Raw genomic sequence first — 115,343 nt, 5'->3', positions numbered from 1 at the left:
CGGGTGATCCTCCGGCACGGCGTCTTCGTACGGGTCCGCAAGGAGCTGCTGCACTCGAGCGGGCACCGCGTGGAGGTGCGGCGCGGCCCGCTGCAGGCCGTGTTCGGCTCGGGCGACGTGCGCATCGACACCGATCGCGACATGACCGTCGTGCTGAAGGACGTGCCCGGCCCCGCCGTCGTGCAGGCGGCCCTCCTCGAACTCATGGACGCCCAGCATCCGGCGCCCGCCGAACGCCGCCGCGACGAGCCGGCGCACGCCGACGACACGATCGCCTGGGGCCGTCGCTGAGCGATCCGCAGCGGATGCCGAGGCGCCTCGGACCGTACGCGCATCCGCAGCCCCGAAAGTGCGCGTAACGTAGTCGGGGCGTTTTCCGCGAGGAACCGATCGTGGAAACGCCGCTGTCGAGAGGGAACCACGCACTTGGGCGACGAATGCATCCACGGATTCGACGACGGACTCTGCGCCGTCTGCAACCCCCCGAAGCCCCCTGAGCCGGCCCCGGCGGCATCCGCACCGGCCCGCATCCCGGGCACCTCGGCGGCCCGCACCGCTGCCGCGGCCTCCCGCGCCGCCGCGCCGGCCGCATCCCGTTCGCGTCGCAAGGCCGCCCCGTCCCTCCGCCCCGAGGACGACAAGCCCTTCGACGCACGCGCCCAGCGCATCTTCCACCTCACCCATCTCGACAACCTCGCCCGCATCCTCGGCTCGGGGGCGATCCTCTCCGATGCCGCCGGCGCATCCCCGGCCGTCGACATCGCCGCCCCGGCCGCCCGCGAGTTCCGCCGCGCGACCGAACTCGGCGACACCGGTGCGAAGCTCGCCGAGTTCGTGCCGTTCGCCCTGTCGACCGACGCGCACTACTGGGAGGCGATCCGCACGGGCGAGCCCGACCCGCGGCTCGCGCCCGGGGCCGTGAAGCGACGCGCATCCGAATACGTCATGCTCGTCTCCTCGATCGGCCAGGCGCTCGGGGCCGGCGGCGAGGAGTCCGACGCCGTCGTCCTCGCCGACCGCGACCCGTCGATCCCCGGCGCCCGCACCTCGGAGGAGTGGCACGAGCTCGAATGGACCCTGCGCCGGCTCGCCCGCGAGGGCGAAGAGTCGCGTCAGGGGGCCGCGGAGGTGCTCGTGCGCGGCTCGCTGCCGCTCGAACGCGTCGCCCTCATCGCGGTCTCGGACGAGAAGGTGCGCGACCGGGTGCGGCAGGCGCTTTCGGCGATCGGCGTGAAGACCCGCGTCACGGTCTACCCGCCGTGGTTCCAGGCCGGCGGCGGTCGCTGAGTCAGCGCCCGGGCTCCTCGAAGAGGGCCTCCTCGGCCTCGGCGACCTTCTCGAGCGCGGTGCGGCCGTCCGCACGGTGGTGCCCGTACACCCAGTAGCGGTACAGCACGAAGCGGAACAGGGTGCCCAGGCCCAGGCCGATGACGTTCGAGGCGATGTTGTCGGCCAGGATGCTCGTGAAGCCGAGGACGTGGTGGCTCACCCAGAGGCATCCGACGGCGATGGCCATGCCGCCGAGCGAGACGACGAGGTACTCGGCGAACTCGCGCACGTAGTTGCGTCGACGGTGCGCCCGGAACGTCCAATACCGGTTGCCGATCCAGTTGACGACGATCGCGACGCTCGTCGAGATGACCTTCGCACCGATCGCGCTCTGCGCCCAATGCCCCTCGCCGAACACGCCGACGCGCAGCATGTTGAACAGGGTCACATCGACCACGAGGCCGATGAGGCCGACGACGCCGAACTTCACCGCGTAGGCGATCACCCCGTGCCAGGCGCGCTGCATCAGTCGACGGATTCCGGGCACGCGCTCATCCTATGCGCGCGGCCGCGGCCGGGCCGCGTCCGTAGACTGTGAGGGTCGCCGCCGCCCGGGCGCGACTGAGAGCGAGGTCGGCAGTGCGTGTCGGTGTGATCGGCGGCGGGCAACTGGCCCGGATGATGATTCCCGCGGCCGTGGAGCTGGGGGTCGAACTGCGCGTCTTCGCCGAGGCCGAGGGCATGTCGGCGGCCCTGGCCGCGACGCACGTCGGCGACTATGCGGATGCCGGGCAGCTGCTCGAGTTCGCCCGCGGTGTGGATGTCGTGACCTTCGACCACGAGCATGTGCCGCAGGACGTGCTCCGCACGGTGGTGGATGCCGGGATCGCCGTGCATCCGGGGCCCGACGCCCTCCGCTACGCACAGGACAAGCTGCGGATGCGCGAGCGCCTCTCGGAGCTCGGCCTGCCGGTTCCCGACTGGGCGGCGGTGCGCACGCCCGGCGAGCTCGACGACTTCATCGCCGCCCACGGCGGGGCGGCGGTCGTGAAGACCCCGCGCGGCGGATACGACGGCAAGGGCGTGCGGGTCGTGCGCGGCGCCGCCGAAGTCGCCGAGTGGTTCGCCACCGTCGCCGAGGGCGGCGGAGACGGCGCGTTGCTCGCCGAGGAACTCGTCGACTTCCGGCGGGAGCTCGCCCAGCAGGTCGCCCGCCGCCCGTCCGGCGAGATCGCGGTCTGGCCCGTCGTCGAGACCGTGCAGCGCGGAGGCGTCTGCAGCGAGGTCATCGCGCCCGCCCCGCACTCGGCGGGCCGCCTGGCGGATGTCGCGGCGCAGATCGCCGTGCAGATCGCCGAGGGCCTCGGCGTCACCGGCATGCTCGCCGTCGAGCTCTTCGAGACGACCGACGACCGCCTGCTCGTCAACGAGCTCGCGATGCGCCCGCACAACAGCGGGCACTGGTCGATGGACGGCGCCACGACCGGCCAGTTCGAACAGCATCTGCGGGCCGTGCTCGATCTGCCGCTCGGCGGCACCGGGTCTCTGGAGCCCTGGGCGGTCATGGTCAACGTGCTCGGCGGGCCCGCCGAGGGCACGCTCGAAGACCGGTACGCGGAGGCGTTCGCCGAGCATCCCACGGTCAAGATGCACAACTACGGCAAGACGCCGCGCCCCGGCCGCAAGGTCGGGCACGTCACGGCCCTCGGCGCCGAGCTCGACGACGTCGTCTACGAGGCGCGAGCGGCCGCCGCGGTCTTCCAGGACTGACCCGGGCCGCCCGCCGGCGCCCAGCGAGCCTTGCGAGATCTCCCAGCGCCCGCCCCTAGTATCGGACGGGTGACCGAGCACTCCCCCCGCCCCGTCGTCGGCGTCGTCATGGGCTCCGACTCCGACTGGCCCGTCATGGGCGACGCTTCCGCCGTGCTCGACGAGTTCGGCATCGCGCACGAGGTCGAGGTCGTCTCGGCCCACCGCACGCCCGAGCGGATGATCGCCTACGGCAAGGAGGCCGCCGAACGGGGCCTGCGCGTCATCATCGCCGGCGCCGGCGGTGCCGCGCACCTGCCGGGCATGCTCGCCTCGGTCACGAGCCTGCCGGTCATCGGCGTGCCGGTGCCGCTGGCCCGCCTCGACGGCCTCGATTCGCTGCTGTCGATCGTGCAGATGCCGGCCGGCATCCCCGTCGCGACCGTCTCGATCGGCGGGGCGCGCAACGCCGGCCTCCTCGCCGCCCGCATCCTCGGCTCCGGCGACGCCGAACTGACCGCCCGCCTCGACGATCACGCCGCCGGCCTCGCCGCGCTCGTCGCCGAGAAGAACGAACGGCTCCGCGCCGCCCGATGACGCTCGCCGCAAGCCCGATCCGGCACCCGGATCTCAGTTCACGCCCGATCATGACGAAGCGGGCGTGGTGGCTCGTCGTGCTCAACGTCCTCATCCCCGGCTCGGTGCAGGCCCTCGCCGGCAACCGGCGCCTCGGCCGGTTCGGCCTGGGCTGCACGCTGCTGCTGTGGGCGCTCGTCGTCACCGCGGTCGTGCTCTGGTTCTTCGCCCGCACCTTCCTGCTGACCGTCGTCGCGAACCCGATCGCACTCTGGGTGTTCGCCCTGCTCGCCATCGGCTACGCGGTGCTCTGGCTCGTGCTCACCTTCGACACGTTGCGGCTCGTGCGTTTCGTGCGCACCTCGCCGGGGCAGCGGCCGTGGATCGGCGCACTCGCGACGGTCGTGATGATCGCGCTGTCGGGCAGCGCCTTCTACGGCGCCTACATCGCGACGACCGCGAGCGGGTTCCTCTCCTCGGTGTTCCGCGCCGGGCCGAGCGAACCGCCCGTCGACGGCCGCTACAACATCCTGCTGCTCGGCGGTGACTCGGGCGCCGACCGCGACGGCATGCGGCCCGACAGCATGACCGTCGTCTCGATCGACGCCGACACCGGCCAGGCGATCCTCATCGGCCTGCCGCGCGAACTCGAGGACATCCCGTTCCCCGACGGCTCGCCGCTGCAGGAGGTCTACCCCGAGGGATACGGCTCGATCGACGGCTGCGAGGTCGACGTCTGCCTGCTGAACTCGATCTACACCGAGGTCGACCTGAAGAGCCCCGAGATGTATCCGGATGCGCTCGACAACGGCAGCGAGCCGGGCATCGAGGGTATGCGGGATGCCGCGTCGGGCGTCACCGGCCTCACGATCCAGTACTACGCGCTCATCGACATGCAGGGCTTCGAGCAGCTCATCGACGCCCTCGGAGGCGTCGACATCGACGTCGACACGCGCCTGCCGATCGGCGGCGACGAGAACAACGAGGGCGTCGATGGGTGGATCGAGGCCGGCCCGCAGCACCTCGACGGCTACCACGCCCTCTGGTTCGGCCGTGCACGCTACGGCGTCGCCGGCGGAGACTACATGCGCATGCAGCGCCAGCGCATCCTGCAGGAGGCCGTGCTCACCCAGTTCAACCCGGCGAACGTCCTCACCAAGTTCGAGGCCGTCGCCAAGGCCGGCGAAGACACGGTGAAGACCGACATCCCGCAGTCGATGCTCGGCTACTTCGTCGACCTCGCAGGCAAGACCCGCGAGCTGCCGATCGGCCACGTCGAACTGACCCCCGAGAACGGCGTCGACCAGGAGTACCCCGACTGGGAGCTCGTGCACTCGATGGTCGCCGAGGCGGTCGCCCCGCCGCCCGAGGACGACGACGCGGAGTAGGGCGGCCCTCAGCGGTCGAGGATCGCGGCCGCCTGCTCGGCGATGTACGGTGCGAGCGTCTTCGCGAACGTCCCCGTCAGGTGCGACCAGCCGCCGGCGACCACGGCATTGCCGATCACCGGGGGGCACTCCGTCTCGGTGCAGTAGAAGTCGGTCAGGTCGATCACGTGGGCGTTCGCCGAGCGAGCGGCAGCATCGCGCTGGCCGTCGTCGATGCGGAGCCCGACCGAGCGTGGGACGACTGGGCATTCGGAGATCGCGTCGAGCCCCCACTGCTCGACACACGCGCTGGTGTCGTTCGGATACCGGGGGTTGTCGATGATCGCGATGATCGGGGCAGCCGGATCAGGGCGTCCAGACCATGCTTCGACCATGCCCTCGACGACGACCTCGTGCCGGTCCTCGCCCTCGGGCACCGTCACGGCGGAGTACCGGGAGTGCGTGACGATGTACGCATCGACCTCGGTGCTCTGCGCGATGTGCTCCTCCAGCGCCGATTTCCACGACGCGCAAGCGGCGGCGCCGGCCGGCGACTGGACGGGCTGCTCGGCCGCCGTCCAGTAGCAGAACGCATGCCCGGCGATGTCGATGCGCCAGTTCATCTGCTCCGCGATGCGTTCGTAGGCACCGACGAAGGTGTTGTTGTGGGAGTCGCCGACGGCGAGCACATGCCGCTCGTATCCCGATTCCGGGCCGACGGTGCAGACGTTGAACTCGTGCGAGGTTTCGCCGGCCCAGCACTCGGGACGGTTGTCGCTCTCGGTGGAGATCGCGTTCGGGGCGGGGAACAGTTTGCCGGCGAGCGACGGATTGTCGCAGGGCCGGGTAGCGGGATCCATGGCCGCCGCGCCGAGGCACTCGGGGTTCGATGCGGCCAGTGCGTCGACGGCCGCCTGTTGTCGGGCCGTCTGGTGCTGGACGCCGGCGACGCCGCCGGCGGTCACGGCGGCGATCACCGCGATCGCCGTGATCGGGGCGATGAGCGCTCGCCGCACGCTGATGCTTCCGCGCCGGTCGAGGATCGGTTCGACGACGAAGCGCTGCGTGGCCCACGCGACGGCGACGGAGAGCGCGAAGACGGCCGCACCGCCGAGGAGGCCGACCCGCTCGTAGCCGCGGATCGCCAGATACCCGATCAGGATGGGCCAGTGCCAGAGGTAGAGCGGATAGGAGATCCGCGCGACGAATCGCATCGGCCGCAGGGCGAGGAAGCGGTCGGCGCCGAGTCTCGTCGGCGAACCGCTCGCGACGATGACGAGCGCGGCCCCGGCGACGGGAAGCAGGGCGAGCGGTCCGGGGAAGGACGTCGCTCCGTCGACGACGAAGCCGGAGGCGACGATGAGCGCGAGGCCCGCCCATCCGAGCACCGAACGCATGAGGGCGGACGCGTGGGGCAGGCGCCCCATGGCGAGCGCCAGCAGAGCGCCGGCGCCGAGCTCCCAGAACCGGGCGAAGGAATCGAAGTAGGCGATGTCGGGCGCGTACGCGTTCAGCGTCCAGGCATAGGCGAAGGACGCGGCGGTCGCGATGCCCGTGAGGATCGCCACGGCGGTGAGGGGATCCCTCCTGACGCGCCGGGCCAGGAGGACGAGCCCCGTGATGAGCAGCGGCCAGACGAGGAAGAACTGGCCCTGGATCGACAGCGACCAGAAATGCTGAAGCGGGCTCGTCATCGGCCCCGCCGCCCCGTAGGCAAGCTGGGAAGAGATGAGCTCCCAGTTCTCGAAGTAGAGCGCGGAGGCGATGATCTCCCGGCCGCTCTGCTCCCAACCCGACTTCGGAAGCACGGTGACGACCATGATCGCGGTCGCGATGAGGACGACGAGGGCGGCCGGGGTGAGCCTGAGGAGAGTGCGCCCGTAGCGCTGTGCGAGCGCGGCCGGCGCACCCGAGACGGCCCGGCGTGCGAGCGAGAGCGTCAGCAGGAAGCCGGAGACGAAGAGGAAGACGTCCACACCGCCCGAGACCCGCCCGTTTCCGAACAGATGGAAGAGGGCGACGAGGGTGAGGGCGAGTCCGCGAAGGCCTTCGATCTCGCCGATCGGGCGTCGGTTCTGAACAGGATGGGTCGCGTTTGGGGGAACGGGCATGGAGCGGGTTTCAGATCGGGGACGGCCGGCGATGGCGCCGAGGACCTCGGTCAGTCTAAATGCGATCGGCAGCGAAAACGTCCCGCGTTCGGGCGTCAGAGGTCGGCGTGCAGCTGCCAGACCTGCTCGGCGGCGTTGATCCAGCCGAACGCGCGGGAGCGGTCGGCGCCGCCGATCGAGAGCCGTTCGGCGAGGCGCTGGTCGCCGAGCACGGCCGAGAGGGCCTGTGCGATGCGGTCGGCGTAGTCGTCGCCGGCGTCGCCGACGGGCACCGAGAGGCCGGCGCCGCCGGCCGTTTCGCGGTAGTCGGGGGTGTCGGAGTGGATGACGGGGGTGCCGCACGCGAACGCCTCGATGATGGTCGCCGGGTCGCCTTCGTCGTGCGCGGGGGCGATGAACGCCGAAGCGCGGGAGAGGATGACGGCGAGGTCTGCGGCATCCACCTCGGCCATGGAGCGCACCATGCCGCGACGCATGCCGGCCTCTTCGGCCAGGGTCTGCAGGTGCTGTTCGCCCCAGGTTTCGGGGCCGAGGACGAGCAGCGGCACGGCCGGCGCACCCGGTCGGCCGAGGGCCGCGAGCACGTCGACGACGCCGCGGTGGGGTTCGAGGGTGCCGGCGGCGACGACGAAGTCGCGGGGCAGGGCGAGGCGTGCGGCGCGGGCGGCGGCATCGGGGCCGAGGGCGAGCCCGGGGCGGGCGGCGGTCGCGATGACGCGGATGCGGTCGCCGAAGTCGCCGGTTTCGGCGAGCCGCTCGGCGAGGGCGTGGGTGGGCACGACGACGGCGTCGGCGTACTTGCGGGCGCGGCGCAGCACGTTCTTGCGGAGGGCGAGTTCTGCGCTCGAGAGCGACTCGGGGTGCGTGAACGCGATCGTGTCGTGGGCGGTGACGACGAGCTGGGTGCCGGCGGTCGGGTCATGTCGCCTGAGCGGCGCGAGCAGGCCCGGGGCGTGGATCATGCCCGGCCCGGGGGAGGTGGTCAGCCCGAGCTGCCAGGCGGCGGCGAGTTCCCGCCGCGGGAGTGTCGTCTTGTACAGCGAGGCGAGCCCGGGCAAGGCCTGTTCGAGCATCCGGTAGTCGGCGGCGGGGGAGGCCGAGACGATGCCCTCGACCTCGCAGCCGGCGGGGCGTGTCGCGATGAGCCCGGCGGCGAGCCCCAGCGTGTAGCGGCCGAGCGGCCCGGGCACGGGTGCGGCCAGTTGATCGACGATCACGCGAAGGATGGTGGTCATGCGGCTCCTCTCGGCGCCAGGGCGCCCGTTCAAATCTAACGGCCCGCGGCGACACATCCGCCCCCCGGTCGAGGGCCATCGCGGGTCCCGCACCCTTCCCCCAGGCGGGCACGGCAAGATAGAGGGGTCGCCACGGCCCGGTTTCGGCCCGGTCGCCTCGAACCCCAGGAGCCCATGAACACCCCGAACACGCGCGCCATCGCCGTCGTCGTCGCCTACAACCGCCGCGAACTGCTCGCCGAGGTCCTCGACGCGCTCGACGCGCAGACGGTGCGCCCGCACGTGATCGTCGTCGACAACGCCTCCAGCGACGGCAGCGGCGATCTCGCACGCGACCGCGCGGGTGTCGAGCTCATCGAGCTCGCCCGCAACACGGGCGGTGCGGGAGGATTCGCTGCGGGCCTGGCGATCGCCCTTGACCGGCACGAGCCGGAGTGGGTGTGGCTCATGGACGACGACACGGTGCCGACGCCGACGGCGCTGGAAGAACTGCTGCGGGCCGCCGACGCCGGCGACGTGGCGGCCGCCGGATCCCGGGTGGTCTGGACCGACGGCAGCGAGCATCCGATGAACACGCCGCGCGAGAACCCCTTCGCGAGCCGCGAGGAGCGCCTGCGCGCCGCGCGCCTCGGCGGGATCGCCGTGCGCAGCACCTCCTTCGTCTCGATGCTCGTGCGGGCGGAGGCGGCCCGCGAGGCCGGCCTGCCGATCGCCGACTACTTCATCTGGAACGACGACTTCGAGTATTCGACCCGCGTCATCCGCGGCCGCTTCGGCTTGCACGTGCCGGCGTCCGTCGTCGTGCACAAGACCAAGGCGCTCGCCTCGACCGACGCCGACCCGGGCGGCCGCTTCTATTACGAGGTGCGCAACAAGCTGTGGATGTTCCGCCGCTCGGCCTCCCTCGGTCCGCTCGAGAAGCTCGTCTACGGCGCCTCGTCGATCCGCCGATGGATCCGCACCTTCGCCCGTTCGGCGGACCGGGCGGTGCTCCGCGACGGGTTGCGGCGGGGCTGGCACGACGGCACCCGGTTCCGGCCGCGGCCGAACGCGGATGCGCTCGCCGGGCTCGGCGAGGCGAGCGACGCGGTCGCGCGGGTCGAGGCCGCAGCCGCTCGGCAGGCCGCCGCCGGCCGCAGCGCCGCCGCGAATCCCGGGGCGGCGACATGACCGAGCCGTTCTCCCTCCTGCTGCCCGTGTACCGCGGCGACGACCCGCGGCACTTCTCGAAGGCGTTCGCCTCGAGCGTCCTCGAGCAGTCGCGCCGGCCCGATCAGGTCGTCCTCGTGCAGGACGGCCCCGTCGGCGACGAACTCGCCGCGGCGATCCGGGCATCCGCCGAGGCCTCGCCCGTGGCCGTCGTCCACCACGTCATCTCCGAGAACGTCGGCCTCGCCCAGGCCCTGACCGTCGGCCTTTCGCTCAGCGACCACGACATCGTCGCGCGGATGGATGCCGACGACATCTCCCTGCCCGAGCGGTTCGCCCTGCAGCTGCCGCGCATCGAGTCGGGGCTGGATCTCGTGGGCACGGGCATGTTCGAGTTCCTCGACGACGTCGGTTCGATCGTCGGGCGCCGGGTGCCGCGCACCGGCCAGGCCGAGATCGAACGATACTCGCGCTTCCACGACCCGTTCAGCCACCCGACCGTCGTCTACCGCCGTTCCGCCGTCGAACGGGCCGGCGGCTACCGGCCGCTCGGGCTCATGGAGGATTACTGGCTGTTCGCGCGGATGATCCACACCGGGGCACGCGTCGACAATCTGCCGGAGCCGCTCGTCATGTACCGGGTCGGCGCCGGCGCCTATGCACGCCGCGGCGGCCGCGAGCAGTGGCGCAGCGAACTCGCCCTGCAGCGGGAGCTGCGCCGGCTCGGCTTCACCTCGCCCGCCCAGTACGCCCGCAACGTCGGCGTGCGCGGCGTGTACCGCTTCGTGCCGGAACCCATCCGCAAGGTCGCCTACCGGCGTTTCATCGCCGGCGGCGCACCCGATCGCGGCGCACCGGAGCGCGGCGCGGCCGGCTGAGACGGCCGGCGGGCATCCGCCCCGCCGGCTATGCCGTGCGGGCGATGCCCGATGCGGCCAGCGCCTCGCGCCAATGGCGCATGGGTGCCAGCCCGGCATCCGCCCACCGCGCATGCCCGAGCACGCTGTATGCGGGGCGGGGGGCCGGTCGCACGAAGGCGGTGCTGTCGGTCGGGCGGATCCGCTCCGGGTCCAGCCCGGCCTCCTCGAGCACGGCGCGGGCGAAGCCGAACCAGCTCGTCTCGCCCGAGGCGGTGCCGTGGTAGATGCCGGCGGGGGCGTCGGAGCCGAGGAGCTCGGCGATGCGGACGGCCAGATCGCCCGTCCACGTCGGCTGGCCGCGCTGGTCGTCCACGACGTCCCACGCGTCCTTCGACGCGGCGAGCTTCAGCATCGTCGCGGCGAAGTTCGGGCCGTGCTGCCCGTACAGCCATGCCGTGCGCACGACGTACGTGCCGGCCGGATGCGCGGCGAGGGCGAGCTTTTCGCCTGCGGCCTTCGTGCGTCCGTACGCCGAGATCGGATGCCGCGGGTGGTCTTCGGCGTACGGGCTCGTCGCCGTGCCGTCGAAGACGTAGTCGGTGGAGATCGTGACGAGTTTCGCGCCCGTCGCCGCGGCCGCGGCAGCCAGGTTCGCCGGGCCGGTCGCGTTCACCGCGTAAGCGGCGTCCTCGTCGATCTCGGCGGCGTCGACGGCGGTGTAGGCGGCCGCGTTCACGATCGCGTCGAAGCCATCGAAACTGCCGAAGCCGCGGGCGGCGCGGGCCACGGCATCCGCATCGGTGATGTCGAGCTGCCCGCGGCCGAGCGCGGTGACCTCGTGGCCGGCGAGGGCGGCGACGAGGTCGCGGCCGAGCATGCCGTTCGCGCCGGTGATGAGCACGCGCATGGTCACTGCCCCTGCGCCCGGTAACGGGCCTCGGTCGCATCTTTCTGCGGCGCCCACCAGTCCTCGTGGTCGCGGTACCAGGCGATCGTGTCGGCGAGCCCGGCGGCGAAGTCGGCGTAGCGCGGCGTCCAGCCGAGTTCGGTGCGCAGCTTCGTGGAGTCGATCGCGTACCGCAGGTCGTGGCCCGGGCGGTCGGCGACGAGGTCGTAGGCGTCGGTGGGCTGCCCGAGGCCGGTGAGGATCGCCTCGACGACGTCGCGGTTGTTCTGCTCGCCGTCGGCGCCGATGAGGTAGGTCTCGCCGATGCGCCCGTGCTCGAGGATCGTGAGCACCGCCGAGGAGTGGTCGTCGGCGTGGATCCAGTCGCGCACGTTCTCGCCGCGGCCGTAGAGCTTCGGCCGCTGCCCGCGCAGCACGTTCGTGATCTGGCGCGGGATGAACTTCTCGACGTGCTGGTACGGGCCGTAGTTGTTCGAGCAGTTCGAGATCGTCGCCTGCACGCCGAAGGAGCGCACCCAGGCGCGCACGAGCAGGTCGCTGCCGGCCTTCGTCGACGAGTAGGGGCTCGAGGGGTTGTAGGGCGTCTGCTCCGTGAAGCGGGCCGGGTCGTCCAGCTCGAGATCGCCGTAGACCTCGTCGGTCGAGATGTGGTGGAAGCGGATGCCGTGGCGCCGGGCCGCCTCGAGCAGCGTGTACGTGCCGACGATGTTCGTGTCGAGGAAGGGGCGCGGCTCGTCGAGGGAATTGTCGTTGTGGCTCTCGGCGGCGTAGTGGACGACGGCGTCGTGCTCGGCGAAGAGCGAATCGACCAGCTCCGCGTCGGCGATGTCGCCCTTGACGAAGGTGAAGCGTTCGGCCGGCAGCCCCTCGAGCGAGGCGAGGTTGCCCGCATAGGTGAGCTTGTCGAGCACCGTGACGCGGTGCTCGGTCTCGTCGATGAGGTAGTGGACGAAGTTCGACCCGATGAAACCGGCTCCGCCGGTGACGAGGATGTTCAAAGCAGCAGGCTCCCAGCGCGTGGATGGACTCCCCGACATCGTAGGGGAAGCGCCTTGCTAGCCTGTTCAGGTGCATATCCGAGAGCTCACGGTTCCTGACGCGTACGAGATCACGACGAAGCAGTTCGCGGACGACCGCGGCGTCTTCCTCGAGTGGTATCGCTTCGACGAGCTGGAGGCGGTGACCGGCCGCAGCATCGACCTCCGGCAGGCCAACACCTCGGTGTCGCGCCGCGGCGTCGTCCGCGGCATCCACTTCGCGGACGTGCCGCCGAGCCAGGCGAAGTACGTGACCGCCATGCGCGGCGCCGTGCTCGACTTCGTCGTCGACATCCGCGTCGGCTCGCCGACCTTCGGACAGTGGGACTCGGTGCTGCTCGAAGAGCAGGAACGCCGCGCGATCTTCATCTCCGAAGGCCTCGGGCATTGCTTCGTCGCCCTCACCGACGACGCCACCGTCAGCTACCTCGTCACCGACGTGTACCGGCCCGGCGCCGAGCACGGCGTGAACCCGCTCGACCCCGAGATCGGCCTCGTCCTCCCCGAAGCGGCAGGCGAACCGGTGCTCTCCGACAAGGACCGCGACGCGCCCGGCCTCGCCGAGGCCGCCGAGCTCGGGCTCCTGCCCGACTGGGAGGCGGCACGCGCCTACTACGAGACGCTGCGGGGCGACGCCTGATGCGCGGCATCATCCTGGCCGGCGGATCCGGCACGCGCCTCTGGCCCATCACCAAGGGCACCTCGAAGCAGCTCATGCCCGTCTACGACAAGCCGATGGTCTACTACCCGCTGTCGACGCTCATGATGGCCGGCATCCGCGACATCCTCATCATCACCACCCCCGAGTACCGCAGCCAGTTCGAGGCGCTCTTCGGCGACGGGTCCGAACTCGGCCTCCGTCTCGAATACGCCGAACAGCCCTCTCCCGACGGCCTCGCGCAGGCCTTCATCATCGGCGAGGAGTTCATCGGCGACGACTCGGTCGCCCTCGTGCTCGGCGACAACATCTTCCACGGCACCGGCCTCGGCACCGCCCTGAAGGGCCACACCGACATCGACGGCGCCCTCATCTTCGCCTACCAGGTCTCCGACCCGACCGCCTACGGCGTCGTCGAGTTCGACGAGCACGGGCGGGCCCTCTCGATCGAGGAGAAGCCGGCCCGGCCGAAGTCGAACCACGCCGTGCCCGGCCTCTACTTCTACGACAACACCGTCGTCGGGATCGCGAAGACCATCGAGCCGAGCGCCCGCGGCGAGCTCGAGATCTCCAGCGTCAACGAGCGATACCTGCGGGACGGCCGCCTGCAGGTGCAGGCCCTGGATCGCGGCACCGCATGGCTGGACACCGGCACCTTCGAGTCGATGATGCAGGCCTCCGAGTACGTGCGCGTCATCGAGGCGCGCCAGGGCTACAAGATCGGCTGCATCGAAGAGATCGCCTGGCGCAACGGCTGGATCGACGACGCGCAGCTCGCGGCCCTGGCCGCACCGCTCGTCAAGAGCGGCTACGGGCGCTACCTCGAGCGCTTGCTGGAGATGAGGAACGCATGACCGTGCTCGTGACCGGGGGAGCCGGATACATCGGAGCGCACGTCGTGCGGCTGCTGCAGGAGGCCGGTCGGCCCGTCGTCGTCGTGGATGATCTCTCCACGGGCGACGAAGGCCGCCTGGGCGGCGCCCCGCTCGTGCGGATGGATCTCTCCGCCGCCGACGCGCCGGCCCGGCTCGGCTCGGTGTTCGACGAACACGAGGTGGACGCCGTCATCCACTTCGCCGCGAAGAAAGAGGTCGGCGTCTCGGTCGAACGACCGACCTGGTACTACCGGCAGAACGTCGGCGGCCTCACGAATCTGCTCGACGCCGTCGAGGCGGCCGGCGTCCGCGACGTCGTCTTCTCATCCTCGGCGGCCGTCTACGGCATGCCCGATATCTCCCGCGTCGACGAGGATGCCGAGACGCTGCCCATCAACCCGTACGGCGAGACGAAGCTCGTCGGCGAGTGGATGCTGCGCGACGCGAGCCGTGCCGGGCGACTCCGCGTGGCCGCGCTCCGCTACTTCAATGTCGCCGGCGCCGGATGGGACGATCTCGGAGACCCCGTCGCCCTGAATCTCGTGACGATCGTCCTCGACCGGCTGCACCGGGGCCTGCGTCCGCTCGTCTACGGCGACGATTATCCGACGGTCGACGGCACCGGTGTGCGCGATTACGTGCACGTCCTGGATCTCGCGCGGGCGCATCTGGCGGTGCTCGACCGCCTGGGCGAGGTCGACGAACCCTTCGAGGCGTTCAACGTCGGCACGGGGCACGGGGCCAGCGTGCTTCAGGTCGTTCGCGAGGTCGAGCGGGCTGCGGGCGTCTCGATCGAGCCGGAGCTCGTCGCTCGCCGTCCGGGCGATCCGGCCGAGCTCGTCGCCGACGCCTCCAAGATCCAGCGTGTCGCCGGCTGGCGGGCCGAGTACGGACTCGAGCAGATCATCGACTCGGCCGTGCGGGCAGACCGGTTCCGCCGGAGCCGCTGAACGCCGCGGGGTGGATGCCGTCACGGCATCCACCCCGCGAATCGTTCAGGCGTCGAAGGTGCGCCACCAAGCATCCACCGAGGTGATCTCGGCGGCGTGCTCGCGGTAGTCGCGCTGCAGGCGATCCCAGTTGCGTTCGAGGCGGCGGTGCAGCCGCAGGCTCTCGGCGAGCAGCGAGCGGAACTTCCGGCGGTCGCGCGCGTACCATGATGCGCCCGAGCCGTCGGCGGTCGAGATGAGCGCACTGTCGAGCCCGGGCGTACGCCACCAGGTCGCGTCGTACTTCGACATCGACGCCTGCGGGCGTTCGAGGTTCGCCGGCGCCGGCTTCGTCACGAGGTGCCGGAGGGCCGACTTCGCCGTCCAGACGAGCAGCCGCAGCCCGCCGGGGGCCTCACCGGTCTGCTCGATGGGGTAGATGCGCTTGCCCTCGTTGGTCGCCGGCATCGCATCGTCTTTGCGGTACACCTGCATTTCGCGGAATCCGGATGCCGCGGCGCGCACCTCGGCGAGCTTCGTCGGCATCGCCGGGTGCAGCGCCCCCGGGCCTTGCAGCACGTCGCGGATCGCGAGGTGGCGCATCGAGGCCGCGTAGTACTGCATCGACAGCAGGTGCTTCAGGTCGATCTTGCGACTCGCGTCGAGAAGCCTGCCGCCCTTCGGCACGGGGGAGTGGATGAGGGCGGCGATGATGCGGTTGCGGGCATGGAAGTATGCCTGCCAGTCCTGGCTGTCGTCCTTGTCGATCCACGAGATGTGCCACAGGGCGTTGCCCGGCAGCGACACGGTTTCATAGCCGGCGGCCTTCGCCCGCAGTCCGTATTCGGCGTCGTCCCACTTGATGAACACCGGCAGCGACAGGCCGATCTCGCGCACGATCTCGAGCGGGATGAGGCACATCCACCAACCGTTGTAGTCGGCGTCCATGCGCTGGTGCATCCACGGCGACTGCCGCAGGTTCGCCAGCTGGAAGTCGTGGCGATCCTGATCGGGCGTCGAGGGGCCCCAGAAGAACGCGCTCATGTCGACGCGTTCGGCGAAGCCGTGCAGCACCGAGCGGTGGTTGAGGTCGAACATGTGGCCGCCGACGATCGTCGGCTTCGCGCAGGCCCGTGCGAAGCGCAGCGCCCGCAGGATGCTCTCGGGCTCGACGGCGACATCGTCGTCGAGCAGCATGACGTAGCCGGCATCGGGCCGTTCGAGCGACTCGGCCATCGCCCGGCTGAAGCCGCCCGAACCGCCGAGGTTCGGCTGGCGGATCACGGTGAGCTTGTCGCCGAGGGCCGCCGCGGCCTCCTCGAAGCCGGACTCGTCGGCGACGGTCTGCGTGCCCTGGTCGACGAGGAACACGGTGGAGAGCTCTTCGAGCAGTTCCGGATCCGAGCCGAGGGTCGCCAGGGTTCGCACGCAGTAGTCGGGCTTGTTGAAGGTCGTGATGCCGAGCGTCAGTCGGTCGGGTGCATCGTCGCGGGCGACGACCGGCATCCGCCAGCGGCCGCGTTCGAGCACCGCGTCACCCTCGCCGCCGACGACGTCGAACCAGTACCAGCCGCCGTCGGCGAAGCGCTCGAGCGGCAGTTCGAAGGTGACCTCGTGCGTGCCCTCGCCCTCGGTGCGGCGCCAGTCGACCCGGAGGGCGGTGCCGCGCGGGTTCGAACGGTACACGAGCACCGTCGCATCGCCGGCGATCTCGAGTTCGAGGCGCACCCGGGAGATGTCGGTGCTGTGCTGCCAGTACGAAGCCGGCAGGGCGTTGAAGTAGCTCGCGAACGACACGCGGCGGCCGGAGCGGATGCGCATCGAGTGGCGCGAGAGCACGTCGTCGACGTGCGCGCGCGTCGAGACGCGCAGGGGCGTGCCGTCGAAGTCGGTCCAGGACTCGGTGTCGCAGTAGAGGGCGAAGACGTCGGGGTCTCGGTCGGCGGGGAAGACGACGTTCTGAACCGTGGTCCAGGATCCACTCGTGTCTGGCACTTCTCTCCTTCGGATCTGAGGCTGCGGCGGGCTCAGGCCTCGACGCCGCCGCTCTCGAACGACGCGCCCGCGCGCAGGGCGGGGGCGATCTTGTTGTCGAACATGCTGAGCGCCGAACCGATCGCCATGTGCATGTCGAGGTACTTGTAGGTGCCGAGGCGGCCGCCGAAGAGCACGTTGCGCTCGCCGTGCGCCAGGTCCCGGTAGGCGAGCAGGCGCTCGCGGTCCTCGGCCGTGTTCACCGGGTAGTAGGGCTCGTCGCCGGGTTCGGCGAAGCGGGAGAACTCGCGCATGATGACGGTCTTGTCGGTGGGGTAGTCGCGCTCGGGGTGGAAGTGGCGGAACTCGTGGATGCGCGTGAACGGCACGTCTTCATCGGGGTAGTTCATGACCGAGGTGCCCTGGAAGTCGCCGACCGGCAGCACCTCCTCCTCGAAGTCGAGGGTGCGCCACGACAGGGCGCCTTCCGCATAGTCGAAGTAGCGGTCGACGGGGCCCGTGTAGACGATCGGCAGGCGCCCGAGCACGTTCTTGCTCGCGAAGTCGTGGTCGCCGGCGAAGAAGTCAGTGTCGAGCCGCACCTCGATGCGGGGGTTGTCGGCCATCCGCTCGAGCCAGGCCGTGTAGCCGTCGACCGGCAGGCCCTCGTGGGTGTCGTTGAAGTAGCGGTTGTCGTACGTGTAGCGCACGGGCAGGCGGGCGATGACGGATGCCGGAAGGTCTTTCGGATCGGTCTGCCACTGCTTGGCCGTGTAGTGCTTGATGAAGGCCTCGTAGAGCGGCCGGCCGATGAGCTGGATGCCCTTGTCGTTCAGGTTCTGCGGATCGGTGCCGGCGAGTTCGCCGGCCTGTTCGCGGATGAGGGCGCGCGCCTCCTCCGGCCCGTAGGCGGCGCGGAAGAACTGGTTGATCGTGCCGAGGTTGATCGGCATCGGGAAGACCTCGCCGTCGTGGCGGGTGTACACGCGGTGCACGTAGCCCGTGAAGGAGGTGAACCGGTTGACGTACTCCCACACGCGCTCGTTGGAGGTGTGGAAGAGGTGCGCGCCGTAGCGGTGCACCTCGATGCCGGTCTCGGGCTCGGCCTCGCTGAAGGCGTTGCCGCCGATGTGCGGGCGCCGGTCGATGACGACGACGTTCAGGCCGAGTTCGTTCGCGGCGCGCTCGGCGATCGTGAGGCCGAAGAACCCGGATCCGACGACGAGCAGATCGGCATTCACGTGTGGCACCCTCCTGGGGACTGCAGATGCCGCGGGCCGCGGCGGACGACACTTCACCCTAGCCGAGCCGCACCGGGCGATCCTGTGCGCACGCCGCGCATGCGGGGCTGCCGCCGGGCCTGCTCCGGTAGACTCTGCAGGCGACGAGGGGGCGCGTCATCCTACGACAGATATGAGGTGCACGGTGCCCGCGCTGCGCAAGGGACGGCCAGCCGTCGCCGAGATCTCGGCGCGCGGCATCCTGTTCGCACGCGGCTGGTCCGATCGGCGCTTCGACGTGCGCTTCGGCGGCCGCCGGGTGTGGTCGATGCGCTCGCCCGAGGCGCCTGCGCGCGGCATCGGCTGGCCCGAGGGCATCCGCCGGCACGCGCACGGCCGCTTCGAGATCGACCTGGTCGCCGCCGGCGACGAGACGCCGACGTGGAGCGGGATCGTCGACTTCCCGGGCGAGGGCGACGGTCGGCTCGCGGATGCCGAGGGTCGCCCCGTCGTCGTGAACAAATGGGGCCGCCTGGTGCGCAGCCTCGTCGACGACCCCGAGTTCCAGGCACGGCTCATGACGAGCCTCGAGGCGGTCATCGCCGTCATGCGCGATCTCGGGCAGCGGCCGTTCATCACCGGCGGCACCCTGCTCGGGGCGGTGCGATCCGGCGCGTTCCTGCCGCACGACGACGACGCCGACGTCGGGTTCCTGCTCGAGCAGAGCCACCCCGCCGACGTCGCCCTCGAAACGCTGAAACTGCAGCGAGAACTCCGCGAACGCGGCTTCGAGCTCCGGGTGCACAGCCGCTCGCACCTGCAGGTGCTCTTCGCCGACGAGGCCGGCGACGTCGACCACTACGTCGACCTCTTCCCCGGCTTCACCCACGAGGGGCTGTACTGCCAGCCGATCGCCGTGCGCGGGCCGTTCGAGCAGGACCGGCTCGAACCCTTCGTCGAGCTCGAACTCGAGGGGGAGCGGATGCCCTCGGTCGCCGACACCGCCGGCTGGCTCGAGCTCTGCTACGGGCCGGGCTGGCGCACCCCCGACCCCTCCTTCCGCTTCGAGACGCCGCCTGAGACCCGGCGCCGCTTCGAGAACTGGTTCGGCGTGTTCAACACGAACCGCGAGTTCTGGGACGACGCCTACGCCGACGCCCCGCCCCCCGGTGCCCGGCCGGCCGCGCTGCCGCCGCTCGCCGCAGAGGTCGAACGTCTCGCACCGGCCGGCGCCCGCATCGTCGACCTCGGCGCCGGAGACGGTGCGCTCGCCCGCCACTTCGCCGCCCGTGGGGCGGAGGTCACCGCCGTCGAATTCAGCCGCACCGCGATCCGCGCCATGCGGGCGGCCGATCCCGACGGCCGCGTCGAGACCGTCGAGGCGAACCTCGCCGACGGCCGCGACATGCTCGAACTGGCCGCCCGCCTCGTCCGCCGGCCGGGCCCCGTCGTCTTCGTGCTCTCCCGGCTGCTCGCCGGCCTCGTGCCGGAGACGCGCGCCGAAGTCTTCCGGCTGCTGCGGCACGGCCTGGAGCCCGGATCCTTCGCGCTCGCCGACTTCGGCACCGAACTGCCGCCGAGCTATCGGCACGAGAACCCGACGAGCTGGCATCTGCCCGTCGACACCCTCGAGGACGAGGCGCGCCGCGCCGGGCTCGAGGTCCACGTCATCTCCCAGACCGCCGGTCGCGGCGGCGGCCGCGCGACGGCGACCGCCATGCTGCGCCGAGCAGAACAGGAAGCATCATGAACCGGCTCACCCAGCTCCTCCGCGGCGCCAAGCGGCGCGCCGGCACCGTGTCGCGTCTGTTCGCGCGCGTGCACGCCCTCGAGGCCGAGCTCGCCGAGGCGCGCGCCGACATCGACGAACTGCGCCGCGACAACCGCCGCATCGCCGAACTCGCAGACTTCGTCATGACGACGCTCAAGGAGGAGCGCACCGGGCGCTGAGGTGCGCCGCGGCATCCATTCGGGGGACCCCTTCACTTCGCTTCCGTTCGTGGCTCGCCGTGTGAAGTGCCGGTGGCGATGCCCGTTCGTTCCTAGGCTCGTTTCAGCCGAGGAACTCGTGTCGTCGGAACCGAATAGGGAGTCGCCATGGCGCTTGGAAGGATGATCGCGACCGCGGGAGCAGCGATCGCGGTCGCGGCGGCGCTCGTTGTCCAGCCCGTGACGTTCGAGGCGGCGGATGCAGCGGACGCACGTGATTTCCAGGCCGGTTCCATCATCAGCGACGCCGTCTTCTACGACTCCTCGTCGATGTCGGCGTCGCAGATCCAGTCGTTCCTGAACGCCAGGGTGCCGAGCTGCCGGAGCGGCTACACCTGCCTGAAGTCGTACCGTCAGACCACGACCTCGCAGCCGGCCCGATCCGAGGGGTGCGCTGCCTACGCCGGCCGCAGCAACGAGACGGCCGCCGCGATCATCAGCCGCGTCGCCACCGCATGCGGCATCAACCCGCGCTCGCTCATCGTGCTCCTCGAGAAGGAGCAGAGCCTCGTCACCGACACCTGGCCCATCGAACGCCAATACCGCCTGGCGACGGGGTACGGATGCCCCGACTCCGCCGACTGCGACGCCCAGTACTACGGCTTCTTCAACCAGCTGTACAACGCCGCCTGGCAGTTCCGGAAATACCGTGCCCGCCCCGATCGGGCCTACCAGGCCGGGCGGTACAACATGATCCTCTGGAACCCGAACCGGGCCTGCGGCACCTCCTCCGTCTACATCGACAACCAGGCCACCGCCGGGCTCTATCTCTACACGCCGTACCGCCCGAACGCCGCGGCGCTCGCGAACCTCTACGGCACCGGCGACAGCTGCTCCAGCTACGGCAACCGCAACTTCTGGCGCATCTTCACCGACTGGTTCGGCTCGACCCACGGCAATGCCCCGCACCCGGTGCTCGCCTCGCGCTACACGGCGCTGAACGGGCCACGGGGCATCCTCGGGCCGACCATCTCGCAACCCAGCCGATACACCGTCGGCGGCCTCGGTCAGGCGTTCCGCAACGGGTCCATGTACTGGAAGGAGACGACCGGGGCGCGCGAGATCTACGGCCCGATCCGCGACGAGTTCTGGCGCCTCGGCTCGGTCGGCGGCCGGCTCGGGTTCCCGACGAGCTACCCGATCCTCTACTCGACCGGGGGCCGCGCGCAGGTCTTCGAGGGCGGATCGATCTACTGGGCCCACGCGGGCGGCGCCCGCGCCGTCTCGGGCGCGATCCGCGACCGGTACTGGGAGCTCGGCTCGGTCGCCGGGCGTCTTCGCTACCCCATCAGCGACCGCATCGGCTACGAGCGCGGCGAGGGGCAGGCATTCCAGCTCGGCTCGATCTATGCCCTCTCCGACAAGCGCGCGTATGAGACCTGGGGGGGCATCCGCGGTCGGTTCTGGGCCGAGGGTTCCGTGAACGGCAAGCTCGGCTTCCCGATCTCGGGGATCGGCACCTACACCCAGGGCGGGAACGGGCAGGCGTTCGAAAACGGTTCGATCTACGCCGGGCCGGGCCTGCCGGCCCGCATGATCGACGGGGCGATCCGCGACGAGTACTGGCGCCTCGGATCCGTCGGCGGATCCCTCGGCTTCCCGACGAGTAACCCCGTCGAGTACGCGGCCGACAAACGCGGCCAGGCGTTCCAGAACGGCTCGATCTACTGGTCGACGACGACCGGGGCATGGGCGGTGCAGGGGCCGATCCTCGCTGCCTATTGGGATGCCGGATCGTGGGGCGGGATCGGCTTCCCGACCGCGGCCGCCGACTGCTCTGCGGACGGGAGTCGCTGCGTGCAGCGCTTCGAGCGCGCCGAGATCAGGTGGACCTCGGCCGGCGGGGCGGTGGTCGTGCCGCTCCAGGGTGCGACGAGCCGGCCCGGAGTGGGCGAGGCCCCACCGGCCGCGACACCGGAGCCCGAACCGACGCCGAGCACGCCGACCCCTGAGCCGACGCAGACACCCGGGCCGACGCAGACACCCGGGCCGACGCAGGTCCCGGAACCGACGCAGACACCTGAGCCGACGCCGGTACCGACGTCGCCGGTGGGGGAGAGCGCTCCGGCGGCGGAACCGGGCAGGGTCGGGTAGCCCGGGCTTCGGAACGGAAACACTGCTTTCCTGCGCGACGGCCGGGACGCATAGAATTGCGTGGGCGCGAACGCTGCCCGAGTTCCCCGATCCGAAGAGGCGCCCGCTCCCACATGCAAGTTTCCGAAGCTGCGCGCGCGGTCGTCCGCCGATACATCCCCGCGCGCGATCGTGCCAGATTCACCAAGGTCTTCGACCGAGCCGTCCGCAGAACGCATCGGCCGGTCCTGACGGTGATCGTCCCCGTGTACAACGTCGAGGAGTACGTCGAGGAGGCCGTGCGCAGTGTGCTGCGCCAGACCCTCGCCGACCTCGAGGTCATCATCATCGATGACGGGTCCACCGACGGCTCGTCCGCCATCGTCGACCGGCTCGCGGGCGAAGACGGGCGGGTCAGGGTCATCCGCAAGGCCAATGCAGGGCTCGGTGCGGCCCGGAACACGGGCATCCGCGAGGCACGGGGCCGGTACCTGACCTTCATCGACTCCGACGACACCATCCCGACTCGAGCGTACGAGATCATGGTGCGCACCCTGGAGAAGACCGGGTCGGACTTCGCCGTCGGATCCATCGTCCGCTTCCGGAACGGCTCGTATTTCAAACCCAACTTCGACAAGTACGTCCACCGTCGCGAACGCCTGCACATCCGCATCGACGACTTCCCCGATGCCGTGCAGGATGTCATCGCGTGCAACCGGATGTTCCGCACCGAGTTCTGGCGCGAGCGCATCGGCGACTTCACCGAGGGCGTCGCCTACGAGGACCACGTGCCGATGATGCTCGCGTACGCGCGGGCCGACGCGTTCGACATCCTCGCCGAGACCACCTACGACTGGCGGGTCCGTGAGAACCTCACCTCGATCGGCCAGCAGAAGCACGAGATCCAGAATCTCCGCGACCGGCTCCACGTCAAGGAGCTGGCCGAAACCGCGCTGAAGGACGAGGCATCCCCGGCCGTCTACCAGGCGTGGATCGGGCGGGTGCTCGGGATCGACCTGCCGGCCTTCATCGGCCCCGCGCTCGAAGCCGACGACGAGTACCGGCAGGAGCTGCACACCGCTGCCGTGCACTACCTGGCTCAGGCGGACGATGACGCGTGGGACCAGGTCTCGGCGTACCAGAAGGTCATCGTCACGCTGCTCGCCGAAGCCCGCTGGGACGAGCTTCCTGAGGTCATGCGGTATTTCGTGGATGCCGGATGGTCGCCGCGCGCCCGCGCGGAGGATGGATTCGTCGTACTCGACCGGGACCGGCTTCCGGCGCCGCTCGATCGCTTCCCGAGCGAACGGTTGCGGATGTCGCGATTCGAAACCGAGCTGAACGCGGCCGTGGAGCGGGTCGTCTGGGCCGGCGACCGTCTCAAAGTCCACGGCTGGGCGTTCATCCCGGGCCTCGACCTCGAAGACGAGACGAGCAACCTTGAGATCGCCCTGGTCGGCGAGGACGGAACCCGCAGGCCGCTTGAGGTCGAACGCTCGCGCACCGATCGGGCAAGCGCATGGGGCAATCACGGCTGGGCCAGGTACGAGGAATCGGGGTTCAGCGTCGTGATCGATCCGTCGGCACTGCCGGACGGGTTCTTCCATCTGGAGATCGTCGCGGAGACGGGAGGCGTGGTGAGAAGCGGCCCGGTCACCGCGGTCGTCGGCGGCACCTCGGCCGACGTCGGCCCCTGGCGTTCGCCGCGACGCACCGGCCGAGGCTGGACCCATGCGCAGTTCGCACCCGACTTCGGCGTGCAGCTCGCGGTGGGCGGGCGCAAACCGAGAACGGATCTGACGATCGACGATCTGGGCAGGATGCGCCGCGCTCTCCGGGTGCTCGACACCCGCGTCACGCATGCGGACGTGGAGGACGGTCATCTCGTCCTCCGGCTTCGGGGCGCATTGCCGACGAGGATCCTGCGCACCGGGCTCTCCCTGCGTTCTTCGGCACGGCGACACACGCCGACCGAGGTGCGACGGCTCGGGCGCGAGACCATCGTCCGGTTCGCGGTCGACCCGGAACCGGGGCGTCGCTCGGCCTTCTCCCGGGGGACCTATCGCCTGGTGCTCCAACTCGGCGCCGCCGAATCCGATGTGATCTGGGCGCGGGAAGCGACCGCGTCGCTGCCGATCGATCGCTCGACGTCCACGACCGAGTTGGAGCTCCGAGCGACGGGCAAGGGCGAAGTCCGGGTGGCGGTGCCGCTGCCCATGAGCCCGAGCCTTCGCAGCCGGCCGCATCAGGCGCGCCTCCGTGAGGCGTACCGCGCAGACGTCGGGCCGCTCGTGGACGCCGTCGTGTTCCAGTGCTACCAAGGCGAATTCGCCTCCGATAATCAGCTCGCGATCTTCGAGGAGATGCGGCGGCGCGGTCTCGTCATCCCCGCGTACTGGGCGGTGCGCGACCTGTCGGTTCAGATCCCGGATGCGGCCGTGCCGCTCGTGATCGGCAGCGTCGAATGGTACGAACGGCTTGCGACGGCAAAACTGCTGTGCAACAACATCGACTTCCCGGACTACTTCCGGCGCCGCGACGGGCAGCGGTTCCTGCAGACCTTCCACGGGCACCCGTTCAAGTCCATGGGGATGAGCGCATGGCGATCCTCCGGCGCGAACGAAGACCGCGTCGCCCAGCGGATCGTGGAGAAGAACGCCGCATGGACCGACATCCTCGTGGCCAACGCCGAGTCCGGCGCCATGTACCGTCGCGAATTCGACTACCGCGGACGGATCCTGGAAACCGGCTACCCGCGTGACGACGTCCTGGCGAACCCGCAGGCCGGCCTGCGCGACTCCGTCCGCCGGGAGCTCGGGATCGCCGAGGGGAAGACCGTCGTCCTCTATGCGCCGACCTGGCGTGAGTCGCTGCAGACCGGGGGATGGGATGCAGCCGCCTACCGAGGGCTCGACCTCCCGGCGCTCTCCGCGGCCCTCGGCGAGAACACCGTCATCCTCGCGAGGGGGCATAACTTCAACGAGCGCAAGGGCGATACCTACTTCGGAACCGAAGGCGTCCTCGACGTCACGAGCTACCCCGAGGTGAACGATCTCGTGATCGCCTCGGACGTGGCCGTCCTCGACTATTCGTCGCTGCGGTTCGACTACGCCATCACGGGCAAGCCGATGGTGTTTTTCTCCCCGGACGAGGAGGAGTACTTCCGGCTGCGTCCGGCCCTGATGCCGTATCGCGAGACGACCCCGGGGCCTGTCGTCACGGATCTCGACGCCCTCGTCGACGCCCTGTCGGACCTGGACGCGCTTCGTTCCCGCCATGCGGAGGAGCTCCGGCGGTTTAACGAACGGTTCAACCGCCTGAACGACGGGCACGCCGCGGACCGGGTCGTCTCGCAGTGGGTGCTCGAAGCCGTGGGAGAGGCGGCGCTCGCGGCTAGATGAGGCGGTCGGCGAGCCAGGGGCCGAGGGTGCGCGCGAAGCTCGCGCTGAGATGGCTCGCGTCGAAGTACGCGGGGACCCCGCCCGGGGCCATGTAGCAGGACTCGCCGTCGCAGATCGCGTCGGCAGGGTCGATGACCGGGACGGCCGAGAAACGTGCTTCAGCCTCCAACCGGTCCGTGACCGTCCCCTCGGGGTCCGCGATGGATCGGGGGCGATCACACGTTTCGGGGTCGGCGGAATGCGCAGCGAGACACTCGGGGATATCGACCCGAACCGACGCATCATCACCGGTCAGCGGGACGTCGTTCATGAGGTAGACGCGTTTGCCGGAGTCGAGCAGCCGTTCGACGAGAGCATCGGAGGCCTCGTCCGACGTGAAGCGGTAGTTGCGCGAGAAGGAGGCGAGGACGATGTCGGTGACGGCGTCGTCCTGCAGCGCCATGTCGAGGGCCTGCTCGTTCCGGTGTGCGCACTGCTCGCGCTCGGTCTGATCGATCTCGCGGTACACGGTCGCTTCCGGCGAGCCGATGACCGGCGGGCAGCCCTGACGGACGACCGACCGCACCGCGAACCCGTCGAGATCTCCGGCGACGTCGAATGCGGGCTCCCAGGCGGCCGCATGGGAGTCGCCCCACAGCATGACCGTTCGTGCAGCGTTCGTCGCCCCGCTCGTGCATACCGCGCCCGTGTTGGCGTCGAGCGGCTCGATACAGCCCTCGGTGAACGGCATCGCCCGGTCGCTTGCGGCCTGCGCGACGACCTCCGGGTCGAGTGGCGGGCTGACGGGGTCGCATCGATCGCGGTTCAGGACGCTCAACGCCCCGATGCAGGGGTCTCCGCCGGTGATCCGGGAGACGAGTTCGGCGCGCGCGTCGTCGGCCTGCTGGTCCGCGTATCGCACGGCGCCGACCGCGCCGACGGCGATCAGTGCGGCGGCGACGGTGCCGGCGATGACGGTGAGCACGCGATGCGCGGCGATGCGTCGGTCGAAGCGGATCGGATCCTCGACGTACCGGGTCGACAGGGAGGCGAGCAGGAGGGAGGCGGCGAAGATCGCGAGCTTCTCGGGCAACGTCAGCGCGTGCCCCGTCCAGAACGGGACGAACACGATGAGCGGCCAATGCCAGAGATAGACGCCGAAGGAGATCCGGCCGATCTCCTGCACCGGGCGCAGCGAGCTGAGCCGACCCGTCGACCAGCGGGATGCGTCGGTACCGGCCGCCATGACGAGGATCGTCCCGATGACGGGAAGAGCGGCCGCGATGCCCGGGTACGGTACGGCCCCGCTGAGGAGGAGGCCGGTCGCCGCGATGACCGCGAAGCCGAGCCAGGACGCGGCCGGGGCGATCCGGGACGGCAGGCGTCCGCCGCCCGGCGCGGCGTGGACGAGCGCGAGCATCCCGCCCGCCGCGAACTGCCAGATCCGCGCGGGGGTGACGAAATACGCCTGGGCGGGTTCGGCGGCCGTGATGACGAGCGAATAGGCGAAGGATGCGAGGCCGATGACGCCGAGCACCGTGAGCAGCACCGTGCGGGAACGGGGCGAGGCGTACGGCACCGGATCCGGCTCGCCTCGCCGGCGGGCGCGCCGCGCGAGCACTGCCCCGATGATGAGGATGAGCAGCGGCCAGACCAGGTAGAACTGCTCTTCGACCGACAGCGTCCAGTAGTGCTGGACCGCGGATGCGGACTGCTCGGCGGCGAGGTAGTCCACCGAGGACGACGCGAGCAACCAGTTCTCGACGAGGAGCGAACTCGCGGCGATCTCCGAGCCGAACTGGGGCCATCGTGACGCCGGCACGAGGGCGAGCATCGCGAGAAGGCTGACGAGGAGCACGAGCAGCGACGCCGGCGCCAGCCGGCGGATCCGCCGGGCGTAGAAGCCGACGAGCCCGAGCCGGCCGTGCGAGGCCGATGACCAGAGGTGCCCGGTGATCAGATAGCCGGAGATGACGAAGAAGACGTCGACGCCGATGAAACCTCCGGTGAGCCGGTTCGGCCAGAGGTGGTAGACGAGGACGAGGAGGACGGCGACGGCCCGCAGCGCCTGGATCTCGGGTCTGAACGAGCGCGCCGGCGTCGGTTCCGTCGAGCCGGGCCTCGCCTCAGTTGCGGTCGGTGACGCGGACATCGATGATCTGACCGGTGATCGGCGCGTCGAGGACGTTCAGGCTGACTCGCGCGACCTCATCGGGCTCGAGCAGGGTTCCGGCCGGCTCCTCGCCGAAGGCGTTCGTGCGCATCGGCGTGTGGGTGCGCTGCGGATTGACGCAGTTCACGCGCACGTTCGAGTCGGCCCACTCGTCGGCGAGGGCCTGGGTGAGATTCACGACGCCGGCCTTCGTCGCCGAGTAGAGGCTGTAGCCGGCGCGGCCACGCGTGTACGAGCTCGAGGTGAAGAACAGCAGCTGCCCGCCGGTCTCGGCGAGGTAGGGGTACGCCTCCTGCGCGACCTTGGCGGGAGCGAGGAGGTTGACCTCGAGCGTCTTGCGGAGGGTCTTGCGCTTCGTCTCGACGAGGGGGGCGATGGCGAGCACGCCCGCCGTCACGACGACGTAGTCGATCGGCCCGTCCGCCGCGGCGCGCTCGAGGGCTTCCCGCACGGACTTGCGGCTCGTCACGTCGGTTCCGGTCGTGGACCGCGAGAACGGGTACACGCGTGCGCCGGCCTGCTCGGCGAGTTCGGCGATGCTCGCGCCGATGCCGTAGCTGCCGCCGAAGACGACGACCGATCGCCCCGTCAGGTCGAGGTCGAAGGCCCCGCCGAAGTCCGCAAGGCCTGCGGTCTGCATCTGGAAGATCTTGTCGGCGATCGCGAGGTCGAGCGGCTCGGTGATCTTCATGTTCTCGGCCGAGCCCTCGACGACCCGGATCGGCACCTCGGGGAGATACGTGAACACGACGCCGCAGTCGTCGGTCGCGGTGAAGTCGGGGTCGTCGGCGGCGAGCTCGTAGGCGCGGCGGATGGTGCCGAGCCGGAAGCCCTGCGGGGTCTGGCCACGGCGCAGGCGTGAACGGGTGGGGATGTCGGTGATGACGTCGTCGTCGACCTGGATGATGGTGTCCGCCGAGGCGATGGCGGTGTCGACGGCATCGAACTCGTCGAGCGCGTCGATGCAGTCGCCGATGATGCGGTCGTCGATGAAGGGGCGCACGGCGTCGTGGAAGAGCACCTTCACGTCGTCGTCTGCGGGCAGGGCGTCGAGGGCGAGCTTCGTCGTGTCGTTGCGGGTCTCACCGCCGGGGAGGATGTCTCGCAGCTTCGGGAAGCGCGGGTCGCCGCGCAGATAGTCGAGCTCGTGCAGCGAGTCGGCGTTCATCATGACGAGGATCTCGTCGATGCGCTCGCTCGCGCTCAGGGCCTCTAGGGTGTGGTCGACGATCGCCTTGCCGGCGATGCGGATGAGCTGTTTCGGGATGCCGAGCCCGACGCGTGTGCCGATGCCGCCGGCCAGGACGACGGCGATGGTGCGGGTGGTGCTCACAAGGGCTCCTTCGATACGGGCGATACGAGTGGGGGCGTCAGCGCGTGCTCTGCTTCAGGACGTCGACGGCCTCGGCGACGGGGCCGTCGAAGATCTGCTTGCCGCGGCGGATGACGACGCCGCGGTCGCAGAGCTCCTTGATCATCCCGATGTCGTGGCTGACGATGAACATGGTCTTCTTCTGCTGGGCGAGCTCGCGGATCTTCGCCTTGCACTTCTCGCGGAAGGGCGCGTCGCCGACGGCGAGCACCTCGTCGACGAGGAGGATGTCGAGCTCGGTGTGGATCGCGACCGAGAACGCCAGGCGGATGAACATGCCCGAGGAGTAGTGCTTGACCTCGGTGTCGATGAAGTCGCCGATCTCGGAGAACGCGACGATGTCGTCGAACCGCTCGTCGATCTCGGTCTTCGACATCCCGAGGATCGCCGCGTTCAGGTAGACGTTCTCACGGCCGGAGAGGTCGGGGTGGAAGCCCGCACCGACCTCGATGAGGCCGGCGACGCGGCCGCGGGTGAGGATGCGGCCCTGATCGGGCCGGAGAACGCCGGAGATGAGCTTCAGGAGCGTCGACTTGCCCGATCCGTTGTACCCGAGGATCGCGACCGACTCGCCCTCGCCGACCGTGATGTCGATGCCGTCGAGCGCCTGGAAGGAGTTGACGAGCTTCTTGCGCTTCGTCCAGGCGACGAAGAGCTCTTTCAGCGACTGCGTCGTGCGCAGGTTGAAGGTCTTCGAGACGCTCTCGATGATGATCCGGGGCTGCTGCTCAGAGGTCTTGTGCAAAACGACCCTCGACCTTCCTGAAGACGAACTGCCCGAAGGCGAGGATGACGAGCGCGATGACGAGGCCGATGCCCGCGAAGGCCCAGATGTTGTCGGGGCGGGCGGCCGTGTCGAGCATGTCCGGGTTCAGCGACGGGTACCAGAACGCGGAGTGGAAGAGCTCGACCGCCGAGGTGAGCGGATTGATCATGTACAGGTCGAAGAGCCACTCGGGCGCCTTCTCGCGCACCAGGGCGAAGGAGTAGAGCACGGGGGAGAGCCACGTCGTGAACATGAGGATGATCTCGACGAAGTTCTGCGCATCGCGGAAGGTGACGTTGATCGCCCCGAAGAAGAGCCCGAGCCCGAGGGCGAGCGTGACCACGAGGATGAGGGCGAGGAAGATGCCCGCGAGCTGCACGAGCGTCGGCGCCCAGCCGAACAGCAGCACCACGGCGAGCAGGATCGCCAGCTGCGGCAGGAAGTGCACGAAGGCGATGAAGACGTCGGCGATGGGGAAGAGCTCGCGCGGCAGGTAGATCTTCTTGACGAGGGCCTTGTTGTTCACGATCGACTTCGTCGCATTGCTGAAGGCCTCGTTGAAGAGGTTCACGACGACGATGCCCGAGAACATGTAGATCGGGAAGTGGTCGATGCCGCGGCTGAAGCCGAGCAGCACGCCGAGGATCAGGTAGTAGATCAGGAACTGGGCGGCCGGCTTGACGTAGGACCAGATCCAGCCGAGCACGGAGCCGTGGTAGCGGGTCTGGGTGCCCTTGCGGATGAGGAGCCGCAGCAGATAGCCGTACTTGAAGACATCGAGGATGCCTCGGCCGCTGCCGGGGACGCTGAAGCCCGTGAGGTCAGCGGAGGCGGGGTTCGTCACTCGCACGATTCTAGCGAGGCGAAGCTGAAAGCCGTCGCCCGGCGGAGACCGGGGTACCCGGGTGCGCCGCACCGCACGCGAGCCCCGGCGAGCGCCTAGGGTGGGAGACCGACGACCCGCGTCCGGGCGTCGGAAGGAGCCCGCACGCAGATGACCTGGACCGATCTCGCCCTCGCGACGCTCGCCGCGTCCGCGATCATCCTGGTTCCCGGCATCGCGCTCGGCCTCGTCGTCGGGCTCCGCGGCTTCCGGCTCTGGGGGATGGCGCCGGTCTTCTCGATGACGGCGATCGTGCTCGCCGGCCTCCTCGCCCCGTTCGCGGGCCTGGCCTGGTCGGTGCTGCCGGTGCTCATCGTCACGATCGTGCTCGCGGTGCTGCTCGGGGCCGTGCGGTGGATGACCCGCGGCCATGCCGCGCCGGCCCGCACCCCCGCCGGCCGCTGGGCGTGGGTGTGGGCGGTCGCGGTCGTCGTCGCAGCGCTGCTCATCGGCATCCGCTCGGTGCAGATCGTCGGCGAGCCGGGAGCGATCTCGCAGACCTTCGACAACATCTTCCATCTGAACGCGGTCCGCTACATCCTCGACACCGGCAGCGCCTCGCCGCTCGAGGTCGGCAAGCTCACCTCGGCGAACCTCTGGTTCTACCCGGTGGGCTGGCACGAGGTCGTCACCCTGGCCCTGCAGCTGACCGGCGTCGCGATCCCCGTCGCGATCAACGCGACCTGGATCGCGTTCTCGATCGTCGCCTGGCCGCTCGGGGCGCTGCTGCTCGCCCGCACCCTGGCCGGCAGCACCCCGGCCGTCGCGATCGGCGCCGGCGTCGTGGCCGCGGCCATCCCGGCGTTCCCGATCCTGATGGTCGACTACGGCGTGCTGTACCCGTACCATGCGGCCCTCGCGCTCACGCCGGCCGCCGTGGCCGCGACGGTCGCGGTCTTCCGCCTCGGTCGCGAGGGCGACGGGCTGCCGCTCGGCTGGTCGATCGTCGCCATGCTGGGCACGCTGCCCGCGCTCGCCCTCACGCATCCGGGTGCGTTCGTCACCTGGCTCGCGCTCACCCTCCCGGTCGCGGCGATCGCGCTCATCCGCTTCGCGCGACGCTCCTCGGGCCGGCCGTGCGCCTGGACAATCGTCGCCTTCGTCGGCTACCTCGCCGTCGGCTTCGTCGCGCTCCGCGTGCTGCGACCGCCGCTGGAGGCGACCTTGTGGCCGCCGATCGGCACCACGGGGCACGCCGTGGGCGATGTGATCACGGTCTCGCCGTACGGCGCGAAGATCGCCCTCGTCGTCATGGTGCTCATGATCGGCGGCATCGTGGTCGCCGCGCGCAAGCGGCGTCCGGCGGATGCCGTCGCCCTCTCGATGTTCGCGGTCGCCGCGCTGCTGTACATCATCGTGGCCGGGGTCTCGAGCGCGACGGTGCGGCAGTGGGTGACCGCCTCCTGGTACAACAACACGCCGCGGCTGGCGGCGGTGCTGCCGATGGTCATCGTCCCGCTCGCTGCGCTCGCCGTCGGCGCGGCATGGGCGTGGTTCATGCGGCGCGGCTTCGCGGAGCGACGCCTGCAGGGCGCGGCAGGCGTCGTGGTCGCCGTCGTCGCGGTGGCGGTGCTCGCGGCATCCACCCAGCTCGGCCGGGCGATGACCGCGGCGGTCGATCACGCCCACGCCGGCTACCGCGCGACCGAGAACGCGGCACTCGTCTCGCCCGACGAGCTCGAGCTGCTCGAGGAGCTGCCCGAGTTCGTGCCCGAGGGCGTCGCGATCGCAGGCAGCCCGTGGACGGGCGCCGGCCTCGCCTATGCGATCGCCGACCGCCCGGTGCTCATGCCGCACACCCTCATGGACGTCGACGAGGCGACCGAGACCATCAACGAATCGCTCGCGACGGGCGACGATGCGGCGCTCTGCGCGGCGATCGAGGAACGGAACGTCGGGTTCGTGCTCGACTTCGGCGACCGCGAGGTGCACGGCGGCGACCACGACTACGCGGGCCTCGACGAGCTCGCCAACTCGGACGCCGTCGTGCTCGTGCACGCCGTGGGCGATGCCCGCCTGTACGAGATCGTCGCATGCGAGGCGCCATGAGTAGCCGCCACGCCGCGCCGGTTCCGGTCCCTCGGCCCAGATCGGGCTCCGGCTGGAGCGTCATGCCATGAACCGACTGAAAACGCTGTTTCGAAGCGGGTCAATCGTCATCCTGGCTGCAACCGTGGTCGGTGGCCTGGCCGGCTATCTGGCGAATGCGATCGTCGGAGCCAACATCACCGCGGTGGAGTATTCGTCGTTCGGTGTCTTCTGGTCGGCGCTGTATTTCATCATCGCGGTGATCTCGGGCGTGCAACAGGAAGTGACGCGTGCGACCCGGCCGAAGCAGGACCATTCCTCGGGCGGCGCTCTCGCACGTCGGTTCGCGGTGATCGGCGCCGTCGCCACAGGGGCGATCGTGTTCGTGAGCGGGTTCTGGTGGGCACCGATCGTGTTTCCGTCGAGCGATGTGTGGGCGGTTGTGGCGCCGATCGCCCTCGGATGCTCCGCATACTTCGTGGTCGCCGTTCTCAGCGGGACGCTGTACGGGCTCACACTGTGGCCCGCCATCGGAGCGATGATCGTCGTCGACGGAGTGTTGCGGCTCGCGGCGATCGGTACCGTCCTCATCGGAGGGTGGGGGGAGACCGCTCTGTATTGGGCGGTCGTGCTGCCGTTCCCGCTCACTCCGTCGATCCTCTGGTGGGTGTTCCGTTCTCGCGTGGTCGGCCGGTCGATGCTCGATGTCGGCGCCGCAGAATTGACCTGGAACAGCTTGCGCACCACGACGGCCGCCGTCGCGATCGGCGTGCTGGTGAGCGGATTCCCCGTCGTGCTCGCGTTGGTGCGACCGTCGGCGCCGGCCGAAGAGCTCGGGACGGTCATCTTCGGCATCAACCTCGTGCGCGCGCCGCTCGTCACGATCGTACTCTCGCTGCAGAGTTATCTGGTGATCCGCTTCCGCTCGGAGCCCGGCCGGTCCGGCCGCACCGCGGCCATGCTGATCGGCATCATCATCGGCGCCGCGCTTGTCTTCGCCGGGGTTGCGGTGCTCGTCGCGGAGTGGCTGCTGCCGATACTCTGGGCCGACTATGCGCTCAGCGGCGGATTCATCGCCGCGCTCGCGGGTAGCGGCGGCATGCTCGGGTTGCTCTGCGTCTCCGGCCCGCTCGCGCTTGCCAAATCGCGTCACGGAGCCTATTCGCTGGGCTGGGTCGCCGCCGCCGCCGTTGCGGTGATCGCCCTGATGTCGCCTCTCCCGTTGGTGACGGCGATCGTCGTCGCGCTCTCAGCCGGGCCGGCGATCGGGGTGGCGATCCACCTCATCGGGGCTCGATACTCTCACTGATGCGTTGGCTGAGACGACTCATCGAGTCGGGTTTCGAGGAGCGCGAGTCGTTCGGCGAGCCGCTGGCTCTGTGACTCGAGGCGCGTGAGTTCCGAACTGTGTTGCAGGCAGACGAGGAAGAGTACGGCCAGGCTGACAAAGAACACCAGGTTTGTGGGCACCTGTATTCCGACGGCGTCTGCTGCCCGGACGAGCACGCCCGGGAACACGCCGATGATGAGTGCGAGGATGCCTGCGATCAACCACCAGACGGCATGACGCTCACGGAGGCGTCGGCGCCGGAGCATTTCGATGACGACGCCGAGCACCGCGAGCGCGGAAACGATGCCGAGGACGTAGGACGCGGTGCTCATGCGGGTTGCTGCTCCGAAGTATCGAGTGGAATCGCCGGTCGCATGAGGGCGAAGGCCAGGGCGATTGCGGCGCGTCCGAGGTAGATCGCGGCCTTCATCGGATGATGCGATGGCTGGCCCGCGCTGCGGGGCCTCATCGATACGGGCACCTGAGTGACGGTGCAGCCTGCGCGAGTGGCGATCACCAGACTCTCGATGGTGTCGCCGAGATACTCCGCCGGGTAGTGGCGTGCGAACAGCCGTACGGCGCGCGGGCCGCTCGCTTTGAAGCCCGATGTCGTGTCGCTCAGCTTCGCGCCGGCGATCCGGCTGAGTGCCGCCGAGAGCACGACCATGGCCCAGCGGCGCGGGCCGCGGACCTCGTAGTCTCCCTGTCCGGCGAAACGGGCCCCGATTACGAGGTCGGCATGGTCGAGCTCCGCGACGAGGGCGCGAACAGACTCGGGATTGTGCTGACCGTCGGCGTCGACTTGCACGACGTTGTCGAGGCCATGCTCGAGGGCGTAGTTGAAGCCGACTCGCATGGCGCCTCCGACTCCCAGATTGAACGGGAGCGATACGACGGTGGCTCCTGCGGCGCGTGCGACGGCGGCAGTGTCGTCGGTCGAGCCATCGTCGACGACGAGCAGCCGAACGCCCGGCAGATGCCGGTGGACTTCGTCGACGACGCTCGCGACTGAGCCTGATTCGTTGAGTGCGGGGATCACGATGAGCGTGTTCGAGAGCTCGGCGACCATGCTGACGATCATAGCGGCGCCGTCGCGTGTGTCGGAGCGTGAGCGTCGTGGCACGACCGGCCTGCGCAGGGCGGCCGGGCTATACTCGGGTGGTCTGCGACACCGTCCGCGGGCACTCACCGCTGTTCCCTGTCCGCGAGCTGGAGGCCTGCTATGTCTGGCGGCGCCGAGACCGCACCGAGGCCCACGATCGCCGAGGCGATGCGGGGGCGCGGCAATTCGCTCGGGCTGCTGCGGCTCGTGCTCGCGGTGCTCGTCGTCTTCTCGCATGCGGTGCCGCTCGGCGGCTGGGGCGAGGACCCGGTGTTCTCGTGGAGCAAGGGGCAGGAGAACCTGGGCGGCTTCGCAGTCCTCGGCTTCTTCGCGATCAGCGGCTACCTCATCTCCCGCAGCGGTATGTCGTCGGCGTTCGTCCCCTACCTCTGGCGGCGGGTCCTGCGCATCTTCCCGGCCTTCTGGCTCGTGCTGCTCGTCGGCATCGTCATCGTCGGTCCCATCGCCTGGTTTGCCGAGGGGCGCGGACTCGGCGAGTATGCGAGTCGTTGGCCTGGGGGGCCACTGTGGTATTTCCTCGGCAACTGGGATCTTCGAATCGGGCAGTGGGGAATCCACGACATTTTCGTCGAGACGACTCCGTACGGCCAGGCGGTGGGATACAGCGTGTTCAACGGTTCGCTGTGGACGCTCGCCTATGAGTTCTTCTGCTATCTGCTCATCGGCGCGCTGGTGTTGTTCGGTCTCATTCGTCGGGCGCCCTGGATCGTGCCGGTACTGACCGCCGTATTCTTCGTGCTCCAGGTGATTCGTCTCGTCTCGCTCGAAGCGTTCGCGCTGGTGCTCGGCCCCTTTGCCGACCCCTATCTCGTGAACCTCACGCTCGTGTTCCTCTGGGGATCCGTTCTCGCGGTCTATGGCTCACGGGTCCCCATCGACGATCGAGCGGGTTGGGCGTCGGTGGTGCTCGTGTTCGGCACCGCCGCCTTCGGAGGGTTCGGGATCATCGGGCTTCCGGCACTCGGCTACGCACTGCTGTGGGCGGCGGTGCGCCTGCCCGAACCGATGAGACGCGTCGGGGCGCGCAACGACTACTCGTACGGGCTGTACCTCTACGGATTCCTTGCGCAGCAGCTTCTCGCGTATTTCGGGCTGCATCTCCTCGGGTACGTGCCGTACGTGCTCGGTGCGCTGCTGCTCGCCGGTGCGTGCGCTGTCGCGAGCTGGCACCTCGTCGAGCGCCCCGCGCTCGAACTCAAGAACCGCGGCCCAGGCCGCGGCGCGCGCTATTGGATCGATCGAGCGAGGAACCGCAGGCCGAAGGCCGGGACGCGGACCGAAGGGAAGCTGTGATGACCGAAAAAACCCTGGGCAATGTCCTCGTCACCGGCGGAGCAGGTTTCATCGGGAGCGCGCTCTCCCAGCAGCTCGCGTCTCGGGCCGAACGTTGGGTGGCCTTCGACCTCATGCACCCGCAAGTCCATCGCTCCGCCGAGCGTCCTGAGACCTTGCATCCTGATGCCGAGCTCGTCGTCGGCGATGTCACCGAACCGCAAGCGTGGGACGCGCTTTTCGGCAGCCTGCGACCGGACCTCGTGATCCACCTGGCGGCGGAGACCGGCACTGCGCAGTCGCTGCACGAGGCGAGTCGGCACGCACGGGTCAACGTCGTCGGTACGACGGAACTGCTCGATGGCCTCGGCCGGGCCGGAATCGTGCCGGTCGGCTTCCTCCTCGCCAGCAGTCGAGCCGTGTACGGTGAGGGACTCTGGGAGCACGAGGACGGTACACGCTTCGTCCCTGGCCAGCGCTCGCATGCGCAGTTGGAGCGTGGTGAATGGGACTTCCCCGGCGCCCGTCCGATCCTCAGCTCGATCGGATCGACGCCTCCGACCCCGACCAGCGTCTACGGTGCGACGAAGCTCGCGCAGGAGAACGTCCTCTCGGCGTGGGTCGACGCTCACGATAGTGCGCTCGGCATCCTGCGCCTGCAGAACGTCTACGGACCGGGCCAATCCCTCATCAATTCCTACACAGGCATCGTCTCGCTTTTCTCGCAATGGGCGGCAGAGGGGCGCTCGATTCCTGTGTACGAAGACGGCGACATTACTCGGGACTTCGTGTATATCGACGATGTCGCGAGCGCCTTCGCCCTTCTGGCAGAGCGCCTTCCAGAATCGGGCGCGGTGCGCTTCGACGTGGGTAGCGGTGTTTCGACGACCATCATGCAACTCGCGCAGGCCATCGCCGAGTACCACGAAGCCCCCGAGCCGCATGTCACCGGTCAGTACCGCGACGGTGACGTGCGATTCGCCTCATGCGACATCGCTCCAACAGAACGTGGGCTGGACTGGCGGCCGGAGTGGGGTCTGGTCGCGGGCGTGTCTGCGCTACAGCGCTGGATCGCGACTCAGCCTGCCTGAGTCGGGGAGTGGCCGTCCGCGCTCCTTCCGAACACGTGCCGTGCGAGGCTGCGCCTACCCGCGGCGGTTCGAGCGTGTGGGAGTTCGGTCGCAGCGTTCAGACGCGAACTGAGATGAAGATCGGCGGAGCGCGCAGCGCGCTTCCAGCCGCGCTCGCGGAACGCCGCTGCGGCCTCGCGGAACAGGACGCGCTCTTGCGCGAACTTCGACCCGTCGGGCCCGGTCACGGCCGACACGCTCGCTGCGTGGCGTCGGTATCGGAAGACGATCCGATCATCGACGAGGAGCGTGCCGCCGTCTTCGGCGATCTCGATGAGCATCGCGAGGTCCTGGACGACATCGAGGTCGAGGCGGAAGGGACTGCGCCGCAGGACATCGGTTCGCCAGCAGAGGGACGGGAAATACGTCCAATTACCTCGGATGAGGCTGCGGGCCATCGTCTCACCGGTCAGAGTTCGCACGCCGGAGCCGCGCGGTGCGTACCAGCGCTTCACGCGATCCGCGAGCGGCTGGTAGACGGTGCCCTCTCCGTCGATCACCTCGACGCCGGGTTGGATCACCGTCGCTTCGGGGTGTGCGGCGATGAGTTCGCGCACTCGGGCAACGTACCCTGGCAACATCACATCGTCGCAGCCCATGATCGTGACGAACTCGGTATCGGCGAGCCCGACGCACTTGCGGTAATTGCGGCTCGGACGCAGGTTCTCCGTATTGCGAACGTAGGTGACGCGAGGGTCGGCGATCGCCTGCACCCAACGGCCCGCTGCGAGATCCGGGTAGACATCGTCGACGACTACGAGTCGCCAGTCGGGTTCGCTCTGGTGGAGGACGCTCTCGACGGCGAGCTTGAGATGATCGATTCGGCCGTAGAACGGCATCATGATGTCGAGGGTCACGGGTACCTTTCGCGGGCCGACCGGTGGAGCGCATCCATGCTGTCATAGAATCGTGGGCATATGAATGTCGCGCATCGCGCGGGCCGGCGCGTGCGCGTCTCGATGCCCGCCCTGAATCTCGTTCCCGGCGGCATGGGCGGAACCGAGACCTACGCGGCGAATCTCACGCGGGAACTGGCGGAAGCCGGCATCGTCGACGTGACCTCCATCCTGCCGAGCGGTGCGGAAGGCGCGCTGCCTGCAACCACGGAGCGGATCGTCTGCGGCGTGCGGATCGGCGACTCCACCGTGGCTCGAATCGGAGCGCTCGCGGCCGCCGAGGTCAGGGCGCGGGGCATCCGCAGGCTGATGTCGGAAGCCGACGTCGTGCACTACCCGTTCACCGCCATGGTCCCCACGCCGCCGGCCCGCTTGCCGTTCGTGACCACCCTGCATGATGTGCAGCACCTCGACTTGCCGGAACTGTTCACCCGCGCGGACTTCGCCTACCGCGAACGGTATTACCATCGTGCTGCACGCCGAGCCGAGCTCGTCATCACGATCAGCGAGTTCGCCAAACGCACGATCGTCGAGCGGATCGGCATCGAAGCTGACCGTGTTCGGGTGATCCCGCTCGGAGTCGACCGCGAACGTTTCGTGCCGAGCCGCGCGCCGCGACAGGAATTCGCCCTATACCCCGCTCGCGGATGGCCGCATAAGAACCATCGGCGATTGATCGAGGCTGTGGAGCTCGTGCGCCGGTGGCGACCGGGCTTTCGTCTTGTGCTGACAGGCGGCGCGCTTGGTGCGCTCGGGGAGCTTCCCGATTGGGTGGAGAGGCGTGGGCTCGTACCCGATGCCGAACTCCGCGAGCTCTATCGCCGCGCCGCAGTCCTTGCGTATCCGAGTCTTTACGAAGGATTCGGGCTTCCCCCGCTCGAGGCGATGGCTTCAGGATGCCCAGTCGCCGCATCGAATGCCGGTTCTATCCCAGAGGTCTGCGGTGACGCTGCCGTGCTGTTCGATCCGTACGACGTCGAGGCCATCGCCGCCGGCATCCGCGCCGCCATCGAACGAACGGATCGGCTCGCAGAACTCGGCCTCGCCCATGTCGAAGGGTTCACATGGCAACGATGCGCAGAGGCCCACACGGCGCTCTACATCGAACTCGCCGACCGCTGAACGAGTATTCGCTCGGCGATCAGCCCGCCGGGCGCCCCTCGCGCAGCGCATCCCGCCAGCTCATGTCGCGGGCGGCCTTCACCGCACAGACGACGAGCAGCATCCACCCGCCCTCGACGATCGCGAAGCTCTCGGCGAAGCTCCACACGATGAGCACGACGAGCATGAGCGCCGGCCACACGTAGACGACGCTGCGACGCACCGAGGCCAGCAGCCAGGAACGCGCGAAGGCGAGCCCGACGAGCGCGATGAACGCGAGCAGGCCGATGATGCCGAGCTGGAAGTACACGTCGACCCAGGCGCTGAGGCCCGAGCCGTGCTGGCGGCCGGTGCCGAGCTGCAGCCACACGTACGGGTCGGTCGCCTTGGGCCAGAAGCCGACCCAGCCCCAGCCTTCCAGGGGGTTCTGGGCGAGGTATCGGTTCATCTCGCGCCAGAGGTCGAGGCGCACGTCGAACTCGCCGCGTGCGTCGAGCAGGCCGATGATGCGCACCCGCAGCAGCCAGCCGGCCACGATGGCGACGACGGCCGCCGCGAGGATGCCGAGCTGCCAGCTCCAGCGGGTCGCCGGGGCGGCCTTGCGGAGGCCGTAGAGCGCGGCGGTCGCGAGCCCGGCGGCGGCGAAGGCGATCCATGTCGTCGGCGAGCCCGAGAGGATGATCGCCGCGGCCGCCAGCACGGTCGACAGCACGGTGCGGCCGCGCTGTACCGAACGGGTGCGCCATTCGATCATGAAGCTGATGAGGGCGATGAGCGCGACGAAGCCGAGGAAGTTGCGCGAGCCGAACACGCCCTGGATCGGGCCGAGGGCGGCGATGTTCCCTTCGATGCCGAGGAAGTCGATCGGCAGGTCGATGAGGATGCCCGAGAACACCTCCAGGGCGAGCGAGAGCCCGAGCAGCAGCCGCATGACGTCGCCGAAGGCGCGCACGATCTGGATGGTGTCGCGCATGAGGGCGATGTAGACGCCCAGGAAGCCGAAGGCGAACAGGTAGCCGACGCGCACGAGGGTCGAGAGGCTGTGATCGCTCCAGATGACGGATGCCGCCGCCCACCCGACGAAGACGAGGATCGAGATCGGCAGGATGCCGTACCACTCGACCGCACGCCAGCGGGCCACGAGCGAGAGGGCCGAGAGCACGAGGAGGCCGGCGATGATCGCGATGAGGCCGGGCCAGCCGAGGAGGCTGCGGATGAGGTGCGTGCCGAAGCCGGTGCCGATGATCGCGAGGCTGAGCGCCTGCGCCATCCGCGCCGAGCCGATGAAGTCGGCCAGCGCCTTCGCGGTCGAACGCGGCGGGCTCATCGCGGCAACGGCTCCGGGTTCCACTGGCGGCGCTTCGTCACGAGCGCGAACACGAGGAGCAGCAGCCAGCCGCCCTCGATGAGGATGCGACTCTCGGCGAGGCTCTGGGCGACGAGGGCGACGGTGACGAGCAGCGGCAGCATCGAGATCGCCGAGGAGGGGAGGGCCGCCCCGCGGCCGTCGACGGGCCGGTCGACGGCGAGGAACCAGCTACGCCAGAGCGTTCCGAGCACGAGCGAGAAGAAGGCGATGAGGCCGAGGATGCCCAGCTGCATCCACACGTCGAGCCAGGCGTTATGCGCCTGCAGGTAGACGACCCCCTTGCGCTCGGCGAGCGAGCCGAACATCTCCACCCACGGCGGCCAGTACCCCACCCAGCCCCAGCCGAACCACGGGCGCTCGCCGATGAGGCCCCATACGCCGGCCCAGATGTCGAGGCGGCCCGTGAGGTCCTCGCTCTTGCCGAAGAAGGCGAGCAGCAGGTTCCAGCCCGCCGCGAGCGCGGCCACGAGCGCGGCAAGGACGACGACGGCCGTGACGTACACGGGGCGGCGGCCTTCGGGGCCGACCCGCCGCGCCCAGGCGACGAAGACGAGCGCGATCAGCACGCCGAGGCCCACGAGCAGCACCGTCGCCGAACGGGTGAGCACGAGCACCCCGGCGGCCACGACGACCCAGGCGATGCCGCGCCCCCGGCGCACGAGACCCGAGGCCAGCTGCACCGAGAAGACGATGAGCGCGACGAGGGCGTACATGCCGAGCAGGTTGCGGCTGGCGACGATGCCCTCGATCGGGCCGCCGGCGAACAGCAGATCCCGCGACCAGTAGAAGGCCATCGGGATCTTGTCGAGATCCGAGTAATCGGTGAAGTTCGGCAGCAGCGGATGCCGGACGAACACCGACACCCACAGCTCGAAGGCGAGCGAAAGCGCCAGCAGCCACTTGAGGGCGGCCGAGAGCGTGCGCACCACCTCGTCCCAGGCGAGGCACAGGCCGATGAAGCCGGCGACGAGCGTCGGGGCGGCCAGCGCCGCGAGGCCGAGGGCGCTCGCCGCCGGATACGCGGACCATGCGATCGAGAGCGCCGCGATGAGCACGAATGCGATCGCCGACTTCGGCACGCGCCGCCAATGCCAGCCCGGCTTCAGTACCGCGATCGCGACGATCGCGGCGACGAGGGTGAGCACGGCGATCGCGCCCCAGCCCCACCAGCCGAGCAGATTCCGCCAGAACTGACCGCCGAGCGCGGTGAAGAACGCGAAGGTCGCGAGCGCGCGGACGAGTGCACGGCTACGGCCCGGGATCATGGGATCAAGGGTATCCCGGGGGAAGGGCCTCGCCCGCCGCCCCGCCGGGCGGAAACCGGGAGGGATGCGCGGCCGGCGCGACGACCGTACACTGGCGGAACGGCTTCTCATTGGGGGGATGGGGGCAGGGATGGGATTCGTCGGACGCGTCGCGCGTCGGACGGCCGAGCGGATGCGAGCCGGTGCCGAGGCACTCGCCGCCCGTCTGCGCGAGCCGGATCGCAGGCTCGACGAACGGCTCGCCGGCTTCGCCGGGAACGGCCCGGACGGAGCCATCGTCGTTCTTGCCGCGAGCGCCGGCGAGGTCGAACGCCGACGCAGGGAGTTCGCCGGCCGCGACGTGCACGGATTCGTGCTGCGGGCCGGTGCCGAATCCGAGATGCCCGGATTCGGTCCGTTGGCCGTCGCCGATGCCGCCGGGCTCGAGCTCGCCCTGCGCGCGGTGACCGAGATCGCCCTCTTCGTGGATGCGAGCGGATCCGCCCCCGACGTCCAGGCAGCGCTCTGGACGTCGGCGTACCCCTTCGTCCGCGCGGGCGGGAGGTACGTCGTCGTCGAAGACCGGCAACCGCGCTCGCGGTATGACGGTCCGGCCTGGGCCCGCGCCGTCGACGCGCGCGTCGACGGCGCGGGGGAAGCCGACAGCGCGGTGGGGGCCGAACTCGCGCGGGCCACGGCATCCGTCGTGGCGACCGCTCGCACGATCGTGTTCGAGAAGGCCGAACCGCACTACCTCGCCGTCACCGACGAAGACGCCGAACGACTGCTGCCTTCGCGTACCCCGCGCCTGGTCGTCGAGACCCTCCAGACGATCCCCGCTGAGAGGTACGAGCATCGCGGCGGCGTGGTCCATCATGCATCCGCGCCGGCTCCGGCGAACTTCGGGGCGGGGTTCGATGCGCCGGAGCTTCGCCTTCGCCTCTACGAGGGCGAGCTTCGGTGGATCAGCCACATGCTGCTCGTCCACGAGAATACGATCCTCCCTCCGTCGTTCCGCTTCCCCCGCTCGAACCTCGATTCGCCGATCGCACCGCGTCTGCACGGCCGGCACTACCGGATCCCGGAACGCTTCGAACCGGTCGCCGAACGGCTGCCCGGCATCTACTACGACCTGAGCGGGGGATGGCCGTCGCATTTCGGGCATTTCATGCAGCAGTCGGTATCGAAGCTCTGGGGCTGGGATGCCGCCAAGGCGCGCTTCCCCGAGCTGAAAGCGCTCGTGCAGATCCGCGAGGCGAAGGGCCATGTCTTCGAAGAGGCGATCCTGAACGCCTACGGCATCGCCTCGGACGACATCGTCTGGGTCGACGAGCGGGTCGGTGTCGAGGCCTTCGTGAGCGCCGCCTCGATGTTCCAGATGCATCCGCCCCCGTATGTGCATCCCCGGATCGGGGAGACCTGGTCGAGGCTCCGCGACGGCCTCGTACCGGCGGATGCGGATGGCCCGGAGAGGGTCTTCATCTCACGCCGCCCGCCCTTCGACGGGCGAACCTGCCGCAATCTCGACGAGGTCGAGCGGGTCTTCGCCGACCACGGATTCACGGTGTTCGTACCGGACGAGCATCCGATCGCCGAGCAGGCGCGCGTCTTCGCACGAGCACGCATCGTCGCCGGGCCGGGCGGCTCGGCATCGTTCAACCTCGCCTATGCGGAGCATCTCGAGACGCTCATCGTGCTGAACCACGAGGCGTATACGGCGCGCAATGAGCATCTCATCAGCGCGTTCGGCGAGTGGGACACGCACTACTTCTGGAGCCGTCCCGACATCCCGCATCCGAAAGGCGGGTGGTCGGTCGACGCCTATCAGTCGCCGTGGGCGTTCGACTTCGAGCGGAACGGCGAAGAGCTGCACCAACTGCTCCGAACACTGTGAAAAGCGACGCGATCGGCTCCGCAGGCCGGGCGCTGGGAATGCGGCGAGCGGGAGCGCCGAGGGGAAGGGGACATATGACGGACGCGGGGCGGGATCGACAGGTCTGGCTGTTCACCGCGGGGGCGGCGTTCGACGGGAACCCGAAATGGCTGTTCCTCCATGTCGTGAAGCATCGCCCTGACATCGAAGCGCACTGGCTCGCGTACACGGAATCCGCGGCACGGGCCGTACGGGAGCTCGGCTTCAGCGCGATGACGTTCGGCGGCGCCGGATCCAAGGCGTTGCAGCGCCGGGCCGGCGTCTGGGTCGTGAATCAGGTCAAGGAGCGCATTCCGGTCGAACTCCGCGGCGCGACGCTGCTGAACCTCTGGCACGGCGTCGGCGTGAAAAAAGTCGAACGCGGCATGACCGCCGGTTTCCTGCTGTCGAAGGTCGTGGAGAAATACGTTCGCAACAATCTCGAATACCGACGAGATCAGCTCTTCCTGGTGACCTCACCGGCGATGGAGGATCACTTCCGGGTCCAGATCGGCTTCGAACCGGAACAGGCGATCCGTGCCGGGTATCCGCAGAACAGCCACGAACCCTTCTCGTCCTACGATCATGACCTGCGCGGCCGCAACGGGCTCGGTGCGAGCACTCGGCTGCTCGTGTGGGCACCGACTTACCGGCTTCGGCGGAACGAGACGTTCGTCACCCGCGCGCTGCCCGACATCCCGCGGCTCATCGATGCGCTCGAACGCGCCGACGCGATGCTCATTCTGAAACTGCACCCCCAGCTCGCCGTCGACCGCAGCTATCAGGCGATCCGGAACCGCTACGAGGGGCATCCGCGGCTCGTGTTCTGGGACAACGCCGACGATTTCGCCGAGATCATGCCCGATATCGACACGGCGATCGTCGACTATTCATCGATCTTCTACGACCTGCTGGATGCCGGCGTCCGCAAGGTGATCCGCTACCCGTTCGACTGGGGCGACCCCGACGCCCTCGAACCCGGCCTCGACTACGAATCGCTGACCGCAGGGACGTGGGCGGGTGACTTCGACGCGTTGCTCGATGCGATCGAGACCGGCGACAACCGCATCGACGACGCCGATCATGCGCGGCTCATGGACATGTTCTGGGCCTACTCCGACGAAGGCTCCTGCGAGCGCATCGTCGAGCACGCCCTCGCCTACCGGCCGCTCGACATCGAACTGCCGACGCTGTACTCCTTCGATGTGTTCGACACGGTCATCCATCGGCGCGGGGTCGTGCCCGAGTCGATCTTCCACGGCGTCCGGCAGCGCATGCAGCTCTCCGACGTCGCGTTCCCCGGCGAGCTCGAGGCGCGCTTCGTCACGATCCGCCGGCACGCCGAACGGGCCGTGCGCGAATACCGGCGGAAGTCCCCGGAGCTCGCCGCGAGCCAGGAGTTCGAGATCCAGTTCGACGACATCTACGAGCGCATCCGCGAACTCTTCAACCTGAGCGAGGAGCAGCTCGGCCTGCTGAAGCGCTGGGAGCTCGAGCTCGAGGAAGCCGACAGCTTCGGCGACGCCGAGATCATCGAGCGCATCGCGGAGCTTCGGGATGCCGGCGAGACCGTCGTCTTCGTCAGCGACATGTACCTGCCGAAGCCCTTCGTCGAGCGCCTGCTCGCACACGCCGACCCGCGCCTGGCCGACATCCCGCTGTACCTGTCGAGCGAGCAGCTCGTGCAGAAGACCACGAAGCGTCTGTTCCTGCGCGTGTTCACCGATCTGCACTACGACTTCGCCGGGTGGGTGCACACGGGCGACAGCGCGCATGCCGACGAGCGGATGCCGGCGTCGCTGTCGATCCGCACCGTCCGCACCGAGACGCCTGCCTTCGACGAGTACGAGCAGGCGCTCGTCGACGGTCTCGACAGCTACGACGGATACCTGCTTGCCGGGCTCATGCGCGAGCGGCGGGTGAGCGGCGGGCTCTCGGATGCGGAGCTGTTCGCGTACCGCATCGCCGCACCGTACCTGGTGCCCTACGTCTCGTGGGTGCTCGCGGATGCCGTACGTCGTGGATACCGCACGCTCGTGTTCATCTCCCGCGACGGGTACCACATGCGCCGCGTCGCCGATGCGATCATCCGCGAACGGGGTCTCGCGCTCGACACCGGGTACCTGTACGGGTCTCGGAAGGCCTGGCGGCTCGCCTCGCAGGTTGACGGGATCGACGAGGACACCTTCGCCCCGCATGGCAGTTTCGGCGGCGTGCGCAGCTGGGAGGGGCTGCTCGGGGCGGCCCGCGCGAGCCGCGAGGAGCTGCTCGGGATGTTCCCCGAGTTCGCCCGCTTCGACGGCGCCGAGTTCGACGGCCGCACCGCGGGGGAGATCGTCGAGGCCCTGCGCGCCTCGGCCGCCTACCGGGAGCATCTCGAACGCGTCGCAGCCGCCGACCGGGAGCTCGTCGTCGACTACCTGCGCTCCGAGCTCGACATGGGCGGCGACACCGCCTTCGTCGAATACTGGGGGCGCGGCTACACCCAGGACTGCCTCGCCCGCCTCCTCGGGGCCGCGGCCGGGCATCCCGTGCCGACGCCGTTCTATTACGCGCGCAGCATCTACCCCTCGCGCGGCGCATCCATTCGGCACAACTTCACCTCGGAGACGCACTCGCTGCTCGTCATCGAGGCGCTGTTCGCGAACCTCCCGCACGGCAGCGTCGAGGGCTACCGCCGGGAGGGCGATCGCGTGGTGCCCGTCACGCCCGAACGCGACTGCGACCGGGAGCTGCTCGCCGCCTTCGAACGGATGCTCCCCGAATTCGCCGTCGACCTCGAACGTGCCGGGCTGCTCGACCGCGACCGGCTCCGCCGCGACTCTTTCGCGTTCGGATTCGAATACTTCCGCGAGGCCCCGGAAGATCCCGATTACCTGCGGTTCGTGGCTCCGTTGCGGGATGCTGTGGAGCTCGGCAGCCGGGAGCGCGAGTTCGCCCCCGTGCTCACCGTGCCGGCGTTCATTTCGTACCTGCGCGGCCGGCCCATGCGCGAGATCACCCGCTCCCTGCCCCTCAGCCTCGAACGCGCGCACGGCCCGGCGCCCCTGCTGTATCGGCTGCAGCAGCGGGTCGGATTCCGGCGGGTCTTCAAGCGTGCCTACCGGCGCATGCGCGATGCGTTCGCCCGTGAGGATCCGCCCGTGGAGTGACGGGCGGCGGTTAGGCTGTCGGGGATGAGCGCCGCCACCCGAGTTCTCCGCCGCGTGCGCCGCGTTCTCGGCGCTGCCGTCCGCCGCGCGTTCGCACCGGGCGGGCCGCGGCATCCGCTCGTCAGCGTCATCGTGCCCGTCTACAACGTCGAGGCGTACCTCGGGTCGACGATCGATTCGGTGACGGGTCAGACGCTCCGCGATCTCGAGATCATCCTCGTCGACGACGGCTCGACCGACGGCTCGCGCCGAGTCGCCGCACGGAAGGCGTTCGCCGATGCGCGCATCCGCCGGTTCCGGCAGGAGAACGCCGGCCCCGGGCCGGCCCGCGAACTCGGCATCGCGCACGCGCGGGGTGAATACCTCGCGTTCCTCGACTCCGACGACGTGCTGCCGCCCCGAGCCCTCGAGCTGCTCGTCGGTGCGGCCCGGGAGGCCGACGCCGACGTCGCCGTCGGTGCCTTCCGCCGTTTCAGCAGCACGGCCGTCTGGGTCGCCGACTGGGTCGGCGAGCTGCACCGGGTGCCGCGCACCGGCCGCCTCGAGCAGTTCCCCGAACTCCTCCGCAACAACTACCCGCCCGGCAAGGTGTACCGTCGCGCGTTCTGGCAGGGCCTCGGCCTGCACTTCCGCCGCGGTGCCATCTACGAGGATCAGCCCCTCATCGCGCTCGTCATGCAGGCCGCGAACCGCATCGCGGTCGTCCCCGACATCGTCTACGACTACCGCGCGCGCGACGACCGCTCCTCCATCAGTCAGCGCCCCGAAGACCTCCGCGACCTCCGCGACCGGGTCCTCGCCTGGGAGCTCACGCGTGACGCCCTCGCGGAGGCCGACGCGCCGCCGTCCGTCGTCCGCGCCTGGTACCGGACGCTCTTCTCGACCCATTTCCACTGGTACCTCGACAACGACGCGATCGCATCGGACGAATACTGGGGGATCCTCCGCGAGGCCGCCCGTTCGTTGCTCGGGTCGGCGCCTGCGGGCGCCCTCGACGCCGTCGTCGCCGAACGGAAGAGCCTCCTCGCCCTCCTCGCCGACGACCGTCGCGAGCGGGTGCAGGAGCTGCGGGCGGCGGGCATGCCCCGGCATCCCGAGGTCTTCTTCACGGGTGCGGATGCCGGGGGCCTCCGTTACCGATTCGACGACGGGTTGCCGGTCGAAGCACAGACGACCCTGCCGGAGGCGGTGCGCGTCGGCCACGCGCTGGAGGGCGGCGGGATCGAGGCGGGCGAGCGGGTGCGCGTCACGATCGCCGGTCGCGCCTGGTTCCGCGGTACGCCGGCGGATGCCGCCGGCGCCCCGGTCATCGAGCTGCACCGCTCCGACGGCGCCCGCATCGCGCCGGTCGACGTGCATGCGAACCGCCACGCAGGGGGCTTCGAGGTCGTGTTCGAGCTCGACCCGGCGACCGAAGCGAGCCACGAGATCGTCGCGCGCGTGAGCCTCGGCGGCTTCGAACGAGATGAGACCCTCGGGCGGGCCGAGCTCGACTGGCTGAACGCCGGCGAACTCGCGGTGCCGTTGCCCCACGGCGGACGGGCGGCCATCGCCGCCGACCCGAACCCGCATATCCCGGTGCGGATCGGCATCCATCCGCGAGGCTGAGCGGTACCGGGCAGGTCGATGACCCCCGAACGGGGGTAGTGTGTCGGGCATGCCCGAACTCAACGTGCTGCGCGCGTACGACGACGAGCGCGGAAACCGCATCGAATACGACGGACCCGAGATCGAGAACGTGAAGATCGTCTTCACCGGCGGGAACAATCTGCTGCGCGTCGCACGCGAGGCACGGCTCGGCCGCTTCGTCGCCCAATTCAACTGCAGCGACGGCATCGTCGAACTCGGTCGCAACCACGGCGTGCCGAAGTTCGCCGCGACGATCCGGATCGGTCAGGATTCCCGGGTCCTCATCGGCGACAACGTCTCGACGACGGCCACCTGCGGCATCTCGGCCACCGAGGGCACGACGGTCAGCATCGGCCGCGACACCATGATCGCCACCGGCGTGCAGTTGCGCGCCGACGACGGGCACCCGATCTTCGATGTGCGCTCGGGCAAGCGGGCGAACCGCTCGAAGGACATCACGATCGGCGAGCACGTCTGGCTCGCCTACAACTCGACCGTGCTCGGCGGGGTGACGATCGGATCGGGCAGCGTCATCGGGTTCGGCAGCATCGTCACGAAGAACGTGGCGAACAATGCGATCGCCGCCGGCAATCCGGCCAAGACCGTCCGTCGCGACATCGCCTGGGAGCGCCCGCACCTCTCCCTCGTCGCACCCTTCTACAAGCCCGACGCGAGCACCGTCGACCGCAGCCCGTACTGGGGACTCACCGAGGAAGCGTCGCAACCCGTCGTCACGGCGCCGAAGCGTTCGCTCGCGCTCCGCGTTCGCTCGCGCATCGCCCGCGCGGTCAACGCCCGTTCCTGATCCGGTTCCGCCCGGTCACCAGTGGTCGGGCGCGGCCGCCTTGCCGGCTTTCGCCGGCGGGACGCGGCGCCCGGCGTTCACGATGGCGCGGTAGACGCGCTCGGAGTTGCGGCCGTCGCGCACCGGGAAGGTGCGCCGGGCCCGCTCGAGGTACTCGGGGTGTTCGCCGTCGATGACCTCGCCGAGGCGACGCACCGCTTCATCCGGATCGGTCTCGACCGGGCCGAAGCCGTGCGTCTCGTAGTCGAAGTAGCCCTGGCGCTCCGTGTGCTCGAGCCAATAGCGGTCCCGGTCGAACTGGAAATAGACGACGGGGCGCTGCAGGTAGGCCATATTGAACGCGATCGACGAATAGTCGGTGAGCATGACGGCCGAGCCCGCGACGATCTCCTGCACGTCATCGACGCCGTAGCGCACGATGAGGACGTCGTCGGGCACCTCGAACTCGTCGAGGTACATCTGCAGGTTCGGGTGCGGCATGAACACGATCCGCAGGTCCCGTTCGTCTGCGACGGCGCGCAGCTCGGGCGATTTCACGATCCGCTGCCAGGTCTGCGCGAACTCGCTCTCCATGAACCCGCTCGACTTCTCGTATCGCTGCGTGCGCACCGCGAGGGTCTGCGAGAGGGACTTCCGCCAGGTCGGGGCGATGAGGATGTAGCGCGGCTTCTCCGGGTAGGCGTCGGCCTTGCGAAGCAGGGCGTCGAAGCGGGGCAGCCCGGTCAGGCGCACCTCGCGGGTCGAGAACTTAAACGGCCCTTCGCCGGCGATGTAGTCGTACTCGTCCTGCGTCGAGGTGACGAAGGTCTGGATGTCCTTCTGGTTCAGCCACTCGGACAGGTCGCCCTTGATGACGCCGTGCTGCAGGAAGGTGAAGCGCCAGCGCTCGCGCCCGTAACGCTTGCGGAACGGGTTGATGATCGGCGCGTCGACGTGGCTCGAGATGAGCTCTGCGGCCATCAGCACGAGGATGCGCCAGCTGCGGCTGCCGTAGGCGACGAGCTTGAAGCCGTCGGCCTTCAGGCGCGCCCAGTCGGGGGAGTCCTTGCTGAGCACGAACCAGAGCTTCAGCTCGGGTCGGTTCGCGCGCAGCCACCGGTAGAGCTCCTCGGCGCTGTCGTTCGCGTCCCATTCCCGGTCCATGAGCGCCCAGGCGTCGTAGTACCGGGCGCGGTGCCACGGGAAGCGCAGCTCGATCGCGACGGCGAGGTCGGCGAGCGTCGACTTGCGCATGGCGTTGCGCATCCAGCGCAGCGTTCGACCGGCCGCCGAACGCAGCACCCGGTACATGGAGCGTTCGCGCACGCGGAACTTCGGCGGGGTCGCCTCGACACGCTTCTCGTGGATCTCGTCCAGGATGCGGCCCGTCACGCGGTACTCGGGGCCGGAGAGTCCGTCGTCGGTGATCGGCTGCGGTTTGCCGTCGAGGTCGAGCTGGACGCCGGCATCCGCCGTGACCCAGAGGATGCGCTCCTTGACGACATCCTGCCCGAAGATCGTCCGCACGACGGTCTTGGTGTGGTGGGCCACGATGTCGTGGCCGGCGTGCCGCAGGTGCTCCTCGGGCCGGCGGCCGCTGTAGAGGTAGCGGAGTCGCAGGAGGCCCCGGTCGGGATCGACGATGTCCGCCGTCACCGGGCCCGTCGCATCGTGATCGGCGACGCCGAACGCGAGCGCGAACCGCAACCAGAAGGGGAACTTCATGAGATCGAAGCGCACGACCTGTTCGGTCGTGAACGACTCGACGACCGAACGGAGGTCGTCGACGAAGCGGGCGAGGACGGCGGGATCCACGGTCTGAGTGGCGACGTGGTCGCGGGCGTCGACGTGCATGAGCCAGAGCACGTCGTAGACGATCAGGGTCTGCAGCCACTTCGGCACCGCATCGAAGCGAGCCTGCGCACGCTCGACGAGCGGAAGGTACCCGTGCACGGCGACCGTGCGGTAGGTCCGGTCGTCGCCGCGGGCGTTCTGCACGCTCGAACTGCCGTCGGCTCGGCGCCGATAGTAGTAACGAGCCTCGGCGACGAGACCGAGCACGGGGCGATCGAGCGCGAGCAGGTATTCGGCGACGAACTTCCCGTCCTCGAACCGCGTCCGCAGCCGGTCGTCGAAGGCGAGGCCCTCGCGGCGGATGATCTCGGTGCGGAAGAAGGTGAGCGGAGCCTGTCCGTGCACGAAATTCGGATGCCGCTCGAGGTCGACGACCGCGTTGCCGTTGCTGAAGCGGAAGGCGTTCGGATGGGTGTCGGTGCGGCGATCGTTCGCTTCGTCCCACATGATGGTGTGCGCGCCGAAGACCTCGGCCTCCTGGGCCGCAGGAGCGTCCATGAGCGCGGCGACCTCGGCGAAGTACACCTCGTCGAGCACGTCATCGGGATCGACGAACGTGACCCACTCTCCGGTGGCGACCGCGATCCCGGCGTTCCGAGCCGCACCCTGACCGGCGTTCTCCTGCGAGAGCACGCGGACGTTCGCATGACGGGCGGCGAACGCCTCGGCGAGGGCGAGCGAGTCGTCGGTCGACCCGTCGTCGACGAGGACGACCTCGATGCCCTCGAAGCCGTAGCTCTGCTGCTCGAGTGAGGCGAAGAATTCCGGAAGATAGCGCGCGACGTTATAAACCGCCGAAACGAGACTGAATCTCGTGGACATGGGGCTCCTGGGACGCGGATGGGGGTCGTTCGATGCTACACGGCGCGCCGGTCCGGCTTCATTGCCGGCTCGGATGCCCCGATGGTAGTGTCTGCCGCCGATGACCGCATTGTCCGCGCCCGCCGTGCAGAAGCCCGTGGTTCCTGCGGCGCGCCCCGCGCGCGTCGACATCCAAGCGCTCCGGGCACTTGCCGTCGCCCTGGTCGTCGTCTACCACTTCTGGCCGGCTCGGCTCGGCGGCGGCTTCGTGGGGGTCGACGTCTTCTTCGTCATCTCCGGCTTCCTCATCACCTCGCACCTGCTCTCCAAGCCGCCGACGACCGGCCGGGGGCTGACCGAGTTCTGGGGCCGGCGCATCCGGCGCCTGCTGCCGGCCGCGGGCACGGTTCTCCTCATCACCCTGCTCGGCACCGCCATCTTCGCGCCCACGACGCTCTGGCAGAGCACCGGGCTGCAGTCCGTCTTCGCGGGGCTGTACATCGAGAACTGGTTCCTCGCCGGGCAGTCCGTCGACTATCTCGCCGCGGATGCACCGCCGACGCCCGTCCAGCACTACTGGTCGCTCTCCATCGAGGAGCAGTTCTACCTCGTCTGGCCCGTGCTGTTCTTCCTCGTGTGGATGCTCGTGCGCGCCCGCCCGCGACGGGCGATCGGCATCGTCCTGTCGCTCGTCGTCGGAGCCTCGCTGCTCGCTTCGGTCGTCGGCGTCGTCGTCGACCCCGCGGCGTCGTATTTCGTCACATGGACGCGGGCCTGGGAACTCGGTGCCGGGGGTCTGCTCGCCTTCGCCGCCCCGTGGCTGGCCGAGCGCATGCGGGCACGGCCAGGGGCGGCCGCGCTCCTCGCCTGGGCGGGCTTCCTCGTCATCCTGGCCTCTGCCGTCCTCATCACGCCGGCCATGCCGTTCCCGGGGTGGATCGCGCTCGCCCCGGTGGCCGGCACCCTCATGGTCATCGCGGCCTCCGACCCCGCCGGCCGGCGTTCGCCCGCGCCGATCGCCCGCCTGCGCGGCGTCCAGACCCTCGGCGACATCTCGTACAGCGTGTACCTGTGGCATTGGCCGGCCGTGGTGCTCGTGCCGTACGCACTCGGTCGCGAGATGAACTGGTTCGACAAAGCCATCGCCATCGCGGTCGTCGTGCTGCTCTCGCTCGCCACGAAGCGCTGGATCGAGGACCGGTTCCGGGGCCGGAAGCCCCTCGGTACCCCGCTGCGGCGTTCCTATATCGCCATGGTCGCGATCATGGCGGTGGTCGCCGCATCCGGGCTCTCGCTCGCCGGAGTCGCCGCGGCCGAGGAACGACGGACCGCGGCGCAGATCCAGCAGGGGCTCGACGCCGAACTCGACTGCTTCGGTGCCGCCGCCATGCGCGACGCCGGATGCGAACCGGCCGGCGACGAGCTGTACACGAGCCCCGTCTTCGCCGCCGGCGACAAGCCCGCCGCCTACGAGGACGATTGCTGGGTGCTCGGCGACCTGAGCGGCTGGAAGACCTGCCACTACGGCAGCGACGACCCCGAAGCGACCAGGGTCGCCCTCGTCGGCAACTCGCATGCCGGTCACTGGCTCCCGGCGCTGCAGCAACTCGCCGATGAGGAGAACTGGTCGATCACGACATACCTCATCAGCGTGTGCTACACGGTGGAGGTGCCGATCGGGATGCCGACGGCGGAGCAACGCGAGAACTGCGGCGAGTGGAACGCCCGGGCGATCGACGAGATCGCGGCCGGGGGCTACGACCTCATCGTCACCTCCAACCGCACTTCGATGCCCTTGGCCGGGATGAGCTACGAAGAGACGCAATCCGCGGCTCGCACGCCCTACCGGGACGTGCTCGCGCAGTGGGCCGCGAGCGACACCCCGGTGCTCGTGATGCGCGACACGCCCGTGCCGCAGGTGACGACCGTGCCCGATTGCGTCGCCGCGGCCGACGATGCGCTCGACGCCTGCGAGAGCACCATGGCTTCCATCCCCGTCGATCCCATGGCGGATGCCGTCGAGGAACTCGGCTCGCCGGACGTGGAGGTCCTCGATCTCACGCACCGCTTCTGTGCGGACGGAGTCTGCAGATCGATCATCGGCGGCGTCATCGCGTACTTCGATCAGAATCACATGACCGAGACCTTCGCGGCCACCCTCGCCCCCGACATCCTGCCGGCCGCGCAAGAGCTCATCGCCCTCGGTCGCGACGAGTAGCCCGCCTCATCACCTCGTCCCCGCCGCGCCCTTCGCAGCGTCGACGTAGCGGAGCGCGGCCTCGGCGAAGGCCGCCGCCGGGTCCGGTGCGACCGCGGTGCCGAGGACCTCGGCGCGCAGACCCTCGCGGGCCGCCCGCGCCGGGTCCGGCCCGAGGAGCGCATCCACCGCGGCGGTGATCGAACGCGCGTCGGGGGTGAACACGTACCCGCCCTGCGCGACCGGAGAGAGCTCGGAGAAGAGCTCGGCCGGCTGCAGCATCGAGGAGATCGCGTACGGTTTGCCCGTCGCGAGGTAGTCCGAGAGCACGCTCGACACGTCCGTGATCAGGGCGTCGCTCGCGTCGAACATCTCGAACAGGGTGTGCGCGGGCGGGTCGTCGAAGACATGCTGGCGCCCGTTCGCGTCGCGATCCTCGCGGAGGATGCGCCGCACCTCGCCGGCCGAACGTTCGAGCTCGTCGTTCAGCCGCGTGTTCGGGTGCGGCCGGAACCACACGGTCTGCTCGCGACGGATGAGCTCGCGCACGATGTCGGGGCCGGCGATGAGCGAACTGTGCGCCGTGTCCGCGTTGAAGCCCGCCCAGGTCGGGGCGTACAGCACGCGCTCGACGGCCCCGTCCGGTCTCCGCGGCGTCGTCGACACAGCGGCCGTCTGGGGGCGGCCGACGATCTCGAAGAAACCGGGCCGGGTGTCGATGCCGTGCTCGGCGAACCGCTCGATCGCCGCGGGTCCGGCGACGAAGTCGCGATCGTACATGCGCATCGACGGGTTGAAGCTGGGGGCCTTGCCGCTGTCGCCGTGGTTCAGCTGGAGATGCCAGATGCCCGGGAAGCGCACGAAGTTCGCGTTGCTGAGCGCGTTGTTCACGTAGAACGCGCTCGTCATGCCGGGCACGACCATCTCGTCGAGATCGGAGTGGCGGATGCGAACGAAAACGGGGCTTCGAGTGGCGGCTGCGGCCTCGTCGAGCATGTCGGGATCCCGGACGATCACGACGTAGGGGCGGCGGAGCGCGTCGAGGTTCGGGGTCCACATCGCGAGCTGGTAGGCGGTGCCGGGCTCGCCGTCCCAATAGACCGCGAACCGAGGGGCCAGCTCGGCGAGGATGCCGCCGACCCGGGCGTCCTGCCGGTGCCGATCCCGGATCCGCACGAGGTCGCCGAAGGCCTTGAGGGCGGTGACGAGTGCCGCGACGCCCGCCGGGATCCAGATCCATCCGGCGCGCGCGTCGAGCAGCAGCAGGGCGCCGGCTACGCCGATGCAGGCGGTCGTGATCGCCAGCACGCCGCCGCCGGGCAGGGAGCGGCGGTGCCGCACCCCGGCGACGTTCGCCATCGCGGGGCGCGCGACGATCTCGGCACGGGCGAGGGGCAACTCGCCGAGCGCGACGAGCGCGAGCAGCGCTGCCGGGGCCGCGGCTGCCGGAGCCGCGACGGCGAGCGCGGCCGAGAGCAGAATGCGAGCGACCCGGAGACCGTTGTCGAGGCGCGGCCGCTGGAAGCGGCGGGCACCGGCGCCGACGAGGAGCATGACCGCAGCGACGGCGACGACCGTCAGGGTTCCGGCGACGGGGGAGAAGACGGCGACGAGGACCGCGGCGAGCGAGGCGGCGTGGATGACGGTCTCGGGAAGGGCGAGGCCCGTCGCGCGGAGGCGCAACTGCGCGGCGAGTTCGTTCGCGCGTTCCAGATCGTCTGTCGTCGGTCGCCGCACGGCCTCAATCCTAGGAGAGTCGGCGCCCGGTCGGGAGACGTTCAGCCGCCGAGCGACCGCCGGGTGAGCACCGTCTCCTCGGGCTCGTACGGCGCGATGCGCCCGGCATCCACGCGCGATCGGATCTCCTCGATCGCGGCGGCGGGTTCGTGGAACGGCACGCCGGCCAGGTCGTTCGGGCTGAAGCGCCACCATTCGAGTTCGCGGAGCGCTGCGATCGTCTCCTCGTCGAAGCGGTAGCGCAGCACGCGGGCGGGCACGCCGCCGACGATCGCGTACGGCGGCACGTCTTTGACGACGACGGCGCCGGCGGCGACGATCGCCCCGTCGCCGATCTCGACGTCGCGGAGGATGGTGACGCGCGCCCCGATCCACACGTCGTTGCCGATGCGCGCGGCGCCGCCGGCGAAGTGCGTGCCGCGGATGCGCGGGGACGTCGGCTCGTAGGCGTCGGCGGCCGGATGCCAGCCGAATTCGTTGCCGTTGTACTGGAAGTTGGCGATGCTCAGCCAGTCGATCGGATGGTTCGGTTCGCCGATGCGCAGTTCCTGCCCGATCGCGCAGTAACGGCCGATGGATGCCAGGTGGTCGATGAACCCGTCGTTCAGGTAGGTGAACGCGCCGATGCGGGTGCGCTTCTTGAACGTGACGGGCCGGTGGAAGGACACCGGTGCCTCGCAGTGCAGTTCGGCTTTGCCGGTGAGGGTGAGGTTGTCGGCGCCGCGAACGCCCGCGACACCCTGGCCGCCGGTCGCACCGCCGGCGGGTGCGGGCACGAGGCGCCGCTTCGCCTTCCGCAGCAGATCGGTCGCCGTGGATCCGGCGTGCGGGGCGTTCATCGTCCTTCTCCCCGTGCGCTCGCGTGGTCGGCTTCGCGAGCGGCTTCGATCGCGGGCGGCTTCGGCATCGCGATCACCTCGCGGGCGGCCTCGATGAAGCGCGCCGAGACGGATTCGGGCGATTCGCCGCCGAGGTAGTACTCCTTGGCCACGGCTCGGGCGGCCTGTTTCGTGTCGACGCCGAGCATGTCGTCGAGGGCGGCGCGGATGCTCTCCGGCGTCGGCTCGAACACATACCCGGCGGCGGCGATCGCGTACCCGTCGATGAACTCCTCGGCGGGGGCGAGCATCGTCGAGATCGCGAAGGGCTTGCCCGAGAACAGGAAGTCGGGCACGACGCTCGACACGTCGGAGACGAGCGCATCGGCGAGGTTGAAGCACTCGGCGATGGTGAGCTCGGAGGCGACGCGTTCGCCGAACTCGTGCCCGATGCCGGTCTTCGCCTCGTCGGCTTCGAGCAGCGCCCGCACGGTGTCCGCGGCGGCCGCGAGCTCGGGGGAGCGGTCGGTGTAGGGGTGCGGCCGGAACAGCACCCGGCAGCCGCGTTCGACGAGCTGGGTGACGAGTTCGGGCCCGACGCCGAGCGAGCTGTAGGCGGAGTCGGCGTTGAATCCGGCCCACGTCGGCGCGTACAGCACGGTGGGCACGGCGGGCAGCGGCCCGTCGGCCTGACGCACGTGCTCGAGTTGGGGCCGGCCGATGATCTCGAAGTATTCGGGCGCGGTCGCCAGGCCGTGCGCGGCGAAGCGATCCACTGCGGCCTGCCCGGCGACGAAGTTGCGGTCGTAGGCGCGCAGCACCGGGTTGTAGCTCGGGGCCTTGTCGCTCTCGCCGTGGTTCAGCTGCACGTGCCAGAGTTCGGCGAAGCGCACGAACTGGGCGTTGCGGACGGCGTTGTTGACGTAGAACGCGGCTCGCAGCGTGGGCACGATCATGTCGTCGAGGTCGGCGTGGGTCTTGCGGAGCAGCACGGGCCGGTCGGTGAGGCCGACGGTCTCGTCGAAGGTCGCCTGGTTGCGGAGGATGATGACGAACGGCTCGCCGATGCGCTCGAGGTAGGGCAGCCACATCGCCAGCTGGTAGCCGGTGCCGGGCCCCGCATCCCAGTGCACGGCGAAGGCCGGGGCGTAGGCGCGCATGGCGTCGTTCACGGTGCGGTCGGCGACGCGACGGGCGCGGATGCGCTGCACGCCGTCGACCGCGAGGACGACGGCGAAGAGCATCGAGGCGACCGCGAGGATCGCGACGCTCCACGAGACCGCGTCGGAGCGGATCGCGAGCAGGTCGGTGACGAAGAGGACGGCGAGCCCGCCCATGTTGCCGACGGCGACGCCGGCCGGCGAGGCGAGCTCGTGATTCCGGGTGCGGATGCCGGGCAGCTGCGCCGCATACGGCACCGCCCCGGCCAGGATGCGCTTCAGCACGGGTTCGAGCAGCGTGGAGATGCCGAGCATCACCGCCGGCACGAGCAGGGAGCTCCCTCCGACCGCCGCGAGCGCGACGGCGCTCGTGATCAGCAGGGCGCGTGCGAGGACGTGCGAGGCGAGCAGGCGGGCGAGTTTGCCGCCGCGTCGGGCTTCGACCCAGGCGAGCACGGCGATCGCGACGACCGCGGCGGTGGTGCCCGGCGCGCTGGGGCCGGCGACGGCCGCGGTGACGGCGGCGAGCAACGCGGCGACGTTGATGACGAGCGTCGGCCCCGCGGCCCTGCGGAACCGCGCGCGAAACGATCCGCGATCCGGGTGCGATGAATCGGCAGCTGACATGACGCTCCACCATATGCCCCCCGTTCGTCGGGCTTGTTGAGTTGCCTCCCAGCGTGTTGTGAGAGCGACCCCGCGAATTGGGGCACCAGTTCGACTGGAGCGAGGCGCTTCCCGGGGCGGCCGGCCGAAGCGGTGGGCGACAATGGATTCGGCTCGAGAACGGCTCGGGGTGGAGCAGGAGTGACATGAAGATTTCGGTGATCGGATGCGGATATCTCGGTGCGGTGCACGCCGCGGCGATGGCGAAGCTCGGCCATGACGTCATCGGCGTGGACACCGATCCGCTGAAGGTCGAGCGGCTCTCGCGGGGGGAGGCGCCGTTCTTCGAGCCGGGCCTGCCCGAGCTGTTGCGCGAGGGCGTGGCTTCGGGGCGGCTGAGGTTCACGACCGAGATCGCCGATGCGGGCGATGCCCGGGTGCATTTCCTCGCGGTGGGCACGCCGCAGATGGCCGACTCCGATGCCGCCGATCTGCGCTTCGTCGATGCCGCTGTCGCCTCCCTCGTCCCGGTCATTCCGGATGACGCGGTCGTCGTCGGGAAGAGCACGGTCCCCGTCGGCACGGCCGCATCGATCGCAGAGCGCATCCGTGCCGCGGGGAGCGGGGCTGAAGTCGCCTGGAATCCGGAGTTCCTCCGCGAGGGCTTCGCGGTCGCCGACACGCTGACACCGGACCGCATCGTGTACGGCGTCCCCGACGGCGGACGAGCGGTCGAGGTGCTCGACGAGGTGTATGCAGGTCCTCTTGCGACCGGCATTCCGCGGCTCGTGACCGACTATGCGACCGCCGAACTCGTCAAGACCGCCGCGAACGCGTTCCTGGCGACGAAGATCAGCTTCATCAACGCGATGGCCGAGATCGCCGAGGTCGTCGGTGCCGACGTCACCCAGCTCGCGGATGCGATCGGGCACGACGCCCGGATCGGTCGGCGATTCCTGAACGCAGGCATCGGCTTCGGCGGCGGATGCCTGCCGAAGGACATCCGGGCGTTCAGCGCTCGCGCAGAGGAGCTCGGCCGGGCCGAATCGGTCGCGTTCCTGCGCGAGGTGGACGCGATCAACCTGCGTCGCCGGGAACGCGTCGTCGAGCTCGCGACCCAGGTGCTCGGGGGCTCCGTCTACCGGAAGCGCATCGTCGTGCTCGGCCTCACCTTCAAGCCCGACTCCGACGACGTCCGCGACTCGCCGGGGCTGGACATCGCCGCACGGCTGCACGGCCTCGGCGCCCTGGTCGCGGCGACAGACCCGCAGGGCATCGAGAACGCTCGAGTGCGGCATCCGCAGCTGCCCTACGAGGCGGACCTCGATGCGGCGCTCTCCGATGCGGACCTCGTGATCCTCACCACCGAGTGGGCCGAGTACCGCGGACTCGATCCCGAACACGTCGGAGAGCTCGTCGCGGGCCCCACGATCATCGACGGCCGGAACGTGCTCGACCCCGAAGCCTGGCGGTCAGCGGGCTTCGAGTACGTCGGCCTCGGGCGCTAGCGTGTTGCTCGATGAGCCGCGAGTCGATGATGCTGAATGCGAGCGGGAAAGCATTTGAGCATGATGACGGCACTCTGGCGGATACTGCCGGAACGGGTGCGCCGCGCGGTGCCGCTTCGCGTGCGCCTGGCGATACGGGAGCTGGTTCGGCAGACACCGGATGCGCCTGTCGATGAACTGCTCAGCATCGTCGTGCCCGTCTACAACACCGAACAGTATCTCGAAGCCGCGATCGAGAGTCTGCAGGCGCAACGGTATCGACGTTTCGAGATCATCATCGTCGACGATGGATCGAGCGACGGGTCGGGGCGCATTGCCGATCGCCTGGCAACGGCCGATGCGCGGATCACGGTCATCCACCAGAACAATCGCGGTGCCGGGGCTGCGCGCAACGCAGGGATATCTCGCGCCTCGGGTACGTTCCTTGCGTTCCTCGACAGCGACGATCTGGTCGAACGCGACGGCTATGCGAATGCTATTTCGAGTCTCCAGCGCACCGGTGCGGACTTTGCGGTCGCCCCGTACCGGAGATTGAGAGGCGGCAAGCTTCACCTGCCGGGTCGCTGGGTGCAGGAAGCGCATCGTGTCGAGAGACTTGCGACGACGCTCGATGCCTTCCCCGGCATCCAGGCGAACGTCGTCGCGTGCTCGAAGGTCTACCGGCGGACCTTCTTCGACCGGACGGTGAAGGCCTTTCCCGAGGGCGTCGTGTGGGAAGACCAGCTTCCGGCTACGCGTTCGTATCTGCACGGCCGCTTCGACGTCTTGACCGCGCCGATCATTCGCTGGCGGGTTCGGACGGACGGGAGTTCGACCACACAGCAGACCGCGTCCGTCGCGCACGTCGGCGATATCGCCGAGCAGCTCGGAGCGGCGCTCGACATGCTCCGAGCCAGCGGCCACCACGACGCATGGAGAGAACGCATCCTTCAGATCCTCGAGTCGAACCCGTTCGCGCTCGGTGTGTTGCACTCGTGCGACCGTGAACTCTGGGACGTCATCCGCGGTGCGATCGCAGATATCCTTCCGGATGCGCCACCCGCGCTCCTCATCGAGCGCACCCCGGCGCGCTACCGCGTGCTGTTCCACCTGCTCGCCGCCGATGCCAGGGAGGATGCGATGCGCTTCTTCGAAGCAGGCGGCTATTCGGCCGAGTCGTGGGTGTTCTCCGAAGGGCCCGACGGACTCATCAGAGGGCGTGTTCCGGGATGGACGCCGTCGATCGACGTGCCCGGCTGGGCGTTCACCGCGTCGAGTACCGAGCTGACCCCCCGAGCATGGATCGCCCGAGTCGACTGGCGAGACGGCGCCGTTCTCGATATCAGCGGGCACGTATACATCCACGGCTTCGAGGACGCTGCGGAGCACACCGTGCTCCTGCTCCGGGATCGCGAAGCCGTCCGCGAGATCCGGGTTCCCGTTGAACGCATCACGTCCCCGCACGCGACGAGGTGGAGCCGCCATCGGTACGTCGCGCACGAGACCGCAGGCTGGCGGGCCTCGATCGATGTCGACGAGCTCGCCCGGCTCGCGGAGCTCGACGGAGTCGGCCACGCGAGCTTCGAGATCGGCCTCGTCATCGAAGCGGGTGGGCGCCGACTGTCGACTTCGCTGCACTCGATCGGTTTCGCGGACGATGCCGATGCTCGGCGGGCCGTGCCGGTCGGAGAGCGGGGCGAGGCGTGGGTCCGGGTCCGCGCCGATCCGCACGACCTCTGTCTCGAGATCCGGCAGGCCGACGATGTCGCTGCCGTCGACCGGATCGTCATCGACGGCGATGCCGTCGAGATCGCCTGCCGATCGGACGGGCCCGTCGAAGCGGTGGAGCTCGTCCTGCCGCGTGGCGAAGTCGTCCGCGAGGCAGTGGCCGGCTCGGATTCGAACGGGTTCGGTTTCATCCTGCCCGCTGGGCTTGCGGAGGGGTTCTCCGCCGAGCTTCGTGCCGTGCGCGCCGCCGGAACGACACTCCAGTTGCGCCTCGAAGCCGATGCGGCGGTGGTCGTCGGCGCAGACGCGACCGCGATCGCCTCCTACGGCGGCCGCAGCCGGATCCGACTCCGAGACGCTCGCGGCTTCGGCGTCATCCGGTCCATCGACGTGGGCGAGGAGGTGCTCGAGGTCGCCGTGCAACGCGTCCCGGGTCGCGACGACGCGGAGCTTCGCATGATCGGGAACCGCAATACGTCGACCGCCCGGGCGTTCCGCATCGATGACGACGCGGTCGTCTACCGCCTCCCGCTCGCAGTGGCGGGGGATGACGACTGGCGGCCTGCCACGCTCCCGGGCGGTGCGTACCGGCTCGAACTCGGTGTCGCCGAGCACGGGATCCGGCTCGTCGCGGATCGAGACGTCGAGAACCGTCTGCCCGTTCGGCTCGCCGGTCGGGGTCGCCTCCGTGCGAACCTCGTGCGGAGACCCGGTGGAGAGATCCGCATCGAGCTCGCGGCGAGACCCGATGTCGTACGGCGCTCGGCGTTCGCGCTGACGCAACGTCTCGAAGCGCACCGTCGGCACCGGGATGGACTCGTGCCGCACTTGGTGCTCGTGCACGTCTCGAAGGAAGCCGCGAGCGAGCAGCTGCTGCTCGAGATGACCCGTTTCGTGAAGGCTGCTTCGCCGGACGCCCTCCTCGTGTGGGCGATCGCGGACCATGCGACGCGAGTGCCTCGGGGCGCCGCCGGTGTGCTCGTCGACTCCCCGGCGCACATCACTGCGGCTGCTCGCGCCGGGCTCGTCTGCTTCGGGTCCGGCATGCCGCGCTGGTTCGCCCCCCGGTCCGGACAGGCCGTGATCACCGACGTGCTGAGCGAGGACGATCCGATCGCAGCCGTCGCGCAGGCCCTCGTCGCAACCGAACGGACGGTGCTGTTCTGAGGTGGATCCGAGCAGGCTCCCGAACGCTCACTCTCCGGCCGCCGCGGAGAGCCGCCGCACGAGCTCGTCGCCTTCCGACTCCATGTATGTTCCGGTGACGTGGCCGGCGGTGTCGCGGTAGACGATCGCGTTGCCGATGACCGCCGGGCAGCGTTCCTCGTCGCAGTAGAGGTCGCGCGTGTCGACATAGTGCGCCGCGGGGACGAGCGCCGATGCGGCCTTCAGCGGATCGGCGGGTCGCGTGGCGGTGTCGGCATCGGTGCCGCACTCGGACGGCTCCGCGCCGAGGCGTGCCAGGCAGCTGAGCGCGTGCTCTTCGACGTTCGGGGCATCCCCGACGACGATGACCCGGGTTCCGCGTTCGGCGACCGGTGCCCACGCGTCCGCGTACTCGCCGGGTGCGCTCACGGCATCCACCACCGCCCACCTGGCCGCGGTCGTGATCACGATGTCGTAGGCCTCGCCGCGCTCGAGCCGGTCCTGGATCTCGTCCATCACGTCGCCGCAGTCGCCGGTCGCAGGGGCGCGCCACTGGCATCCGTACCCGGTGTAGGTGTCGACGCGCCAGCCGAGGGCGGCGACACGGTCGCGGAGCGCGGGGATGACCATGGCGGCATGGCTGTCGCCGACGAGGGCGACGCGCGTGGCATCGGCATCCTCGGAGCCGAAGGTGCAGCTCCGAAGCGGCTCCGTCTCGCCGCGCCAGCAGAAGAACCCCACACCGGTGTCGTCGGCGAGCTCGTCGACCGATGGCAGCAGGGCGTCCGCGGCGGCGAGCTCGGGCGTGCACGGGTCCGGGATGCCGGGGGCCGCCGCCGCGCCGAAGCACTCATCGGCGGCGGAGACCTGCGGTGCGGGCGGGGCGGCGATGCGCCACGCCGTCAGCCCGCCCGCGACGACGCCGGCGATCGCGAGCCCCGCCAGCACCGGCAGATGCCGGCGGTGCCGACGGGCATCCGCACCCGAGGCTCGCTCATGCCCGAGCAGCCAGCCCGAGCGCCGCACCGGTTGCTCGATGAGGTGGTACGAGGCGACGGACAGTGCGGCGGTGAGCACGAGCGCGGCGACGACGAAGAGCGGCTCGCCCGTCGGCAGCAGGGCCGGCAGCAGCACGATTACGGGGAAGTGCCAGAGATAAAGGGAGTACGAGATGTCGCCGAGGTACCCCGAGACGCGGCTCGTCAACGGGGCGAGGGCGCGATCGTACGCGGCGGAGGAGATGCCGGAGCCCGCCGAGATCACGAGCACGGCCGAGAGCACCGGGAGCAGCGCGGTCGGCGCGGGGAACACGACATCGGGCGGGATCGCGAAGACGCTCACGACGAGGCCGACCACGCCGGCCCAGGCGAGGGCGATCCGTGCGGCGAACGGCAGTCGCCACGGCCGCGCCAGCACCGCGGCGAGCACGGCCCCGGCACCGAGCTCCCAGGCGCGCGTGAAGGTGGAGAAGTACGCCGCCGACGGGTCCTGCGCCGAAGCGATCATCGCCCAGGCGAAGGAGACCGCCGACACGAGTGCGAACGCGATGCCCACGATGAGCAGCGGGCGGGCCAGGCGCGGGAACGCCCGCGTCGTGAGGAGGAACGCGCCGGCCGCGAGCAGCGGCCACACGAAGTAGAACTGCTCCTCGACCGACAGGGACCAGAAATGCTGGAACGGCGAGGGCGGCAGCCCCAGCTGGAAGTAATCGGTGTCGGTAGCCAGCGCCCGCCAGTTCGCACCGAAGAAGAACGCCCACACCCCGTCGATCCCGGCCTGGATCGCGCGTGAGCGCGGCAGGAGCACGGCCGCAGCGATCACCGTCACGACGATGGTCGCCGTCGCCGCCGGGATGATGCGGCGGGCGCGGCGGCGGTAGAAGTCCGCGAACGACAGCCGCCCGTGCGACTCGAGCTCGCGCAGCATATGCGCCGTGATCAGGTACCCCGAGATCACGAAGAACACGTCGACGCCGACGAAGCCGCCCTGCGGCTGCCGGAACAGATGGTTCGCGATCACGACCAGCACCGCGAACGCGCGCAGGCCCTGGATGTCGGCGCGCACGGGCCCGCGCGGCGGCCGATTCGCGGGCGCGGCGGTGCGTTCCATCGTTCGCGTCATGGGTCCAGACAGCTCTGAATCGTGTGCTGGCGGCAGCCTACCCCGCGAACGCGAACAGGCCGTGTGCGGAACCGATTCCGCACACGGCCCGTCGAGCGGACGCGTAGGAGATCAGACGAACGCGGCCTTGCCGGTGATCGCCCGGCCGACGATGAGGGTGTTCATCTCGCGCGTGCCCTCGTAGGAGTAGAGGGCCTCGGCGTCCGCGAAGTAGCGGGCGGCCTGGTAGTCGAGCACGATGCCGTTGCCGCCGAGGGCCTCACGGCACCAGGCGACCGTCTCGCGCATGCGCGAGGTGCAGAACGCCTTCGCGAGGGCGGCGTGCTCGTCGCGGAGCGTGCCGGCCTCCTGCATCTCCGAGACGCGCTTGACCATGGCGATCGAGGCCGTGATGTTGCCGAGGCTCTTCACGAGCAGGTCCTGGATGAGCTGGTGCGAGGCGATCGGCTTGCCGAACTGGATGCGCTCCTGCGAGTACTTCACGGCCGCCTCGTAGGCGCCGATCGCGGTGCCGACCGCCGCCCAGGCGACATCGGCGCGGGTGGCGCGGAGGACCTTCGCGGTGTCCTTGAACGAGTTCGCGTTCTGCAGCCGCAGCGACTCGGGCACGACGACGTCGGTGAGGGTGATGTCGGCGTTCTGCACCGCGCGCAGGCTGATCTTGCCCTCGATCTTCGTCGCCTCGTAGCCGGGCGTGGAGGTCGGCACGATGAAGCCCTTGACCTGGCCGTCTTCGACGTCCTTGGCCCAGATGATCGTGATGTCGCTGAAGGTGGCGTTGCCGATCCACCGCTTCTGCCCGTTCAGCACCCAGCTGTCGCCGTCGCGCTTCGCGGTCGTGCGCAGGCCCTGCGCCGAGTCGGATCCCGAGAGCGGTTCGGTCAGGCCGAACGCGCCGATGACCTCGCCGGCGGCGAGCTTCGGGATCCACTCCTCGCGCTGCTCCTTCGAGCCGCAGATCGAGATCGAGCCGGTCGCCAGGCCGTTCTGCACGCCGACGAAGGTGCCGACCGAGGCATCCACCCGTGCGAGTTCGACCGCGAGGAACCCGCGGAACAGCGCCGAGTTCTCGAACGGCTTCGTCTCGTCCCAGGCGTAGGAGAGCACCCCGAGATCTGCGAGCGGCTTCACGATCTGCTTCGGGAACTCCGCACGCTCCCAGTAGTCGCCGATGATCGGCCGCACCTCGCTCTCGAGCCAGGCGCGGAGCTTGGCGACCGCCTCCTTCTCCTGATCGGACAGCGCCGATTCGAAGTCGTAGAAGTCGCTTGCGAGGGTCTCGAAGGTCATGGTGTCTCCCGATTCCTATGGGGCCGCACCGCAGACCATGTGCCGGTCGGAGGCGACCGGTGCCGATGATCCGGCGGCCGCGGTCAGCCTACGGCGGCCCGCTGAGGGCTCACGAAGCCTTGGTAGTTTGGGACCAAATCAGCGAAAGGATGTCCGCATGTCCATTGTTGCGATCAGCAACACCCCCCGTGACTACGCGTGGGGATCGCACAGTGCGATCGCGGAGTACCTCGGCACCGAGGCGTCCGGGCGGCCCGAGGCCGAGCTCTGGCTCGGCGCGCATCCCGGTTCGCCGGCCCGGCTGGTGGATGCCGCGGGCGCGCCCGATCTGGCCGCGTACATCGCCGAGGATCCCGAGCACGCGCTCGGCCGGTACGCCGACAGCGGATCGCTGCCCTTCCTGCTCAAGGTCCTCGCCGCCGACTCGCCGCTCTCGCTGCAGGCCCACCCGAACGGGGAGCAGGCCCGCGCCGGCTTCGACCGCGAGAACGCCGACGGCGTGCCGCTCGACGCCTACGACCGCAACTACCGCGATCCGTTCCACAAGCCCGAGCTCATCGTCGCCGTCAGCGACACCTTCGACGCCCTTTGCGGCTTCCGGCCGATCGAGGAGATCCGTGGGATCGTCGAGGTCTTGCGGGCGGCGGATGCAGCCTCCGAGGCCCCGGATGCCGGTGCCGTCGCCCTTCTGGCCGATCATCTGGCCGGCGACGACCCGCTGCACACGACCGTCGAGTGGCTGCTGCGCGACGGCCGCGGCGGCGACACCGGCCAGGTGCGCTGGGTCGTCGAACGCGTCGCGCTGCTGGCCGCATCGGACACGGCGCTCGCCTCGCCGCACAGCCCCGCTTTCGCGACCGTGACCGATCTCGCCCGTGTCTACCCGGGCGACCCGGGCATCGTCATCTCACTCCTGCTGAACCGCGTCACCCTCCGCCGCGGCGAAGCCCTCTCCCTGCCGGCGGGCAACATCCACGCCTACCTGCACGGCCTCGGCATCGAACTCATGGCCGCGAGCGACAACGTGCTGCGCGGCGGTCTCACCCCCAAGCACATCGACGTCACCGAACTGCTCGAGGTACTCGACTTCCGACCCACCTCGGTGCCCTACCTCGCCCCCGAGGCGACGTCGCCGGGCGTCGAGACCTTCCGGCCCGACGTGCCCGACTTCCTCTTGCACCGGGTGGATGTCGGCCCGGACGCGGCGACGGTGCCGATCGACGGGCCGGCGATCGTCCTCGTCGCCGGCGGCGACGTGCGCGTCGCCGGCGCGACCTCGGACGCGGCCGTGCCGGCCGGCACCGCCGTGTTCGTCACCCCCGACGAGGCCGAACTGCGCGTCGAGGGCTACGGCGTCGCGTGGGTGGCGACGACGGGCAACGCCGAGTAGCGCCCGGATCTCACCGGAACAAGCCGGGGACCGCGCCCCGGAGCTGCTCCTCGAGGAGGGGCACCAACGTTCTGGAGTAGGTCGCGGTCATGTGGTCGTCATCGCGATACGCGACGGTGTTCCCGACGACGGCCTCGCATCGCGTTTCAGAGCAGAATCCGTCGCTCAGGTCCAGCTGGGCCATGCTGCCGGGAACCCCGGCCGCGTCTTGCACGGGCGAGGTCGCTGCGAAGACCTCGGCCCGGTCACGCCCGCACGACTCCGGATCGTCGCCGTGCTTCTCGAGGCACTCGGGGATGCGCCACGGGAATCGCGGGGTGTCGCGGATGCCGATGACCTGGATGCCCTCTGCGGTGAGGCGAGCCCAGGAAGCGACCTCCTTCTCCGACACCGTTTCCGCAGCCGAATGGTGATCGGTTCGCGTGGAAACGGTGATGACCGCGTCCGGCTTGAGATCGCCGATGATCTGGATCGCCGCCGCGCCCCATTCGGCGCAACTCTGATTCGCCGTATCCGCCTCGAAGGTGAGCCGGCAGCCGTCTTTGTCGATGACGGTCAGCCGCCATCCGTTCTCGGAGGCGATCTGCTCGACTGCGTCGTACCACTGCTGCGCGTGCGAACCACCCGTGAGCACGACCTCGATCGAGCCGTCGACGTCGCCCGTCGTGTCGCAGACGAGGACCTCCGAATACTCCGGCTGGTCGCGGTAGTTCTGCACGCAGCCGAGCGAGTAGAGCCCGGGAAGGTCCTGGAACGCCGCATCGAGCGCGGGGACGGCGTCCACGCCGTCGGGCGCATCGGCGCCGGCGAGCGCGAGCGCGCCCGGGTGCTGCACATCGGCGGCGATGACGGGCCGGTCCCGTGATTCGTACGCCACCGCCGCGCCGGCGGCGATGACGATCACGGCGATAGCGCCGATGGGTGCGAGCAGGGAGCGGCGCGAACTCAGCCGCTCGCGCCGTCGCAGCACGGGGTCGATGATCCATCGTCTGGTGGCCCATGCCGCGGGGATCGAGAGCGCGAGGACGCCGATCGCACCCATCGCCCCGACCGATGCCTGATCCCGCACGGCCAGATAGCCGATGAGGATCGGCCAATGCCAGAGATAGAGCGGGTAGGAGATGCCGGCGACCCACTCGACGGGACGCCAGGACAGGATGCGATCGGCACCGAACCTCGTCGGTTCCCCCGACGCGAGGATCACGAGCGCCGCGCCGCTGAGCGGGACGAGCGCCAGCGGCCCCGGGAATGCGCTCGCGCCGTCGATGGCGAACCCCGAGCCGATGATGAGGACGATCCCGCCCCAACCGAGGACGGTACGGACGGTCGGATGCAGTCGCGGGATCGCGGTGAAGACGATGGCGAGGAGAGCCCCCGCACCGATCTCCCAGAAGCGAGCGGCCGAATCGAAGTAGGCGACGATCGGCTCACGCCCGTTCATCGCCGTCGCGTACCAGAACGAAGCCGCCGTTCCGGCGAGGGTCAGCGTCGTGATCGCGGCGACGGCGGGCATCCGGATGCGGCGGGCGAGCAGGACGACGGCGGCGATGACCGCAGGCCAGACGAAGAAGAACTGCCCCTGGACCGACAGCGACCAGAAATGCTGCAACGGACTCGTTTCGGGGCCGGCCGCCCCGTACGCGAGCCTCGACGAGATGAGCTCCCAGTTCTCCATGAAGAGCGCGGAGGCGACGATCTCCCGCCACGTCGGCCCCCACACGGAGTGCGGAAGGACGAGGACCGTCATCGCCGCGACGAACACGAGGACGACGAGCGTCGCCGGGACGAGCCGGAGCAGCGTCCGCCCGTATCGCCGCGCGAGGCCGGGCCGCGACCCCGAATGCGACCATCGGAGGAGCGAGAGGGTCAGCAGGAACCCCGAGACGAAGAGGAAGACGTCCACACCGCCGGACACGCGCCCGTGACCGAAGAGGTGGAAGGCCACGACGAGGAGGAGCGAGATCCCGCGGAGGCCCTCGATCTCGGTGATGCGTCGGGTCTGGGGTTTCGGGAGGCCGGGGGCGGAGGGCATGAACGTTCCAAGCGGGGGAGGGGCGGATCCTGTGCGATTTTATCCTCGAAGAGCACAGTCTTGCGCCCTGGCCGGGGGTCGGACGGAGAGCCCCGACCAGGGGGTGAAGTGGAATCGCCCGCGCGAGCTCCGCGCCTTCGGCTACGACGCGACGGCGACCACCTCGGCCGGCAGCGGCGCGATGGCGCCGAAGGTGCGCCGGTAGGCCGTCGGGGTCGTCTGCAGCACCTTCACGAAGTGGTGGCGCATGACGGCGCCGGTGCCGAATCCGGTCTCGCGGGCGATCTCCTCGAGCCCGAGGTCGGTCTCTTCGAGCAGCTGCTGGGCGCGCAGGAGGCGCTGGCGGTTCAGCCAGGCGCCGGGGGTGGTGCCGGTTTCGGCGCGGAAGCGGCGGGCGAAGGTCCGCGGCGACATGAGGGCCTTGCGGGCGAGCAGGTCGACGCTGAGCTCGCGGTCGAGGTTCTCGAGCATCCACTCGGTGATCTCGACGAGCGAGTCGCTTCGGCATTCGACGACGGGGGTGCGGATGAACTGCGACTGGCCGCCGTCGCGCTGCGGGGGCACGACCATGCGGCGGGCGACGATGTTGGCCTGTGCGGCGCCGAGTTCGGTGCGGACGATGTGCAGGGCGGCATCGATGCCGGCGGCGGTGCCGGCGCCGGTGACGATGGTGCCGTCGTGGACGAAGAGCACCTCGGGGTCGACGTCGATGCGGGGGTATTCGCGGGCGAGCTGCTCCGAGTACATCCAGTGCGTGGTCGCGCGGCGGCCGTCGAGCACGCCGGCCTGTGCAAGGGTGAAGGCGCCCGAGCACACCGAGAGCACCCAGGCGCCGCGGTCGACGGCGCGGCGGATGACCTCGAGCACGCGTTCGTCGGCGTCGGGGCCGACGGGGGATGCCGGGATCGCGATGAGATCCGCCGTCTCGGCGGCTTCGAGGCCCTCTTCGATCGTGATGCTGAAGCCGAGCTTCGTCTGGATGGGGCCGGGTTCGGCGGCGACGATGTGGAAGTCGAAGACGGGCCCGCCCTGCTCGGAACGGTCGATGCCGAACACCTCGCAGATGACGCCGAATTCGAAGGGGGCCAGCTGCGGCATGGCGACGCAGACGATCTTCTCGAGCATGGATCCGGGCTCCTCGCGACGGTGTTGGCAGGAATAGGCGGTTCATTGGCCATGCTGCCACTGTTGGCAGCATTCGGCAATACGTAGCGTTACTGCCATGTTGATCCTCATCCTGCTCGGCGTCATCGCGGTGTGGGCGGCCGCGGCATCCATCGCCCGTCTCGGCACCGACGGTCTCGGCCACGACGGCTTCGCAGAGCGCAACCGCCCGGCCGGCCCCGACCGCATCCGCTGAGTCGCCCGTCGAGGTGCTCGGCGCCGAAGCCCATACGCCGACGCCACGCGCCGACCGGGCACAGCCCCGCTCGGTACCATTCCCTCGGGCGCCGCACGGCGCACGGAGAGGTGTGGACATGAGCTGGCTGGTCACCGGAGGCGCCGGATACATCGGCGCGCACGTCGCGCGGGCGTTCATCGAACAGGGCATCGACACCGTCGTCGTCGACGACCTGTCGACCGGGCGCAAGGCCTTCGTCCACCCCGAGGCCCGCTTCGTGCAGGCGACCATCCTCGACGGCGAACGCCTCGTCGAGGCCATGCGCCAGTTCGACGTCACCGGCGTCGTGCACCTGGCCGGCTTCAAATACGCCGGCGTCTCGGTCGAGCGGCCGCTGCTGACCTACCAGCAGAATGTGACGGGCACCGTGAGCCTGCTCGGCGCGATGGAGGGCGCCGGCGTGCACCATATGGTCTTCTCCTCGAGCGCGGCGGTCTACGGCACCCCCGACGTCGACCTCGTCACCGAAGACACCCCCAAGCACCCCGAATCGCCCTACGGCGAATCCAAGCTCATCGGCGAATGGCTCATCGCCGACCAGGGCCGCGCGCACGGGCTGGCGCACACGAGCCTGCGCTACTTCAACGTCGTCGGGTCCGGAACCCCCGATATCCACGACGTGAGCCCGCACAACCTCTTCCCGCTCGTCTTCGACGCTCTGCTCGGGGGGCGCACGCCGCGCATCAACGGCGACGACTACCCGACGCCCGACGGCACCTGCGTGCGCGATTACATCCACGTCGCCGACCTCGCCGACGCCCACGTCGTCGCCGCGCGCCGGCTCGAGGCGGGGGACCGGCTCGAGCCCGTGTACAACCTCGGCTCGGGCGACGGCGTCTCGGTCGGCGAGATCATGTCGGCGATCGCCGACGGCACGGGCATCGCCTTCACCCCCGAGATCGCGCCGCGCCGGGCCGGGGATCCCGCCCGCATCGTCGCCTCCGGGGAGCTCGCCGCCCGCGACCTCGACTGGCGCATGCGGCACGGCCTGGGGGACATGGTGGCGAGCGCATGGGCGGCGCGGAAGGCGGCGGCCCCCGCTGCAGAATGAATGCCGCAGTCGGCATACGTCCGCGTCCCCGAGTGGATGCCGGGCCGCGCCCATCCACCCCCGCACCGGGGCCACGATAACGACTCCGATACGCCACCGGCGTGTCGCCCTGGCCTACGAGTCTCGACCGGGTGTCCAGGGTTTACGATTTGCGGCTTGACTCTCGGGAACTACACCGGTGTAATTATTCATGACACGCCCTCAGGGCGGGTCGGTACAACTGGGTGGGAGACGATATGGCTAATCCTGAGTATCGTTCTGGCGTACCGGACGACTGGTTCATCGACCCCGTTCGCATCGGGGTCCCGGGGGTTCGGCAGGCGGACGAAGAAAATCCACTGGCGTGGCAATCCGACGCCTTGTGCGCGCAGACCGATCCCGAGGCGTTCTTCCCTGAAAAGGGCGGATCGACGCGGGATGCGAAGAAGATCTGCACCGGGTGCGAGGTGCGTTCGCAGTGCCTCGAGTACGCCCTCGCGAACGACGAGCGCTTCGGCATCTGGGGCGGGCTGTCGGAGCGGGAGCGGCGCAAGCTCCGCAAACGCGCTGTGTGACGATCGGCCCCGGGGCGCCATCGGCGTTCCGGGGCCGGCCCGCACGGCGCGAGGGCGGCGATGTTCTCACCACGCCCGCGCGGATCACGGGCCAGGGCGGCGGCCGACCATAGGCTGAGCCCGATGCCCAGAGTCACCGCCATCCTCGTCGTCCATCACGGCGGGAACCGCCTCGCGCGAACCCTCGACGCGATCGAAGCAGGCCGGCGCCGCCCCGACGACCTCGTCGCGGTGCTCGTCGAACCGGACGAAGCCGAAACGGAGGCCGTCAGGGCATCCGCTGCGGGCACGATCGTCGCGAGCCGCGAACCGATCGCATTCGGCGCCGCCGTGGCCACAGGCATCCGGGGCCTCGACCGGCCCTTCGAAGCCGGCGAACTGCTCTGGCTCCTGAGCCACGACGCCGCACCCGAGCCCGGTGCGCTCGAAGCGCTCCTCGCCGAGCTCGAGACCTCCCCCTCGGTCGTGCTCGCCGGGCCGAAGCTCGTCGACTGGGAGCACGGCGAACGGATCGCCAGCCTCGGCCGCACCGTCACCCGCTTCGGCCGCACCGTCGAACTCGTCGACGGCGAACTCGACCAGAGCCAGCACGACCACCGCACCGACGTGCTCGCGGTCGCCCCGGCGGGCCTCCTCGTCGACGCCGCGCTCTGGCAGGAGCTCGGCGGCCTCGACCCCGCGCTGCCCGTCGTCGACGACGCCCTCGACCTCTCCGTCCGCGCCCGCCTCGCCGGCTACCGCGTGGCCGTGGCGCCCGCCGCCCGCGTCGCCTTCGCCGGCGACGGCGTCGCCGACCCCGGCACCGGCGGGAAGGCTCGGGATGTGCGCCGCCGCGACCGGCAACGCCGCCGGGCGGCCCTGCACCGCCGCCTCGCCTGGGCCCCCGCATGGGCGGTCGCCGTGCACTGGATCTCCCTGCTGCCGATCGCGGTCGGGCGCTCGGTGTGGCGGCTCCTCGCGAAGACCCCCGGGTCCATCCCCGGCGAATTCGCCGCCGCAGTCTCGGTCATGGCCTCGCCCGTCGCCGTCTCGCAGTCGCGCCGCAGGATCCGCCGCACGAAACGCGCAGGGTGGAAGGCGCTCGCGCCGCTCCGCGCCGACGGGCGCGAGATGGCCGTCAGGCGCCAGGCCGAACGCGAAGCGACCCGGGAGAAGGCCCGCGGCAGCCGCCCCGACATCGACTTCCTGCACAGCGGCGGCGGATGGACCCTGCTCGTGACCGGCGTCATCGCCGTCGCCCTCTTCCTCTGGATGTTCGGCAAGTCGGGCATCGTCGGCGGCGGGCTGATGCCGCTCAGCTCCTCGCTGGCCGAACTCTGGAGCAACGCCGCATACGGCACGCGCGCCGTCGGCACCGGCTCGGTCGGGGCCGCCGATCCGTTCGCCGGGCTCCTTGCGGTCTTCGGCTCGATCACCTTCTGGGCGCCGTCGTTCTCGCTGCTGCTCGTGTGGATGCTCGCCGTGCCCGTCGCCGCCCTCGGCGCCTGGCTCGCGGCCGCCCGACTCACCGAACGCGGCGGCATCCGCGCCGCCGCCGGCATCGTCTGGGCGATCGCCCCGCCCTTCCTCACCGCCCTCGGCGAAGGCCGCCCGGGCGCGGTGCTCGCGCACGTCCTGCTCCCGTGGCTCGTGTTCGCGGCTGCCGGGGCCGCGCGGTCCTGGACCGCGACGGCCACCGCGTCGCTCCTCTTCGCCGGCGTCGCGGCGTCGGCGCCCGTGCTGCTGCCGGCCATGCTCGTCGCGTGGGTCGCGGCCCTCTGCCTTTCGGGGCGCGGGGCCGTCCGCCTCGCCTGGCTGCCGCTGCCGGCGCTCGTGCTGTTCGCCCCGCTCGCCGTCGAACAGTTCCGCCGCGGAACCCTGCTCGCGCTCTTCGCCGACCCCGGCCCCGCGGTTCCGCACGGGGAGTCGACGATCTGGCAGCTGGCGGCCGGCTTCCCCGCGGGCGGATGGGGCGGCTGGACGGCGACCCTCGAACTCTCGCCGTTCTCGGCGATCCCGCCATCGGTGCTCGTCGCGATCCTGCTCGCGCCCTTCGCCCTCCTGGCCTTCTCGGCGGTGACCGCTCCCCGCATGCGGGCCGGCGTCTTCGCCCTCGCCGTGGCCCTGCTCGGCTTCGCGACCGCCGTCGCGGCGACCCGCCTGCAGGTGGCGACGACCGGATCCGAGGCGGTCGCCGTGTGGAGCGGCTCGGGCCTCAGCCTCGGATGGCTCGGGCTCGTGATCGCGATGGTCGTCAGCCTGCGACGCTTGCGCCGCACCCGGGTGCTGGCGGCGACCGTCGCGGCCGGGCTCGTCGTGATCGCCTCGCTGCCGCTCGCCGTCGGCCTCGCGGTCGACCGCGGGCAGCTGCGCCCGGCGGCCGTGCGCACGCTGCCCGCCTTCGTGACGGCGGAGGCCGATTCCGACCCCGGCGTCGTGACGCTGCGCATGACTCCTCAGGCCGACGGCGGCATACGTGCCCAGCTCGAACGCGGCACCGGGTCGACCCTCGACGACCAGTCGACGCTCGTGCAGACCGCCCCCGCGCCGAGCGACCGCGACGCCGGCCTCGCCGTCATCGCCGGCAACCTCGCCTCGCGCAGCGGCTTCGACGCCGAACGGGCCGCCGAGGACTTCGGGGTCCGCTTCATCCTCCTCACGATCCCGCGCGCCGATGAGGGCATCACCCGCGAGGTCGTGCAGACGGCCGAGCGGGCGCGAGCCGCGCTCGACGCGAACCCCGCGCTCGTGCCCGTCGGCGACACCGACTTCGGGCAGTTGTGGCGGTTCGCGGATGCCCCGGGCGGCGGATCCGCCGACCCGGCCGCCCCCGCCGGCACGGTGGCGCTCATCACGATCGCGCAGCTGCTCGTCGTCGGCATCGCCCTGCTGCTGTCGATCCCGACCGGAACCCCCGCCGACCCCGTCGAACGGAAGCCGCGCCGCCGCCGCGGGGGAGGAGCGGCACCGTCCGGGCCGCCCGACACGTCAGCCGAGGCCGATCCGGGCGCATCCGCCGACGCCGAGCCGTCCGCCGATCCCGATGCGGCAGACGGATCCGCCGGCTCGCACGCGTCCGCCGACGCCGAGCCCGACGCATCCGCCGGGAGCGGACCGGACGCCTCGGCGGACGACGGGCCCCCGTCGTCCGCGCCCGCAGACGAGCCTCGAGGAGGCAGCCGTGGCTGACCGCCGTCGCCTCGCCCACTACGGCCGGCGTGCCCTGGCCTTCGCCGGAGCCCTCGCACTGGGGGCCGCCGGCATCGCCGCTGCCGCGCTCGTGCCCTGGCCCGAAGCGCGCACCGAGCCGCCGTCGAGCGTCGTGCAGCCCGAGGCGAGCGGGCAGTCGCGGGTCTGCCCGGGCCCGCTCCTCGCGATCGCCGAGAACGCCGAGGACGCTTCGTCGCTGACGTCCTTCAGCCGGCCCGAACGCCGTGCCGCATCCGCCGCCGACATGTTCGCGACGGACCCCGAGACCGAGCAGCCCGCCGAGACTCCGCTCGCCGCCCCGCAGAACGCCGATGCCGGCCGCGACGGCACGCCGGTACGCCTCGACGCCGAGGCGGGTACCGCGCCGGGCGGGCTCGCCGGTGCGCAGTCGCAGCGTGCCGAGACCGAGACGCAGACCGGGTTCGCCGCGGCGGCGTGCGGCGAATCCCGCGACGACGTCTGGCTCGTCGCCGGCGCCACCGATGTCGGCCGTACGAGCCTCGTCCTCCTCGCGAACGCGAGCGAGGTGGATGCGACCGTCGACCTCGAGGTCTACGGATCCCAGGGTCGCATCGAGGCACCGGCCGCGACCGGGCTCGTGATCCCCGCCGGCACGCAGCGCGTCGTCTCGCTCGCCGGCCTCGCCCCGGACGAGCGGATGCCCGTCGTCCACGTCGTGAGCGACGGCGGCGGGGTCCTCGCGAGCATCCAGCACTCCGTCATCCGCGGCCTCGCTCCGGGCGGGGTCGAGCTCGCCGGAGCGACGGCGGCCCCCTCGACGGATCAGCTCATCCCCGGCTTCGTCGTCGGCACCGACGGCGGCGTCGACCCGCTCGACGACCACGCCGACCATGCCGAAGGCGACGACCACCCGATCGTGCGGGTCTTCGCACCCGACGGCGACGGCGACGCGGAGGTCTCGGTGAGCATCATCCCCGAGGGCGGGGGCCGCGGTTCCACGATCGACATGACCCTCGAGGCGGGGCAGGCCGGCGACCTCGCGCTCGGCGTGCTCGACGCGGGCGCCTATACGATCCGCGTGCAGGCCGACCGCCCGGTGGTCGCAGCGGCTCGCGCGAGCATCGTGAGCGGCGACGAACGCGACTTCGCCTGGTACGCGGCGGCAGCGCCCCTGCTCGATGAGCAGCTCGCCGTCGTCCCGCCCGGGCCCTCGCCGGTGCTGCACCTCGCGAACGGGGGCGGCGAGGAGGCCGAGGCGGTGGTCGTGGCCGGCGGCCGCGAGCGGACCGTCACGATCCCGGCCGGGCAGGCCGCGACGGTGTCGGTGGATGCCGGTGCGGCGCTCCTCCTCGGCGAGGTGCGCGGCCTCTACGCCTCGATCTCCTACCGCGGTGACGGGCAGCTGTCCTCGTTCGCGATCCAGCCGCCGAGCCCGGAGGACTCGCCGCTGCGCGTCTACACGCGCTGAGCGCGACGCCCTCCGGTGCACGACCCGCGCGCCGACGCCGGGCATCCACCCGTGGGAACCGTTCAGAAGCCGCGGTAGCGCCCCGGCGCGAGATCCCATGGATCCCTCCCGAGGAGGTCGGCGACGGCGCGGAACACGCAGCTCTCCACGACGAAGCGCTCGTCGATCTCCTCGCCCTCCTCCTTGCGCAGGAAGCGGATGATCGGCAGCCGGTAGAAGACGATGCGCCGCTCGTCGTGCGAGACGTGCCAGCGGTCGATGTGGTCGCCGTGCACCGCCTCCGCCGGCGCCTGGGCGACCTCGAAGACCACCCCGTCGAGCTCGGGAATCAGGTCGCGCAGCAGATTCGCCGCAGCCGCGACGGCCAGATCGAACTCGTCGTAGCGCGTACGCAGCGGCGGAAGGTACGGCCCGGTCACCGAGGAACGCAGCCCGCGACCGTGGCGGCCGCGCACCCGCCGCCGCGGGGAGGCCGGAATCGAAGCGACACGGCGAGGACGGGGCATGTCGATCATCCTAAACGGCGCCGCCGTCGATAGTCTGGGACGCGCCATGATCAGAGCCTGCTCTCGCACCGCGTGTTCCGTGGAAGCGGTCGCCACGCTGACATTCGTCTACGCGGATTCCATGGCCGTGCTCGGGCCGCTCGCGCTGCGCCCCGAGCCACACTCCTACGATCTGTGCGCCAAGCACGCCGAACGCACCTCGCCGCCGAAGGGATGGCAGCTCGTCCGCCACTCCCTCTACGGTGAGGTAGGTTTCACTGCATGAACTCAGCCCCCTCGGGCGCTTCGGCGCGCCTCCACGAGATCGTCAAGGCCTACGACGTGCGCGGGCTCGTCGGCTCGCAACTGACCGAGGAGATCGTCGAGGCGCTCGCGGCGGCCTTCGTCGACGAGATCGGCGCGGCAGGCGGCGAGGTCGTCGTCGGGCACGACATGCGCGACTCCTCGCCCGCCTTCGCCCGGGCCTTCTCCCGCGGGGCGACGCGGCGCGGAGCCGACGTCGCGCTCATCGGGCTCTGCTCGACCGACGAGAGCTACTACGCATCCGGGGCCCTCGGTGAACCGGCCGCGATGTTCACCGCCAGCCACAACCCGGCCGCCTACAACGGCATCAAGTTCTCGCGCGCCGGCGCCCGCGGCATCTCGCTCGACACCGGACTGTCGGCGATCCGCGACCTCGCCGCCGGCTACCTCGAAGACGGCATCCCGGATGCCCCGACCGCCGGGATCGTGCGCGAGCTCGACGTGCTCGCCGACTACGCCGCCTACCTCCGCTCGCTCGTCGACCTCTCCGGCATCCGCCCCGTGAAGATCGTCGTCGACGCCGGCAACGGCATGGGCGGGCTGACCGTACCGGCCGTGCTCGGCACCGCCGCCGGGCTGCCCGAGCTGCCGATCGAGATCGTCCCGCTCTACTTCGAGCTCGACGGCACCTTCCCGAACCACGAGGCGAACCCGCTCGACCCGGCCAACCTCGTCGACCTGCAGCGCGCCGTCGTCGAGCACGGCGCCGACCTCGGGCTCGCCTTCGACGGCGACGCCGACCGCTGCTTCGTCGTCGACGAGCGCGGCGAGGCCGTGAACCCCTCGGCCGTCGCCGCGATCGTGGCCCTCCGCGAGATCGAGCGGGTGCGCGAGGCGGGCGAGACCGGCGAGATCGACGTCATCCACAACCTCATCACCTCGCGGGCCGTGCCCGAGACGATCGAGGGCGCCGGCGCCGTGCCCGTGCGCACGCGCGTCGGGCACTCGCTCATCAAGGACCGCATGAACGAGACGAACGCGATCTTCGGCGGCGAGCACTCCGCGCACTACTACTTCCGCGACTTCTGGGGCGCCGACAACGGGATGCTCGCCGCGATGCACGTGCTCGCCGAGTTCGGCGTGCAGGATGCCCCGCTCTCCGAGCTCGGCACGCGCTTCACCCCGTACGCCATGTCGGGCGAGATCAACTCGACCGTCGAGGACGTGCCGGTCGCGTACGCGCGCATCGTCGAGGCCTTCTCGGGTCGCGGCGAGTTCGACGAGCTCGACGGCCTCACCGTGGACGGCATCACCGCGGGCGACGAGCCGTTCTGGTGGTTCAACGTGCGCCCCTCGAACACCGAGCCGCTGCTGCGCCTGAACGTCGAGGGCGAGGACCGGGCGACGATGGAGCGCATCCGCGACGAGGTGCTCGCACTCATCCGCGCCTGACGGTCCGCGCCCGACGGGCGCCGGCGCGGCGATCCGCGCCGTCTCACGCCACGGGCTGGATGCGCCCGCGCGCGACCTGCAGGCCGAGTTCGACCGTCTCCTCGCGGCCGGGAGCCGTCTCGGACGAGAGCCTGAGCCGGTAGGTTCCGCGGCGGAGCCGGGGGAGTCTCGCGACGAGTCGCCCGCCGCGGGCATCCCCGACGATCTCCGCCGTGCCATGGATGCCCGGGCGCGCCGCCCCGTCGGCGGCAGGCCGGCCGCGGCGCCCGCCGGCATCCGCTCGCACCGCCTCGACCTCGCCGGCCAGACGCGTCTCCTCGCCGCCGGCCGCGAGCCCGCGCAGCGGAACCTCGAGGCGGATGCCGCCGGCGACGCGTTCGGCGCGGGCGCCGGCGAGATCGGGGCGCGAGACCGCGAACAGGCGATGCTCCGCGCCGCCGACGTCGAGGGCGAGACGCCCCCACCGGTTCGCGAAGGCGACGACGAGTCGGCCGGAGACCAAAGCCGGCAGCGCCGGCCCCCGGTAGGCGATGCCCCGGTGGTTCACGAGCGACAGCAGCGACACGCTCGAGTTCACCGTCCACATCCCGTCGTGGAGGCGCCGCCCGAACACCCCGCGATCGACGTCGAGCTCGCACCGCTCGCGCACCGTCATGGTCACCGTGCCCGCGGCATCCACCGCCTGCTGCGGCCGCATCGTGGTCGGCAGCAGCCACACCGAGGAATCGGACTCATCGCGGATGCCGATATGCGCGCTCGTGGCCGGCAGCTCGTCGGTGACGTCGATGAGCTCCGCGGGGAGCGCGGCACCGAGGCGCTCGGGCAGATCGCGTACGACGCGGCCTTCGCCGGTGCGGCGGAGGAGCGGGCCGGCGACGCCGCCGCCCGGCCGGCTCCAGACGGCCGTCGCCGAAACGACCAGGCGGCCGCCCTCCCAGCGCAGATCGTCGAGCCCCGCCTCGCCGGCGACCCCGCGATCGACCTCGGCCAGTTCGCGCACGAGATCGAAGCGGCCGGCGCGGGCGAGATGCGTCTCGGCGCGCTGCGCCAGGGAGAGGCCGGCCTCGAGCTCCGGGGTGAGGAGGTCGTCGACGGCGGCGAGCAGGCGTGCCTCGGCATCGCGGAACTGGTCGCCGTCGAAGGTCGCGGAGCGGGCGAACCCGAGGATGCGACTGCGGTACTGCACGAGCAGCAGCCAGTCGCGCAGCTCCGGACGGTGGGCGAGGGCCTCGCGGATGTGTGCGATCAACGCCCAGAGCTCCGTCCAGTACTCCTCGCGGTCGCTCTCGTACCCGTCCGTGGAGGTGTTGGTGCCGTCGTGCACCCACCGGTAGAACGCCGTGTCGGCGAGGAGCGGCAGAACCCGCGCGTGCGCGTACACGTCGATGTTGAAGTGGATGTCCTCCCAGATGGGCCGGCCGCCGGCGCGGCCGCGCTCGGGGAAGCGGATGCCGTGCTCCTCGAGGAGGGCTCGCCGGTACATCTTGTGCGGATTCATCGGCATCACCGCCGGCGGATCGAGCGGGTCGAGCACGTTGTCGCGATTCTCCGTGTAGACGGTCAAAGCCCACCCCAGAAGTTTCGTGTGCGACTCCTTGCCGCTGACGACATCGGCCCCCGTCCGGGTCGCGAGCTCGTACGCGGCGCGCAGACCGTCCGTCGCCAACTCGTCGTCGTGGTCGAGGAAGACGACGTACTCGCCGCGGGCGACGTCGAGCGCCGTGTTGCGCGGGCGGCTCGGCCACCCCGAGGCTTCGATGCGCGAGGCGTGCACGTTCGGCCGTGTTGCGGCGATCCGCTCGATGCGCTCGAAGGTGTCGTCGGGGGAGCCGTCGTCGACCAGGAGCACCTCGAACTCCTCGGCGGGCATGCTCTGGCGCTCGAGCGAGGCGATCAGACGGTCGAGGCCGTCTCCCGAACGGTACGTCGGGACGATGACGCTGACTTTGAGCATGTGCGGGCCTCCCGAGCGGACCGTCCGGCCGGGCACCGGCGTCCGCTCTCGATTATGGCGGGAATCGGCCCGCCATCGGCGGCGGATGCTGCGAGAATGGACCCCATGACTCTGCCCGCGACATCCGCCCTGCCGTTCAAGGTCGCCGACCTCTCGCTCGCCGAAGCCGGGCGGCACCAGATCCGCCTCGCCGAGAACGAGATGCCGGGGCTCATGGCCCTGCGCGAGGAGTTCGGCGCCTCCCAGCCGCTCGCCGGGGCGCGCATCGCCGGCAGCCTGCACATGACGGTGCAGACGGCCGTGCTCATCGAGACCCTCGTCGCGCTCGGCGCCCGGGTGCGCTGGGCGAGCTGCAACATCTTCTCCACGCAGGACGAGGCGGCCGCCGCGATCGCCGTCGGGCCGACGGGCACGCCCGCGGCGCCGGCCGGTGCGCCCGTGTTCGCCTGGAAGGGCGAGACGCTCGAGGAGTACTGGTGGTGCGCCGAGCGCATCTTCGACTGGAGCGAGGAGGCCGCCCGCGAAGGCGCCGACTGGTCGGGCCCGAACATGATCCTCGACGACGGCGGGGATGCGACGCTGCTCGTGCACAAGGGCCGCGAGGCCGAGCTGGCCGGCGAGGTGCCGGCGGCGACGGATGCGGCGAACGCCGAGGAGCGCGTGATCCTCGACACCCTGCGCCGCTCGCTCGAGCTCGCCCCCGACCGCTGGACCCGCATCGCCGCCGAGCTCCGCGGCGTCACCGAGGAGACCACGACCGGCGTCCACCGCCTCTACGAGCTGCACGCCGATGGCGGCCTGCAGTTCCCCGCGATCAACGTCAACGACTCGGTCACGAAGTCGAAGTTCGACAACAAGTACGGCATCCGCCACTCCCTGCCCGACGGCCTGAACCGCGCCACCGACGTGCTGATCGGCGGCAAGGTCGTCTTCGTCGTCGGCTACGGCGACGTCGGAAAGGGCGCCGCCGAGGCCCTCCGCGGCCAGGGCGCGCGCGTCATCGTCAGCGAGGTCGACCCGATCTGCGCCCTGCAGGCCGCGATGGACGGCTTCCAGGTCGCGCGCCTCGAAGACGTCGTCGGCGAGGTCGACATCTTCGTCACCTGCACCGGCAACTACCACGTCATCACCCTCGACCACATCCTCGCGATGAAGCACCTCGCGATCGTCTCGAACGTCGGCCACTTCGACAACGAGATCGACATGGCCGCCCTCGAGGCGCTGCCCGGTGCCGAGCGCATCGAGATCAAACCGCAGGTGCACGAGTGGCGTCTGCCGAACGGGCGCAGCGTGCTCGTGCTCTCCGAGGGGCGCCTGATGAACCTCGGCAATGCGACCGGCCACCCCTCCTTCGTGATGAGCAACTCGTTCACGAACCAGGTGCTCGCCCAGATCGAGCTGTACACGCGGCCGGAGGCGTACCCGGTGGGTGTCTACGTGCTGCCGAAGCACCTCGACGAGAAGGTCGCCCGCCTGCACCTCGACGCCCTCGGCGTGGGGCTGACGACGCTGACGGCCGAGCAGGCCGCCTACATCGGCGTGCCGGTCGAGGGCCCGTACAAGGTGGACCACTACCGCTACTGAGTCGCGGCTCGGGGCCGGGCCGCCGGTGGATGCCGGCCGGCGCTCAGCGCCCGGGGAAGCCGTGCGGGTTCGCGGCGAGCACCGGCGCGATGCGCCGGCGGCGCTGCTCGGCCAGTTCGAGCGCACGTGCCTCGCGTTCCCGGCGCACCGCGACGACCGCCGACAGCAGCGGCTCGGCCGGCGCGTCGGGCAGCGGGGCGACGTAAGGGGCGACCTCGCGCACCAGGGCGTCGGCGTTCCGGGCCCGGGCATCGGGGGTGAGGTGCGGTCCGTGCTCGAAGAAGGCCGTGATGCGCCGGGCGACCGGGTCGGGCAGGCGCGCGACATCGGCCGTCCGTGCCCACGCGGCCAGCGGCGGCGGCACCTGTTGCGGCTCCGAGACCGGCTTCGGCACCCGTTCGAGCTGGGCGTGCGTGCCGGCCAGGAAGTCGCCGATCCGTTTCGCGCGGGGGTTCAGCAGCCCGACGAGCACCGCGAGGCCGCCGAACGTCAGGTACACCTCGAACACGCCGGTGAGCGCTCGGATGAGCGCGTGCCGCACGGTGATGCCGCCGCCGTCGTCGCGCACCACGCGAACGCCGAGGGCGAACTTCCCGGGGGAGCGTCCGCCCGTCGCGGCCTCGACCGCGGCCGGCACGACGACGAGCCAGAACACCGCGAGCACCGTGGCGATCGCCTGGCCGGCGGCCTGGTCGAGGCCGGTGCCGGCGATGCTCGCGAACAGCCAGAACGTGAGCAGCAGACCCGCGAAGATCGCGATCATATCGATGACGGCCCCGCCGGCGCGGATGACGAAGCCGGCCGAGCGCACGTCGAGGGCGACCGCCTCGCCGGTGAGCAGGCGGTCGTCGGGCTCGTCGAGAACACGCTCGGGGGTCGGCATGGCTAGTATTCAAGCAGATGGATCTCGACGCCCTCACCGAAGCCCGACGCGATGACTGGGACCGCCTCGGCGCGCTCGCGCGCCGCCGCCCGCTGGCCGGTCCGGAGGCCGACGAACTCATCGACCGCTACCAGCGCGGGGCCGCCGACCTCTCGCTCATCCAGTCGACCGCGGGGTCTACGGCGACCGGCGATCGCCTCTCGGTCGCCCTCTCCCGTGCCCGCCTCCGGTTCACCGGCGCCCCCGAGGAGCCCATGCGGGTCTTCGGCCGGTTCGTGGGCGTCTCGTTGCCGGCTGCGCTGTACCGGGTGCGCTGGCTCACGCTCGCCGTCGCGGTCGCCACGTTCGTCGTGGCCGCACTGTGGGCCGCGTGGGCGTCCGCCGACCCGCGCGTGCTGGCGAGCTTCGGCAGCAGCGCCGAGCTCGAGCAGCTCGCCGAGCACGGCTTCGTCGACTACTACTCCGAGAACCCGGCCGCGTCGTTCACGGGGCTCGTCTGGACGAACAACGCGTGGATCGCCGCCCAGTGCATCGCCTTCGGCATCACGGGGGTCTGGGTGCCTTACGTCATCATGCAGAACGCGCAGAACCTCGGCGTGACGGCCGCCGTCCTCTTCTCCCACGACCAGGCCGGTACCTATTTCCTCTACCTCTCGCCGCACGGCCCGCTCGAGCTGACCTGCGTGTTCGTGGCAGCCGCGGCGGGCCTCCGCATCTTCTGGGCGTGGGTCGCCCCGGGCCCCCGCCGGCGCAGCACGGCGCTCGCCGAAGAAGGGCGGGCGCTCATCACGATCGCCATCGGGCTCGTGTTCTGGCTGCTCGTCTCGGGCATCATCGAAGGCTTCGTGACCGCCGCGCCCTGGCCATGGCCGGTGAAGACCGGCATCGGCGTGCTGGCCCTTGCCGCATTCCTCGTCTACATGCTCGTGCCGGGCCGCCGTGCGGCACGGGCGGGGGAGACGGGCGACCTCGGCGGATTCGACGCCGGCGCCCGCGTGGCGACCGCGGGCTGAACGCCGGGCGGCATCCGCACCCCGGCACTTACAGACCGGGGTGCACACATACGTGATTGGGTCTTCCGCACCTTCCTCAGCTTTCGCGGGGTCGGCAATACCGCCAACTTCCTCTGATTCACCGAACACTTCGGCCGGGACGAAAACGACATCATCGATGCCGCCGGCAGCTGGGCATGCACCATCAGCTATCAGGTCGCCCCGGTCGAAGCCTTGCGCGGCCGCCGAAGATCGAAGAGCCGAGCGGATTCAGAAGACAATCACCGCACCGGACGGGTCAGCGATGACAAGAACCGACGGGCAGGTCGTGCGCCCCGAACGCGCCGCCGAACAAAGTGCGGTCAAGGCCGTCGCGTTTATCCTCCGCGTCTGCCGGCTCCTCCGTCGACGGGGACCTGGGACGCCCCGGCCTGCCGCCACAGGGATTGGCAGAGCCTGCAGGCCAGGATGACCCTCACCCCCGGCAGCGAAGCGAGCTCAGGAGCCGGGGAGGCCCTGGCTGACCTCCGGCGAAGGCCGAAGCTGAACGCGGGCTCTGCGGCCCGCTCGCGCGCTCATCCCCGACCGCATCGCACCTACAGGTAGGGACGCCAGGCGTCCAGTTCGCTCTCAAGCCTCGTGTAATGGAAGTTCAGCGACCCGAGGGCCTGATTGCATTCATCCGAATCCGCCGGCTCCGACGCCTCAGCGTCGCAGATCGTCTTCGCGTCGACGTCGACGATGTCCTGCAGCACGCTGGTGGTGCTGGACACGAGCGAGACCATCGAAGACGGCACCTCCAACTCACCGACATCTCGGATGACGATCTCGGCGGTCGTGCTCAGTGTCTGCTCTTGAAGCCAGCACGTCATTCCCGGAAGGCTGCCAGGCTCGAACACCCAGAGCATTCTGCATTCGCCAGCTCCGTCCATCGTTTCGCGCCAGTCCGATTCGTACTCCGCGAAGACCGAAGCCACCTGCTTCTCAGTGGCAACGATCGGTTCCGGCGACTGCGTCGGAACATCCACCGCAGTCGGTGCCGAACCGGATGCACAGCCGGTCAGGATCAGTATCGAACCGAGGGTGGAGGTGAGCAACAATCGTTTCATTGGGCGAGCGTAACAAGGCCGTGAGCGCAGAATTGTCGCCGGAATGCCCCAGTTCGAGGGGTCGCGAGCCCAAGTGATGAAGGCATCGGCCGAAGAAGCCTGTGCCCGGAAGGCGGGCGCATGACCATGTTCGAAGTCCGGCGGCATCCGCGCCCGCCGGCTGCGACCCCGCTCAGAGGCGCCCGGCCGCTTTCAGCGCGAGGTAGCGGTCGGCGAGGTCGGGCGGCAGTTCGGCCGGCGGCGCGACCACGACCTCGGCGCCCAGCCGGCGCACGGCGGCGGCGACCCGGGCGGTGTCGAGGCGGGCGCGCTCGGCGGCGGCCGCCCGGTAGACGGCGCCGAGGTCGTCGAGGTCGGCGACGCGATCGTCGAGCGCAGGGTTCGCGACCGAGGCGACGACGACGATGTGGTCCCTCGTGAGCTGCGGCAGCACGTCCAGCAGGCCCTGCGCGGCCGCCGGCGTCTCGATCGACGTCAGCAGCACGACGAGCGCGCGCCGGCTCGTGACCTGGCGCACCGCGCCCGGCACCGCGGCCCAGTCGGCCTCGATGAGTTCGGCGTCGATACCGGCCATGGTGTCGACGAGCCGGGCGAGCAGCTCGGGTCCGCTCGCCCCGTGCACCCGGCCGCGCAGGCGCCGATCCCAGGCGAGGAAGTCGACCCGGTCGCCGGCGTGGGAGGCGAGCGCAGACAGCAGCAACGTCGCCTCGAAGGCCGTGTCGAGGCGCGGCTCGTCGGCGATGCGGGCGGCCGCCGTGCGCGAGGTGTCGGCCACGATGACGATGCGGCGGTCGCGCTCGGGCCGCCAGGTGCGCACCATGAGCCGGCCGGCACCGGGCACTTCGGGATCGCTGCGGCGGGCGCTCGCACGCCAGTCGATCGAGCGCACGTCGTCGCCGCGCACGTACTCGCGGAGCGAGTCGAACTCGGTGCCCTGCCCGCGGATGAGCAGCGGCGTCCGCCCGTCGAGCTCGCGGAGGCGGGCCAGCCGCGATGGCAGGTGCACGCGCGAACGGAACGGGGGAAGCACCCGCAGCCGGGCCGGCGACGCCAGGGTCGCCTGCCGCGCCCAGAGCCGAAGGGGCCCGTACGAGCGGATCGTGACCTGTTCGCTCAGGCGGTCGCCGCGCCGAACGGGCACGAGCGTGAGCGACATCCGCCGCCGCCCGCCGGCCGGCACCGACAGGCGCGTGCGGTTGGATCCGACGACGCCGGCCGACGGCTCCCAGCCGTCGCGGACGACGGCCCGCAGCATCCGTCGCCCCAGGTTGGCGACGACGAGCTCCGCCCGGGCCGGCTCGCCGAGCCGCACCCGTTCGGGCAGCTTCCGTTCGAGCGCGAGCCGCCGCGGCGAGGCCGCGAGGGCGAGGTCGATGCCGCCGATGAGCGCCGTGAGCACGAGCCACAGCGCCAGCACCGGCCACGCCGCGTCGCCGGCGAGCACGAGCGGCACGACGCCTGCGGCGACGAGCGCGACGAACCATCCCGTGACGGCCATCTCAGAGCGGAACCTGCACCTGCTGCACGATCGCGCGCAGCACGGCGTCGGCGCTGACGCCTTCGAGCTCCGCCTCCGGGCGCAGCTGCACGCGGTGGCGCCAGACGGGCAGCAGCATCGCCTGCAGGTGGTCGGGCGTCAGCGAGTCGTAGCCCGACAGCCACGCCCACGCCTTCGCGGCGTGCAGCAGCGCGGTCGTGCCGCGCGGGCTCACCCCGAGCCGCACCGACGGGCTCACCCGGGTGGCGCGGGCGAGATCCACGAGGTAGCCGAGCACGTCGTCGCCGACGCCCACGCGCGCCACCGCCTCGCGCGCCCGGAGCAGCTCCGCGGCTCCGAGCACCGGCTGCACGCCGGCCGCGTCGAGGTCGCGCGGGTTGAAGCCGTCGGCATGGCGGCGCAGGATCGCGATCTCGGGGTCCCGCTCGGGCAGCTCGAGCACGAGTTTCAGCAGGAAGCGGTCGAGCTGCGCCTCGGGCAGCGCGTAGGTGCCCTCGTATTCGATCGGGTTCTGCGTGGCTGCGACGATGAACGGCGCCGGCAGCGGCCGGGTGACGCCGTCGGCCGAGACCTGCCGTTCCTCCATCGACTCGAGCAGTGCGGACTGCGTCTTCGGCGGGGTCCGGTTGATCTCGTCGGCGAGCAGCACATTCGTGAACACGGGGCCTTCGCGGAACTCGAACGCGGCCTCGCGGGGGTCGTAGACGAGCGAACCGGTCACATCGCCCGGCATGAGGTCGGGGGTGAACTGCAGGCGGCGGGTGTCCAGCGAGAGGGCCCGCGACAGCGAGCGCACGAGCAGGGTCTTGGCGACGCCGGGCACCCCCTCGAGCAGCACGTGCCCGTCGGCGAGCAGGGCGATGATGAGGCCGGTGACGGCCCCGTCCTGGCCGACGACGGCCTTGCCGACCTCGGTGCGCACGCGGGCCAGCGCCTCGCGGAGGGCCTGGTCGTCTGGGGTCGGTTCGCTCATCGTGGCTCCTCGCTCGGGTGGGTCGGGCTTCGGTCGGGTGCGGATGCCGCCGCGCCGGCGGGTGCGGGGCCCGGGGTTGCGGTTTCGGCGGCTGCGGGGTGCGGGGCTGCGGGGCCGGCCGCTGCGGCGCCGGCGGATGCCGCGGCGCGCCCGCCCGGCCGGACGGCCTCGGCCACGGCACCCTCGAGCTCGGCGATCGCCCTGGCGAGGCGCACGAAGTCGCCGTCGCCGTCGGGGGCGTTCTCGACCAGGAGGCCGCGCACGGAGGCCGGGGTGCGCCCGGTCGCGGCCGCCGCACCGCCGCAGACCTCCTCGAGGCCGGCGGAGCGGCCGAGACCGAGGTCGGCCGCCAGACGCTGCAGGGCGCCCATCCGCAGCTGGTCGAGGGCGCGTCCGCGCGATCCGGAGCGTTCGTAGAGTCGTGCGCGGCCCTCGCTCGTCTCCTCGGCCGGGACGACGACGGGCAGCCGTTCGGCGACGAGCGGTCCGAAGCGCCGGCCTCGCCAGACGGCAGCCCAGACGGTCACGATGCCGAGCAGCACGAGCACGGGGCTCACCCAGCCGGGCGTTATCTCGGCGAGGGAGGGCGCATCGTCGCCGGCGACGTCGTCGAGGCCCGGCAGGTACCAGACGAGCCGATCGTGTCCGCCGAGCAGCCGGATCGCGAGGGCGGCGTTGCCGGCTTCGGCGATGTGCTCGTTGTCGAACAGGGCGGCCGGGGCGAGGGCGATGCCGGGGCCGAGGGCGAGGGCGGGCCGGCCGGCGTCGTCGGGGAAGCATCCGGTCCAGCCGTCGGCGGCGGCGTCGCTGCCGACCGACAGGACGCCGAGGCCCTCGCCGAGCCCGTCGATCCCGTCGGCGACGGGGGCACGGCAGCCGGGCGCGGACGGGGCGCCGTCGGCGGCGCCCGCATGGTGCACGCCGGGGGCGAGGGCGTCGAGGGCGTTCGCGTGGGGTCCGGCGACGACGAGCGTGCCGGTGGATGCCGCGAGGCGCCCGAGGGCGTCGGCGTCGAGGTATCCGTCGGGGTCCGAGACGAACACGGCGGCGTCCTCGCCCGCGGCGCCGAGCGCGGCGTTCAGCGAGCCGGCGGCCTGCACCCGGACGCCGTGGTCGCCGAGGACCTCGGCGAGGGCCTGCGCGCCGGCCGGTGCCGGATTGTCGGCGGCGAGCGGTCGGCCCGGGCCGCGCACGCCGCCCTGCACGAGCATGATGACGACCGCCGCGACGAGGAGGCCGGCGGCGATGACGATCCAGGTGCGCCCGCGGCGCAGGACGCCGCCGAGCGTGCGCGAGACGGCGGGAGCGGGCGCCGCCTGGGCCTCCGTGGTCATCGCAGGGCCTCCGCAGGCTCTTCGGCACGGGCCGGATCGGGGCGGCGCTCGAGCTCGGCGTCGAGCTCTGCGAGGCGGTGGGCGGCCTCGCGGTCCGCATCGCGGCCGAGGTAGCGGACGCCGTCGAAGCGTTGGGCCGCGTCGCGCAGTTCGGAGGCGCGATCGGCGAAGACGGCCGCCGCCTGCTCGCCGGCGGCGTGCGCGGTCGTGCCCGGATGCACCCGCAGCAGCTCGCGATCCGAGAGCGCGCGCACGATCGCGCGGAACCGTTCGAGGAACGCGAGGTCCCAGTCGCCGGCGGCGAAGGCGCGCTCGGCCGCGCGACGCAGCTCCGCCGCGCTCCGCGTGTCGTCGTCGCCGAAGAGCGCCACCGCACGCCTGCGGGCGCGGAGCCGCGGCCGGCCGAACACGAGCAGGGCGACGACGGCGAGGCCGGCGATCACGATCACGGCGATGAGGGCGAGCACCGCAGGCGGCGGACCGGCCGGCCCCGCCTGGAAGAGGGAGCCGAACCATTCGAGGATCGCCTGCATGGCGCGGTCGAACAGGGTCGGGCGGGCAGCCGTGTACCGGGGTTCGGCGAGTTCGTCCTGCAGCCACCGCCGGGCCTCGTCGGGGTCCGGCACGAGCGGCGGGTCGAAGGGGAGGGCGAGGCGCATCACCGGCTCGGGGCGCCCGCCGTGAACGGATCCGTCGTCGGCCGCCCGGCCGCCCTGGCCTCGACGGTGCGCTGCAGCTCGAGGTCGAGGCCCTCGGTGCGCATCCGCCGATCGACGTAGATGAGTCCGTACGTCGCGGCCATGATCACGCTCGCCACCGAGCCGAGCAGGATGCTGAGCACCGAGGTGGCGATCGTGATCGCGACCCCGGCGACGGTGGAGACGTCGTCCGTGCCCGTCGGCGCGAACAGGCCCACGAGCATCGGCGCGAACATCGACAGCGGCATGGTGACGATGCTCGCGGCCGCGTTCAGGATCGCGTTCATGAGCGCGATGAGGCCGAGGGTGCGCCAGAAGGCGCCGTTCGTGAGCTGCCAGGAACGTCTGACGGCGGCGAAGACGCCGACGTCTTCGAGCACGATGACCGTCGGCACGACCGCCAGCTTGGTCATGAGCCAGAGGCCGAGCACGATCACCCCCGTGCTGAGCAGCAGGCAGGCCAGGAGGGCGATCAGGAAGGCGATGGGCGAGAGCACGGCGCCGATGACGACGATGCCGACGAAGCCTCCGAAGACGAGCACGCCGACGGCGCCCGTGAGCAGCGTCCAGGCCGCCAGCGGCCACACGTGCCGGGCCGCCTGCCGCCACAGGGTGCCGAAGCCGAGGCGCTCGCCGAGGGTGCCGGAGGCGACGTCGCGGGCGATCACGCCCTGCAGGAAGGCGGTGCCGAGCACGTTCGCCGCGATCGGCACGAGCATCGCGAGGGCGGCGATCCCGAGGCCGCCGGCGACGATCGGCCACCGCTCGTCCGGCGCGGCGGACGAGCTGCGCGCGAACGTCCAGACGGCGATCGGCACCAGGACGGCGAGGGTGAGCAGGTTCACGACCCCGATGACGAGCACGCCGCTGCCGATGGTCGGGCCGGGGTTGCGGCGGATCACCTGGAAGGGCGCCCCGAGCATGGTGCCGAAGCCGAGCGGGCGCAGGGGGATCAGACCGGGCTTCGGCGGCGGCGTCCAGCCGGGCTGCGGCCCCGGATACGAGGCGCCGGGTCCGCCCGGCTGCGCTCCGTATGCCGGCGGAGGCATGCCCGGTCCGGGCGTGCCCGGCCGGCCGTTCGCCGGGCCGCCCGGATCGATCGGAGACCAGTTCGCATCCGCCACCCCGAGCTCCTTCCCGCCGACGTCCGGCACCATGCTGCCACACTTCCCGCATGCCGAAGGCCCGGCTGTGGACGGGAACGGCTAGTCTGGTTCGGACTGGAATCGCCGCTGCCGCGCGGCCCGGATCGGGATGCCTGAATGAACCCTCGCGTACTCGTCGTCGACGATGACACCGCGCTCGCCGAGATGATCGGCATCGTCCTGCGCACGGAGGGCTTCGAGCCCGTCTTCTGCGCGGACGGATCCGAGGCGCTGGCCGCATTCCGCGACGCCAAACCCGACCTCGTGCTCCTCGACCTCATGCTGCCCGGCCTCGACGGCATCGAGGTGTGCGGCCTCATCCGCGCCGAGTCCGGCACGCCGATCATCATGCTGACGGCGAAGTCCGACACGGCCGACGTCGTCCGCGGCCTCGAGTCGGGCGCCGACGACTACATCGTCAAGCCCTTCAACCCGAAGGAGCTCATCGCCCGCATCCGCACCCGGCTCCGCCCCTCGCCCGAGCCGGCAGCTGCTGCGATCACGGTCGGCGACCTCACGATCGACGCCGCCGGCCACGAGGTGCGACGCGGCGACGAGCGCATCAACCTGACGCCGCTCGAGTTCGACCTGCTGCTGACCCTCGCATCCAAACCGCAACAGGTGTTCACGCGCGAGATGCTCCTCGAACAGGTCTGGGGATACCACTACAAAGCCGACACGCGCCTCGTGAACGTGCACGTGCAGCGCCTGCGCGCCAAGGTCGAGCACGACCCCGACAATCCGAAGATCGTCATGACGGTGCGCGGCATCGGCTACCGCGCCGGGGCGAGCTCCTAAGGCCGTGGCCTGGCGGATGCCGATCACCGGGTCCATCGGCGTCCAGCCGTGGTGGCGCCGGTGGCCCCACCGGGCGCGGGCGGCGTGGCGTTCGTCCCTGCAGTTCCGCACGGTGGCGATCACGCTCGCGCTCTCGACGCTGGCGATCCTCGTGATCGGGCTCTCGATCATCCTCAGCGTCGCCTCCAACCTCTTCCAGTCGCGCCTCGATCTCGCTCTCGACGCCTCGAACCGGGCGACGCTCAGCGCCCAGAACCTGCTCGACTCCTCGAACGCCAGCGACCGCGCGGCCGTGCAGGCCCTGTTCGCCTCCGCCGTGGATCGGGTGACGGCGACCTCCGCGCGCTCCGAGGTCGCCCTCTTCCGCGTGCCCGACCAGTCGCCGAGCCAGGTCGCCCCGACCGACCGCCGCTCGCGCGTGCTCGACGGCGTCATCTCGCCCGAACTGCGCCAGAGCGTGCAGGAGAATCCGGGCGGGCAGTACTGGCAGTCGGTCTCGCTCGGCAACGATGCCGGCGGCACGGATCCGGGCGTCGTCGTCGCAAGCGACATCACGGTGCCGGCCGCCGGCCGCTACGAGCTCTACATCGGCTTCAACTTCGCCGATGCCCAGGCCACGCTCGCCTTCATGCAGCTGATCGGCGGCATCGGGGCGGCCCTGCTGGTGCTGCTGCTCGGGGCGATCATCTTCCTCGTCGTCCGCTGGGTGATCGACCCGATCCGGGGCGCTGCGGTCACGAGCCGGCGGATCGCGGCCGGCGACCTGTCGGTGCGGATGCCCGAGAAGGGCGACGACGAGCTTGCGACCCTGGCACGCTCCTTCAATGCGATGGCCGAGAGCCTGCAGGCCCGCATCCGGGAGCTGGCGGAGCTCTCGCGCATGCAGCAGCGCTTCGTCTCCGACGTCTCCCACGAGCTGCGCACGCCGCTGACGACGATGCGGTTGGCCGGCGACGTGCTGTTCAATCGGCGCGAGGAGTTCCCCGATACGACCCAGCGCACCGTCGAACTCCTGCACGGGCAGACCGAGCGTTTCGAGATGCTGCTCGGCGACCTCCTCGAGATCTCCCGCTACGACGCCCGCAGCGTCCGCCTCGAAACCGAGCCGACGAACCTCGTCACCCTCGCCGGCGACGCGATCGAGTCGATGCACGCGCTGGCCACCGAGCACGGCAGCCAGCTGCAACTCGTCGCCCCCGGCGGGCACCTCGACGTCGAGGTCGACCCCCGCCGCATCCGCCGCATCGTGCAGAACCTCATCGGCAACGCGATCGAGCACGGCGAGGGGCGGCCCATCGTCGTCGCGATCGACAGCAACGAGGAGGCCGTCGCGCTCTCGGTGCGCGACGAGGGCATCGGGATGGCCGAGGAGGACGCGGGGCGCGTCTTCGACCGTTTCTGGCGGGCGGATCCGAGCCGCTCCCGAACGATCGGCGGCACCGGGCTCGGCCTGGCGATCTCGCTCGAGGACGCGGTCGCGCACGGCGGCACGATCGACGTCTGGTCTCGGCCCGGTTCCGGAAGCGTGTTCCGGCTGACCCTGCCGCGGCGCGCCGGCCTCGTCGAGGTCGCGAGCCCGCTGCCGCTCGGCCCCGACGACGACGGCCGCCCGGTGCGACTGCCGAAGGAGGACGCATGAGGCACGCGAAGCGCACGGTCCGGTCGGCGGCGGCGGCCGTCGCGGTGCTCGCCCTCGCTGCCGGATGCGCGGCGATCCCGAGCAGCGGCGGCGTCAACCGCGGCCAGGCCCGCACCGTCGAAGACCCACTGGACTCCCTCGAGCTCGTGCCCGAGGGCCCGGCGAAGGGCGACACGCCCGAGCAGATCCTCCGCGGCTTCATCGACGCGGCCACGAGCCCGCGCAACAGCTACGACGTGGCCCGCGACTTCCTCACTGGCTCCTTCGAGGAGGACTGGGAGCCGGGATCCCGCGTCACGATCGATGTGCTGAGCTCCCGCCAGCTCGAGCAGCTGGGCGCCGAACCGGGCGAAGACGACGATCGCACCTCGATGCGGGTGCGGGCGGTGCCGGCGGCCGGACTCACGGCGACCGGCCAGTACGAGATCGCCGAGTCGCGCGCCCCGATCGAGCTGCCGTACGAGTTCCGCAAGGTCAACGGCGAGTGGCGCATCTCCGATGCCCCGCAGGGCATCCTCATCGACGAGAGCAACTTCGAACTCGTCTTCCGGCAGCACGCCCTGTTCTTCTTCGCGCCCGGCTTCGACGCGCTGGTGCCGGACCTCCGCTGGTTCGCGGGAGCCGATTCGGTGCAGACGAGCATCGTCCGCGCCCTCCTCGAGGGGCCGTCCGAGTGGCTTGCCGGCGGAGTCGTCACGGCGGTGCCGGAGGGGATGCGGCTCGAACCCGACGCGGTGCCGGTCGCCGGCCGGGTCGCGAGCGTCGAACTCGTCGGCGGCAACGTCGACGATGCGCTGGCGATCCAGCGCATCCAGCTGCAGCTCGACGAGAGCCTGCGCGCGGTGCGGAGCGTCGGCGAGGTCTCGCTGACGGTCAACGGGGCGGCGAACGATCTGGCGGCCCTGCCCGTTCCGCCTGCACCCCGCGTCGATTCGCGCACGGTCGTCTTCGACGGCGAGCGCTTCGGATATCTGAGCTCGGACGGCGCCGACGTCGAGACCCTGCCGGGCATCAGCGAGCAGGTCGCCGCCCTCGGGCCGGTCGGGGCGGCCGTCGGACCGGAGGCGCAGCGCGTGGCCGTGCTCTCGTCCGCCGGCGTCTCGCTCGTCTCGCGGGGAGATCCGGCGCAGACCCTCGATACGCGCCCGGGGCTCGTGACGCCCGCCATCGATGAGCACGACGTCGTCTGGTCGGTGCCGGCCGACGAGCCCGGCGCGCTCGAGTGGTTCGGAGGCGGGCAGCACGGAACCCTGCCGGTTCCGTGGAACGCCGAGCGGATCGCCGGCCTCGAGGTCTCGCGCGACGGAACGCGCCTGCTCGTCTTCCTCGAGACGAACGGGCACACGCAGCTGCTCGTCGCAGCGGTGCAGCGCGACGCCCAGCATCTGCCGCTCGCGCTCGGCACGCCGGTCAGGCTCGACGCGGTCGACGGCGAGGCCCGCGACATCGCGTGGGTGGATGCCCGGACCGTGGTCTCGCTGACGGGCCTCTCGGACGGTTCGGGGGCGATCATCACCCAGGAAGTCGGCGGGCTCGCCACGCGCCGCACGGCGCCGGAGGATGCGGTGCAGGTCACCGGCGGAAACAATGTGCGCGATCTGCGGACGCTGACCTCGGAGGGCGTGCTGCAGAGCCAGGCCGGCGTCGGCTGGCAGCCGCGTGCGACCGGGGTCGCGTTCCTGGCACCGCAGCAGCGCGTCGACTGATCCTCCACAGCCGCGGCCGAGCGCCCCGGCATCCACACCCCGGCCCGACCGGGCCCCGCGGCAGCAGATTCCGCGAGAGGATGCCGCAGTGCCACGCGTCAGGGACCGCCTCGCCGCAGCCCTGCTCGATGCGCTCGACGTCGTCGTGCCCGTCGCCTGCGTCGGTTGCGGCGGCCCGGGCCGCACGGTGTGCGCGGGATGCCGCCCCGCCTTCGTCCCCCGGGTGCATCTGGCCGCGCGCGTCGGCGTGGCCGCCTGGGCGGCGGCGCGCTACGAGGGCCCCGTCGCCGGCGCGATCGCGCGGTTCAAAGACGCCGGGCGCACGGATGCCGAAGGCGCCCTGGCACCCATGCTCGGCGCATCCATCGGCGCCGCGCTCGCCGTGCTGCCGCCGGGCCCGCCCGCAGAGCTCGTCGCCGTCCCCTCCACCCGCGCCGCCGTCGCCGCACGCGGATACCGCCCGGTCCACCGACTGCTCGCCGCGCAGGGCCTCCGGGCAGCGCCCGTGCTGCGGGCCGCGGCCCGGCCCGACCAGGTCGGCCTCGGCGCCGGGGCGCGTGCGCGCAACGTCGCCGGCACGCTGACGGCCCGCAGGGAGCTCGCCGGGCGCCGCTTCCTCCTCGTCGACGACATCCTCACGACCGGCGCGACGGCCGAGGAGGCGGTGCGCGCGATCACCGCGGCGGGAGGATCGGTGCCGGCCGTCGCGGTGCTCGCCGAGACACCGCTGCGCATTTCGTGACAAGCGCTCGCGCCCGGGTTACGGTTGCAGGAAAGGCGTGGGTTGATCGCTCATCACTCGCCGGGCGACACGCCGGGAGACGGAGGTCGTGATGGAACTGAACATCGTCGGACGAGGCCTGGAGCTCAGCGATCGATTCCGCGATTACGTCACCGAGAAGACCGAGAAGGTCTCCGCCTTCGCCGATCGGGCCATCTCCCTGCAGGTCAAGGCGACCCGGCAGCGCGAGCGCGGCACCGGGGCCAACGACCGGGTCGAGCTGACGCTCGTCGGCAAGGGGCCCGTCGTGCGGGCCGAGGCCGACGGCGCCGACAAGTACGGGGCGTTCGACGTCGCCCTCGGCCGGCTGATGGAACGCATCCGCCGCGCCAAGGACCGCCGCAAGATCCACCGGGGCGGCTCCCGACGGCCCACCTCGCTCAGGCAGGCGGCCGACGACGGCTTCGCCGAAGCGGGCGTCCGCGCCGCCGACGCCGAGGTGCTCGAGCGGGTCCGCACCGGGGCGGTGCCGGTGGTGGATGCCGCGGGCTCCGCCGCCGAGGACGAGGAGTACTCGCCCGTCGTCATCCGGTGGAAGGTGTTCGCATCCACCCCCATGACCGTCGACGACGCGCTCTACTTCATGGAGCTCGTCGGTCACGACTTCTACCTCTTCGTCGATCAGGAGACGGGCCGGCCCTCGGTGGTCTACCGCCGGAAGGGCTGGGACTACGGGGTCATCGGCCTCGACGGCGCGGCCGCCGAGGCCGAGCTCGAACTGGAGGCGGCCGGCTCCCGAGTCTGAGGCCGGCGGCGCCCCGGCGGGCCTTCCCGCCGGAGCGCCGCGCCCAGCTTCCCTGCCGCTAGCATGGCTATGATTGCCGTCTGCAAGGCGGTAGCGGGCGTGCCCGAGTGCTCCGAGCCGGACGCACGCGCCTGACGACGACAGGAGAGCATTCGTGGCTTCGATTCTGGAAAAGGTCCTCCGCGTCGGGGAAGGCCGCACCCTCAAGCGCCTCGAGAACTACGCCAAGGCGATCAACGCGCTCGAAGAGGATTTCCAGGCGCTCAGCGACGAGGAGCTGAAGCACGAGACCGTCGAACTGCGCGAGCGCTACGGCAACGGCGAGCCCCTCGACGACCTGCTGCCCGAGGCCTTCGCCGCCGTGCGCGAGGCCGCCCGCCGCACCCTCGGCATGCGCCCCTACGACGTGCAGCTCATGGGCGGTGCGGCCCTGCACCTCGGCAACATCTCCGAGATGAAGACCGGTGAGGGCAAGACGCTCGTGGCGACGACCGCGGCCTACCTGAACGCGCTCACCAGCCGCGGCGTGCACATCATCACCGTCAACGACTTCCTCGCCGGCTACCAGTCCGAACTCATGGGCCGCGTGTTCCGCGCCCTCGGCATGACGACCGGCTGCATCGTCGCCGGCCAGAGCCCCGCGGAGCGCCGCGAGCAGTACGCCGCCGACATCACCTACGGCACGAACAACGAGTTCGGCTTCGACTACCTGCGCGACAACATGGCCTGGCAGGCTTCCGACATGGTCCAGCGCGGCCATGCGTTCGCGATCGTCGACGAGGTCGACTCGATCCTCATCGACGAAGCCCGCACCCCGCTCATCATCTCGGGCCCGGCATCCGGCGAGGCCAACCGCTGGTTCACCGAGTTCGCACGCCTGGCCACCCGCCTGACCCCCGGCGAGGACTTCGAGGTCGACGAGAAGAAGCGCACCGTCGGCGTGCTCGAGGGCGGCATCGCCAAGGTCGAGGACTACCTCGGCATCGACAACCTGTACGAGTCGGCGAACACGCCCCTCATCTCCTTCCTGAACAACGCGATCAAGGCCAACGCGCTCTTCAAGCGCGACAAGGACTACGTGGTCATGAACGGCGAGGTGCTCATCGTCGACGAGCACACCGGCCGCATCCTCGTCGGCCGCCGCTACAACGAGGGCATCCACCAGGCCATCGAGGCCAAGGAGGGCGTGCAGGTCAAGGCCGAGAACCAGACCCTGGCCACCATCACGCTGCAGAACTACTTCCGCCTCTACGACAAGCTCGCCGGCATGACGGGTACCGCCGAGACCGAAGCGGCGGAGTTCATGTCGACCTACAAGCTCGGCGTCGTGTCGATCCCGACGAACAAGCCGATGATCCGCATCGACCAGCCCGACCTCGTCTACAAGAACGAGGAGGCCAAGTTCGCCCAGGTCGTCGAAGACATCGTCGAGCGCCACCGCAAGGGCCAGCCCGTGCTCGTCGGCACGACCAGCGTCGAGAAGAGCGAATACCTCTCGCGCCTGCTCGCCAAGAAGGGCGTGCGGCACGAGGTCCTGAACGCGAAGAACCACGCCCGTGAGGCCGCGATCATCGCGCAGGCCGGGCGTCTGGGCGCCGTGACGGTTGCCACGAACATGGCCGGCCGCGGCACCGACATCATGCTCGGCGGCAACGCCGAGTTCCTCGCCGTGCAGGCGATGCACGAGAAGGGCCTCTCGCCCGCGGAGACGCCCGACGAGTACGAGGCCGCCTGGGACGGCGTCTTCGAGCAGGTGAAGGCGACCGTCGCCCACGAGGGCGAGAAGGTGCTCGCAGCCGGCGGCCTCTATGTGCTCGGCACCGAGCGCCACGAGTCCCGCCGCATCGACAACCAGCTGCGCGGTCGCTCGGGCCGCCAGGGCGACCCCGGCGAGAGCCGCTTCTACCTCTCGCTCACCGATGACCTCATGCGTCTCTTCAACGCCGGCGCCGCGGAGTCGATCATGGCCCGCGGCGTGCCCGACGACGTGCCGATCGAATCGAAGGTCGTCAGCCGCGCCATCCGCTCGGCCCAGTCGCAGGTCGAGGCCCGTAACGCCGAGATCCGCAAGAACGTGCTGAAGTACGACGACGTGCTGAACCGCCAGCGCGAGGCGATCTACGGCGACCGCCGGCAGATCCTCGAGGGCGACGATCTGCACGAGCGCACCCAGGCCTTCCTCGAAGACGTCATCGACGAGGTCCTCGACCAGCACACCGCCGAGGGCAACCCCGACGAGTGGGACTTCGACGCCCTCTGGGCCGAGCTGAAGACGCTCTACCCGATCGGCATCACCATCGACGAGGTCGTCGCCGAGGCCGGCGAGAAGGGCCGCGTGAACCGCGACTTCATCCGCCGCGAGATCGTCTCGGACGCCAAGCTCGCCTACCAGCGCCGCGAAGAGCAGCTCGGCGGCCCCGCCATGCGCGAGCTCGAGCGTCGCGTCGTGCTCTCGGTCATCGACCGCCGCTGGCGCGACCACCTCTACGAGATGGACTACCTGAAGGACGGCATCGGCCTGCGCGCCATGGCCCAGCGCGACCCCCTCATCGAGTACCAGCGCGAGGGCTACGCGATGTTCCAGCAGATGATGGGCTCGATCCGCGAGGAGACCATCGGCTTCCTCTTCAACCTCGAGGTCGAGGTCTCGCCGCAGGGCGGCGGAGCGCCGACCGTCGCGGCCAAGGGGCTCTCGCAGCAGGGGTCGCCGAACGAGAAGCTCAGCTACTCCGCCCCGAGCGACGCCGGCGGCGTCGAGGTGCGCAACCAGCGCGGCCAGGTCCAGCAGGCCGCGACCGAGCGTGCACGTCGTGCCGTGGCGCAGGGGCAGGCACCGCAGCAGGCGCCGGGGCAGGGTCGACCTCCGCAGGGTCAGCCGCCGCGTCAGGGCCAGCCGGCGCGCCAGCCGCAGCAGCCACCCCAGCGCGGGGCGTTCGGCCAGCGCGAGGGAGGCGACCAGGGCGCAGAGCCGCAGAACCGCCAGCAGCGTCGCGCTCAGGAGCGTCGCGGCCGCTGAAGCCGGCGCGGGCGGGCGCTCAGGCGCCCGCTCGGCAGGAACCGTGCGCGAGTTCGGCTTCGCTCAGAGGACCCCGATGTAGGTCGCGCGCCAGCGGGAGTCGAGGCCTTCGAGGCGGATGGCGACGGCGCGCGTGCGCACCCGCTGATGGACGACGACGGTCGCCTCGATGATGCCGTCGGCCGGCTCGCAGACGACCATGCGACCGAGCGTGAGCGCCGGGCGCTGCGGTGCGCCGCCCCGCACACGGCGGGCGCGGTTGGCGAGCACGACGCGTTTCATGAGGTGCCGGTAGACGTCTTCGCTGAGCCAACGGGCGATCTGGTCGAGGTCGCGGGCGCCGGCGATGACCTCGATGACGCACCGCGTGAGGTTCGACAGGAGCGGCTCCGGGTCGGGCAGCACCTCGCGACGTGACCGCTGCCGGGCGAAATACGCCTCCTCGTCGAGCAGACGCGCATTCGCCCCGGTGGTGGCCGGTCGTACTGCGGTGCTCCGTGCGGTCATCATTGCTCCATCGGGTTCGAGTTCGCCGGGCTGCGAACGGCGACCCCCGACCGGGGGCCGAAACGCTGTAAGAACGCTATTCAATTCCCACGCCGAATCGCAAAGAATGTGTCGAACTGTGGATAACTCGATGCCGAACCGTGACATCCGGGCTAACGTCGCCTCATGCGCTGGGACCTGCTCTTCGACGACCTCGAGTCGCAGCTCGACGAAGAGCATCGGGAAGAGGAACGCGCCCTCCGGGTCGAGGAGGAACGGCTCCGCCTCGGGCGCCTGAGCCTGCGCGACCGCATCCTCGCGCTCATGCGCGCCGACGGCGAGACCGGCACGATCACCCTCGAACTGCACGGCGGGGCCTCGCATGCGGTTCGCCCCGACGGCTTCGGCCGCGACTGGCTGAGCGGCGACCTCCACGACGAGGGCCGCAGGGTCAGGCAGTGCGTCGTCGCGCTCGACCGCATCGCGGCCGTCGTCCCGAACCCGTCGCAGCTGCCGCGGAGCCTCGCGTCGCTGCCCGAGGCGTCTTCGAGGTTCGCCGACCGCATCGGCCTGGCCTTCGTCCTGCGCGATCTCTGCCGGCGTCGTCGCGCCGTCACCGTGACCACGATCGACGGCGTGCATCACGGCACGATCGACCGGGTCGGGCGTGACCACTTCGACCTCGCGGTCCACGAGGCCGGCACGCCGAGGCGCGAACGCGAGGTGCGTCAACTGCGGATCGTGCCGATCGAGCGCCTCGTCCTCGTCGTCCTCGACTGAACCGCCGGTTCCCGCCGGGGCTCAGCTGCGGCGGCCGCCGAAGCCGCGCGCGCCCGAGAGCTCGACGACGTTCGCGAACTGCGCCTCGTTCCAGAGGGCCCGGGCCTGGCTCTCCTCGTACTTCAGCTCGATGAAGGCCTCGAGGTGGGCCCGTTCGATGCGCCAGTGGCCCGCGGAGCCGATCTGGATCGCGGGCAGCTCGCCCGATTTGATCAACTCGTCGACGACCGCCACATCGACGGCGAGGAGCTCGGCCGTGTCGGCAATGCTGAGGAAACGGCCGAGGTCGGCCGAACCGGTGGAGGTCATGTCTCCGATTATGGCCCTCTGCGGCGGCTCCCGCAGAGGGTGTGGATAACTTCTGGGCGTCCTCACGGAATGCGGGCACGATGGTCTACCGAACCTCGCGAAAAGGGAGCAACGATGGCACGTGGATCCGAGTCCAAATCCGGAATGCGCGTCGACCCGCGCCTGCTCATCGGCGTCGGCCTGGTCGTCGCCTCGGCGCTGGGCGTCTGGGCGCTCGTGGCGAGCCTCGACGACTCGCGCGAGGTCTACGTCGCGACCGGGACGGTGACCGCCGGCACGACGCTCGACTCCGCAGACCTCGCCGTCGAGCGGGTGCGGCTCGGCGCGAACGCGGAACGCTACCTGACGCCCGAATCCCTGCCCGAGAACGGCGTCATCGTCACTCGGACGCTCTTCGAGGGCGAACTCGTCCCGGCATCCGCCGTCGACGACGCCGAACGCGCCGGCACCGCGACCATCGTCGTGCCGACCCGCGACGCGCCCGCGAGCGAGATCGTCGTCGGCGCCCTCGTCGACGTCTGGACGGCCGAACTCGGCGAACGCGGAGCCGTCGCCACCCCCGAGGTGCTCGTCGAGGCGGCCGAGGTCTCGGCCGTCGGCGAGTCGTCGGGCATGTCCTCCGGCAGCAGCGTCGAACTGCTCGTGCCCCGCGAGAAGGTCTCGGCCGTACTCGAGGCGCTTGCCGCGGGCGACGTCATCGACCTCGTCTCGGCGCGTCCCGATGCGGAGCAGCGATGACGCGGCTCGTCCTCGCCCTCGATGCGCGCACCGAGGAGCGGTTGCTGCCCGCGCTCGTCGAACGCGGCCACCAGATCGCCGGCCGGCTCACGGGCTGGCGCGAACTCCTCGACCGCCTCGACGCGCTCGGGCCCGAGGTGCTGCTCGTGGGCGCCGGCCGCTCCACCCTCACCGCCGAACTGGTGGCCGCCTGCGACGAGCGCGGGGTGCGGGTCGTCGCCCTCGCACCGAGCGACGCCGATCGGGCGAACGCCAGCGCGATCGGCCTGCACGAGGTGCTCGACGCCGGCGCCCCGGCCGAGGAGGTCGATGCCCTCATCCGCGGCGGCGTCCTCGTCCCGGCACGTATCGGCGAACCCGCCGCTCCCGTGCGCACGTCCGAGATCATCGCCGTCTGGGGTCCGGCCGGCGCCCCGGGGCGCACGACGATCTCGATCAACGTCGCCGCAGAGCTCGCCGCCCTCGGGCACACCGTCGCCCTCGTCGATTCCGATCCCTACGGCGGCAGCATCGCCCCGGCGCTCGGGCTCCTCGATGAGGCGCCCGGCTTCGCGTCCGCATGCCGCCTGGCCGGTTCGGACGCCCTCGACCGCAACGAGCTCGAGCGCATCGCGCAGCGCTACTCCTCGCCGCGCGGCTCCTTCGCGGTGCTCACGGGGCTCATCGGGCCGCAGCGCTGGCCCGAACTCGGTGACGAGCGGGTCGACGCGGCCCTCACCATGATGCGCGGGTGGGCCGAGTACATCGTCGTCGACACCGGATTCAGTCTCGAACGCGACGAAGAGCTCACGAGCGATCAGTTCGCGCCGCGCCGCAACGCCGCGACGCTCGCCGCCCTGCGGGCCGCCGACCGCGTCATCGCGCTCGGCGCCGCCGATCCGATCGGCCTGTCGCGCTTCCTCCGAGGCCACGCCGAACTCGTCGAGACGGTCGACGCCGAACGCATCGACGTCATCGTGAACCGGGTGCGCACGCGCGTCCTCGGCATCGACGCGCACGCCCAGGTGCGACAGACGCTGCGGCGCTTCGGCGGCATCGAGACGGCCACGCTGCTGCCCGACGACGCGCGCTCCGCCGACGCGGCCCTCCTCGCGGCGCGCACGCTGCGCGATGCGGCCGCGAAATCGCCGCTTCGCGCCGAACTGCGCTCCTACGTCGAATCGGCCATCGTCCCCGTCCCCGAACCCCGTCGCCGTTTCGGCCGATCGCGGGCGACGGCGCGGACGGCCTGAGCGGGATACGCTGGGGATCGTGTCGACCCTCAGTGATCTCGTCCTCGCACAGGGCCGCAGCAGTCAGGCCGACGCCGACTGGCTGCACATGCTCGTCGGCGACCTGCAACTGCTCGCCGACCTCGCCTTCGCCGACATCGTGTTGTGGGTGCCGAGTGCGGCCGGCGGCTACGTCGCCGTCGCGCATGCGCGACCCTCGAGCGCGGCGACCCTCTTCTACCGCGACTTCGTGGGGCAGGAGATCCGGCCCGAATGGCTCGAGCTCGTCACCCGGGCCGCCGAGACGCAGGCCATCACCGAGTCGAACGCCCCCGACTGGTACGAGGAGATGCCCACCAGGGTGCGGGCGATCCCGGTCATACGGCGCCTGTCGGCATCCAGCCCCGAGGTCGCCCCCGACCCCGTCGCGGTGATGACCCGGCACACGAACCTCAGTTCCACGCGCACCTCGAGCCGGCAGGAACTGACGTTCCACGACTGCGCGACCGAGCTGTTCCAGATGATCGCCTCCGGCGACTTCCCCGACCTCGGGGCGCCGACCGGGCCCCGTCGCGGCGCACCTCGCGCATCCGATGGTCTCATCCGCCTCGACACCGACGGGGTCACGACCTTCGCGAGCCCGAACGCGCTCTCCGCCTTCAACCGGATGGGTTTCGACGATGAGCTCGAGGGCGAGTCCCTCGCGCATGTCACCTCCGCGCTGCTCACGGGGCGCACCGACGTCGACGAATCGCTGCCGCTCGTCGTCACCGGCCGGGCGCCGTGGCGCACCGAGATCGAGTCGCGCGGCGTCGCCGTCTCGCTCCGGGCGATCCCGCTCCGGCATCGGGGCACCCGTACCGGGGCGATCGTGCTGTGCCGCGACGTCACCGAACTCCGCCACCAGGAGCAGGAGCTCATCACCAAGGACGCGACGATCCGCGAGATCCACCACCGCGTCAAGAACAACCTGCAGACCGTCGCCTCGCTCTTGCGCATCCAGGCCCGCCGCACCCATTCGGAGGAGGCCCGCGAGGCCCTCACCCAGGCGATGCGGCGCGTCGGCGCCATCGCGGTCGTGCACGACACCCTCTCGGAGGGGCTCAGCCAGAACGTCGACTTCGACGAGGTCTTCGACCGGGCGCTGCTGCTCGTCGCCGAGGTCGCCGCAGCGCACAACACGACCGCGCATCCGAAGCGCACGGGCACCTTCGGCGTGCTTCCGAGCGAGTATGCGACGCCGCTCGCCCTCGCCCTCACCGAGCTCGTCACGAACGCCGTCGAGCACGGGCTGGCCGGCCGCGAGGGCGAGGTGGAGATCTTCGCGGATCGCAGCGACACGACCCTCACCGTGCAGGTGCGCGACACCGGCTCGGGCCTGCCGGAGGGGATGGTCGGCGAGGGGCTCGGCACGCAGATCGTGCGAACGCTCATCCAGGGCGAACTCGGCGGGACCATCGACTGGCACACCGTCGTGGGCCGCGGCACCGAGGTGACGATCGAGGTTCCGCTGCGCTGGATCAAGGCGTAGCGGGCGAGGCGCCCGACGGCCGGCCGGCGTTCAGTCGCCGCCGCGCCGTCGCCCGGTCAGTCGGAGCATGCGGGGTGCGTACGGTGCGGCGCTCGGCTTCGACCCGGAGGCGTCGCCGGCGCCGCGGCCGTGCGACCGGCGCGTCAGCCCGCGCGGCGGGCGCGTGCGGCGCGGCGCTTGAGGGCGCGGCGCTCGTCTTCGCTCAGGCCGCCCCAGACGCCGGAGTCCTGGCCGGTCTCGAGGGCGTACTGCAGGCAGATCTCCGTCACGGAGCAGCGGGCGCACACGGCCTTCGCCTTCTCGATCTGGTCCACGGCGGGGCCAGTGTTGCCGACGGGGAAGAAGAGTTCCGGGTCGGCCGTGAGGCAGGCGGCTTTGTCGCGCCAATCCATGTGGGGTGCTCCTTGTGTGTACTTCGGGTTCACAAGCACCTGCTGTGTCCGGTGCGCGCTACTGCGCACCGGCCGCCGCCGGTGACTGCGTTGGGGGAGAACCGAGTCGCAGGAAGTAGGATCATGACTGATCGGCTCACGCCCCTGTGAGCATCAACTCGGCCTCATAAATGGTCGCATAGGGTCGGGAACGAATCAATAGCCGTGCATGGGATGAAGCTGTGAATCACCGCGCCGAACCGGCATCCGCCTCCGAAACGCCGGGCCCCGCCGGTGGGGCGACGACGGCGTTCCGCCTCGTCGTCGCCATGCTGTTCCTCGAGGCGGCGGCGCTCGTCGGCGTCGTCGTGTGGCTCGTGGTCGAGCTCCTCGTCGATCGCCCGGAATCGTATGCGACGGCGGTCGCGATGCTCGTGCTCGTGGTGATCGCCGCGGCGTGGATGCTGGCGACGGCCGTCGCCGCGGCGCGGCGTCAGGGCTGGTCGAGGGCGTCGGCGATCGTCTGGCAGGTGCTGCAGCTCTCGGTCGCGTTCGGCGCGTTCCAGGGACTGTTCGCGCAGCCGGCCGTCGGGTGGGCGCTGCTGGTGCCGGCCGTCGCCGTGATCCTGCTGCTGCTCTGGGCCCCCGTCCGGGATCTCTTCGCCCGGCCCGAACTGCACGAAGACTGACCCGCCGCCCGCCGCCCGCCGCACCCGCCGCCCGCCGCCCGCCGCACCCGCCGCCCGCCGGCATCCGCACCCGCCGCCCGCCGGCATCCGCACCCGCCGCCCGCCGGCATCCGCACCCGCCGCCCGCCGGCATCCGCACCCGCCCGCCCCTCCTCGCGCGCAGCCGCTCCCGGGCGCTCTTCTCCTGCGCAATGCAGGAGTGCGCCGGCGTGTCGCGCCCGGCGGCGCGGGAGAACGGGGCGCGACACGATCGCGTTCCTGCATTGCGCAGGGAGAGAGAGGGGAGAGAGAGAGTGCGGCGGGGGCTGCGCAGGGGGAGTGAGGGGCAGGGAGAGGAGTGCGAGTGCGGCGGAGGCTGCGCGGGGAGGGGAGAGGGGGCGGCGTCCGCAGGGGCGTGCGGATGAGCGGGGCGGGTGGCGCTAGCATCCGAAGATGGACGGCGAACTGTGGCTGAACCTCGCGCTCATCGTGCTGTTCGTGCTCATCGGGGGCGTCTTCGCGGCGACGGAGATGGCGATCGTGAGCCTGCGCGAGGCGCAGATCCGCCAGATCGAGGCCCAGGGGCCGTCCGGGCAGCGCATCGGCGCGCTCGTGCGCGACCCGAACCTGTTCCTGTCATCGGTGCAGGTGGGCGTGACCGTCGCCGGCTTCCTGTCGTCTGCGTTCGGCGCATCCACTGTCGCCCCGCGCCTGGCACCCCTGTTCGAGGGCTGGGGGTGGCCGGCGGCGACCGCCGAAGCCGTCGCACTCGTGCTGCTGACCCTCGTCATCGCCTACCTCTCGCTCGTGTTCGGCGAGCTCGTGCCCAAGCGCCTCGCAATGCTGAACGCGGTCGCGTTCACGCGGGTGCTCGCGCCGCCGCTGCGCTGGTTCGCGATCGTCATGCGCCCGGTGATCAGCGTGCTGTCTGCCTCGACGGACGGGGTGCTGCGCCTCTTCGGGCAGAAGCCGGGGCCGGCCGGCGCGCAGGTCACGGCGGACGAGATCCGCACCCTCATCGTCACGACGCCCGCCATCGCCGAGGAGGAACGCACGATCCTCGCCGATGTGCTCGAAGCCGACGACCGGCGCCTCGGCGAGATCATGCGGCCGCGGCCCGACGTCGAGTTCGTGCGCGGCGATCAGGCGGTGGGCGAAGCCCTCGATGAGAGCCTCGCCCGGCATTTCTCGCGCTTTCCGGTGACGGGTGAGTCGGTCGATGACGTCATCGGCTTCGTGCACATCCGCGATCTGATGCGCGCGGCACGGCGGCGACCGGATGTGCGCGTCGCGTCGATCGTGCGGCCGATTCCCATGCTGCCGGCGACCAACCGGGTTCTCGCGACCCTCGCGCTCATGCGCGAAGAGGGCCAGCAGATCGCCCTCGTCATCGACGAGTTCGGCGGCACCGACGGCATCGTGACGCTCGAAGACCTGCTCGAGGAGCTCGTCGGCGAGATCTACGACGAATACGACGTCGGGCAGGATCCGGAGGACGCCACCCGCGGCGAAGGCGGGCGTTTCGAGGTCGACGGCGGCCTGATCCTGCAGGAGTTCGCGGCGGTGACGGGCGAGGAGCTGCCCGAGGGGCCGTATGAGACCGTGGCCGGCTTCATCGTGGATCGGCTGGGCCGGCTCGCACGGGTCGGTGATCGGGTGGATGCCGACGGCCGCCGTCTGGAGGTCGTCGCCGCCGACGGGCGGCGCATCCGCCGCGTCGCCGTGCGGCCCCTGGATGCGCCCGGCGCGGGCGGGAACGGCGATGCGCCCGGCGCGGGCGGGAACGGCGATGCGCCGGGCGCGGGCGGGAACGGCGATGCGCCGGGCGCGGGCGGCGACGCGCCGGCCGGCGGCACCGGGGCGGGCTGAAGCCCGGCGCCGCCTCCGGCTACGATCCCGAGGCTCAGTCGAGGCCGAGCAGTCGGCGGATGCGCGCGACGTGCCCGGTGGCCTTGACGTTGTAGAGCGCGTGCTCGATGCGGCCTTCCGGGTCGATGACGAAGGTCGAGCGGATCGAGCCGATGACCTCTTTGCCGTAGAGCTGCTTCGCGCCCCAGGCGCCGTAGGCGTGCTGCACGGCGAGGTCGGCGTCGGAGAGCAGCGGGAAGGTCAGACCGTCGCGCTCGGCGAAGGCGGCGAGCTTGCCGACCTCGTCCTTCGAGACGCCGAGCACCTGCACGCCGGAGCCGGCGAAGGCGTTCAGCGAGTCGCGGAAGTCGCACGCCTCGGTGGTGCAGCCCGGCGTCATCGCCGCCGGATAGAAATACAGCACGACCCGCCGCCCGCGGAAGTCGGCGAGCGAGACGGCGTCGCCGTGCTGGTCGGTGAGGGTGAAGTCGGGTGCGGCATCGCCGGGGGAGAGTCGTGCATCGGTCATCCCTCAAGCGTAGGCGGGGTGCGGATGCCGGGGCGCCGCGCGAGCGGCGCAGGGCGCGCCCGGGCATCCGCACACGATGCCGCTACAGGGATGCGAACACGAGCGTCGCGGCGAACACGATGCCCGAGGCGATGAGCGTCACGGTCGTGAAGCCCAGGATGTCGCGCATCTTCAGGCCGGCGATCGCCAGCAGCGGGATGGCCCAGAACGGCTGCACCATGTTCGTCCACTGGTCGCCGTAGGCGGTCGCCATGATCGGGATCGCCGGGTCGACGCCGAGTTTCGCGGCCGCGTCGAGCAGGATCGGCGCCTGCACCGCGAACTGCCCGCCGCCGGAGGGCACGAAGAAGTTCACGACGCCCGCCGACAGGAACGCCAGCACGCCGAACGTCGTCGGGTTGGCGATGGCGACGAACCAGTCGGAGAAGACCTGGATGAGGCCCGAGGCGGACATCATGCCCATGATGCCGGCGTAGAGCGGGAACTGCAGGAGGATCTCGCCGACATTCGTCGCCGCCTCCTTGGTGAGCCGGATGACCTCCGTCGGGCTCTTCACGAGCAGCATGATGAGCGCGAGGAACATCCAGTTGACGAGGTCGATCGTGACGGTGCCGCCGCCGGCGAAGTGGATGACGACGTAGGCGACGAGCATGAGCCCGACGATGAGGGTGAGGATGCGGCTCGCGTCGAGACGGTCGGCGGGCGTCTCGACGGGTTCGTCGGCCGGGATCGCCTCGGCGGCGTCCGCGGTGAGCTCGACGATGCGGTCGGTGCCGCGCGGGGCGACGAGCCAGAGCGCGAAGCCGACGACGACGACCGTCGCGATCGCGCCGATGATGTTCCACGGGGCGAAGATCGTCTCCGTGATCGGCAGCACCTCGCCGAGCTGCACGACGATGAAGGAGTCGGGCGTGGCCGCCGTGAGCGGGCCGGATCCCGAATACCCCATGTGCCAGACGACGAAGCCGCTGAAGCCCGAGGCGACGAGCATCGGGAAGTGCAGTCTGAGGCCGCGGCGACGGCCGGAGGCGGCGACCTCTTTCGCGAGGATGCCGCCGACGACGAGGCCGAGGCCCCAGTTGATGAGGGAGGCGACCGCGGCGACCGCGAAGACGAACAGGTACGCCGTCGCCGGCGAGTTCGGCACGTCGGCGAGCCTGGTGAGCAGCCGCCTGACCGGGCGGGTGTTGGCGAGCATGTGCCCGAGCAGCAGGATGAGCGCCATCTGCGTGATGAACGCCAGCAGGCCCGAGAGCCCGTCGCCCCAGCCGCGGACGACGTCGACCGGGGAGGTGCCGGTGAGGGCGACGGCGAGGATCGCGATGATGAGCGTGAGGACGATCGCGAAGACGAGCGCGGATGGGATCCACCGCTCCACGACCGTGTTCACGGGTCTCATGATGCGCGCGAGGGGCGCGCCGGATCGTTCGGTCTGATCGGTCTTGGACATGAATCACCTCTTCGTGATGGGGGCGCCCGACGGCGCGCGGCACACGCGCGCCGTCGGGGGCGCGGGGCCGTCGGGACGCCAGCATAGCGAAGACCTCCGACGTGGCGGGGGAGGCTATCGCAGGGTCTCGAGGAGGCGTTGCAGGGAGTCGAGGCGGGTGCGGCCGGCGGGGCCGAGCTCGCCGGCATCCACCGCCTCGGCGATGGCGCAGTCGGGGGCGTCGGGCAGATGCGTGCAGCCGCGCGGGCATTCCTCGGCGACGCGTGCGAGGTCGGTGAACGCGCCGAGGATGTGATTCGGGTCGACGTGCCCGAGGCCGAAGGAGCGGACGCCGGGGGTGTCGATCACCCATCCGCTGCCGCCGGGGGTGCGGACCCGGAGCGACACCGTCGACGAGGAGGTGTGCCGCCCGCGACCGGTGACGACGTTCACATGCCCCGTCGCGCGGCCGGCGCCGGGCACGAGGGCATTCACGAGGGTCGACTTGCCGACGCCGGAGTGGCCGACGAAGACCGTGCGGTGCCCGGTGAGGGCTTCGGTGATCTCGGCGAGCGGGATGCGGCCGGCGGCCGCGCGGAAGACGGGCAGGTCGAGCCCGGCGAAGTTCGCCAGGAACGGGTCGGGATCGGCCAGATCGGTCTTCGTGACGCACATGAGCGGGCGGATGCCGGCGTCGAAGGCGGCCACGAGGTATCGGTCGACGAGGCGGATGCGCGGTTCGGGGTTCGCGGCGGCGACGACGATGAGCATCTGGTCGGCGTTGGCGACGATGACGCGTTCGACCTCGTCGGTGTCGTCGGCGCTGCGGCGGAGCAGCGTCCGGCGTTCCCCGATCCGCACGATGCGGGCGAGGGTGCCCGCCTCGCCGCTCGTGTCGCCGACGAGGTCGACGACGTCGCCGGTGACGATCGCCTGCCGGCGCAGCTCACGGGCCCGGGCGGCCTGCGCCTCGTGCTCGGCCGGGCCGTCCTCGTCGACGAGCACGGTGTAGCGGCCGCGGTCGACGCCGAGCACGCGGCCGGCGACGGCGTCGGCATGCTCGGGGCGGGTCTTCGTGCGCGGGCGGTTCGCCTTGGGGTTCGGGCGGATGCGGACGTCGGACTCGTCGAACTCCGGTTCGTCCTCGTCGTCGCCCGCGTCCCACCAGCTCATCGGAGCATGGCCTCCCACAGCTCGGGGAACTGCGGGAGCGTCTTGGCGGTCGTCGCGATGTCGTCGACGACCACGCCGGGCACGGCCAGGCCGACGATCGCGCCGGTCGTGGCCATGCGGTGGTCGGCATAGGCGCGCCACGGGCCTCCGTGCAGGGGTGCCGGTTCGATCTCCAAGCCGTCTTCGAGCTCGCGGACGTGCGCGCCGAGGCCGGTGAGCTCGGCGGCGAGGGCCGCGATCCGGTCGGTTTCGTGGTGGCGGATGTGGCCGATGCCGGTGATGCGGCTCGGCTCGTCGGCGAGGGCTGCGAGCGCGACGAGGTTCGGCACGAGTTCTCCGCCCTCGGGCAGGGCGAGATCCACTCCGCGGATGCCGGGCGTTCCGCGCGAGGGGTCGGGTTCGGCCCCGTGCACGGTCACCCGGCCGCCGTCGCGTTCGATGCGGGCCCCGAAGAGCGGGAGCAGTTCGAGCAGCCGATCGCCGACCTGGGTCGTGGATGCCGGCCAGCCGGTGATCGTGACGGCGCCGCCGGTCACGAGCGCGGCGCAGAGGAACGGCGCCGCGTTCGAAAGATCGGGTTCGATGTCGACGTCGAGGGCGCGGATCGGGCCGGGCGCGACATGCCAGTGCCCGTGCGCCTCGCTCTCGACGTGCACGCCGCGCGAGCGCAGCGTGGCGATCGTCATCTCGATATGCGGTTCGCTCGGCAACTCGTCGCCCCGGTGGACGAGGGTGAGGCCGGCCTCGAATCGCGGGGCCGACAGCAGCAGCCCGGAGACGAACTGGCTCGACTCGCTCGCATCGATCTCGATCTCGCCGCCGGCGACGGTGCCCGTGCCGTGCACCGTGAACGGCAGCGTGCCGCGGCGGTCGTCGTCGACGTCGACGCCGAGCTGGCGGAGCGCGCGGATCATCGTCGCCATCGGGCGCCGCCGGGCCCCCTCGTCGCCGTCGAAGGTGGTCGGGCCGAGCCCGAGGGCGGCGACGGGCGGCAGGAAGCGCATCACCGTGCCGGCGAGCCCCGTGTCGACCGTCGTCGACCCGGTCAGCTCCTCGGCCGGCAGCACGCGCAGATCCTCGCCGAAGCCCCCCGAACCCGGCACACGCTCGAAGCCCGTGCCGAGCGCCCGCAACCCCTCGATCATGAGGGCCGTGTCGCGCGAGTGCAGGGGTGCGCGCAGCAGGCTCGGGCCGTCGGCGAGAGCGGCGAGCACGAGCTCCCGATTGGTCAGCGACTTCGAGCCGGGGACGGCGAGGGCGGCATCCACCGGCCCCGTCGCGACGGGCGCGGCCCAGCCCCCGTCCCCCTCTTCGGGACGGTCGTCGCCGTAGGGATCGAACTCGGGTGCGGAATACCTGGAAATCTGCATCGGTTATCACAGTAGTGGCAGCATCAGCGAACGAGAGGAGCGCCATGTCGATCGCCGTACTGGAACGCCCGGTCGCCCCTGAGGCCGACGTCATAGGATGGCCCCTGATGACATCGGATGACCGGGCGGCGAAGCCGTCCCAGACGGACGACGACGGCAGCACGGCCGAGACCGCGCAGACCGAGACCGCGCAGACCGAGACCGCGCAGACCGAGAAGGCGCAGGCCGAGACCGCGCAGGACCTCGGTGCGCTCTTCGAAGAGCAGGCCCTTCCGTACCTCGACCAGCTGTACGCCGCCGCGCTGCGGATGACGAAGAACCCCGCCGACGCGCAGGACCTCGTGCAGGAGACCTTCGTGAAGGCCTACGCGGCCTTCGCGCAGTTCACCCAGGGCACGAACCTGAAGGCCTGGCTCTACCGCATCCTCACGAACAGTTTCATCAACACGTACCGCAAGAAGCAGCGCGAGCCCTACCAGGGCACGATCGACGAGCTCGAGGACTGGCAGCTCGGCGGCGCCGAATCCACCACGGCCCGCTCGAGCCGTTCGGCCGAGGCCGAGGCCATCGACCACCTGCCCGACAGCGCGGTCAAGGACGCCCTTCAGGCCCTGTCCGAGGACTTCCGCCTGGCCGTCTACCTCGCCGACGTGGAGGGATTCTCCTATCAGGAGATCGCCGACATGATGAACACCCCCATCGGGACCGTGATGAGCCGCCTGCATCGTGGCCGGCGTCTGCTCCGCGAGTCCCTGGCCGATTACGCGCGCGAGCAGGGCATCCACGCGCCGGCCCCGACCCCCAGGAGCAAACGATGACCGACTGCGGATGCGACAAGGCGAGAGCCGAGCTCGAAGAGCTTCTGCACGACGAGCTCTGCAGCGAAGACGCCGCCGATGTGCGCGAGCACATGGCCGGCTGCGCGGAGTGCCGCAACGAGTTCCGGGTCGGCATGGTGCTGACCGAGGTCGTGCAGCGCGCCTGCCGCGAGAGCGCTCCCGATGAGCTGCGCTCGGTCGTGCTGACCCGGATCCGCGAGATCCAGGCGGTGCACACGGCCCCCCGCGCCGTCGTCGACTGAGCGCGGCGGCCCGGCGCCGACCAACCTTTCGATGGACGCGCCGAGGCGGGGCAGCGGCGTAGCGTCGAGCACGATGAACGACCGCTCCGCCTCCGCGCCCCCCACCGCCCCGAACACCCGCGTGCCGCGATGGCTGCGCGCCCTCATCCCGACCGTGCTCGTCGCCGCGTGGTTCGCCGCCTTCGCGATCGGCGGTATGGGATTCGCCCAGCTCGGCGACGTCTCCACGAACGATCGCGCACAGTTCCTGCCGGCCGAGGCCGAAGCGACCGAGGTGAACCGGCTGCAGGAGGGCTTCCGCGACTCCGACGCGGTGCCGGCCATCGTCGTCGCCGCCGGCGACGAGGTGCTCGATGATCGTGCGGTGGATGCCGTGGGGGCGCTCCGCGAGGCCGTGCTCGACGTCGACGGGGTGATCGCCGACGAATCCTCGCCCGCCATCGCCTCGGAAGACGGCCGCGCCCTGCAGTTCTTCGCAGCGGTCGACCCCGGCGACGACCCCGACGGGGCGACGGCCGTCGTCGAGGAGATCCGCACCGTCATCGGCGAGCACACGCCGGACGGCGTCGAGGTCGCCGTCACCGGACCGGCCGGGTTCTCCGCCGACCTCATCGAGGCCTTCAGCGGCATCGACGGCCTGCTGCTGGCCGTCGCCCTCGGCGCCGTGTTCGTCATCCTCGTCATCGTCTACCGCTCGCCCCTGCTGCCCTTCATCGTGCTCTTCACGAGCCTGTCGGCCCTCTGCGCCTCGGTCGCGACCGTCGTCGCCCTCGCCCGGGCCGACATCCTGCAGCTGTCGGGCCAGACCCAGGGCATCCTCTTCATCCTCGTCATCGGTGCGGCCACCGACTACGCGCTGCTCTACATCGCGAGATACCGCGAAGCCCTGCAGCACCACGCCCGGAAATGGGACGCGACGTGGGCGGCCCTCAAGGGCGCCTGGGAACCGATCGTCGCCTCGGGCGGCACCGTCATCGTCGCCCTGCTCATCCTGCTCGTCAGCCAACTCGGCTCGAACAAGGGCCTCGGGCCGGTGGCCGCGATCGGGATCGTCATGGCGCTCGCCGCCGCGCTCACCCTCCTTCCGGCGCTCCTGCTGTGGGCCGGCCGCGTCGCGTTCTGGCCGCGGAAGATCTCCGTCGCCCCGGCATCCGCTCCCGAAGGGCACGGCCGACACGAAGCGGACCGCCGCCTGCCGCACGCAGGCGATCCGGCCGCAGAGCGGCCCTCCAAGCTCTGGGCCTCCGTC

General features: G+C 70.8%; 91 protein-coding genes (2 of these 91 cut by a window edge). 51 read left to right on the top strand and 40 right to left on the bottom strand.

Going from position 1 to position 115,343, the window contains the following annotated elements:
• Nucleotides 1–291, top strand: the 3' portion of a protein-coding gene (locus G127AT_RS03445; protein WP_210899844.1) for a PH domain-containing protein. It extends 261 nt beyond the left edge of the window; 291 of the gene's 552 nt are visible here — the last part of the coding sequence; the start codon falls outside the window, past its left edge; the stop codon is at nucleotides 289–291.
• Between the two features lie 135 nt (nucleotides 292–426).
• Complete coding sequence (locus G127AT_RS03440; RefSeq protein WP_210899841.1) at nucleotides 427–1,287, top strand: DarT ssDNA thymidine ADP-ribosyltransferase family protein; 861 nt, start codon at nucleotides 427–429, stop codon at nucleotides 1,285–1,287.
• A gap of 1 nt (nucleotide 1,288) precedes the next feature.
• Here the strand turns inward: G127AT_RS03440 and G127AT_RS03435 are convergent, their stop codons facing one another.
• Nucleotides 1,289–1,816, bottom strand: coding sequence for a GtrA family protein (locus G127AT_RS03435; protein WP_244857716.1), 528 nt, complete (start codon nucleotides 1,814–1,816; stop codon nucleotides 1,289–1,291).
• Nucleotides 1,817–1,890: 74 nt separating this feature from the next.
• Between G127AT_RS03435 and G127AT_RS03430 the strand changes: the two genes are divergently transcribed.
• From G127AT_RS03430 to G127AT_RS03420, 3 genes are all read left to right on the top strand, one after another.
• Nucleotides 1,891–3,039, top strand: coding sequence for a 5-(carboxyamino)imidazole ribonucleotide synthase (locus G127AT_RS03430; protein ID WP_210901787.1), 1,149 nt, complete (start codon nucleotides 1,891–1,893; stop codon nucleotides 3,037–3,039).
• A 108-nt stretch (nucleotides 3,040–3,147) separates the two neighbouring features.
• Entirely contained in the window at nucleotides 3,148–3,615 is a 468-nt protein-coding gene (gene purE / locus G127AT_RS03425) for a 5-(carboxyamino)imidazole ribonucleotide mutase (RefSeq protein ID WP_210901785.1), read from the top strand.
• A 50-nt stretch (nucleotides 3,616–3,665) separates the two neighbouring features.
• Nucleotides 3,666–4,982, top strand: coding sequence for an LCP family protein (locus tag G127AT_RS03420; RefSeq protein ID WP_244857714.1), 1,317 nt, complete (start codon nucleotides 3,666–3,668; stop codon nucleotides 4,980–4,982).
• Between the two features lie 8 nt (nucleotides 4,983–4,990).
• Here G127AT_RS03420 and G127AT_RS03415 read toward each other — a convergent pair whose 3' ends face one another.
• Together G127AT_RS03415 and G127AT_RS03410 are read right to left on the bottom strand one after the other, a co-directional pair.
• Complete coding sequence (locus G127AT_RS03415; RefSeq protein WP_210899836.1) at nucleotides 4,991–7,072, bottom strand: acyltransferase family protein; 2,082 nt, start codon at nucleotides 7,070–7,072, stop codon at nucleotides 4,991–4,993.
• Between the two features lie 95 nt (nucleotides 7,073–7,167).
• Nucleotides 7,168–8,307 carry a glycosyltransferase gene (locus G127AT_RS03410; RefSeq protein ID WP_210899832.1) on the bottom strand — a complete coding sequence of 380 codons (1,140 nt, stop codon included), beginning with the start codon at nucleotides 8,305–8,307 and terminating at the stop codon, nucleotides 7,168–7,170.
• Nucleotides 8,308–8,481: 174 nt separating this feature from the next.
• Between G127AT_RS03410 and G127AT_RS03405 the strand changes: the two genes are divergently transcribed.
• Entirely contained in the window at nucleotides 8,482–9,477 is a 996-nt protein-coding gene (locus tag G127AT_RS03405; protein ID WP_210899828.1) for a glycosyltransferase, read from the top strand.
• Nucleotides 9,474–10,334 (top strand): glycosyltransferase, encoded by an 861-nt coding sequence (locus G127AT_RS03400; protein WP_210899826.1) that lies wholly within the window; start codon nucleotides 9,474–9,476, stop codon nucleotides 10,332–10,334. The genes G127AT_RS03405 and G127AT_RS03400 overlap by 4 nt, the downstream gene beginning before the upstream one ends.
• A gap of 28 nt (nucleotides 10,335–10,362) precedes the next feature.
• On the opposite strand, the gene rfbD is transcribed toward G127AT_RS03400, so the two are convergent.
• Both rfbD and rfbB read right to left on the bottom strand, forming a co-directional pair.
• Nucleotides 10,363–11,223 carry a dTDP-4-dehydrorhamnose reductase gene (gene rfbD, locus G127AT_RS03395; RefSeq protein ID WP_210899823.1) on the bottom strand — a complete coding sequence of 287 codons (861 nt, stop codon included), beginning with the start codon at nucleotides 11,221–11,223 and terminating at the stop codon, nucleotides 10,363–10,365.
• Between the two features lie 2 nt (nucleotides 11,224–11,225).
• A complete protein-coding gene (gene rfbB, locus G127AT_RS03390; RefSeq protein ID WP_244857713.1) occupies nucleotides 11,226–12,221 on the bottom strand; it encodes a dTDP-glucose 4,6-dehydratase in 996 nt (331 codons plus the stop codon).
• A gap of 70 nt (nucleotides 12,222–12,291) precedes the next feature.
• On the opposite strand from rfbB, the gene G127AT_RS03385 reads away from it, so the two are divergent.
• Genes G127AT_RS03385 through galE (G127AT_RS03375) form a run of 3 tightly spaced genes read left to right on the top strand, consistent with a single transcriptional unit; the run spans nucleotide 12,292 to nucleotide 14,743 of the window.
• A complete protein-coding gene (locus tag G127AT_RS03385) occupies nucleotides 12,292–12,900 on the top strand; it encodes a dTDP-4-dehydrorhamnose 3,5-epimerase family protein (protein ID WP_210899816.1) in 609 nt (202 codons plus the stop codon).
• Nucleotides 12,900–13,772 (top strand): glucose-1-phosphate thymidylyltransferase RfbA, encoded by an 873-nt coding sequence (rfbA, locus tag G127AT_RS03380; protein WP_210899813.1) that lies wholly within the window; start codon nucleotides 12,900–12,902, stop codon nucleotides 13,770–13,772. Before G127AT_RS03385 ends, rfbA begins: the two co-directional genes overlap by 1 nt.
• Complete coding sequence (gene galE / locus G127AT_RS03375) at nucleotides 13,769–14,743, top strand: UDP-glucose 4-epimerase GalE (protein ID WP_210899810.1); 975 nt, start codon at nucleotides 13,769–13,771, stop codon at nucleotides 14,741–14,743. Before rfbA ends, galE (G127AT_RS03375) begins: the two co-directional genes overlap by 4 nt.
• Before the next feature lie 45 nt (nucleotides 14,744–14,788).
• Here the strand turns inward: galE (G127AT_RS03375) and G127AT_RS03370 are convergent, their stop codons facing one another.
• A complete protein-coding gene (locus tag G127AT_RS03370; RefSeq protein WP_210899807.1) occupies nucleotides 14,789–16,717 on the bottom strand; it encodes a glycosyltransferase in 1,929 nt (642 codons plus the stop codon).
• Between the two features lie 32 nt (nucleotides 16,718–16,749).
• Nucleotides 16,750–17,937, bottom strand: coding sequence for a UDP-galactopyranose mutase (glf, locus tag G127AT_RS03365; protein WP_210899804.1), 1,188 nt, complete (start codon nucleotides 17,935–17,937; stop codon nucleotides 16,750–16,752).
• 184 nt (nucleotides 17,938–18,121) lie between these two features.
• On the opposite strand from glf, the gene G127AT_RS03360 reads away from it, so the two are divergent.
• The 4 genes from G127AT_RS03360 (at nucleotide 18,122) to G127AT_RS03345 (ending at nucleotide 25,379) form a co-directional block, all read left to right on the top strand.
• Complete coding sequence (locus G127AT_RS03360; RefSeq protein ID WP_210899801.1) at nucleotides 18,122–19,666, top strand: class I SAM-dependent methyltransferase; 1,545 nt, start codon at nucleotides 18,122–18,124, stop codon at nucleotides 19,664–19,666.
• On the top strand, nucleotides 19,663–19,866 hold the full coding sequence (locus G127AT_RS03355; protein ID WP_210899798.1) for a hypothetical protein: 204 nt from the start codon (nucleotides 19,663–19,665) through the stop codon (nucleotides 19,864–19,866). Before G127AT_RS03360 ends, G127AT_RS03355 begins: the two co-directional genes overlap by 4 nt.
• 147 nt (nucleotides 19,867–20,013) lie before the next feature.
• Nucleotides 20,014–21,999 carry a hypothetical protein gene (locus tag G127AT_RS03350; RefSeq protein WP_210899795.1) on the top strand — a complete coding sequence of 662 codons (1,986 nt, stop codon included), beginning with the start codon at nucleotides 20,014–20,016 and terminating at the stop codon, nucleotides 21,997–21,999.
• 233 nt (nucleotides 22,000–22,232) lie between these two features.
• The gene (locus tag G127AT_RS03345; protein ID WP_210899793.1) at nucleotides 22,233–25,379 is read left to right on the top strand and encodes a bifunctional glycosyltransferase/CDP-glycerol:glycerophosphate glycerophosphotransferase; all 3,147 of its coding nucleotides are present in this window, start codon (nucleotides 22,233–22,235) and stop codon (nucleotides 25,377–25,379) included.
• Here G127AT_RS03345 and G127AT_RS03340 read toward each other — a convergent pair.
• From G127AT_RS03340 to G127AT_RS03325, 4 genes are read right to left on the bottom strand one after another with little or no spacing between them, the layout of a single operon-like run.
• Nucleotides 25,372–27,510, bottom strand: a complete 2,139-nt coding sequence (locus G127AT_RS03340; protein ID WP_210899790.1) for an acyltransferase family protein — start codon at nucleotides 27,508–27,510, stop codon at nucleotides 25,372–25,374. The genes G127AT_RS03345 and G127AT_RS03340 overlap by 8 nt on opposite strands.
• Nucleotides 27,485–28,864 (bottom strand): bifunctional cytidylyltransferase/SDR family oxidoreductase, encoded by a 1,380-nt coding sequence (locus tag G127AT_RS03335; RefSeq protein WP_210899788.1) that lies wholly within the window; start codon nucleotides 28,862–28,864, stop codon nucleotides 27,485–27,487. The genes G127AT_RS03340 and G127AT_RS03335 overlap by 26 nt, the downstream gene beginning before the upstream one ends.
• A gap of 37 nt (nucleotides 28,865–28,901) precedes the next feature.
• On the bottom strand, nucleotides 28,902–29,648 hold the full coding sequence (locus tag G127AT_RS03330) for an ABC transporter ATP-binding protein (RefSeq protein WP_210899785.1): 747 nt from the start codon (nucleotides 29,646–29,648) through the stop codon (nucleotides 28,902–28,904).
• On the bottom strand, nucleotides 29,632–30,513 hold the full coding sequence (locus G127AT_RS03325; RefSeq protein ID WP_244857712.1) for an ABC transporter permease: 882 nt from the start codon (nucleotides 30,511–30,513) through the stop codon (nucleotides 29,632–29,634). Before G127AT_RS03325 ends, G127AT_RS03330 begins: the two co-directional genes overlap by 17 nt.
• Before the next feature lie 150 nt (nucleotides 30,514–30,663).
• Here G127AT_RS03325 and G127AT_RS03320 point away from each other — a divergent pair, with 150 nt between their 5' ends.
• Together G127AT_RS03320 and G127AT_RS03315 are read left to right on the top strand one after the other, a co-directional pair.
• On the top strand, nucleotides 30,664–32,601 hold the full coding sequence (locus G127AT_RS03320) for a DUF6541 family protein (protein WP_244857711.1): 1,938 nt from the start codon (nucleotides 30,664–30,666) through the stop codon (nucleotides 32,599–32,601).
• Between the two features lie 67 nt (nucleotides 32,602–32,668).
• Nucleotides 32,669–33,889 (top strand): hypothetical protein, encoded by a 1,221-nt coding sequence (locus tag G127AT_RS03315; RefSeq protein WP_210899777.1) that lies wholly within the window; start codon nucleotides 32,669–32,671, stop codon nucleotides 33,887–33,889.
• Here the strand turns inward: G127AT_RS03315 and G127AT_RS03310 are convergent.
• Together G127AT_RS03310 and G127AT_RS03305 are read right to left on the bottom strand one after the other, a co-directional pair.
• On the bottom strand, nucleotides 33,883–34,242 hold the full coding sequence (locus G127AT_RS03310) for a DUF2304 domain-containing protein (RefSeq protein ID WP_210899774.1): 360 nt from the start codon (nucleotides 34,240–34,242) through the stop codon (nucleotides 33,883–33,885). The two genes, G127AT_RS03315 and G127AT_RS03310, sit on opposite strands and share 7 nt — an antisense overlap.
• Complete coding sequence (locus G127AT_RS03305) at nucleotides 34,239–34,979, bottom strand: glycosyltransferase family 2 protein (protein WP_210899771.1); 741 nt, start codon at nucleotides 34,977–34,979, stop codon at nucleotides 34,239–34,241. Before G127AT_RS03305 ends, G127AT_RS03310 begins: the two co-directional genes overlap by 4 nt.
• 153 nt (nucleotides 34,980–35,132) lie before the next feature.
• On the opposite strand from G127AT_RS03305, the gene G127AT_RS03300 reads away from it, so the two are divergent.
• Nucleotides 35,133–36,326, top strand: a complete 1,194-nt coding sequence (locus G127AT_RS03300; protein ID WP_210899768.1) for an acyltransferase family protein — start codon at nucleotides 35,133–35,135, stop codon at nucleotides 36,324–36,326.
• Nucleotides 36,326–37,396: an NAD-dependent epimerase/dehydratase family protein gene (locus G127AT_RS03295; protein ID WP_210899765.1), complete on the top strand. Its 1,071-nt coding sequence runs from the start codon at nucleotides 36,326–36,328 to the stop codon at nucleotides 37,394–37,396. Before G127AT_RS03300 ends, G127AT_RS03295 begins: the two co-directional genes overlap by 1 nt.
• Here the strand turns inward: G127AT_RS03295 and G127AT_RS03290 are convergent.
• The gene (locus G127AT_RS03290) at nucleotides 37,384–38,292 is read right to left on the bottom strand and encodes a glycosyltransferase family 2 protein (protein WP_210899762.1); all 909 of its coding nucleotides are present in this window, start codon (nucleotides 38,290–38,292) and stop codon (nucleotides 37,384–37,386) included. The two genes, G127AT_RS03295 and G127AT_RS03290, sit on opposite strands and share 13 nt — an antisense overlap.
• A 60-nt stretch (nucleotides 38,293–38,352) precedes the next feature.
• Between G127AT_RS03290 and G127AT_RS03285 the strand changes: the two genes are divergently transcribed.
• Entirely contained in the window at nucleotides 38,353–39,453 is a 1,101-nt protein-coding gene (locus G127AT_RS03285) for a glycosyltransferase family 4 protein (protein WP_210899759.1), read from the top strand.
• 19 nt (nucleotides 39,454–39,472) lie between these two features.
• Here G127AT_RS03285 and G127AT_RS03280 read toward each other — a convergent pair whose 3' ends face one another.
• Both G127AT_RS03280 and G127AT_RS03275 read right to left on the bottom strand, forming a co-directional pair.
• Nucleotides 39,473–40,759, bottom strand: a complete 1,287-nt coding sequence (locus G127AT_RS03280; protein WP_210899756.1) for an O-antigen ligase family protein — start codon at nucleotides 40,757–40,759, stop codon at nucleotides 39,473–39,475.
• Nucleotides 40,756–42,066 (bottom strand): O-antigen ligase family protein, encoded by a 1,311-nt coding sequence (locus tag G127AT_RS03275; protein ID WP_210899754.1) that lies wholly within the window; start codon nucleotides 42,064–42,066, stop codon nucleotides 40,756–40,758. Before G127AT_RS03275 ends, G127AT_RS03280 begins: the two co-directional genes overlap by 4 nt.
• Nucleotides 42,067–42,196: 130 nt before the next feature.
• On the opposite strand from G127AT_RS03275, the gene G127AT_RS03270 reads away from it, so the two are divergent.
• The 4 genes from G127AT_RS03270 to G127AT_RS03255 all read left to right on the top strand — a co-directional run bounded on the left by G127AT_RS03270 (nucleotide 42,197) and on the right by G127AT_RS03255 (nucleotide 49,543).
• Nucleotides 42,197–43,939, top strand: a complete 1,743-nt coding sequence (locus G127AT_RS03270) for a glycosyltransferase family 61 protein (protein WP_210899751.1) — start codon at nucleotides 42,197–42,199, stop codon at nucleotides 43,937–43,939.
• A gap of 74 nt (nucleotides 43,940–44,013) precedes the next feature.
• Entirely contained in the window at nucleotides 44,014–47,109 is a 3,096-nt protein-coding gene (locus tag G127AT_RS03265) for a CDP-glycerol glycerophosphotransferase family protein (RefSeq protein WP_210899748.1), read from the top strand.
• A 24-nt stretch (nucleotides 47,110–47,133) separates the two neighbouring features.
• Nucleotides 47,134–48,717, top strand: coding sequence for a glycosyltransferase family 2 protein (locus tag G127AT_RS03260; RefSeq protein WP_210899745.1), 1,584 nt, complete (start codon nucleotides 47,134–47,136; stop codon nucleotides 48,715–48,717).
• Nucleotides 48,718–48,766: 49 nt separating this feature from the next.
• Nucleotides 48,767–49,543, top strand: coding sequence for an acyltransferase (locus G127AT_RS03255; RefSeq protein ID WP_244857710.1), 777 nt, complete (start codon nucleotides 48,767–48,769; stop codon nucleotides 49,541–49,543).
• A 15-nt stretch (nucleotides 49,544–49,558) separates the two neighbouring features.
• On the opposite strand, the gene G127AT_RS03250 is transcribed toward G127AT_RS03255, so the two are convergent.
• A complete protein-coding gene (locus G127AT_RS03250) occupies nucleotides 49,559–52,198 on the bottom strand; it encodes a bifunctional glycosyltransferase/CDP-glycerol:glycerophosphate glycerophosphotransferase (protein ID WP_210899742.1) in 2,640 nt (879 codons plus the stop codon).
• A gap of 100 nt (nucleotides 52,199–52,298) precedes the next feature.
• Between G127AT_RS03250 and G127AT_RS03245 the strand changes: the two genes are divergently transcribed.
• Nucleotides 52,299–54,395: an acyltransferase family protein gene (locus G127AT_RS03245; RefSeq protein WP_210899739.1), complete on the top strand. Its 2,097-nt coding sequence runs from the start codon at nucleotides 52,299–52,301 to the stop codon at nucleotides 54,393–54,395.
• A 9-nt stretch (nucleotides 54,396–54,404) separates the two neighbouring features.
• Here G127AT_RS03245 and G127AT_RS03240 read toward each other — a convergent pair whose 3' ends face one another.
• From G127AT_RS03240 to G127AT_RS03230, 3 genes are read right to left on the bottom strand one after another with little or no spacing between them, the layout of a single operon-like run.
• The gene (locus G127AT_RS03240) at nucleotides 54,405–56,111 is read right to left on the bottom strand and encodes a CDP-glycerol glycerophosphotransferase family protein (protein ID WP_210899736.1); all 1,707 of its coding nucleotides are present in this window, start codon (nucleotides 56,109–56,111) and stop codon (nucleotides 54,405–54,407) included.
• Between the two features lie 41 nt (nucleotides 56,112–56,152).
• Entirely contained in the window at nucleotides 56,153–56,950 is a 798-nt protein-coding gene (locus tag G127AT_RS16225; RefSeq protein WP_210899733.1) for a CatB-related O-acetyltransferase, read from the bottom strand.
• Nucleotides 56,947–58,716 (bottom strand): CDP-glycerol glycerophosphotransferase family protein, encoded by a 1,770-nt coding sequence (locus tag G127AT_RS03230; RefSeq protein ID WP_210899730.1) that lies wholly within the window; start codon nucleotides 58,714–58,716, stop codon nucleotides 56,947–56,949. The genes G127AT_RS16225 and G127AT_RS03230 overlap by 4 nt, the downstream gene beginning before the upstream one ends.
• Before the next feature lie 185 nt (nucleotides 58,717–58,901).
• Here G127AT_RS03230 and G127AT_RS03225 point away from each other — a divergent pair, with 185 nt between their 5' ends.
• Together G127AT_RS03225 and G127AT_RS03220 are read left to right on the top strand one after the other, a co-directional pair.
• On the top strand, nucleotides 58,902–60,203 hold the full coding sequence (locus tag G127AT_RS03225) for a UDP-glucose dehydrogenase family protein (protein WP_210899727.1): 1,302 nt from the start codon (nucleotides 58,902–58,904) through the stop codon (nucleotides 60,201–60,203).
• Nucleotides 60,204–60,263: 60 nt separating this feature from the next.
• Nucleotides 60,264–63,077, top strand: coding sequence for a glycosyltransferase family 2 protein (locus G127AT_RS03220; protein WP_210899725.1), 2,814 nt, complete (start codon nucleotides 60,264–60,266; stop codon nucleotides 63,075–63,077).
• Between the two features lie 27 nt (nucleotides 63,078–63,104).
• Here G127AT_RS03220 and G127AT_RS03215 read toward each other — a convergent pair whose 3' ends face one another.
• Together G127AT_RS03215 and G127AT_RS03210 are read right to left on the bottom strand one after the other, a co-directional pair.
• Entirely contained in the window at nucleotides 63,105–65,177 is a 2,073-nt protein-coding gene (locus G127AT_RS03215; protein WP_210899722.1) for an acyltransferase family protein, read from the bottom strand.
• A gap of 111 nt (nucleotides 65,178–65,288) precedes the next feature.
• The gene (locus G127AT_RS03210) at nucleotides 65,289–66,467 is read right to left on the bottom strand and encodes an acyl-CoA dehydrogenase family protein (RefSeq protein WP_210899719.1); all 1,179 of its coding nucleotides are present in this window, start codon (nucleotides 66,465–66,467) and stop codon (nucleotides 65,289–65,291) included.
• A 157-nt stretch (nucleotides 66,468–66,624) separates the two neighbouring features.
• On the opposite strand from G127AT_RS03210, the gene manA reads away from it, so the two are divergent.
• On the top strand, nucleotides 66,625–67,857 hold the full coding sequence (manA, locus tag G127AT_RS03205) for a mannose-6-phosphate isomerase, class I (RefSeq protein WP_210899716.1): 1,233 nt from the start codon (nucleotides 66,625–66,627) through the stop codon (nucleotides 67,855–67,857).
• 10 nt (nucleotides 67,858–67,867) lie between these two features.
• Here manA and G127AT_RS03200 read toward each other — a convergent pair whose 3' ends face one another.
• Both G127AT_RS03200 and G127AT_RS03195 read right to left on the bottom strand, forming a co-directional pair.
• Entirely contained in the window at nucleotides 67,868–69,889 is a 2,022-nt protein-coding gene (locus G127AT_RS03200; RefSeq protein WP_210899713.1) for an acyltransferase family protein, read from the bottom strand.
• Nucleotides 69,890–70,030: 141 nt separating this feature from the next.
• Nucleotides 70,031–71,014 (bottom strand): GlxA family transcriptional regulator, encoded by a 984-nt coding sequence (locus G127AT_RS03195; protein WP_210899709.1) that lies wholly within the window; start codon nucleotides 71,012–71,014, stop codon nucleotides 70,031–70,033.
• Between the two features lie 97 nt (nucleotides 71,015–71,111).
• Here G127AT_RS03195 and G127AT_RS03190 point away from each other — a divergent pair, with 97 nt between their 5' ends.
• From G127AT_RS03190 to G127AT_RS03170, 5 genes are all read left to right on the top strand, one after another.
• Nucleotides 71,112–71,249 (top strand): hypothetical protein, encoded by a 138-nt coding sequence (locus G127AT_RS03190; RefSeq protein WP_210899706.1) that lies wholly within the window; start codon nucleotides 71,112–71,114, stop codon nucleotides 71,247–71,249.
• Between the two features lie 118 nt (nucleotides 71,250–71,367).
• On the top strand, nucleotides 71,368–72,342 hold the full coding sequence (gene galE / locus G127AT_RS03185; protein ID WP_210899703.1) for a UDP-glucose 4-epimerase GalE: 975 nt from the start codon (nucleotides 71,368–71,370) through the stop codon (nucleotides 72,340–72,342).
• Between the two features lie 236 nt (nucleotides 72,343–72,578).
• On the top strand, nucleotides 72,579–72,896 hold the full coding sequence (locus tag G127AT_RS03180) for a WhiB family transcriptional regulator (RefSeq protein WP_210899700.1): 318 nt from the start codon (nucleotides 72,579–72,581) through the stop codon (nucleotides 72,894–72,896).
• Nucleotides 72,897–73,019: 123 nt separating this feature from the next.
• Nucleotides 73,020–76,064 (top strand): glycosyltransferase, encoded by a 3,045-nt coding sequence (locus tag G127AT_RS03175; protein ID WP_210899697.1) that lies wholly within the window; start codon nucleotides 73,020–73,022, stop codon nucleotides 76,062–76,064.
• On the top strand, nucleotides 76,057–77,514 hold the full coding sequence (locus tag G127AT_RS03170) for a DUF5719 family protein (protein WP_210899694.1): 1,458 nt from the start codon (nucleotides 76,057–76,059) through the stop codon (nucleotides 77,512–77,514). Before G127AT_RS03175 ends, G127AT_RS03170 begins: the two co-directional genes overlap by 8 nt.
• Nucleotides 77,515–77,576: 62 nt before the next feature.
• Here G127AT_RS03170 and G127AT_RS03165 read toward each other — a convergent pair whose 3' ends face one another.
• Nucleotides 77,577–78,020, bottom strand: a complete 444-nt coding sequence (locus tag G127AT_RS03165; RefSeq protein WP_210899691.1) for a hypothetical protein — start codon at nucleotides 78,018–78,020, stop codon at nucleotides 77,577–77,579.
• Between G127AT_RS03165 and G127AT_RS03160 the strand changes: the two genes are divergently transcribed.
• Complete coding sequence (locus tag G127AT_RS03160; RefSeq protein ID WP_210899688.1) at nucleotides 78,019–78,285, top strand: DUF3499 family protein; 267 nt, start codon at nucleotides 78,019–78,021, stop codon at nucleotides 78,283–78,285. The genes G127AT_RS03165 and G127AT_RS03160 overlap by 2 nt on opposite strands.
• Entirely contained in the window at nucleotides 78,282–79,715 is a 1,434-nt protein-coding gene (locus G127AT_RS03155) for a phosphomannomutase/phosphoglucomutase (RefSeq protein ID WP_210899684.1), read from the top strand. The genes G127AT_RS03160 and G127AT_RS03155 overlap by 4 nt, the downstream gene beginning before the upstream one ends.
• 43 nt (nucleotides 79,716–79,758) lie before the next feature.
• Here G127AT_RS03155 and G127AT_RS03150 read toward each other — a convergent pair whose 3' ends face one another.
• The gene (locus G127AT_RS03150) at nucleotides 79,759–81,669 is read right to left on the bottom strand and encodes a glycosyltransferase family 2 protein (protein ID WP_210899681.1); all 1,911 of its coding nucleotides are present in this window, start codon (nucleotides 81,667–81,669) and stop codon (nucleotides 79,759–79,761) included.
• Nucleotides 81,670–81,774: 105 nt separating this feature from the next.
• On the opposite strand from G127AT_RS03150, the gene ahcY reads away from it, so the two are divergent.
• Nucleotides 81,775–83,253, top strand: coding sequence for an adenosylhomocysteinase (ahcY, locus tag G127AT_RS03145; RefSeq protein ID WP_210899678.1), 1,479 nt, complete (start codon nucleotides 81,775–81,777; stop codon nucleotides 83,251–83,253).
• 43 nt (nucleotides 83,254–83,296) lie between these two features.
• Here the strand turns inward: ahcY and G127AT_RS03140 are convergent, their stop codons facing one another.
• Nucleotides 83,297–84,136 carry an RDD family protein gene (locus G127AT_RS03140; protein ID WP_210899675.1) on the bottom strand — a complete coding sequence of 280 codons (840 nt, stop codon included), beginning with the start codon at nucleotides 84,134–84,136 and terminating at the stop codon, nucleotides 83,297–83,299.
• Nucleotides 84,137–84,153: 17 nt separating this feature from the next.
• Here G127AT_RS03140 and G127AT_RS03135 point away from each other — a divergent pair, with 17 nt between their 5' ends.
• On the top strand, nucleotides 84,154–85,149 hold the full coding sequence (locus G127AT_RS03135; protein WP_210899672.1) for a stage II sporulation protein M: 996 nt from the start codon (nucleotides 84,154–84,156) through the stop codon (nucleotides 85,147–85,149).
• A 575-nt stretch (nucleotides 85,150–85,724) separates the two neighbouring features.
• Here the strand turns inward: G127AT_RS03135 and G127AT_RS03130 are convergent.
• From G127AT_RS03130 to G127AT_RS03105, 6 genes are all read right to left on the bottom strand, one after another.
• Nucleotides 85,725–86,237 carry a hypothetical protein gene (locus G127AT_RS03130; protein ID WP_210899669.1) on the bottom strand — a complete coding sequence of 171 codons (513 nt, stop codon included), beginning with the start codon at nucleotides 86,235–86,237 and terminating at the stop codon, nucleotides 85,725–85,727.
• A 172-nt stretch (nucleotides 86,238–86,409) separates the two neighbouring features.
• On the bottom strand, nucleotides 86,410–87,735 hold the full coding sequence (locus G127AT_RS03125) for a DUF58 domain-containing protein (protein ID WP_210899666.1): 1,326 nt from the start codon (nucleotides 87,733–87,735) through the stop codon (nucleotides 86,410–86,412).
• A gap of 1 nt (nucleotide 87,736) precedes the next feature.
• Nucleotides 87,737–88,708, bottom strand: a complete 972-nt coding sequence (locus G127AT_RS03120; protein WP_210899663.1) for an AAA family ATPase — start codon at nucleotides 88,706–88,708, stop codon at nucleotides 87,737–87,739.
• Nucleotides 88,705–90,042 (bottom strand): DUF4350 domain-containing protein, encoded by a 1,338-nt coding sequence (locus G127AT_RS03115; RefSeq protein ID WP_210899660.1) that lies wholly within the window; start codon nucleotides 90,040–90,042, stop codon nucleotides 88,705–88,707. Before G127AT_RS03115 ends, G127AT_RS03120 begins: the two co-directional genes overlap by 4 nt.
• Nucleotides 90,039–90,701, bottom strand: coding sequence for a DUF4129 domain-containing protein (locus G127AT_RS03110; RefSeq protein WP_210899657.1), 663 nt, complete (start codon nucleotides 90,699–90,701; stop codon nucleotides 90,039–90,041). The genes G127AT_RS03115 and G127AT_RS03110 overlap by 4 nt, the downstream gene beginning before the upstream one ends.
• The gene (locus tag G127AT_RS03105; protein WP_210899654.1) at nucleotides 90,701–91,897 is read right to left on the bottom strand and encodes a DUF7847 domain-containing protein; all 1,197 of its coding nucleotides are present in this window, start codon (nucleotides 91,895–91,897) and stop codon (nucleotides 90,701–90,703) included. Before G127AT_RS03105 ends, G127AT_RS03110 begins: the two co-directional genes overlap by 1 nt.
• A 105-nt stretch (nucleotides 91,898–92,002) precedes the next feature.
• Here G127AT_RS03105 and mtrA point away from each other — a divergent pair, with 105 nt between their 5' ends.
• The 6 genes from mtrA (at nucleotide 92,003) to secA (ending at nucleotide 100,570) form a co-directional block, all read left to right on the top strand.
• The gene (gene mtrA, locus G127AT_RS03100) at nucleotides 92,003–92,683 is read left to right on the top strand and encodes an MtrAB system response regulator MtrA (RefSeq protein ID WP_210899652.1); all 681 of its coding nucleotides are present in this window, start codon (nucleotides 92,003–92,005) and stop codon (nucleotides 92,681–92,683) included.
• Between the two features lie 4 nt (nucleotides 92,684–92,687).
• Nucleotides 92,688–94,322 (top strand): MtrAB system histidine kinase MtrB, encoded by a 1,635-nt coding sequence (mtrB, locus tag G127AT_RS03095; protein WP_244857709.1) that lies wholly within the window; start codon nucleotides 92,688–92,690, stop codon nucleotides 94,320–94,322.
• Nucleotides 94,319–96,028 (top strand): LpqB family beta-propeller domain-containing protein, encoded by a 1,710-nt coding sequence (locus G127AT_RS03090; RefSeq protein ID WP_210899650.1) that lies wholly within the window; start codon nucleotides 94,319–94,321, stop codon nucleotides 96,026–96,028. The genes mtrB and G127AT_RS03090 overlap by 4 nt, the downstream gene beginning before the upstream one ends.
• 88 nt (nucleotides 96,029–96,116) lie before the next feature.
• Nucleotides 96,117–96,770 (top strand): ComF family protein, encoded by a 654-nt coding sequence (locus tag G127AT_RS03085; RefSeq protein WP_244857708.1) that lies wholly within the window; start codon nucleotides 96,117–96,119, stop codon nucleotides 96,768–96,770.
• 91 nt (nucleotides 96,771–96,861) lie between these two features.
• Nucleotides 96,862–97,554: a ribosome hibernation-promoting factor, HPF/YfiA family gene (gene hpf / locus G127AT_RS03080; RefSeq protein WP_210899647.1), complete on the top strand. Its 693-nt coding sequence runs from the start codon at nucleotides 96,862–96,864 to the stop codon at nucleotides 97,552–97,554.
• Between the two features lie 154 nt (nucleotides 97,555–97,708).
• A complete protein-coding gene (secA, locus tag G127AT_RS03075; RefSeq protein ID WP_210899645.1) occupies nucleotides 97,709–100,570 on the top strand; it encodes a preprotein translocase subunit SecA in 2,862 nt (953 codons plus the stop codon).
• Between the two features lie 63 nt (nucleotides 100,571–100,633).
• On the opposite strand, the gene G127AT_RS03070 is transcribed toward secA, so the two are convergent.
• Nucleotides 100,634–101,077: an Rv3235 family protein gene (locus G127AT_RS03070; protein WP_244857707.1), complete on the bottom strand. Its 444-nt coding sequence runs from the start codon at nucleotides 101,075–101,077 to the stop codon at nucleotides 100,634–100,636.
• 165 nt (nucleotides 101,078–101,242) lie between these two features.
• Here G127AT_RS03070 and G127AT_RS03065 point away from each other — a divergent pair, with 165 nt between their 5' ends.
• The gene (locus tag G127AT_RS03065; protein ID WP_210899644.1) at nucleotides 101,243–101,836 is read left to right on the top strand and encodes a hypothetical protein; all 594 of its coding nucleotides are present in this window, start codon (nucleotides 101,243–101,245) and stop codon (nucleotides 101,834–101,836) included.
• Between the two features lie 21 nt (nucleotides 101,837–101,857).
• Here G127AT_RS03065 and G127AT_RS03060 read toward each other — a convergent pair whose 3' ends face one another.
• Nucleotides 101,858–102,145: a helix-turn-helix domain-containing protein gene (locus tag G127AT_RS03060; RefSeq protein ID WP_210899642.1), complete on the bottom strand. Its 288-nt coding sequence runs from the start codon at nucleotides 102,143–102,145 to the stop codon at nucleotides 101,858–101,860.
• Between the two features lie 114 nt (nucleotides 102,146–102,259).
• Between G127AT_RS03060 and G127AT_RS03055 the strand changes: the two genes are divergently transcribed.
• From G127AT_RS03055 to G127AT_RS03045, 3 genes are read left to right on the top strand one after another with little or no spacing between them, the layout of a single operon-like run.
• Nucleotides 102,260–102,883: a hypothetical protein gene (locus G127AT_RS03055; protein ID WP_210899639.1), complete on the top strand. Its 624-nt coding sequence runs from the start codon at nucleotides 102,260–102,262 to the stop codon at nucleotides 102,881–102,883.
• Nucleotides 102,880–104,115, top strand: coding sequence for a CpaE/TadZ family protein (locus G127AT_RS03050; RefSeq protein ID WP_210899634.1), 1,236 nt, complete (start codon nucleotides 102,880–102,882; stop codon nucleotides 104,113–104,115). Before G127AT_RS03055 ends, G127AT_RS03050 begins: the two co-directional genes overlap by 4 nt.
• Nucleotides 104,116–104,134: 19 nt before the next feature.
• A complete protein-coding gene (locus G127AT_RS03045) occupies nucleotides 104,135–105,625 on the top strand; it encodes a sensor histidine kinase (RefSeq protein WP_210899632.1) in 1,491 nt (496 codons plus the stop codon).
• Between the two features lie 143 nt (nucleotides 105,626–105,768).
• On the opposite strand, the gene G127AT_RS03040 is transcribed toward G127AT_RS03045, so the two are convergent.
• Nucleotides 105,769–106,017, bottom strand: a complete 249-nt coding sequence (locus tag G127AT_RS03040; protein ID WP_210899629.1) for a WhiB family transcriptional regulator — start codon at nucleotides 106,015–106,017, stop codon at nucleotides 105,769–105,771.
• 221 nt (nucleotides 106,018–106,238) lie between these two features.
• Between G127AT_RS03040 and G127AT_RS03035 the strand changes: the two genes are divergently transcribed.
• A complete protein-coding gene (locus tag G127AT_RS03035; protein ID WP_244857706.1) occupies nucleotides 106,239–106,685 on the top strand; it encodes a hypothetical protein in 447 nt (148 codons plus the stop codon).
• A 432-nt stretch (nucleotides 106,686–107,117) separates the two neighbouring features.
• Nucleotides 107,118–108,533, top strand: coding sequence for a hemolysin family protein (locus G127AT_RS03030; RefSeq protein ID WP_210899627.1), 1,416 nt, complete (start codon nucleotides 107,118–107,120; stop codon nucleotides 108,531–108,533).
• A gap of 34 nt (nucleotides 108,534–108,567) precedes the next feature.
• Here the strand turns inward: G127AT_RS03030 and bcp are convergent, their stop codons facing one another.
• From bcp to aroA, 4 genes are all read right to left on the bottom strand, one after another.
• On the bottom strand, nucleotides 108,568–109,041 hold the full coding sequence (bcp, locus tag G127AT_RS03025) for a thioredoxin-dependent thiol peroxidase (RefSeq protein WP_210899625.1): 474 nt from the start codon (nucleotides 109,039–109,041) through the stop codon (nucleotides 108,568–108,570).
• Between the two features lie 82 nt (nucleotides 109,042–109,123).
• Nucleotides 109,124–110,491 carry a short-chain fatty acid transporter gene (locus tag G127AT_RS03020; RefSeq protein WP_244857705.1) on the bottom strand — a complete coding sequence of 456 codons (1,368 nt, stop codon included), beginning with the start codon at nucleotides 110,489–110,491 and terminating at the stop codon, nucleotides 109,124–109,126.
• Nucleotides 110,492–110,605: 114 nt separating this feature from the next.
• A complete protein-coding gene (rsgA, locus tag G127AT_RS03015) occupies nucleotides 110,606–111,643 on the bottom strand; it encodes a ribosome small subunit-dependent GTPase A (RefSeq protein ID WP_210899624.1) in 1,038 nt (345 codons plus the stop codon).
• Nucleotides 111,640–113,013, bottom strand: a complete 1,374-nt coding sequence (gene aroA / locus G127AT_RS03010; RefSeq protein ID WP_210899623.1) for a 3-phosphoshikimate 1-carboxyvinyltransferase — start codon at nucleotides 113,011–113,013, stop codon at nucleotides 111,640–111,642. Before aroA ends, rsgA begins: the two co-directional genes overlap by 4 nt.
• Before the next feature lie 107 nt (nucleotides 113,014–113,120).
• Here aroA and G127AT_RS03005 point away from each other — a divergent pair, with 107 nt between their 5' ends.
• The 3 genes from G127AT_RS03005 to G127AT_RS02995 form a co-directional block, all read left to right on the top strand.
• Complete coding sequence (locus G127AT_RS03005) at nucleotides 113,121–113,831, top strand: sigma-70 family RNA polymerase sigma factor (RefSeq protein ID WP_210899621.1); 711 nt, start codon at nucleotides 113,121–113,123, stop codon at nucleotides 113,829–113,831.
• A complete protein-coding gene (locus G127AT_RS03000) occupies nucleotides 113,828–114,094 on the top strand; it encodes a zf-HC2 domain-containing protein (protein ID WP_210899618.1) in 267 nt (88 codons plus the stop codon). The genes G127AT_RS03005 and G127AT_RS03000 overlap by 4 nt, the downstream gene beginning before the upstream one ends.
• A gap of 73 nt (nucleotides 114,095–114,167) precedes the next feature.
• Nucleotides 114,168–115,343: the 5' portion of an MMPL family transporter gene (locus tag G127AT_RS02995; RefSeq protein ID WP_210899616.1), read on the top strand. The gene runs 1,071 nt beyond the window's last position; the window shows 1,176 of its 2,247 coding nt (coding positions 1–1,176); its start codon is at nucleotides 114,168–114,170; its stop codon lies off the right edge, out of view.

The organism is Agromyces archimandritae (assembly GCF_018024495.1).
Lineage (GTDB): Bacteria > Actinomycetota > Actinomycetes > Actinomycetales > Microbacteriaceae > Agromyces > Agromyces archimandritae.
The sequence above is the reverse complement of the archived record's forward strand: the minus strand, read 5'-3'. Positions and strand labels throughout refer to the sequence as shown.

Coding starts and splice junctions, on each gene's coding strand:
- G127AT_RS03150 (WP_210899681.1), bottom strand. CDS start 81,669: ATGCTCAAAGTCAGCGTCATCGTCCCGACGTACCGTTCGGGAGACGGC.
- hpf (WP_210899647.1), top strand. CDS start 96,862: ATGGAACTGAACATCGTCGGACGAGGCCTGGAGCTCAGCGATCGATTC.
- G127AT_RS03300 (WP_210899768.1), top strand. CDS start 35,133: ATGTCTGGCGGCGCCGAGACCGCACCGAGGCCCACGATCGCCGAGGCG.
- purE (WP_210901785.1), top strand. CDS start 3,148: ATGGGCTCCGACTCCGACTGGCCCGTCATGGGCGACGCTTCCGCCGTG.
- G127AT_RS03055 (WP_210899639.1), top strand. CDS start 102,260: ATGGCACGTGGATCCGAGTCCAAATCCGGAATGCGCGTCGACCCGCGC.
- bcp (WP_210899625.1), bottom strand. CDS start 109,041: ATGACCGATGCACGACTCTCCCCCGGCGATGCCGCACCCGACTTCACC.
- mtrA (WP_210899652.1), top strand. CDS start 92,003: ATGAACCCTCGCGTACTCGTCGTCGACGATGACACCGCGCTCGCCGAG.
- G127AT_RS03070 (WP_244857707.1), bottom strand. CDS start 101,077: ATGACCGCACGGAGCACCGCAGTACGACCGGCCACCACCGGGGCGAAT.
- galE (WP_210899810.1), top strand. CDS start 13,769: ATGACCGTGCTCGTGACCGGGGGAGCCGGATACATCGGAGCGCACGTC.
- G127AT_RS03180 (WP_210899700.1), top strand. CDS start 72,579: ATGGCTAATCCTGAGTATCGTTCTGGCGTACCGGACGACTGGTTCATC.
- galE (WP_210899703.1), top strand. CDS start 71,368: ATGAGCTGGCTGGTCACCGGAGGCGCCGGATACATCGGCGCGCACGTC.
- G127AT_RS03215 (WP_210899722.1), bottom strand. CDS start 65,177: ATGACGCGAACGATGGAACGCACCGCCGCGCCCGCGAATCGGCCGCCG.
- G127AT_RS03220 (WP_210899725.1), top strand. CDS start 60,264: ATGATGACGGCACTCTGGCGGATACTGCCGGAACGGGTGCGCCGCGCG.
- G127AT_RS03255 (WP_244857710.1), top strand. CDS start 48,767: ATGCCCGAACTCAACGTGCTGCGCGCGTACGACGACGAGCGCGGAAAC.
- G127AT_RS03410 (WP_210899832.1), bottom strand. CDS start 8,307: ATGACCACCATCCTTCGCGTGATCGTCGATCAACTGGCCGCACCCGTG.
- G127AT_RS03400 (WP_210899826.1), top strand. CDS start 9,474: ATGACCGAGCCGTTCTCCCTCCTGCTGCCCGTGTACCGCGGCGACGAC.
- G127AT_RS03305 (WP_210899771.1), bottom strand. CDS start 34,979: ATGGTCGCCGAGCTCTCGAACACGCTCATCGTGATCCCCGCACTCAAC.
- G127AT_RS03165 (WP_210899691.1), bottom strand. CDS start 78,020: ATGCCCCGTCCTCGCCGTGTCGCTTCGATTCCGGCCTCCCCGCGGCGG.
- G127AT_RS03350 (WP_210899795.1), top strand. CDS start 20,014: ATGGCGCTTGGAAGGATGATCGCGACCGCGGGAGCAGCGATCGCGGTC.
- G127AT_RS03195 (WP_210899709.1), bottom strand. CDS start 71,014: ATGCTCGAGAAGATCGTCTGCGTCGCCATGCCGCAGCTGGCCCCCTTC.
- G127AT_RS03125 (WP_210899666.1), bottom strand. CDS start 87,735: ATGGCCGTCACGGGATGGTTCGTCGCGCTCGTCGCCGCAGGCGTCGTG.
- manA (WP_210899716.1), top strand. CDS start 66,625: ATGTCCATTGTTGCGATCAGCAACACCCCCCGTGACTACGCGTGGGGA.
- G127AT_RS03320 (WP_244857711.1), top strand. CDS start 30,664: ATGACCTGGACCGATCTCGCCCTCGCGACGCTCGCCGCGTCCGCGATC.
- aroA (WP_210899623.1), bottom strand. CDS start 113,013: ATGCAGATTTCCAGGTATTCCGCACCCGAGTTCGATCCCTACGGCGAC.
- G127AT_RS03310 (WP_210899774.1), bottom strand. CDS start 34,242: ATGAGCACCGCGTCCTACGTCCTCGGCATCGTTTCCGCGCTCGCGGTG.
- G127AT_RS03160 (WP_210899688.1), top strand. CDS start 78,019: ATGTCGATCATCCTAAACGGCGCCGCCGTCGATAGTCTGGGACGCGCC.
- G127AT_RS03065 (WP_210899644.1), top strand. CDS start 101,243: ATGCGCTGGGACCTGCTCTTCGACGACCTCGAGTCGCAGCTCGACGAA.
- G127AT_RS03200 (WP_210899713.1), bottom strand. CDS start 69,889: ATGCCCTCCGCCCCCGGCCTCCCGAAACCCCAGACCCGACGCATCACC.
- G127AT_RS03340 (WP_210899790.1), bottom strand. CDS start 27,510: ATGTCCGCGTCACCGACCGCAACTGAGGCGAGGCCCGGCTCGACGGAA.
- G127AT_RS03110 (WP_210899657.1), bottom strand. CDS start 90,701: ATGCGCCTCGCCCTCCCCTTCGACCCGCCGCTCGTGCCGGACCCCGAC.
- G127AT_RS03225 (WP_210899727.1), top strand. CDS start 58,902: ATGAAGATTTCGGTGATCGGATGCGGATATCTCGGTGCGGTGCACGCC.
- ahcY (WP_210899678.1), top strand. CDS start 81,775: ATGACTCTGCCCGCGACATCCGCCCTGCCGTTCAAGGTCGCCGACCTC.
- G127AT_RS03415 (WP_210899836.1), bottom strand. CDS start 7,072: ATGCCCGTTCCCCCAAACGCGACCCATCCTGTTCAGAACCGACGCCCG.
- G127AT_RS03230 (WP_210899730.1), bottom strand. CDS start 58,716: ATGTCAGCTGCCGATTCATCGCACCCGGATCGCGGATCGTTTCGCGCG.
- G127AT_RS03140 (WP_210899675.1), bottom strand. CDS start 84,136: ATGCCGACCCCCGAGCGTGTTCTCGACGAGCCCGACGACCGCCTGCTC.
- G127AT_RS03050 (WP_210899634.1), top strand. CDS start 102,880: ATGACGCGGCTCGTCCTCGCCCTCGATGCGCGCACCGAGGAGCGGTTG.
- G127AT_RS03005 (WP_210899621.1), top strand. CDS start 113,121: ATGACATCGGATGACCGGGCGGCGAAGCCGTCCCAGACGGACGACGAC.
- G127AT_RS03315 (WP_210899777.1), top strand. CDS start 32,669: ATGAACCGACTGAAAACGCTGTTTCGAAGCGGGTCAATCGTCATCCTG.
- G127AT_RS03020 (WP_244857705.1), bottom strand. CDS start 110,491: ATGTCCAAGACCGATCAGACCGAACGATCCGGCGCGCCCCTCGCGCGC.
- G127AT_RS03265 (WP_210899748.1), top strand. CDS start 44,014: ATGACGGACGCGGGGCGGGATCGACAGGTCTGGCTGTTCACCGCGGGG.
- G127AT_RS03155 (WP_210899684.1), top strand. CDS start 78,282: ATGAACTCAGCCCCCTCGGGCGCTTCGGCGCGCCTCCACGAGATCGTC.
- G127AT_RS03000 (WP_210899618.1), top strand. CDS start 113,828: ATGACCGACTGCGGATGCGACAAGGCGAGAGCCGAGCTCGAAGAGCTT.
- rfbD (WP_210899823.1), bottom strand. CDS start 11,223: ATGCGCGTGCTCATCACCGGCGCGAACGGCATGCTCGGCCGCGACCTC.
- G127AT_RS03245 (WP_210899739.1), top strand. CDS start 52,299: ATGACCGCATTGTCCGCGCCCGCCGTGCAGAAGCCCGTGGTTCCTGCG.
- G127AT_RS03355 (WP_210899798.1), top strand. CDS start 19,663: ATGAACCGGCTCACCCAGCTCCTCCGCGGCGCCAAGCGGCGCGCCGGC.
- G127AT_RS03120 (WP_210899663.1), bottom strand. CDS start 88,708: ATGAGCGAACCGACCCCAGACGACCAGGCCCTCCGCGAGGCGCTGGCC.
- G127AT_RS03420 (WP_244857714.1), top strand. CDS start 3,666: ATGACGAAGCGGGCGTGGTGGCTCGTCGTGCTCAACGTCCTCATCCCC.
- G127AT_RS03060 (WP_210899642.1), bottom strand. CDS start 102,145: ATGACCTCCACCGGTTCGGCCGACCTCGGCCGTTTCCTCAGCATTGCC.
- G127AT_RS03130 (WP_210899669.1), bottom strand. CDS start 86,237: ATGAAACGATTGTTGCTCACCTCCACCCTCGGTTCGATACTGATCCTG.
- G127AT_RS03175 (WP_210899697.1), top strand. CDS start 73,020: ATGCCCAGAGTCACCGCCATCCTCGTCGTCCATCACGGCGGGAACCGC.
- G127AT_RS03295 (WP_210899765.1), top strand. CDS start 36,326: ATGACCGAAAAAACCCTGGGCAATGTCCTCGTCACCGGCGGAGCAGGT.
- G127AT_RS03405 (WP_210899828.1), top strand. CDS start 8,482: ATGAACACCCCGAACACGCGCGCCATCGCCGTCGTCGTCGCCTACAAC.
- G127AT_RS03250 (WP_210899742.1), bottom strand. CDS start 52,198: ATGTCCACGAGATTCAGTCTCGTTTCGGCGGTTTATAACGTCGCGCGC.
- G127AT_RS03115 (WP_210899660.1), bottom strand. CDS start 90,042: ATGACCACGGAGGCCCAGGCGGCGCCCGCTCCCGCCGTCTCGCGCACG.
- G127AT_RS03280 (WP_210899756.1), bottom strand. CDS start 40,759: ATGAGCCCGCCGCGTTCGACCGCGAAGGCGCTGGCCGACTTCATCGGC.
- rsgA (WP_210899624.1), bottom strand. CDS start 111,643: ATGAGCTGGTGGGACGCGGGCGACGACGAGGACGAACCGGAGTTCGAC.
- G127AT_RS03275 (WP_210899754.1), bottom strand. CDS start 42,066: ATGATCCCGGGCCGTAGCCGTGCACTCGTCCGCGCGCTCGCGACCTTC.
- G127AT_RS03270 (WP_210899751.1), top strand. CDS start 42,197: ATGGGATTCGTCGGACGCGTCGCGCGTCGGACGGCCGAGCGGATGCGA.
- G127AT_RS16225 (WP_210899733.1), bottom strand. CDS start 56,950: ATGAACGCCCCGCACGCCGGATCCACGGCGACCGATCTGCTGCGGAAG.
- G127AT_RS03135 (WP_210899672.1), top strand. CDS start 84,154: ATGGATCTCGACGCCCTCACCGAAGCCCGACGCGATGACTGGGACCGC.
- G127AT_RS03040 (WP_210899629.1), bottom strand. CDS start 106,017: ATGGATTGGCGCGACAAAGCCGCCTGCCTCACGGCCGACCCGGAACTC.
- G127AT_RS03090 (WP_210899650.1), top strand. CDS start 94,319: ATGAGGCACGCGAAGCGCACGGTCCGGTCGGCGGCGGCGGCCGTCGCG.
- G127AT_RS03030 (WP_210899627.1), top strand. CDS start 107,118: ATGGACGGCGAACTGTGGCTGAACCTCGCGCTCATCGTGCTGTTCGTG.
- rfbA (WP_210899813.1), top strand. CDS start 12,900: ATGCGCGGCATCATCCTGGCCGGCGGATCCGGCACGCGCCTCTGGCCC.
- G127AT_RS03285 (WP_210899759.1), top strand. CDS start 38,353: ATGAATGTCGCGCATCGCGCGGGCCGGCGCGTGCGCGTCTCGATGCCC.
- G127AT_RS03210 (WP_210899719.1), bottom strand. CDS start 66,467: ATGACCTTCGAGACCCTCGCAAGCGACTTCTACGACTTCGAATCGGCG.
- G127AT_RS03190 (WP_210899706.1), top strand. CDS start 71,112: ATGTTGATCCTCATCCTGCTCGGCGTCATCGCGGTGTGGGCGGCCGCG.
- G127AT_RS03105 (WP_210899654.1), bottom strand. CDS start 91,897: ATGGTGCCGGACGTCGGCGGGAAGGAGCTCGGGGTGGCGGATGCGAAC.
- G127AT_RS03260 (WP_210899745.1), top strand. CDS start 47,134: ATGAGCGCCGCCACCCGAGTTCTCCGCCGCGTGCGCCGCGTTCTCGGC.